91 protein-coding genes, 3 pseudogenes and 1 riboswitch are annotated in these 92,808 nt (G+C 59.3%); of the genes and pseudogenes, 55 read left to right on the top strand and 39 right to left on the bottom strand.

Annotated elements, in window-relative coordinates:
* From FHT84_RS10805 to FHT84_RS10780, 6 genes are all read left to right on the top strand, one after another.
* A partial coding sequence (locus FHT84_RS10805; RefSeq protein WP_183762165.1) for an amidohydrolase occupies positions 1-1,164 on the top strand: 1,164 nt, incomplete at its 5' end.
* Positions 1,165-1,326: 162 nt separating this feature from the next.
* On the top strand, positions 1,327-1,782 hold the full coding sequence (locus tag FHT84_RS10800) for a DoxX family protein (RefSeq protein ID WP_183762162.1): 456 nt from the start codon (positions 1,327-1,329) through the stop codon (positions 1,780-1,782).
* Between the two features lie 10 nt (positions 1,783-1,792).
* The gene (locus tag FHT84_RS10795; RefSeq protein WP_183762160.1) at positions 1,793-2,692 is read left to right on the top strand and encodes a glyoxalase; all 900 of its coding nucleotides are present in this window, start codon (positions 1,793-1,795) and stop codon (positions 2,690-2,692) included.
* Positions 2,693-2,747: 55 nt separating this feature from the next.
* Positions 2,748-4,148, top strand: a complete 1,401-nt coding sequence (locus FHT84_RS10790; protein WP_112345507.1) for an alginate export family protein — start codon at positions 2,748-2,750, stop codon at positions 4,146-4,148.
* Positions 4,149-4,277: 129 nt separating this feature from the next.
* The gene (locus FHT84_RS10785; RefSeq protein ID WP_183762158.1) at positions 4,278-5,258 is read left to right on the top strand and encodes an alpha/beta hydrolase; all 981 of its coding nucleotides are present in this window, start codon (positions 4,278-4,280) and stop codon (positions 5,256-5,258) included.
* Positions 5,259-5,367: 109 nt separating this feature from the next.
* The gene (locus tag FHT84_RS10780) at positions 5,368-6,048 is read left to right on the top strand and encodes a YoaK family protein (protein WP_113249037.1); all 681 of its coding nucleotides are present in this window, start codon (positions 5,368-5,370) and stop codon (positions 6,046-6,048) included.
* A gap of 317 nt (positions 6,049-6,365) precedes the next feature.
* On the opposite strand, the gene FHT84_RS10775 is transcribed toward FHT84_RS10780, so the two are convergent.
* The gene (locus tag FHT84_RS10775) at positions 6,366-7,829 is read right to left on the bottom strand and encodes a mechanosensitive ion channel family protein (RefSeq protein WP_246698496.1); all 1,464 of its coding nucleotides are present in this window, start codon (positions 7,827-7,829) and stop codon (positions 6,366-6,368) included.
* 213 nt (positions 7,830-8,042) lie between these two features.
* On the opposite strand from FHT84_RS10775, the gene FHT84_RS10770 reads away from it, so the two are divergent.
* The 5 genes from FHT84_RS10770 (at position 8,043) to FHT84_RS10750 (ending at position 12,108) form a co-directional block, all read left to right on the top strand.
* Complete coding sequence (locus FHT84_RS10770; RefSeq protein WP_183762156.1) at positions 8,043-8,213, top strand: hypothetical protein; 171 nt, start codon at positions 8,043-8,045, stop codon at positions 8,211-8,213.
* Positions 8,210-9,424 carry an MFS transporter gene (locus tag FHT84_RS10765; RefSeq protein WP_183762154.1) on the top strand — a complete coding sequence of 405 codons (1,215 nt, stop codon included), beginning with the start codon at positions 8,210-8,212 and terminating at the stop codon, positions 9,422-9,424. Before FHT84_RS10770 ends, FHT84_RS10765 begins: the two co-directional genes overlap by 4 nt.
* 295 nt (positions 9,425-9,719) lie before the next feature.
* Positions 9,720-9,959 carry a DUF2188 domain-containing protein gene (locus FHT84_RS10760; RefSeq protein WP_169645480.1) on the top strand — a complete coding sequence of 80 codons (240 nt, stop codon included), beginning with the start codon at positions 9,720-9,722 and terminating at the stop codon, positions 9,957-9,959.
* 171 nt (positions 9,960-10,130) lie between these two features.
* Positions 10,131-11,198, top strand: a complete 1,068-nt coding sequence (locus FHT84_RS10755) for an MBL fold metallo-hydrolase (RefSeq protein ID WP_112345512.1) — start codon at positions 10,131-10,133, stop codon at positions 11,196-11,198.
* Positions 11,199-11,532: 334 nt separating this feature from the next.
* Positions 11,533-12,108 (top strand): AraC family transcriptional regulator, encoded by a 576-nt coding sequence (locus tag FHT84_RS10750; RefSeq protein ID WP_112345513.1) that lies wholly within the window; start codon positions 11,533-11,535, stop codon positions 12,106-12,108.
* 182 nt (positions 12,109-12,290) lie between these two features.
* On the opposite strand, the gene FHT84_RS10745 is transcribed toward FHT84_RS10750, so the two are convergent.
* The gene (locus FHT84_RS10745) at positions 12,291-12,908 is read right to left on the bottom strand and encodes a LuxR C-terminal-related transcriptional regulator (protein ID WP_112345514.1); all 618 of its coding nucleotides are present in this window, start codon (positions 12,906-12,908) and stop codon (positions 12,291-12,293) included.
* 738 nt (positions 12,909-13,646) lie between these two features.
* On the opposite strand from FHT84_RS10745, the gene FHT84_RS10740 reads away from it, so the two are divergent.
* Positions 13,647-14,558 (top strand): AraC family transcriptional regulator, encoded by a 912-nt coding sequence (locus tag FHT84_RS10740; RefSeq protein WP_183762152.1) that lies wholly within the window; start codon positions 13,647-13,649, stop codon positions 14,556-14,558.
* A gap of 181 nt (positions 14,559-14,739) precedes the next feature.
* On the opposite strand, the gene FHT84_RS10735 is transcribed toward FHT84_RS10740, so the two are convergent.
* Positions 14,740-16,530, bottom strand: coding sequence for an ABC transporter ATP-binding protein (locus tag FHT84_RS10735; RefSeq protein ID WP_183762150.1), 1,791 nt, complete (start codon positions 16,528-16,530; stop codon positions 14,740-14,742).
* A 531-nt stretch (positions 16,531-17,061) separates the two neighbouring features.
* Between FHT84_RS10735 and FHT84_RS10730 the strand changes: the two genes are divergently transcribed.
* On the top strand, positions 17,062-17,805 hold the full coding sequence (locus FHT84_RS10730; protein ID WP_183762147.1) for an SDR family NAD(P)-dependent oxidoreductase: 744 nt from the start codon (positions 17,062-17,064) through the stop codon (positions 17,803-17,805).
* 85 nt (positions 17,806-17,890) lie between these two features.
* On the opposite strand, the gene FHT84_RS10725 is transcribed toward FHT84_RS10730, so the two are convergent.
* The 12 genes from FHT84_RS10725 to FHT84_RS10675 form a co-directional block, all read right to left on the bottom strand.
* Complete coding sequence (locus FHT84_RS10725) at positions 17,891-18,442, bottom strand: MarR family winged helix-turn-helix transcriptional regulator (protein WP_112345518.1); 552 nt, start codon at positions 18,440-18,442, stop codon at positions 17,891-17,893.
* 55 nt (positions 18,443-18,497) lie between these two features.
* Positions 18,498-19,295, bottom strand: coding sequence for an ATP-binding cassette domain-containing protein (locus FHT84_RS10720; protein ID WP_183762199.1), 798 nt, complete (start codon positions 19,293-19,295; stop codon positions 18,498-18,500).
* Positions 19,295-20,227, bottom strand: a complete 933-nt coding sequence (locus tag FHT84_RS10715; RefSeq protein ID WP_183762145.1) for an ABC transporter permease — start codon at positions 20,225-20,227, stop codon at positions 19,295-19,297. Before FHT84_RS10715 ends, FHT84_RS10720 begins: the two co-directional genes overlap by 1 nt.
* Positions 20,224-21,204, bottom strand: coding sequence for an ABC transporter substrate-binding protein (locus FHT84_RS10710; protein WP_348647339.1), 981 nt, complete (start codon positions 21,202-21,204; stop codon positions 20,224-20,226). Before FHT84_RS10710 ends, FHT84_RS10715 begins: the two co-directional genes overlap by 4 nt.
* Before the next feature lie 37 nt (positions 21,205-21,241).
* On the bottom strand, positions 21,242-22,462 hold the full coding sequence (locus FHT84_RS10705; RefSeq protein WP_183762139.1) for an alpha-hydroxy acid oxidase: 1,221 nt from the start codon (positions 22,460-22,462) through the stop codon (positions 21,242-21,244).
* A 35-nt stretch (positions 22,463-22,497) separates the two neighbouring features.
* A complete protein-coding gene (locus tag FHT84_RS10700) occupies positions 22,498-23,925 on the bottom strand; it encodes an FAD-linked oxidase C-terminal domain-containing protein (RefSeq protein WP_183762135.1) in 1,428 nt (475 codons plus the stop codon).
* Positions 23,922-24,851 carry a prephenate dehydratase domain-containing protein gene (locus tag FHT84_RS10695; protein WP_246698497.1) on the bottom strand — a complete coding sequence of 310 codons (930 nt, stop codon included), beginning with the start codon at positions 24,849-24,851 and terminating at the stop codon, positions 23,922-23,924. The genes FHT84_RS10700 and FHT84_RS10695 overlap by 4 nt, the downstream gene beginning before the upstream one ends.
* A 196-nt stretch (positions 24,852-25,047) precedes the next feature.
* Positions 25,048-25,848: a class I SAM-dependent methyltransferase gene (locus FHT84_RS10690; protein WP_210278826.1), complete on the bottom strand. Its 801-nt coding sequence runs from the start codon at positions 25,846-25,848 to the stop codon at positions 25,048-25,050.
* Between the two features lie 349 nt (positions 25,849-26,197).
* A complete protein-coding gene (locus FHT84_RS10685) occupies positions 26,198-27,061 on the bottom strand; it encodes a DMT family transporter (protein ID WP_169645471.1) in 864 nt (287 codons plus the stop codon).
* Positions 27,062-27,389: 328 nt separating this feature from the next.
* Positions 27,390-27,710, bottom strand: coding sequence for a DUF3459 domain-containing protein (locus FHT84_RS31425; protein ID WP_246698498.1), 321 nt, complete (start codon positions 27,708-27,710; stop codon positions 27,390-27,392).
* 93 nt (positions 27,711-27,803) lie between these two features.
* Positions 27,804-28,493, bottom strand: coding sequence for an alpha-amylase family glycosyl hydrolase (locus tag FHT84_RS31420; RefSeq protein ID WP_246698499.1), 690 nt, complete (start codon positions 28,491-28,493; stop codon positions 27,804-27,806).
* Positions 28,474-28,947 carry a MarR family transcriptional regulator gene (locus tag FHT84_RS10675; RefSeq protein WP_112345528.1) on the bottom strand — a complete coding sequence of 158 codons (474 nt, stop codon included), beginning with the start codon at positions 28,945-28,947 and terminating at the stop codon, positions 28,474-28,476. Before FHT84_RS10675 ends, FHT84_RS31420 begins: the two co-directional genes overlap by 20 nt.
* Before the next feature lie 181 nt (positions 28,948-29,128).
* Here FHT84_RS10675 and FHT84_RS10670 point away from each other — a divergent pair, with 181 nt between their 5' ends.
* From FHT84_RS10670 to FHT84_RS10640, 8 genes and pseudogenes are all read left to right on the top strand, one after another.
* Complete coding sequence (locus tag FHT84_RS10670) at positions 29,129-29,914, top strand: DUF899 domain-containing protein (RefSeq protein ID WP_112345529.1); 786 nt, start codon at positions 29,129-29,131, stop codon at positions 29,912-29,914.
* Between the two features lie 292 nt (positions 29,915-30,206).
* A complete protein-coding gene (locus FHT84_RS10665) occupies positions 30,207-30,707 on the top strand; it encodes a GFA family protein (RefSeq protein ID WP_112345530.1) in 501 nt (166 codons plus the stop codon).
* Positions 30,708-31,117: 410 nt separating this feature from the next.
* Positions 31,118-31,291: pseudogene (locus tag FHT84_RS10660) on the top strand (alpha/beta hydrolase); the annotation flags it as partial.
* Positions 31,292-31,342: 51 nt separating this feature from the next.
* Positions 31,343-31,669, top strand: a complete 327-nt coding sequence (locus FHT84_RS10655; protein WP_112345531.1) for a hypothetical protein — start codon at positions 31,343-31,345, stop codon at positions 31,667-31,669.
* Between the two features lie 79 nt (positions 31,670-31,748).
* Positions 31,749-31,964, top strand: coding sequence for an ABATE domain-containing protein (locus FHT84_RS31280; protein ID WP_210209449.1), 216 nt, complete (start codon positions 31,749-31,751; stop codon positions 31,962-31,964).
* A gap of 134 nt (positions 31,965-32,098) precedes the next feature.
* Positions 32,099-32,299 (top strand): annotated as a pseudogene (locus FHT84_RS31415) (CGNR zinc finger domain-containing protein); the annotation flags it as partial.
* Between the two features lie 406 nt (positions 32,300-32,705).
* Entirely contained in the window at positions 32,706-33,395 is a 690-nt protein-coding gene (locus FHT84_RS10645; protein WP_112345532.1) for a carbonic anhydrase, read from the top strand.
* Positions 33,396-33,399: 4 nt separating this feature from the next.
* Positions 33,400-34,926, top strand: coding sequence for a SulP family inorganic anion transporter (locus tag FHT84_RS10640; RefSeq protein WP_183762130.1), 1,527 nt, complete (start codon positions 33,400-33,402; stop codon positions 34,924-34,926).
* Between the two features lie 197 nt (positions 34,927-35,123).
* Here FHT84_RS10640 and FHT84_RS10635 read toward each other — a convergent pair whose 3' ends face one another.
* A complete protein-coding gene (locus tag FHT84_RS10635) occupies positions 35,124-36,134 on the bottom strand; it encodes an NAD(P)-dependent alcohol dehydrogenase (RefSeq protein WP_112345534.1) in 1,011 nt (336 codons plus the stop codon).
* Positions 36,135-36,231: 97 nt separating this feature from the next.
* Between FHT84_RS10635 and FHT84_RS10630 the strand changes: the two genes are divergently transcribed.
* A complete protein-coding gene (locus FHT84_RS10630; RefSeq protein ID WP_112345535.1) occupies positions 36,232-37,170 on the top strand; it encodes a LysR family transcriptional regulator in 939 nt (312 codons plus the stop codon).
* Positions 37,171-37,191: 21 nt separating this feature from the next.
* Here FHT84_RS10630 and FHT84_RS10625 read toward each other — a convergent pair.
* Positions 37,192-37,575: pseudogene (locus tag FHT84_RS10625) on the bottom strand (RNA polymerase sigma factor); the annotation flags it as partial.
* Positions 37,576-37,836: 261 nt separating this feature from the next.
* Here FHT84_RS10625 and FHT84_RS10620 point away from each other — a divergent pair.
* Entirely contained in the window at positions 37,837-38,112 is a 276-nt protein-coding gene (locus FHT84_RS10620; RefSeq protein ID WP_169645462.1) for a hypothetical protein, read from the top strand.
* Positions 38,113-38,437: 325 nt separating this feature from the next.
* Here FHT84_RS10620 and atzF read toward each other — a convergent pair whose 3' ends face one another.
* The 8 genes from atzF to FHT84_RS10580 all read right to left on the bottom strand — a co-directional run bounded on the left by atzF (position 38,438) and on the right by FHT84_RS10580 (position 49,385).
* On the bottom strand, positions 38,438-40,249 hold the full coding sequence (gene atzF / locus FHT84_RS10615; protein ID WP_183762127.1) for an allophanate hydrolase: 1,812 nt from the start codon (positions 40,247-40,249) through the stop codon (positions 38,438-38,440).
* Positions 40,249-43,785 (bottom strand): urea carboxylase, encoded by a 3,537-nt coding sequence (gene uca, locus FHT84_RS10610; RefSeq protein ID WP_183762124.1) that lies wholly within the window; start codon positions 43,783-43,785, stop codon positions 40,249-40,251. The genes atzF and uca overlap by 1 nt, the downstream gene beginning before the upstream one ends.
* 1 nt (position 43,786) lies before the next feature.
* Positions 43,787-44,437: an urea amidolyase associated protein UAAP2 gene (locus FHT84_RS10605; RefSeq protein ID WP_183762121.1), complete on the bottom strand. Its 651-nt coding sequence runs from the start codon at positions 44,435-44,437 to the stop codon at positions 43,787-43,789.
* Between the two features lie 15 nt (positions 44,438-44,452).
* Positions 44,453-45,274: an urea amidolyase associated protein UAAP1 gene (locus FHT84_RS10600; protein WP_183762118.1), complete on the bottom strand. Its 822-nt coding sequence runs from the start codon at positions 45,272-45,274 to the stop codon at positions 44,453-44,455.
* Positions 45,271-46,098 (bottom strand): ABC transporter ATP-binding protein, encoded by an 828-nt coding sequence (locus FHT84_RS10595; RefSeq protein ID WP_183762115.1) that lies wholly within the window; start codon positions 46,096-46,098, stop codon positions 45,271-45,273. The genes FHT84_RS10600 and FHT84_RS10595 overlap by 4 nt, the downstream gene beginning before the upstream one ends.
* Positions 46,095-46,913, bottom strand: a complete 819-nt coding sequence (locus FHT84_RS10590; protein WP_183762112.1) for an ABC transporter permease — start codon at positions 46,911-46,913, stop codon at positions 46,095-46,097. Before FHT84_RS10590 ends, FHT84_RS10595 begins: the two co-directional genes overlap by 4 nt.
* 58 nt (positions 46,914-46,971) lie before the next feature.
* Positions 46,972-48,045: a putative urea ABC transporter substrate-binding protein gene (locus FHT84_RS10585; RefSeq protein ID WP_183762109.1), complete on the bottom strand. Its 1,074-nt coding sequence runs from the start codon at positions 48,043-48,045 to the stop codon at positions 46,972-46,974.
* Between the two features lie 74 nt (positions 48,046-48,119).
* Positions 48,120-48,231, bottom strand: a riboswitch (guanidine-I (ykkC/yxkD leader).
* Between the two features lie 260 nt (positions 48,232-48,491).
* Positions 48,492-49,385, bottom strand: coding sequence for a LysR substrate-binding domain-containing protein (locus tag FHT84_RS10580; protein ID WP_112345544.1), 894 nt, complete (start codon positions 49,383-49,385; stop codon positions 48,492-48,494).
* Between the two features lie 104 nt (positions 49,386-49,489).
* On the opposite strand from FHT84_RS10580, the gene FHT84_RS10575 reads away from it, so the two are divergent.
* Positions 49,490-50,359 (top strand): NmrA/HSCARG family protein, encoded by an 870-nt coding sequence (locus FHT84_RS10575; RefSeq protein ID WP_112345545.1) that lies wholly within the window; start codon positions 49,490-49,492, stop codon positions 50,357-50,359.
* Positions 50,360-50,485: 126 nt separating this feature from the next.
* On the opposite strand, the gene FHT84_RS10570 is transcribed toward FHT84_RS10575, so the two are convergent.
* On the bottom strand, positions 50,486-51,385 hold the full coding sequence (locus tag FHT84_RS10570; protein WP_112345546.1) for a LysR family transcriptional regulator: 900 nt from the start codon (positions 51,383-51,385) through the stop codon (positions 50,486-50,488).
* Positions 51,386-51,495: 110 nt separating this feature from the next.
* On the opposite strand from FHT84_RS10570, the gene FHT84_RS10565 reads away from it, so the two are divergent.
* The 4 genes from FHT84_RS10565 (at position 51,496) to FHT84_RS10550 (ending at position 55,229) form a co-directional block, all read left to right on the top strand.
* The gene (locus FHT84_RS10565; RefSeq protein WP_169645452.1) at positions 51,496-52,578 is read left to right on the top strand and encodes a 4-oxalomesaconate tautomerase; all 1,083 of its coding nucleotides are present in this window, start codon (positions 51,496-51,498) and stop codon (positions 52,576-52,578) included.
* A 47-nt stretch (positions 52,579-52,625) separates the two neighbouring features.
* On the top strand, positions 52,626-53,627 hold the full coding sequence (locus FHT84_RS10560; RefSeq protein ID WP_183762106.1) for an ABC transporter substrate-binding protein: 1,002 nt from the start codon (positions 52,626-52,628) through the stop codon (positions 53,625-53,627).
* 74 nt (positions 53,628-53,701) lie between these two features.
* Positions 53,702-54,472, top strand: a complete 771-nt coding sequence (locus tag FHT84_RS10555; protein WP_183762194.1) for an ABC transporter ATP-binding protein — start codon at positions 53,702-53,704, stop codon at positions 54,470-54,472.
* Positions 54,456-55,229 (top strand): ABC transporter permease, encoded by a 774-nt coding sequence (locus FHT84_RS10550; protein ID WP_169645449.1) that lies wholly within the window; start codon positions 54,456-54,458, stop codon positions 55,227-55,229. Before FHT84_RS10555 ends, FHT84_RS10550 begins: the two co-directional genes overlap by 17 nt.
* 103 nt (positions 55,230-55,332) lie before the next feature.
* Here FHT84_RS10550 and FHT84_RS10545 read toward each other — a convergent pair whose 3' ends face one another.
* Positions 55,333-55,716: a response regulator gene (locus FHT84_RS10545; RefSeq protein ID WP_112345551.1), complete on the bottom strand. Its 384-nt coding sequence runs from the start codon at positions 55,714-55,716 to the stop codon at positions 55,333-55,335.
* 456 nt (positions 55,717-56,172) lie between these two features.
* Here FHT84_RS10545 and FHT84_RS10540 point away from each other — a divergent pair, with 456 nt between their 5' ends.
* The 10 genes from FHT84_RS10540 to FHT84_RS10495 all read left to right on the top strand — a co-directional run bounded on the left by FHT84_RS10540 (position 56,173) and on the right by FHT84_RS10495 (position 64,231).
* On the top strand, positions 56,173-56,700 hold the full coding sequence (locus tag FHT84_RS10540) for a sigma-70 family RNA polymerase sigma factor (protein WP_348647340.1): 528 nt from the start codon (positions 56,173-56,175) through the stop codon (positions 56,698-56,700).
* A 33-nt stretch (positions 56,701-56,733) separates the two neighbouring features.
* Positions 56,734-57,552: a nucleotidyltransferase family protein gene (locus FHT84_RS10535; RefSeq protein WP_145644800.1), complete on the top strand. Its 819-nt coding sequence runs from the start codon at positions 56,734-56,736 to the stop codon at positions 57,550-57,552.
* Between the two features lie 2 nt (positions 57,553-57,554).
* On the top strand, positions 57,555-58,280 hold the full coding sequence (locus FHT84_RS10530; RefSeq protein WP_183762103.1) for a metallophosphoesterase: 726 nt from the start codon (positions 57,555-57,557) through the stop codon (positions 58,278-58,280).
* A 276-nt stretch (positions 58,281-58,556) separates the two neighbouring features.
* Positions 58,557-59,126, top strand: coding sequence for a cytochrome c (locus FHT84_RS10525; RefSeq protein WP_183762189.1), 570 nt, complete (start codon positions 58,557-58,559; stop codon positions 59,124-59,126).
* Entirely contained in the window at positions 59,123-60,136 is a 1,014-nt protein-coding gene (gene coxB / locus FHT84_RS10520; RefSeq protein WP_183762100.1) for a cytochrome c oxidase subunit II, read from the top strand. Before FHT84_RS10525 ends, coxB begins: the two co-directional genes overlap by 4 nt.
* Before the next feature lie 35 nt (positions 60,137-60,171).
* A complete protein-coding gene (gene ctaD, locus FHT84_RS10515; protein ID WP_246698516.1) occupies positions 60,172-62,046 on the top strand; it encodes a cytochrome c oxidase subunit I in 1,875 nt (624 codons plus the stop codon).
* Positions 62,043-62,645: a cytochrome c oxidase subunit 3 gene (locus tag FHT84_RS10510; protein ID WP_183762095.1), complete on the top strand. Its 603-nt coding sequence runs from the start codon at positions 62,043-62,045 to the stop codon at positions 62,643-62,645. The genes ctaD and FHT84_RS10510 overlap by 4 nt, the downstream gene beginning before the upstream one ends.
* Positions 62,642-62,953: a hypothetical protein gene (locus FHT84_RS10505; RefSeq protein WP_183762092.1), complete on the top strand. Its 312-nt coding sequence runs from the start codon at positions 62,642-62,644 to the stop codon at positions 62,951-62,953. The genes FHT84_RS10510 and FHT84_RS10505 overlap by 4 nt, the downstream gene beginning before the upstream one ends.
* 20 nt (positions 62,954-62,973) lie before the next feature.
* On the top strand, positions 62,974-63,837 hold the full coding sequence (locus FHT84_RS10500; RefSeq protein WP_246698517.1) for a cytochrome c oxidase assembly protein: 864 nt from the start codon (positions 62,974-62,976) through the stop codon (positions 63,835-63,837).
* Complete coding sequence (locus tag FHT84_RS10495) at positions 63,812-64,231, top strand: c-type cytochrome (protein WP_183762089.1); 420 nt, start codon at positions 63,812-63,814, stop codon at positions 64,229-64,231. Before FHT84_RS10500 ends, FHT84_RS10495 begins: the two co-directional genes overlap by 26 nt.
* 6 nt (positions 64,232-64,237) lie before the next feature.
* Here the strand turns inward: FHT84_RS10495 and FHT84_RS10490 are convergent, their stop codons facing one another.
* Together FHT84_RS10490 and FHT84_RS10485 are read right to left on the bottom strand one after the other, a co-directional pair.
* Complete coding sequence (locus FHT84_RS10490; protein WP_246698500.1) at positions 64,238-65,143, bottom strand: cytochrome c; 906 nt, start codon at positions 65,141-65,143, stop codon at positions 64,238-64,240.
* A 91-nt stretch (positions 65,144-65,234) separates the two neighbouring features.
* Entirely contained in the window at positions 65,235-65,846 is a 612-nt protein-coding gene (locus FHT84_RS10485; protein ID WP_183762083.1) for an NUDIX hydrolase, read from the bottom strand.
* 919 nt (positions 65,847-66,765) lie between these two features.
* Here FHT84_RS10485 and FHT84_RS10480 point away from each other — a divergent pair.
* Positions 66,766-68,046: a divalent metal cation transporter gene (locus tag FHT84_RS10480; protein ID WP_145644806.1), complete on the top strand. Its 1,281-nt coding sequence runs from the start codon at positions 66,766-66,768 to the stop codon at positions 68,044-68,046.
* Positions 68,047-68,158: 112 nt separating this feature from the next.
* Here the strand turns inward: FHT84_RS10480 and FHT84_RS10475 are convergent, their stop codons facing one another.
* On the bottom strand, positions 68,159-68,392 hold the full coding sequence (locus FHT84_RS10475) for a hypothetical protein (protein ID WP_183762080.1): 234 nt from the start codon (positions 68,390-68,392) through the stop codon (positions 68,159-68,161).
* Between the two features lie 112 nt (positions 68,393-68,504).
* Entirely contained in the window at positions 68,505-69,032 is a 528-nt protein-coding gene (locus FHT84_RS10470) for a DUF4142 domain-containing protein (RefSeq protein ID WP_183762077.1), read from the bottom strand.
* Positions 69,033-69,349: 317 nt separating this feature from the next.
* Between FHT84_RS10470 and FHT84_RS10465 the strand changes: the two genes are divergently transcribed.
* Both FHT84_RS10465 and FHT84_RS10460 read left to right on the top strand, forming a co-directional pair.
* A complete protein-coding gene (locus FHT84_RS10465; RefSeq protein ID WP_183762074.1) occupies positions 69,350-69,559 on the top strand; it encodes a hypothetical protein in 210 nt (69 codons plus the stop codon).
* A gap of 193 nt (positions 69,560-69,752) precedes the next feature.
* Positions 69,753-71,171: a phospholipase D-like domain-containing protein gene (locus FHT84_RS10460; protein ID WP_183762070.1), complete on the top strand. Its 1,419-nt coding sequence runs from the start codon at positions 69,753-69,755 to the stop codon at positions 71,169-71,171.
* On the opposite strand, the gene FHT84_RS10455 is transcribed toward FHT84_RS10460, so the two are convergent.
* The gene (locus tag FHT84_RS10455) at positions 71,124-72,080 is read right to left on the bottom strand and encodes a lysylphosphatidylglycerol synthase domain-containing protein (RefSeq protein WP_183762067.1); all 957 of its coding nucleotides are present in this window, start codon (positions 72,078-72,080) and stop codon (positions 71,124-71,126) included. The genes FHT84_RS10460 and FHT84_RS10455 overlap by 48 nt on opposite strands.
* A 67-nt stretch (positions 72,081-72,147) precedes the next feature.
* On the opposite strand from FHT84_RS10455, the gene FHT84_RS10450 reads away from it, so the two are divergent.
* The 4 genes from FHT84_RS10450 (at position 72,148) to FHT84_RS10440 (ending at position 75,621) form a co-directional block, all read left to right on the top strand.
* On the top strand, positions 72,148-72,879 hold the full coding sequence (locus FHT84_RS10450; protein ID WP_183762064.1) for an endonuclease/exonuclease/phosphatase family protein: 732 nt from the start codon (positions 72,148-72,150) through the stop codon (positions 72,877-72,879).
* Positions 72,880-73,074: 195 nt separating this feature from the next.
* Positions 73,075-73,602 (top strand): hypothetical protein, encoded by a 528-nt coding sequence (locus tag FHT84_RS31410; RefSeq protein WP_246698501.1) that lies wholly within the window; start codon positions 73,075-73,077, stop codon positions 73,600-73,602.
* A 53-nt stretch (positions 73,603-73,655) separates the two neighbouring features.
* On the top strand, positions 73,656-74,222 hold the full coding sequence (locus FHT84_RS31405; RefSeq protein ID WP_246698502.1) for a polysaccharide pyruvyl transferase family protein: 567 nt from the start codon (positions 73,656-73,658) through the stop codon (positions 74,220-74,222).
* Positions 74,223-74,328: 106 nt separating this feature from the next.
* Entirely contained in the window at positions 74,329-75,621 is a 1,293-nt protein-coding gene (locus FHT84_RS10440; RefSeq protein WP_183762061.1) for a Coenzyme F420 hydrogenase/dehydrogenase, beta subunit C-terminal domain, read from the top strand.
* 11 nt (positions 75,622-75,632) lie between these two features.
* On the opposite strand, the gene FHT84_RS10435 is transcribed toward FHT84_RS10440, so the two are convergent.
* From FHT84_RS10435 to FHT84_RS10425, 3 genes are read right to left on the bottom strand one after another with little or no spacing between them, the layout of a single operon-like run.
* On the bottom strand, positions 75,633-76,571 hold the full coding sequence (locus FHT84_RS10435) for a beta-xylosidase (protein WP_112345572.1): 939 nt from the start codon (positions 76,569-76,571) through the stop codon (positions 75,633-75,635).
* An 18-nt stretch (positions 76,572-76,589) separates the two neighbouring features.
* Entirely contained in the window at positions 76,590-77,189 is a 600-nt protein-coding gene (locus FHT84_RS10430; protein WP_112345573.1) for a histidine phosphatase family protein, read from the bottom strand.
* Complete coding sequence (locus tag FHT84_RS10425) at positions 77,186-78,289, bottom strand: inositol-3-phosphate synthase (protein WP_112345574.1); 1,104 nt, start codon at positions 78,287-78,289, stop codon at positions 77,186-77,188. Before FHT84_RS10425 ends, FHT84_RS10430 begins: the two co-directional genes overlap by 4 nt.
* Between FHT84_RS10425 and FHT84_RS10420 the strand changes: the two genes are divergently transcribed.
* Complete coding sequence (locus FHT84_RS10420) at positions 78,288-80,165, top strand: hypothetical protein (RefSeq protein ID WP_245430525.1); 1,878 nt, start codon at positions 78,288-78,290, stop codon at positions 80,163-80,165. The two genes, FHT84_RS10425 and FHT84_RS10420, sit on opposite strands and share 2 nt — an antisense overlap.
* Here FHT84_RS10420 and FHT84_RS10415 read toward each other — a convergent pair.
* From FHT84_RS10415 to FHT84_RS10405, 3 genes are all read right to left on the bottom strand, one after another.
* Positions 80,151-80,453, bottom strand: a complete 303-nt coding sequence (locus FHT84_RS10415; RefSeq protein ID WP_146759009.1) for a hypothetical protein — start codon at positions 80,451-80,453, stop codon at positions 80,151-80,153. The two genes, FHT84_RS10420 and FHT84_RS10415, sit on opposite strands and share 15 nt — an antisense overlap.
* 104 nt (positions 80,454-80,557) lie before the next feature.
* Positions 80,558-81,580, bottom strand: a complete 1,023-nt coding sequence (locus FHT84_RS10410) for a Gfo/Idh/MocA family oxidoreductase (protein WP_112345576.1) — start codon at positions 81,578-81,580, stop codon at positions 80,558-80,560.
* Complete coding sequence (locus FHT84_RS10405) at positions 81,577-82,566, bottom strand: zinc-binding dehydrogenase (RefSeq protein WP_112345577.1); 990 nt, start codon at positions 82,564-82,566, stop codon at positions 81,577-81,579. The genes FHT84_RS10410 and FHT84_RS10405 overlap by 4 nt, the downstream gene beginning before the upstream one ends.
* Before the next feature lie 260 nt (positions 82,567-82,826).
* On the opposite strand from FHT84_RS10405, the gene FHT84_RS10400 reads away from it, so the two are divergent.
* From FHT84_RS10400 to FHT84_RS10360, 9 genes are all read left to right on the top strand, one after another.
* Positions 82,827-83,936 (top strand): SDR family NAD(P)-dependent oxidoreductase, encoded by a 1,110-nt coding sequence (locus FHT84_RS10400; RefSeq protein WP_112345578.1) that lies wholly within the window; start codon positions 82,827-82,829, stop codon positions 83,934-83,936.
* Positions 83,858-84,997 (top strand): NAD-dependent epimerase/dehydratase family protein, encoded by a 1,140-nt coding sequence (locus FHT84_RS10395; RefSeq protein ID WP_112345903.1) that lies wholly within the window; start codon positions 83,858-83,860, stop codon positions 84,995-84,997. The genes FHT84_RS10400 and FHT84_RS10395 overlap by 79 nt, the downstream gene beginning before the upstream one ends.
* Before the next feature lie 8 nt (positions 84,998-85,005).
* Positions 85,006-86,157: a glycosyltransferase family 4 protein gene (locus FHT84_RS10390; protein ID WP_112345579.1), complete on the top strand. Its 1,152-nt coding sequence runs from the start codon at positions 85,006-85,008 to the stop codon at positions 86,155-86,157.
* On the top strand, positions 86,154-87,275 hold the full coding sequence (locus tag FHT84_RS10385) for a glycosyltransferase (RefSeq protein ID WP_112345580.1): 1,122 nt from the start codon (positions 86,154-86,156) through the stop codon (positions 87,273-87,275). Before FHT84_RS10390 ends, FHT84_RS10385 begins: the two co-directional genes overlap by 4 nt.
* Positions 87,272-88,360, top strand: a complete 1,089-nt coding sequence (locus FHT84_RS10380) for a glycosyltransferase (protein WP_112345581.1) — start codon at positions 87,272-87,274, stop codon at positions 88,358-88,360. The genes FHT84_RS10385 and FHT84_RS10380 overlap by 4 nt, the downstream gene beginning before the upstream one ends.
* On the top strand, positions 88,357-89,460 hold the full coding sequence (locus FHT84_RS10375; RefSeq protein ID WP_112345582.1) for a glycosyltransferase: 1,104 nt from the start codon (positions 88,357-88,359) through the stop codon (positions 89,458-89,460). Before FHT84_RS10380 ends, FHT84_RS10375 begins: the two co-directional genes overlap by 4 nt.
* A gap of 20 nt (positions 89,461-89,480) precedes the next feature.
* On the top strand, positions 89,481-90,512 hold the full coding sequence (locus FHT84_RS10370) for a UDP-glucuronic acid decarboxylase family protein (RefSeq protein ID WP_112345583.1): 1,032 nt from the start codon (positions 89,481-89,483) through the stop codon (positions 90,510-90,512).
* Positions 90,513-90,514: 2 nt separating this feature from the next.
* Positions 90,515-91,291 carry a TIGR04290 family methyltransferase gene (locus FHT84_RS10365; RefSeq protein ID WP_112345584.1) on the top strand — a complete coding sequence of 259 codons (777 nt, stop codon included), beginning with the start codon at positions 90,515-90,517 and terminating at the stop codon, positions 91,289-91,291.
* A gap of 108 nt (positions 91,292-91,399) precedes the next feature.
* Positions 91,400-91,645 (top strand): hypothetical protein, encoded by a 246-nt coding sequence (locus FHT84_RS10360; protein WP_245430544.1) that lies wholly within the window; start codon positions 91,400-91,402, stop codon positions 91,643-91,645.
* A 239-nt stretch (positions 91,646-91,884) separates the two neighbouring features.
* Here FHT84_RS10360 and FHT84_RS10355 read toward each other — a convergent pair whose 3' ends face one another.
* Complete coding sequence (locus tag FHT84_RS10355) at positions 91,885-92,118, bottom strand: hypothetical protein (RefSeq protein ID WP_112345586.1); 234 nt, start codon at positions 92,116-92,118, stop codon at positions 91,885-91,887.
* Positions 92,119-92,808: the final 690 nt, after the last annotated feature.

The raw sequence follows: 92,808 nt of genomic DNA, 5'->3' as shown, positions 1-92,808 counted from the left end.
CCGGACGATTACGCCGTCATCCAGAAGCTGTCCGACGAGAACCAGATGACGGTGCGCCTCGCCTACAACCTCTTCACCCAGAAGCCGAAGGAAGAAAAGCAGGACTTCCTCAACTGGACCGCTTCGGTCAAATACAAGCAGGGCAACGATTACTTCCGCCACAACGGTGCGGGCGAGATGCTGGTCTTCTCCGCCGCGGACTTCGAGGATTTCCGCCAGCCCCGTCCGGAGATGGCTCCGGAAATGGAGGGCGAGCTGGAAGAGGTCGTGCGCGTTCTGGCAGAAAACCGCTGGCCTTGGCGTCTGCACGCCACCTATGACGAGACGATCTCGCGTGCGCTCGACGTGTTCGAGAAGGTCAACAAGGATATCCCGCTCGAAGGACTGAACTGGTTCTTCGATCATGCCGAAACCATCTCGGACCGCTCGATCGACCGCATCGCGGCCCTCGGCGGCGGCATCGCCACGCAGCACCGCATGGCCTATCAGGGCGAATACTTCGTGGAGCGGTACAGTCACGGCGTGGCCGAGGCTACACCGCCGATCGCCCGCATGCTCGACAAGGGCGTCAACGTCTCGGCCGGCACAGACGCCACCCGCGTTGCTTCCTACAATCCGTGGGTCTCGCTGTCGTGGATGGTGACTGGCAAGACGGTCGGCGGCATGCAGCTCTACCCGCGCGCCAACTGCCTCGACCGCGAGACGGCGCTGCGCATGTGGACCGAGAAGGTCACCTGGTTCTCCAACGAGGAAGGCAAGAAGGGCCGCATCGAGAAGGGCCAGTTCGCCGACCTCGTGGTGCCGGACAAGGACTTCTTCTCCTGCGCCGAGGACGAGATCTCCTTCCTCGTCTCGGAACTGACCATGGTCGGCGGCAAGATCGTCTATGGGGCAGGCGACTTCAAGACGCTCGACGAGAACGACATCCCGCCCGCCATGCCGGACTGGTCTCCTGTCCGCAGCTTCGGCGGCTACGCGGCCTGGGGCGAACCGGAAGGCGCGGGTGCCCGTTCGCTGCGCCGAACCGCCATCTCCACATGCGGATGTGCCACCGATTGCGGCGTGCATGGTCACGATCATGCTGGTGCCTGGACCTCGAAGCTTCCGGTCGCCGACCTCAAGGGCTTCTTCGGTGCGCTCGGCTGCTCGTGCTGGGCAGTCTGACCAGCCTCCAGCCCGGGCGGCCACACCGCCGCCCGGGCGTCACCTCATCATTGCCAAATCCGCAATTAAATCGAAACTATTGCTGCAATTGTTGGCGTGGCGGTTACCAGCCAATATCGCTCCATCAAAAGCGGCCTCGACGGCGAACATGCAGGAGCTGAAATGACCTTTCAATCTCATATGTCCAACCCAGTCCGGAGCAGTCTGGCACGCGCCGTCGGCTCTCCGGTCATCCGGACGGTATCACTGTTGGCTCTTTGCGCAGCCTACATCCAAGGTCCGCTCACCAAAATCTTCGACTTCAACGGTGCCCTGGCCGAGATGGATCATTTCGGTCTCCATCCCGCCACCTTCTTCGCAGTGGCCGTCATCGTCTTCGAACTTGCCGCTTCGTCCATGGTGATCTCAGGCTTCCTGCGTTGGGCAGGTGCCCTGGCGCTCGCTGGCTTTACGCTTCTTGCAACCTTCATCGCGCTCCGCTTCTGGGAAATGGCGCCCGGCATCGACCGCATGATGGCGACCAACGCCTTCTTCGAACATCTCGGTCTCGCCGGCGGCTTTTTGCTCGTCGCCTGGCTAGATCTCTCCCATCCATCTCAATCCCATCTCGAACGCTGAGGCTTAAGACGTGATCTCACGACCGCTCCCAATACTAGCTATTCTTCTTGCCCTTACTGCGCTGCCGGCCGCACCCGCGCTGGCCCGCAATGCCTATCCGCAGGTCGGTGTCGGCGCTCAATATGACACCACGCATGTTTACGTGGCGCCGGACAAGGTCGACGCCTTCACCCAGAGCTTCCTTGCGACTTTCGGTGGGGCAAGTACGAAGCAGGTCGTTACCACGGTGACGCCGACCCCGAGCAGCACGACGTCGCAACTCCTGCAGACTCCCGTCGGCACCGTGTCGCTGTTCGGCTTCAAGACGCCGATTCCCTATCCCTTCGGCGCCGAGCGCACCGGCTATCTCGTTACCGATATGGACAAGGCCGTTGCCGCTGCCCGTGCCGCCGGCGCCAGCGTGACCGTGTCGCCATTCCCCGATCCCATCGGCCGCGACGCCGTCATCCAGTGGCCGGGCGGCGTCAACATGCAGATCTACTGGCACACGACCAAGCCGAACTATGCGGCCTTCGAAACCGTGCCGGACAACCGCGTCTATGTGTCGGCAGATGCCGTCTCTGCCTTTGTCAGGGGTTTCCTCGCCTTCTCGAAGGGCAAGGTTGTCTCCGACGATAAAAAGGCACCCGGCGTCGAGATCGGCCGTCCCGACGATACGTTCCGCCGCGTCCGCATCGAATCCGTGTACGGCAGGATGACCGTGCTCGTCACCGACGGACATCTGCCCTTTCCTTATGGCCATGAGATGACGGGCTACGAAGTCCCGGATCTTGCCGCGACCCTGCAGAAGGCCAAGGACAGCGGCGCAAAGATTCTCGTCGACCCCTATCAGTCGAGTGGCCGCCGGGCCGCCATGGTGGAATTCCCCGGCGGGTATGTGGCGGAAATTCATGCCATCACGAAGCCCTGATGACAGCGCAGCGGCCGCGCAGACGCGGCCGCCCTGCCTTTGAGGGAGTATAAAGATGATTGAACGCCACTTACTTTCGGCCGCCGCCTTGCTGGCCTTGTCAGCGACGGCGGCAATTGCTGCTGACGAGGCAAAAGCCGTCAAGCGGCCCGCGATCAAGAGCAACCGCTGGCAAGAGGATTGGTCCGTCCTGGCGGATCCTGCACTCAGGACGCAGCCGCTCGACAGCCTGAAATACCTGCCGTTTTCGCCTGGTGATCCGGGAACCTACATATCGTTCGGCGCGAATTTGCGAGAACGGTTCGAGACAAACAACGCCCCAAGTTTCGGAATCGGCGGTGTCGCGCGTGACAACTATGTGATCGAGCGAGCGCAATTCCACATCGATCTGCACCTCTTCGAGGACTGGCAGGTATTCACGCAGTTCGAAGATGATCGCGCATTCGGAAAAAGCTCGATCGGCCCGGCGGATGCCGACAAAGTGGATCTGCGGCTTGCATTCGTCTCCTATTCACACGATTTCGATGCCGGGACCTTCAAGGCCCGAGTCGGCCGGCAGGATTTTGCTTTCGACCTGCAGCGCTTCGTTTCCTCGCGCGACGGGCCGAACGTTCGGCAATCCTTCGACGCTGTCTGGGCGGATTGGGAGACGGGGCCGTGGCGTTTCATCGGCTTCGTCAGCCAGCCAGTCCAATATCGAAACGACAAGGCCTTCGACGACACATCGAACGGCGACTTCCGCTTCAGCACGTTGCGCGTGGAACGGCAGGTCCTGGGAACCAATGAGCTCTCCGCTTACTATTCGCTCTATCAGAAGCGCAACGCACATTACCTGGATGGATCCGGAGACGAAGACCGGCACATATTCGACACCCGGTTCGCCGGCAGTTCGAACGGTCTCGACTGGGATCTCGAGGGGATGGGGCAGGTGGGTTCCGTCGGCGATAAGGATATTCGAGCCTGGGCGATCGGCGCGCGTGGGGGGTACACCTTCGAGGATGCATCCTGGACGCCGCGGCTGGGTCTGCAGTTCGATATGGCCTCAGGGGATCGCCATCCCGGCGATGGCACTGTCGGCACCTTCAATCCTCTTTTCCCGAACGGCTATTATTTCGCGCTCGCAGGCTACACCGGCTACACAAACCTCATTCACCTCAAGCCATCGATAACGGTGAAACCGACGGACAATATGACGCTGATGGCGGCAGTTGGTCTTCAATGGCGGCAAACCACGGCAGATGCGATCTATGTGCAGCCCAACCAGCCTCTGGCAGGAACGGCGGGCCGCGGCGGCGCCTGGACCGGAGCTTATGGGCAGATCAGGCTCGACTATGCCTTCAATGCAAATCTGACAGGCGCCATCGAGGCGGTGCACTACGAGATCGGCGATGCCATCCGCAAAGCCGGCGGTCACGATGGCAATTATCTGGGCGTTCAACTGACTTTCGCCTGGTGATCGAATTTCAAGCGATCCCATTCGCCGGCCTGCGGCGACCCGAGCTTTGTCCAAATGGGACAAGTATCGGACAAGAGGCAGCAGCGCTCACAGGCTATGCAATCGAAGTCCACTCCAAAGGTTACCAAGATGTCTGACAATCCGATCGAGATAATGTTTTCCCGCAGGCAAACATTGCTGGCCGGCGCAACCCTTTCTGCCGCCATAGCCATGCCATCTCTTGCCTTTTCCGCTGCCACCCCCACAAGAATTGAAGGAATATCTCCAATGACCACCGGCTTCGTCGAAACCAAGGACGGCGTACAGATCTTTTACAAGGATTGGGGTCCGAAGGACGCCCAGCCGATCGTTTTCCATCACGGCTGGCCACTGTCTTCGGACGACTGGGACACCCAGATGCTGTTCTTCGTTCAGCACGGTTATCGCGTCGTCGCCCATGACCGCCGCGGTCACGGCCGCTCCTCGCAGGTCAGCGGCGGTCATGACATGGATCACTACGCAGCTGACGCATCCGCAGTCGCCGAACATCTGAATCTGAAGAACGCCGTCCACATCGGCCACTCGACAGGCGGCGGGGAAGTCGCCCGTTATGTCGCCAAGTTCGGTCAGCCGCAGGGCCGTGTCGCCAAAGCCGTGCTGGTCAGCGCCGTTCCTCCGCTGATGCTGAAGACCGAATCCAATCCGGGCGGCCTTCCCATGGAAGTCTTCGACGGCATCCGCAAGGCTGTTGCCGACAATCGTGCCCAGTTCTTCCTCGACTTCCCCGCCGGACCGTTCTACGGCTTCAACCGCGAGGGCGTGACCGTCTACCAGGGCGTAATCCAGAATTGGTGGCGTCAGGGCATGATGGGCGGCGCAAAAGCCCATTACGACGGCATCAAGGCTTTCTCCGAAACCGATCAGACCGAGGATCTCAAGAAGATCACCGTTCCGACCCTCGTCATGCATGGTGACGATGATCAGGTCGTTCCGATCGCCGATTCCGCCGAACTTTCCGTCAAGCTGCTCAAGAACGGCACGCTGAAGGTTTACAAGGGCTACCCCCATGGCATGCTGACGACGCACGCCGACGTCATCAATCCGGACCTGCTCGCCTTCATCAAGGCCTGACGAACACGACCCGGCCTGCCGCTGAGCTCGAGTGCAGCGGCAGGCCGCCCATTAAAGCAGTGCCCGGAGTGCCGGAGCACTTTACCGAGATATTCAGGATGCTCCGCCAATGAAAGCTGTTCCGCTTCCTCTCCTCCTCAGCTTCAACGGAGGATATGTCGATACTGTCGGCTTCCTGGCGTTGGGCGGGCTGTTTACCGCCCATGTGACCGGCAACTTCGTGACCTTGGGCGCATCATTAGCCTTGGGTACGGGAGGCACCCTGTCCAAGCTTTTCGCACTTCCGGTTTTCTGCGCCGTCGTCTTTGCCTCCCGTATCGTCGGGCTGGCGCTGAAGCGAGGCGGTCGACCGGTCCTGCGTCCTCTTCTCGTCGTCAAGCTTGTGCTGCTTATCGTTGCTGCCGCGATCGCCTTGGCATACGGTCCCTTCGGCGATCCGAACAGCCCGACCGCGTTTGCAATCGGCATGATCCTTGTTGCCGCCATGGCAGTGCAGAACGGCATTCACCGCGTTCATCTGGCGAAGTCTCCTCCGTCGACCCTGATGACCGGAACGACGACCCAGATCATGCTCGATCTTGCCGATATCGCCATGGGCGGCCGTTCGGAGAGCACCGCTGCAGCCTACTCGCGTCTGAAGCGGATGGTGCTCGCCGTTATCGCCTTCGCACTGGGCTGCGCTATTGGGGCGCTGACATTCATTTTCTCGCCCGTCTGGAGTTTTGCCGTCCCTGCCGTCCTGGCTGCCCTGGCACTCTTTGCGCATGTTGAAACGCCCGAAGGCGATTGATCGGCATGCGCCGCGAAAATGCAACATCTCGAGCCAGCATGTGCGATAGATCTAACAAAGGCCCGCTTAGGATGCTTTCAGCAATGTCCTGCGATCGCGGATATTCGTCGCCTACGCGGTCGTAAGAAAACTGCCCATACCCGGAAGCATCCAGCCCGAATGGCCTCGGAGCCTCTAAGTCGATAAGCTGGAGCGCGCGGTCGACCATAACTTTGAGCTCATGCACACCGTATCCCACCTTCGAGGAAAAGACCGGTTGATCCAGCGATCAGCACTGCTGATCACTGGAGGCGCTGGTCTTATCTAGCCATGTTCCGTCAGGCCACCGGCGAATGCGGCAACTGGAAGAGATGACGGATGCGGCTGGTCAACGTCTGCGCGTGCAGCAACGGCGTACTGCCTTCCCCATGCAGGCGTCTTTCCTGCTCGAGGCGGCCAGCGAGCGTTGCGCCGATGTCTTCAGCAAGAGCCGGGCGTTGCCGCAAGATCTCGCAAAGCTGATCACGTCCGATCTCGCAGGCAACGACCGGCGTCAACGCGATGATGCGGCCGGGTTCTTCCGCGCCGATCAAGAGACCACGCTCGCCGAAGAAATCACCAGGCGATAGCCGATTGAGCTCTAAGTCTCGACCATTTTCGTGGCGAACGACATTCACGACGCCGCTTTCGACAAGCGTCAACGCCTGCGCGTGTTCTCCCTGCGGAATGATCTCTGTTCCTCTGGCGTAAGTTCGGCGGGTCGCAGATTTGGAAAGCGTCTCCCGCTCTATTTCGGTGAGGGCGGAAAAGAGCGGCAGCATCGCCATGAGCCGCAATGCCTTCTCAGACCCTTCCTCCGAACCGATCGTCGACTCTGCTGCGGGCGCTGCGCTGAATACGATACTACTTGCGAGCGGAATTCCAGCCGCCAGCGCATGCCGGTATACCAGATCGTAGATCTCGTTTTTCGCTGCTGTCGTCTCGGATATGTCGCGGATTCGGAAAGCAAGCTCGAATTCGATGACCTCCTTGGTGAGGCTGATGATCGAGACCAAGGGATCCGGAATGCGCATCATATGATTGCTTCCCAGCGTGACCGTCTCGAGCAACCTCGCCATCGTCGCCGGCGTCCGGGTCGGGGCGAGTTTGATCGACATGGTAATGCCGTGGGTCTCGTCGGGACTGTTGAGGTTGACCAATTGTGACTTGGCGAGTGCGCTGTTGGGAACGACGACAAGATCGTTCGTCGCGTTGGATAGATGTGTCGCGCGCCAGTTGGTCTCGATGACGCGACCCTGAACCCCGCTTTCGAGAATGATCCAGTTTCCGACGCTGTACGAACGGCCCAGATTGAGCGCGATACCGGAAAAGACATCGGAAAGCGTGCTTTGCATCGCAAGACCGAGGACGATCGCAAACACGCCGGATGTGGCGATCAGCGTGCCAACCGGCACACTGAAGACATAGGCTACTACGGAAAGAACGGCCCCGACATAAATGATCCCGGCGATCAGGTCCTGGACGAATCGTGCTTCCCGGGGGCGGCGCTCGAAGATCAGGAACAGCCTGACGCAGCTGACGAGCATCATCGCGCCGCCGAGCCACCAGATTGCTTTTGCGAGGCCATAAAACAGGCGGTGCCAGAGATCTGATGATGGCGGCGTTTCGGAATAGGGCGCTACGCCTTTGGCCAGCAGAATGGCGGTCAACGTGGCAAAAAAAGCGACATCGGTGGCAAAACGGGCAGCCCTGTGCCTCGGCAGCAGCCAATGTGCCGCAGCGAGGACAACGACAAGAAGCAAGAATTGTATAATGGGATCAAAAAAATATTGCATCGTGTGGCCCGGCAAGCAGCCCGCGATCAATACCCCAATTTCCGAACGGCGTCTTGGCGATTTCAATGAATTTTGGCGTTCTATCGTTCAGTAATAATGAACAATGCATAGTCCACGTAGACAATTTCAATCTCAATCGAATTGGCCGACATCTTGTTCATCGAAACAGGAGTTCGGCAAATGAACAAGCCAGTTGCATTCCACACCTTCAAGCACGGTCGGTTCGATATCACTGTGCTCTCCGAGGGTCCCAACATTCCGCTTAACGTCACCACGAATGACGGCATTCTTGTCGATGTCGGCGCGGGCATGCATTTCCAGCCGAGCCCCGTGATGGAGGCACGATCATGAGCCGCAAGGTTTTTGGAAGGCAGGCGAGCTTTCTGACGGCCGCGGCGGTCGTCGCCCACACGATCTGGACCAGCGCGGCCCCGGCTCTGACCTATCCGCTTTATGCGCAGGAATGGCACCTGACGACATTCACCACAACGGCGATCTTCGCCGTCTATCCCGTCTTCGTCGTCCTCATGCTCGTCGTCTTCGGCAATGTCTCGGATTATATCGGGCGACGGGAAGCAATGCTGTTCGGCCTTGCGGCTTCGCTCGTCGGTTCGGTCATATTTGCGCTGGCGCCGGACGTTGACTGGATCTTCATCGGCAGGGCTTTCATGGGTGTTGGCGTGGGCCTGTCCGCGGGGCCGTCGGCTGCAGCCGTGGTCGAGTTCAGCGCACCGGCCCGGGCCTCGCAAGCCGGTAGCATGACAGCGGCCGCCCAGGCATTCGGCATGATCGGCGCCGCCCTTGTCGGCGGTGCGCTGATCGAATATGCGCCGCTGCCGACGCGGCTGAATTTCGTGGTTCTTGCCGTCGTCCTCGCCGTGCTCATGGTTACGACCTGGAGACTCCCGAACCGCACGGCATCGCGACCGGCCGGCCGTTGGCGCCCAAGGATCCCCGCAATCCCGAACGGATTGTTTGCGACTTTCGTGACGGCTACGGCGGCGGTAACAGCCTCTTATGTGCTTGGTGCCATGACGCTTTCCCTTGGTGCACAGGTGGCGCGGGATGTCATCGCCTCTCAAAACGCCCTCGTCAATGGTGGCACCATCGCGCTTTTTGCGATCTCTTCCGCCATCGCCACAATTCCGGCGCGGGGTGTAAAGCCGAGCAGGGTCATGCTCGCGGGTAGTGCCATTGCCATCGTTTCCTCCGGGCTGTTGGCGATCGCCGCGGTCCTGCACTCGCTGGTCTTCTATACTGTTGCCCAAATCGGCAGTGGGATGGCTTACAGCCTGCTCCTCCTCGGGGGACTTTCGCTGATCAATGCCGCTGCTCCCGTGCCTCATAGAGGCGCGACGCTCTCGGCGCTGTTCCTCGTTGCTTATCTCGCCCAGGCGGTCGTGGCCCTGCTACTGGGCAAGATCGCGACCTGGGCAGGTCTCTCTTCAGCGGTGGATCTGGGCGTCGCGACGGTCGCAACGCTGGCCTTGGCAACGCTTCTGCTTGACGCGGTCAGAAATGCGGTCGCTGGCCGCCATGCTCGCAAATCCGACGCGTGCTGATGTGACCGGGATGCCGCATGGGGTCGATCGCAAGATCGGCCCCGCGACGTTCGCGATAACCGAGAGCTTCGAGACAGATGCCGCCATCGATAATCAATCTGCCAATGCAGCCGACATCGGCAGGTGAAACGTCCATGGAACGGAGAAACTGACAATACCGATGGATCAGCTTTCCCTACGAATGGTTCAGAACACAGGAGGCCTGCAGGCCGTTCGACAAGAGCTTGTCGCACTGCTTCGCTGCCCGGAGAGTGAGCCTCCGGAAGCGGGATCACCATAAAAAGGAAGCGTATCGATGCATCTGACATATCACATTGGCCAGCATGACGGGGGCTGGGCTTATCGACTGGACGGCGTCTGGTCGGAGCCCTATCCGAGCCATGCGGCAGCACGCGCCGCAGCCCATCGCGCCGCTCGCCGGCAGCAGCTTGGGGGCCACGATGCGGAGATCCTTTTCCAATCCGAGGACGGTTCATGGCATCGGGAACATGTCGAAGCCGGCGATCGTCCTGAAGTCGATGTCGCTAACGAGTAGCACCGCGGCGTAGGGTTCCGGAGCTCACAGGCGCCCGGTGGGCCGACGCTCCGGTTTCCCAGCTTCTCTGGTTCCACGGCTCCATCTCTCCATTCCGAATTAATTGCGACGCCGAGCAACGATGCACAGCGCGATGAAGCAGTATGTCCCATTAATAATCAGGAGAAATTCATGAGATACCGAGATTTCCTAGCTGGCTCCTTCAGCCGGCAACGGAGAGCTGTGGACCTGGGCTTGAGCCTTGCGCTGTTCGCCCTCTGCTCGGTCCTCGCCGTCACTTTGTTGAATGGATATGCGCTGGCCGCAGCCTCGAAAGTCGGCACGCAAGCCCCCGGCTTTTACCGCATGACCCTCGGCAATTTTGAAATCACCGCGCTCTCCGATGGCACGCATGCATTCCCGGTCCACAAGGTCCTCACCAAGACATTGTCGACCGGTGGGCAGAGCGTGCCGCTAGACCAGTCCTCCCCAGGCGAGGCAGATGCGCTGCTTGCCGAAAGCAATCTCGCCGTTCCGGTCGCCGGATCGATCAACGCCTTCCTGATCAATACCGGATCGAAGCTTATCCTGGTCGATAGCGGTGCGGGCAGCCTCTACGGCGGTTGCTGCGGCCACCTCATCGAGAATCTTCGGGCGGCCGGTTACGTGCCCGATCAGGTCGATGAGATCTATCTCACCCATCTGCATGCCGATCACGTCGGCGGCGTGGCACCGAACGGCAAGATCGCCTTTCCGAACGCCATCGTCAGGGTGAGCCAGACCGATGCCGACTATTGGCTGAAGGACGCCAATGAAGCGGCGGCGCCAGAGCTCCTGAAATCGATGTTCGAAGGCGCCAAGGCATCTCTGAAGCCCTATATCGACGCTGGCCGTTTCAAACCGTTCACCTATGGCGAGGAACTTTCCCCCGGCATCAAGCCGATCGCCAGCCCCGGACACACGCCCGGCCATAGCTTCTTCGAGGTCGAAAGCAACGGGGCCAAATTGCTGTTGTGGGGCGATATCGTTCATGTCGGCGCCGTGCAGTTCCCTGACCCTGCCGTGACCGTCGCCTATGACGGCGATGCCGAAATGGCCGAAAGCGAGCGGCTCGCGATCTTCGCCGACGCCGCACAGAAGGGCTATTGGATCGGAGCCGCCCACATCTCCTTCCCGGGCCTCGGTCATGTGAAGGCGAAGGACGGCCACTTCTTCTGGATCCCCGCCAATTACGACGCTGCTCCAGCAGGCGCAAACTGAACGCAACCTCAAGGCGCGGATGAAGGGCGTCGGTATGATGGGCTCTTGGATGAGGCGAGGTGTCGTAGGCTTGCGGCGCCTTGCCTTTGCGGTTGGGCAGGTTTGGGTTGGTGTGCTGGCCAGCCGAGGGCTCGCTCAGATCGTCCGTAGATCAACGGGTTCGAGGCGTGATCGATCGAACCTTCTTTCATCCATTTTGCGCCGATAATACCTTGGTATGATCCGGTAGGACGCATGTATGCTGGAAACCGGATCAGTGTACGATTTCGCCGGCGGCCTGTCCGTTTCAAGATGACCTTATCAAGAATTTGAAGGGTCACATTGGAGATTGACGATGTCCGCCGCCGCTGTTTTCACCCAGAACGCTTCCCCCATCACTTTCAAGAACGTCGCGACGGAAACAGCGGAGGAGGTGTCTTCCCTTCTTTTGTGCGCGATCCGCTGTGTCGAAAAGGACAAGACGATCGCCATCGCTCTCATAAAGCAGGCTTCCCGTTTGCTGAAGCCGTTCTCGATCCCGGTCGAACCCGCCGAGCGCTCGCGCAATTCGGCCGGCGGCCTTGCTCCCTGGCAGATCAATCGCGTGAAGAACTACATTGAAGATCGCATTTCCCACCCGATTGCGCTCGATGAGCTCGCGCAGGTCGTAAAGCTCAGCACCAGCTACTTTTCCGCCGCGTTTAAGGTGACCTTCGGTACGTCTCCCCATAATTATGTCATCGAACGCAGGGTGGAATTTGCAAAGCATCGCATGCTGAACAGTGACGCCCCGCTCTGCGAGATTGCGCTGGACTGCGGGCTGGCCGACCAGGCTCATCTCTCGCGCATTTTCCGGCGTGTGACCGGAACGACGCCGAGCGCCTGGCGTCGATGCATGGCGAGCCCCGGAAGTCGGGCGGTCGCCGCATGAGGGAATGATGCCGTCAAGGCGCTGCTTTGACGCAGGTCCAGCGCGAGGACGAATGGCCAATTTAGGCGACGTTCGCTTTGCGTCCGGACTACTTCAAAAGTGAAAGAAATTTGCAGCCGTTGGGTTTCGAAGAGTTCGCATCAAGCCTGAGGGAAATCGGCGTGATTGCCGAATGAGGCAGATCAGGGCTCGTTCAGCCTGAGTATTTCAGCCATTTTGATGAGGTCGGCCAGCGTGCGAGCACCCATCTTGCGCATCGCCGATCCACGATGAATCTTGACCGTAACCTCGCTCAGCGACAGTCGCCCGGCGATCTGCTTGTTCATCAGCCCGGTCGTGACCAGCGCCATCACTTCCTTTTCGCGCGAGCTCAGATCCTCGTAGCGTGCTCGCAGTGACGAGACCTCGGAATCCTTCGACCGTCGCTGCCGGTCGACCTCCAGTGCTCGTGACACAGCGTCAAGCATATCCTGATCTCGAAAGGGCTTTGGAAGAAAGTCTATGGCACCGGCCCTCATGGCGCGGACCGTCATCGGGATATCTCCAAAACCGGTCATGAAGATCAAAGGGATGGACTTCTCGCTCTTCAAAAGCTGGTCCTGGAAATCGAGACCGCTGAAGCCGGGAAGACGTACGTCCACGAGCGCACAGCATGGGCCAACCGATTCCGTGAAAACAGAGAAATTCGGAATCGTTTCATGCAGCACTGTTTTCAAGCCGACCGACCGAAGCAAGCTGTCGAGCGAAAGACGCAAGCCCCGGTCATCATCGATGACATGCACAATTGGTGTCGTATTCATATCCAAACCGAGTTGAGACCAAAGCCGATCTTTCGGGAGCACCGTCATCCTGCGCATTGTTGATCAGCGATCCGTTCGTGCGCGTCTGCTCCGCGGGAAGGCCAAGCTGAAATGTGCCCCAAGGGGGCGTCGATTGGAGCTCGATACGGGCAAGACCCATGCCGACGCCGGTTTCTCTGGTTGAGAAAAAACTCTCGAAAAGTCGCTCGCGATTATGGGGATCAATTCCGGTTCGCTGTCGTCGACATCCAGCCATGGGTGGCGCGCTGCCGAGTGCCAATACACAACGTCCTGTTCCACGCCTGTCCGTCCGACATTGCCTGGGTGGCATTCAGGGCGAGATTGACGATCACGTGCAGGATCTACGCCTTGTCCGCCTTCCAGCGGACGTGTGGGCGAAAGATCGAGGCGCCAGGTGGGCCGCTACCCCAGTCTTTGTAGTAAAGACGCGTGTCGTCGCGGACGGTCAAGATTGGCATCCGTCTTACTCCATTGGAAGAACTGAAGTTTTTTGAACTATCCGGACGCTATCACAGCGATTTCACCCGCACCATAGGTGGAATTTACAAGACGGAGCTATGCGCCAAAGAACAAGCCTTTCCTTCAAAATTGACGGCTAATTTGATGCGCGGCTCGAGTGCGGGCATATAGATTTGGCGTGGGTGTCGCGTTATAGGTCGCTAGACAATGGTGGGCTAAACGCCACCCGAGTTCCGTCGAAACCGAAAGGCAAAGCCGATGACAGGGGAAGGTCTTGGCGCTGAAGCCCAGCATAAAAGGGATTCCTTCGGATGTACTGTGGCGGGACTCGACGAGGACTGGCAGCTTTTTGCCGGCAACATGACCTTTTTCAGAAAAGCATCGAAAACGGCACCGGGGAGGGTCACCACGTCCCCGGGCACCGATGGTTATCTAATCGGCCTCTCGGCCCAGGGCGGGCATCGAAGACGGATTTTTGACGAGCGACGCTCGACCATTTACGATTTTGGAGAGGATCATATCTATGTCCGTGATCTGCGCGAGCCCTACAAAGCCGATCTGAGCGGCTCGTTTGATTTCATTCTGGCGGAAATTTCGGGCTCGGATCTTCAGGAAATCGCTGCAGCGTCCGACTTGGGAGACGTTGACACCCTCGCCATTACCACCGCGCGCCCGGATGCGCTCCTAGCTGGATTGTTACGCACGCTACTTGAGTGTGGAGCAAGGCACCAGAGCAATCGCCTCTTTGTGGACCAGATCTCCGCGGCGATTGGTGTTCACTTGGCCCACAGCTACGGGAACGGTCGGCTTCGGACGACAGATCGTCGATTGACTCTCTCGAAGAAGCAGGAGGATCTCGCAAAGCAGCTTCTGATGAGCCGGATTCCCGCTGAGATTTCGATCGGCGAGATCGCTTCGCTCTGCGGTCTGCCGAGATTCACTTTCATCCGCGCCTTCCGTGAGACGACCGGGATGACGCCCAACGAATGGCTTCGGCAAGCACGTGTGGAACGCGCTTGCCTGTTGCTTCGGAATGGAGCGTTCTCTGTCGCGGACGTCGCCGCTGCCTGCGGATATCCGGACGTCCCCAATTTTGTTGCCGCGTTTACAAGATCGATGACCGTCACACCTGAAGCATGGCGAAGTGCCGCTGGCGTCAGGCCTCAGTGAAAACGATGGCCTGTCCTATTTATACGGCATGCCGTGATCAAGAGGGATATCCTCCCAGTTCCCAAGGGGACACGGCGTAGGGCGAGCGGGGGGGCCTATGGCTACCGCTGGCGCCCGCCGCCGAAACTGGGCACTTGGGTCTTCACGTCAGCAATTTGGTCGGAAGCTCAAGTGCTACAGCTCACGCCACCAGTCCCTTGGTCAGTTCGAGCGCCTGCCGCTCGAACAGTCGGCGATAGATGCCGTTGTTAAGCCGGATGAGCGCTTGATGGTCGCCTTCTTCGACGATCTTTCCTTTGTCGAAAACCAGCAGCCGGTCGAGCGCCCGCACCGTCGATAGGCGGTGCGCGATCACGAGTGTCGTACGACCCTCCATCAGGCGCTCCATGGCCTGCTGAATCTGCACTTCGCTTTCGCTGTCCAGGCTGGAGGTCGCCTCGTCCAGGATCAGCACGGGTGCATCAGCCAGAAATGCCCGCGCGATGGCGACACGCTGACGTTCACCACCCGACAGCTTGACCCCGCGCTCACCCACCATCGTCTCATAGCCCTTCGGCAGGTCCATGATAAACCGATGCGCACTGGCCTGTTTCGCTGCATTCTCGATCTCACGCCGCGATGCGTTCGGTCGGCCATAGGCGATGTTTTCGGCCAGAGTGCGATGAAACAGGATGGGCTCCTGCTGCACGATAGCGATCTGGCCACGCAGGCTCGATTGCTTGACCTGGCCGATATCCTGTCCGTCGATTCGGATCGAACCGGACTTCACGTCATGGAGGCGCTGGATGAGCTTGACAAACGTCGTCTTGCCCGAGCCCGAATGTCCCACCAATCCGACCCGCTCTCCCGGTTTGATCGTGACCGAGAAATCGTCGTAGAGCGGGGTAGGATGGGCGCCGTACTGGAAGGTGACGCGATCGAACACGATTTCGCCCTCACCGATCGTGATGGCCTTCGCGTTCGGCTTATCCTCGATGCCCAACGGCGTTTTGTCGAGCAGGACAAGTTCCTCCATGTCGTTGACAGCGCGCTGCAGGTTTCGAATGTCTTGCCCCACCGAACGCAGATATCCCTGCAGGACGAAAAACATCGCCAGGACAAATGTGATATCGCCGGGCGTCGCCAGCCCCCGCTGCCACATGACAAGACCGGTACCAAGAATGCCGGCCTGCATGAAGACCATCATGAAGCCCTGGATCGTGCCGTTCAGTGTCCCGCGCTTCCAGGTTCGTCGCGTTCGCTTGTCCCACTTGGCCAATACGTGGCGCAAGCGTTCCTCCTCACGGATTTCAGCACCGAAAGCCTTCACCACCGAGTTGCAGCTGATGGCATCAGCCAGAGCACCACCGAGCCTGGTATCCCAGGCATTGGCAAGCTTCGCCGCCGGCGACACGAAGCCAACCGAAAGCATCACAGTCACGCCGATATAGATCAGCGATCCGGCAGCCACGATCAGGCCCATGATCGGCCAATAAGTGCCCAGCACGATACTCGCGCCCACCAGCATGACGATCGAAGGCAGCAGGGCTACGAGCAGCAGGTCGTTGAGAGAATCGAGCGCCCACATACCGCGGGTGATCTTGCGTACCGTCGAGCCGGCGAAACTATTGGCATGCCAATCGGTCGAGAACCGCTGGACCTTGTGGAAGCCATTATTGACCACATCCGCCATGATGCGCAACGTCAGCCGTATGATCCCGTTGAAGATGAACCAGCGCAAGGTGACACTGGTCAGGCCCAGGGTCGCAACGACAGCGAAGGCACGTATTGCATCGCCAGCCGCATCGCCGCTGGCAATCGCATCGACAATCTGGCCGGAAAATACCGGCACCAGAACTTCAGCCAGCGTGCTGGTGATTACCAGCAGGATGATGATGCCCACCAGCGCAGGGCGATAGGCCCACTGACGAAAAACAAAGCCGAGCACGTTGCGATAAGCATCGGCGCGGAAGTCGAGCTTCTTGCGAGTCATTTTAACAGTCCGACTCCGTATTTGGCAGTCGGCCCCAAAATCGAGAGTTAATAGACACAGTCGGACGGGAGACGAACTAATCCCGGCAGATCGATCGAGCTGTGAAGGAAATTAAAAACCGCATGTCGCGCCCTGTGGCGGGCCGCGAATGGAAATGACCTAGTGTCGGATCATTCCGGACGGGAGGGTTTCGATGAATGCTGATGTCATGCAACGCCTCCTTTGATTGATCTGCTGCGGTAGGAATTTTGTACCGAACTATTTCGTTTTTGCCAACCCAATATTTTCTACTTTGCGGAGAATGATGCCCGAATGCCACACCATTTCGGCGCATCCGCCTGATCGAACCGATGGTCGCTGGCGCGCCGCGTAGGCTGCCGGTCGCGCAGCGATCCGGCGGTCCAGTCATCGGCAGACACCTCAGAAATCCCGCCAACCTTGTTACTCCCACGTATCGGCTGCCCGGGACTAAGCTTCTCGACGATCATCAGGAAACCCCTCCTGATGGGCGGTCAGTTACAGGAGCAAGTCTTGAACATCGAAAACAAAACGGTCATGATCACCGGCGCCAATCGCGGCATCGGCCGGGCTCTTATGGACGAAGCGCTGCGGCGCGGTGCAAAACGTGTCTATTCGGGATCGCGTAGCGAGCAGCATCATGACGATGAACGCGTCACCTTCGTCAAACTCGACATAACCGACGAGCGCGACGTCCGGGAGGCCGTCGGGACGATCGGGAAGCTCGATATCCTCATCAACAATGCCGGCATCTTCATGCCTGACGATCTCGGCGACGCTGACATCATCAATCGCCATCTGGCGGTCAATTTCTTCGGGCCGCTGAAAGTGACTCAGGCCTTTCTTCCTGCATTGATGCGATCGAAAGGCGCTATCATCAGCAACCTCTCACTATCGGCGCTCGTGCCGGTCGCCTCCACGCCGGCCTATTCGCTTTCGAAGGCGGCGGCACATAATTTGATGCAAGCCTTTCGAGCGCTCCTGTCAGCGCACGGTGTCACGGTACACAATTGTTTCACCGGGCCCGTCGATACCGACATGACACGCGGCTTCGAGGTGCCGAAGTCGCCGCCCGGCCTGGTGGCAGCCGGAATTCTCGACGGCTTCGAAAGAGGCGAGGAGGATATCTTTCCGGACCCCTATTCCGAACGCATTGCAGATGGCTGGCGCACCGGCGTCATCAAGGCTCTCGAGCGGGAATTTGCCGCTTACGTTCCGCCGATAGCTGAGGCGGCTCTGGACTGTTGTCACCACTGACGCTCTGTTTGCGCCGAACGGCATTGCCGTGCCGTTCGGCGCAAGCGGCTGCCATCAATTCATAGTGCTGATCCGAACCGGGAGATCAGGTTCCAGGTTTGACGTCGGCCACGACAGCCTGCCAGCCGCGGGCAACCGCTCCGGCACAGGCATCTTCGATGCGATCAAGCATGGCATGCAGCGCCTCGCGTTCACCCTCGGATAGACTTTCGAGAATACGCGCTTCCATGGCCTGGCCGATGGATACGATCTCTTCGAGCACCTTGTAGCCTTCGGCTGTTAGTTCGACCGCAGAAAACCGCCGGTCACCGGCACCGGCATTGCGCCGGGCAAAACCTAAAGAGACCAGTTGCGCTATGCCGCGGCTGACGGCGAATTGATCCAGCGCACCGGCATGACAGATTTCCTTGCTCGAAAGCCCGGGTCGGCCGCCGGCGATTGCGAGAATTCGCCACGACGCTTGCGACAGACCATATCTTGGCCCGTAGTAGGACGCGAGCAGCTCGGCGGTGCTGCTTGCCACGAGAAACATTCGATAGGGTACCCAGCGATCCAGCCGAAAGGCCGGCTTTACCGCCGTCCCATCCTCGCGTTCCTCCGCCAGCCCCTTATCAGGTTGATCATTTTTTAATTGCATATTGCAGCTATATTCCAGCGAAGTTTCGAAAACAAGCGGCCGATCGCGGCGGCAATCAAGCGAGCAGCAGCCTGTCCTCGGCAATCTCGCCGCCACTCGCCGCTCCGAACAAGGCGATCAGGCCGGGTACATCATAGCAGGCCCGTTCATCCCCCGCGACGTCAAGCACGATGCGTCCACCGCTCATCATGATGGTGCGCTCGCCATAGTCGAGGGCATGGCGCATGCTGTGCGTGACCATCAGCGTGGTGAGGTGCTGACGTTCGCTGATCTCAGCCGAAAGCGCCAGGATGCGCGACGCTGCCTTGGGATCGAGCGCTGCCGTATGCTCGTCGAGAAGAAGCAGCTTCATCGGCAGCAGTGTCGCCATCAGCAGGCTTACCGCCTGTCGCTGGCCGCCGGAAAGCGTGCCGATCCCCGCCTTGAGCTTCCTTTCAAGTCCAAGACCGAGACTGGAAAGCTGTTCTTCAAACCGCGCGCGTCCATTCCGGCGGCCGAGAGCGAGGGACAGTCCGCGCCGCCCGGCGCGCGCGGAAGCGAGCGCGAGATTTTCCTCAACCGTAAGAGCCTCGCAGGTTCCGACCCGGGGGTCCTGGAAGACGCGGCCGATGAATCGCGCCCGTGCCTGGGTCGACAACCGCGTAACGTCGACGCCGTCGATGACGATCCGACCCCGATCGGGCGGAGTAGCGCCGGCAATGACCGAAAGCAGCGTCGACTTTCCGGCACCATTGCTGCCGATGACGGTTACGAACTGCCCTTGTGGGATCGCCAGGGACAGGCTGCGCAGTGCGGCCACTTCGAGAGCTGTCCCCGGGTTGAACGTGACCGATATCGTATCGAGATTCAGCATCATGAGGCCGTTCCTTCTGCTTTCGATGGCTCAGGCAGCCGGGTACGCCTTATGGAGGGCAGCTTCTTCAACCGCGTTTTCGAAATCATTACGGCGACGGCAACGACCAATGCGGTTACCAGATTGAGATCCTGTGCCTGGATTCCGATCACGCCGCCGTCGAGCGCCAGGGCAATAACCAGCCGGTAGATCAATGCACCGAGGATACAGCCGAACGTGGCTCGTGCGACCGATCCTGCACCGACGACCGTCTCGCCGATAATGACGGCGGCAAGACCGGTGACGATCGTGCCGATACCCATCGAGACATCGGCAACGCCCTGACTTTCGGCATAAAGCGCCCCGGCAAGCCCGACGAGACCGTTGGCGAGGGCCATGCCGAGCATGACCATGCGGCTATTATCGACGGCCTGTGCCTCGGCCATCCTCGGGCTGGCGCCGGTTGCACGCAAGGCCAGACCCATTTGCGTGGCAAGGAACCAGTCTACGAACATCTTTGCGGCCAATACGATGCAGAGGAGCAATACCGTATTGGTCCAGACCCCGAGCGCTGCGATCCCGTCGATCCGGGAAAAGATGGTATCGGTCCCATAAAGTGAAACATTCGGCTTACCCATGACGCGCAGATTGATCGAGAACAATGCGACCATGGTCAGGATCCCTGCGAGAAGGTTCATGATCTTCAACCGGACCGACAGGAACGCCGTGACGAAGCCCGCAGACGCGCCCGCGGCAAATCCGAGGAGCGTTGCGATGATGGGCGGCACGCCCGCCATGATGGTCGATGCCGCGACCGACGCGCCGAGCGGGAAACTGCCGTCGACAGTTAGATCCGGAAAATCGAGCACCCGGAACGAGAGATAGACGCCAAGGGCAACGAGGGCAAACAGCAGGCCTGCTTCGCAGGCGCCGGAAAGGGCAATCAGGCTCATTGGTCGATCACCTTCGCTGCGCTCTGTGTCATGGCTTCAGAGAGAGTGACGCCCATCTTCTTGGCCGAGGCGAGATTGAGGTAGAGATCCTCGCTCTCCAGCGTTCCGACCGGGATGTCGCCCGGCTTTGTGCCGTTCAGAACTTTGGCGGCAATCTCGCCCGTCAGCCGTCCCAGCTTGTAATAATTGAATCCGAGTGCAGCCATCGCACCCCGCTCGACCGAATTGGTGTCGCTGGCATAGACCGGGATCTTCGCGTCGACGCCGACCTTGACCACGCTTTCGACAGCGGAAACCACCGTGCTGTCGGTCGGCAGGAGGATCACATCGGCCTTGCCGACGAGGCTGCGGGCGGCGTCCGGCACCGCGGCCGACTGTGCCGCCGTCGCCTCGACGATACTCATGCCGATCTTCGCCGCCTCGGTTTTCATCTCAGCCACTTGTGCGACGGAATTGGCCTCGCCAGCATTATAGAGGACGCCGATCTTCGTTGCCGTTGGCGTCAGTTTATGGATCAGTTCGAAGGTCAGGTTCAGAGGCTGCTTGTCGCTGGTTCCGGTCAGCGTGCCGTCTGGTTGAGCGAAGCTTTTGATCAATTTCGCGGCGACGGGATCGGTCACAGCCGAGAAGACGATCGGGATTGCTCCTTTGGCTGCGGCCTGGCAGGCCTGGGCAGACGGTGTGGAGATGGCAACGATCACGTCGGGCGATTTGCCGGCAAATGTCTTGGCGATCTGCGTCTGCGTCGGCATGCTTCCTTGAGCGCTTGCGATGTCGAGCGTGACGGTCTTGCCGTCGACGAAGCCGGCATCGGCCAGTGCATCGACGATCCCTTTGCGGGCCGCATCGATGGCCGGATGCTCGACGATATAGGTCAGCGCCACTGTCTTGTTCGCCGCAGTGGTGACCGTGGCGGAGAAAGACAGGAGCAGGGCCGAGAGGGCCAGTGCGTGTACGAAAGCGGTTCTGCGTTTCACCGGAGCAATCTCCTTGTAAGGTTTTGGCAATGACGGGTCAGGCGGCAAATGGTGACTGCGGGCGGGGTGACATGGGTTCGCGGGCGGAAACCTGCTCGGGCCGCAACAGCATTGGAGGAAGGCGAAGCTTGGAAGGTCGAAGATCGGCAATGGTGGGCGCACCCATCATTGCCTGGGCGACGTCGAGTTCGGCGGCGATGATGGCAAGGGCTCTGAACACGGCATTCTCGCCGCCACTCGCCAAGGCGTAGAGTGTCGCACGTCCGAGCTGCACGGCCGTTGCTCCAAGCGCCAGCGCCTTGGCAACATCGGTGCCGCTGCGAAAGCCGCTGTCGACCAGGATTGCGAGCTTGCCCCCGACGGCGCTGACGAATTCCGGCAGGATGTCGATACTCGCGACGGCTCCATCGAGTTGCCGGCCGCCGTGATTGCTGACCACGATGCCGTCAAGCCCAAGCTCGGCTGCCCGGCTGCCCTGCCTCGGATTGAGCAATCCCTTGAGGATCAGCGGTCCCTTCCAGCGATCCCGTATGAAGGCGATATCGTCCCAGGACACGGTCGGGTCGAGCTGCTGTTCCATCACCTCGGCAATCGTTCCTGCGGATTTGAGGTCGAACCCGGCTTCCATGACTTTCAGGCGTGGAGCGCCGGTCATGGCCATTCGCAAGGCCCATCCGGGATGGGCCGCAAGGCTCAGGAGCTTTCTGGGCGTCCAGCGGAACGGCAGCGAAAAGCCATTGCGGGCATCGCGCAACCGTCTGCCGGGAATGGCGTTGTCGACGGTAATCTCGAGCGCTTCGAAGCCCAGCGCTTCGGCCTGCTTCAGGAGCCTGAGGCTTACCTCGCGGTCCCGGAACAGGTAGAGCTGAAACCACTTCCTGCCTTCGCCGGCGGCGGCCACGGCTTCCATGGTCGCGCTGGCCGCCGAACTCATGACAAAGGGGATTCCCGCTCGTCCGGCGGCCCGGGCCAGCGCCTGGTCGCCTGCGGGCCATGCCGCGCCTGCCAGTCCGGTCGGTCCGATGATGACTGGCATTGTGAGCGGCTTGCCAAAGAGCGAGATGGCGGCAGAGCGAAGGCCGACGTCGACCGGGGCGGAGCCGACGAGACGGATCCGATCTAGTGCCGCACGGTTTTCGTGCAGCGTCAACTCCGAGCCGGCGCCGCCGTCGAAGAAGTCAAACACCATTTTCGGCAATGCGCGCCGCGCGGCGGTTCTGAAGTCGGCGATCGATGCCGGACCATGCGGATTGGACATAAATTCTCACTACCTCCCTGGTTTATGGATCTCGCTCAATTGAAAGGCGGCGCCTCGGCGAGATTGAAAATCTTGCCAGGATTCATGATGTTGTGAGGATCGATGGCGCGTTTGATCGCGGCCATGACCCGGATGGCAGGCCCGTGCTCCGCGACAAGCGCTGCTATTTTGCCGTGGCCTATCCCATGCTCGCCGGTCGACGTTCCCTGCAGCGTGATGGCGCGGGCTGCGAGACGCTTGGTCAGAGCCTCAACCCGCTGGCGCTCATCGGCATCGGCGGGATCGAAGAGGACGCAAAGATGGAAATTGCCGTCACCGACATGGCCGCAGATCGGTGCGAGGAGGCCAAGATCCCGCACGTCATCCTTGGCGGCGAGTATGGCCTCGACAAGCCGCGATACCGGGACGCAGCTATCCGTGGGAAGGGCACTTGCGCCCGGACGTAGCGCAAGATTGGCCCACCAGATATCATGGCGTGCCTGCCAGAGCCGGCCCCTGGCCTCCGCCGATACGGCGGTATCGAACCGACTGGCGCCGGCGGCACGCGCCTCCTCCTCGATGAACGGCAAGGCGGCCTCGACCGCCGCGCGGCTGCCGTGCAGTTCGATAAAAAGCGTTGGCTCGACCGGCAGGGAGAGTTTTGAATAGCGATTGACGGCCTCGACCTGCAGTTCATCGAGCAGTTCGATGCGTGCCAGGGTGTCGGTGAGCCTGGTCGCAACAAGCACGAAGCCGACCGCCTGTTCCAGCGTGGAGAAACTCGCCGAAATCGCAACGATGTGGTCCGGAATCGGATGCAATTTGACGGTGACGTCGGTTACGATGCCGAGCGTGCCTTCCGATCCCATCCAGAGACGTGTCAGATCGTAGCCGGCAGCCGATTTCCGAGCATGGCTTGCGGTGCGGATCCGATCACCATTGGGCAGGACGACGCCGAGTGAAACGACGTTGTCTTTCATCGTGCCATAACGCATGGCATTCGTGCCGGAGGCGCGCGTCGAGGCCATCCCGCCAAGTGAGGCATCCGCGCCGGGATCGACGGGAAAGAACAGCCCTGTATCGCGCAGTTCAGCGTTCAGGCGCTTGCGGGTTACGCCCGCCTCGACCGTCGCCGTCATGTCGTCCGGTCGAATCGTCAAAATCCGATCCAACCGTGAGAGATCGATGCATATTCCACCCATGAGGGCTGCAACATGTCCTTCGCAGGACGTGCCGGTCCCAAACGGGATCACCGGCACGTCAAAGGCGTGGCAGGTCGCCACGATACGCGATACTTCCTCCGCCGTATCAGGGAAAACGACCGCGTCCGGCGGATAGGACGGATACCAGCTTACGTCATGGCCATGCTGGTCACGCACGGCCGGCGCCGTTGTCAGCCGATCGCCAAAATGCAGCTTCAACTTCGTGATTGCGGCGTCGACAAGATCGCCATGGCGTCCGTAGTGGTTCACTGCGGTCGTCATCGTCCCGCCTCCTGCTGGCTATCGGACCATCGAAAGGCGGCCGGAGGCTTGGTCCCCCCTGACGAGAGATGTTCCTCGCTGCGGTTGCGCAGATGGCGGCTCGCCATCGGAAATGTCCCGAGCACGACCAGCTCCCGAGCATGGCGGGCGAGAGTATCGAGCGCATCGGCCACCTCCGGTGTGGCCGGATCGCCCTCGAACTCGCAGAGGAAGCGGGACGGCACGAATTGCCCGCCGACAAGGTAGCTTTCGATCTTGGTCATGTTGATGCCGTTTTCGGCAAATCCGGCAATGGCGTGGTAAAGGCAGCCCGGCCGGTTCTGTGTGCGGAAGACGATCGTCGTCAGAAGCTGTGTTTTCTGCTCGGCCGCTTGAGGTTCGGCAGACAGCACATAGAACCGCGTCGTGTTATGCGGATCGTCTTCGACATTGCGTTTGAGGATATCCAATCCGTAAAGGTCGGCGGCGAGATCCGAAGCAATCGCGGCTTCGCTCGGATCCTCACAAGAGGCCACCAGCTCGGCGGCGTGGGATGTCGTCGGCGCGGCGATGGCCTCGAGATCGAGCGCTGCGATAAGGCGGCTGACCTGACCAAGTGCCACGGGATGCGAACGCACCCGCCTGATGCTTGCAAGCGATGCGCCCGCCGGTGCCATCAGGCAATGTTCGACGCGCTGAAAATGCTCGCCGACGATATGCAGACCACTGTCGGGCACGATTCTGTGCACATCCGGCACGCGCCCGACCAGGCTGTTTTCGCATGGTAGGAGGATCCGGTCGACTTCACCGCGGACGGTGCTGGCGATCGTGGTCTCCAAGCTCGGCAGGGCAATGCGGTCCGCGGATGGGAACGCTGTCCGGCAGGCAACATCCGCGAATGCACCGGGCCGACCGTTATAGCCGACCTTATGGACTGTTGTGTCCAAGCCGAGTTTCGTGCCAACCGGATGCGATGCGCTTGCATTCGGATCGAAAGGGATCGCGGGGGAAGGGGTCTTAGACCCAGGGTTTGCGGCGGTCGAAGTCATAGGCGATCTCCGAAGGAAATTTGTGCACGCCAGGTCACGCCGCGGGCGGTATTGTGCCGTCCCGCGTCGAGCGCCTGTCATCGCTCATCCATGATTAATTTGCGGTCGGCAGCCTTGTTGTTTCCATCACCGTCATCGGCCAAAGCAGGGCGATGCCGTTGCCGTCGGAAACGATGTCAAGATGGCGTTCCGCTGCAACAAGGCAGTCGTCATCGGTGAAGATCTCGGTCGCCGAGAACAGCAATCGTAGAAAATGTCCAAGATCCGCCTTGGTGTCGAAGCGCCAGCGGGTGGTGACATCGGTAAATTGAGGCTTGTCCCATCCGGTCAGAGCGCACAGGCTCGTTGCAAATTCCCGCGAAAGGAAAGAGACCTCGTGGCCGGTACAGCAACTCAGCGCGATGAAATCGTCGAAATAGGCGGCAAGCCGCGTTCCGGCGAAGATGTCGGCAATCACCAGCTTGCCGCCGGGCCGCATATGGGCTGCGATCGCCTTCCAGGCGGCAGTCTTGTCGGAAATATGATGCACGGCGCCGCGCGACCAGGCCATGCCAAAATCGCGGATCGGCAGGTTGAGCATGTGCGCTGCCTGACCGAAGACCCTGATCCGGCCGTCACTTTCGAGTTCGAGATCCTCAAGCTGCTCGGTGGACGGATCGGTCGCGACCAATAAGCCGGCAGGGCCGACATCTTCGGCGATCGCGCGGCTGAAATGACCGTTGCCGGCGCCGATTTCCAAGACGCGTCGGCCGTCGATCGGCTGCAGGAAGCGGCGCATGGCGGCAATATCGTCAAGCCAGGCATCGGGAAAGAGATGGAGTGCATCACGGTAGGTCGCCGAGCGGCGGCCGGAAAAGACGACCTCAGATTCGATCGGTGTCGAGGACATATACATGACATATGCCTTCCAAAATTGTTGCGGTTCGGACATCTCCCTAGATTCTAGTTATACGGGTAATCGCGGTGCGATTTACCTCTTATGATTAAAACTACAACATAGATTTGCTAGGAAATCAATTGCTATTTGCAAGTAATTTAGACATGCATAAACTTTGGGCAATCGCTCCGATTGGAGGCACTTTAGCCGAGGAAATAGCCGGTTCTGAGGGATATTCTTCACAACGGCGGCAGCGCGTCGCAACTGCAGGGGTGAACTGCGAAACTACAGTGGGACCATTATCGCAACACGCCAGCCTCTGTGACGGGTAAGGCCCGATCGCAGATGGCATTGTGATTGCCCAGTTTCAGGCGTTGAGCACCAGGATATTGCCAAGAAGGATTGTCGCGCCACCAAAGGCAAGACGGGTATCGATGTGCAGGCCTTCGAAGATGACCGAGATCGTTATGGCCACAATCGGAACAACTGTCAGCGCATAGGCCGCCCGTGCAGGGCCGACCTTCTCGATGAGCGTGAAATACATGAGAAACGTAACGCAGGAGGCGACAATTGCGAGATAGGCGAGCTGCGCCAGATAGCCAGCGGTGACAGGTATCGTAAGAGACGTGCCGACGACGACCGCCCAGGCGACCCCGAAACCGCATCCGCACAATGCGCCCCAACCCATGAGCACCGGGATCGGCAGGCCGCGCCGCTGGTTGCGTGCAGCAATCGCTGTCCCCGCACCCGTCGCCACCGCCGCGACGCCTGCCCAGATGAAGCCCATCACGGTTTGCGGGTTGAGATGCAGCGCGAAGATCTGTGGGGCGGCGACGATGCCAAGACCCAGGAGACCACAAATTATACCAATCGTCGCGCGGCGGCTTATCCGCAGATTCAGAAGCAATCGGCTGACGATGGCCGCGAACAGCGAGGAGCTCGATAGCACCAAAGCTGCAATCCCGCTGGGAATACCCTTCGTCGCCTTATAAAAGGCGATGAAGGCAAGTCCGAAAAACAACACGCCTTGCAACGCCACCCAAGGACGGTCGCTGCGGGCTATCGTGATCGGTCTGCCGGTGGCGATCGAAAATCCGAGCATGCCTAACCCTACGAGAAACATGCGGATTGCGACCGACAATTCGGGAGCAGAAGCGCTTGCTTGGAGGGACGTCACAATGGCGCCAGAACCCCAGAAAAGTACGGTCGCGAGAAAGAGGGCTGCGGTCATCTCACATCCTTTGTAGCTGGAATCCAGGCAAGTGCCTGCTTTGGCGTGATGCGCATGGGATATGAGGCATAATGTCGATCATTTACTTGTAAAATGCAACTAATAGAAATTCATATTCTCGGCGCCATCATAACCCTTGGCTCTCAAGCGCGGCGACATCGGGCGCGGAAGTTGAGCAACGTCGATGTCCCTGCAGAGCTCTCCCGTGGTGCAATATGGCTCGCACCGGTGCCGGTTCTCACCGCTATGACCGACGGGTGGAGCTCTCGGCGAGTTCAGGACCGGCGCCGAGGAGGAGACCCCTGGCAGGTCTGCCAGGAGATAGTTTTCAGTTGCGCCTCGAAGCCGCGAGCACGGCCCATCCGTGCGATGGCAGTCGGACCGACGTTGCGCGACCGGGAAAGGTCGTTCTCACCTCGGCAGCTCCGGCCAGCACATCGCCGCCACCCGGCGCAGAGAGAATGGCGTCGCCATCACTGAGATTGAGCGCCACGAGAAGGCTGTTGTCGTCCGCTTCCATGGCCCAGACGGCCTCCCGCTTTGTGAGGTGAATCTTGCGGCTTCTGGCTTTGAAAAGCCAGGGGTGACGACGGCGAAGGCCTATGAGCTGCTGATGAAGTCGGTAAGTCGACCAGCCGAACGGTGCCAAACCCTCCGGCGTCGAGGGAAAGGCAGGCCGGACCGCATCATCGCCGCCCGCCCGGTTTTCCTTGATACCTCGAAAGGCCTGCTCATCACCCGCTTAGATGGTTGGCGTACCGCCGATGGTCAGTAGGAGTGCCAAGGCGTGGGCAAGGTGCCGTTCGTCGGTCAGCCGGCTCGCCAGTCGTGTCACGTCATGGTTTCCAACGAAGGTGAACGGCCGAGGGACTGCATAGGCTGCATCGAGCCGCCATCCAGAGGCGCCCCGGTCCAGCCAGTGGTTCATCACGCGCGTCACATAGGCGATGACATCCGGTGACTCATGATTGAGTGCGACCAGTGCGTGATGTCCTTCGAACGTCGCATAATCGGGCTCGCCTGCGCTGTCCGCGCCGCCGAGCCAGCGGAACCAGCCCGCTTCAACGGAAGTTGGGCCGCTCTCAAGAGCTGCCCGGAGAAGCGGAAAGTCCCTTCCGACATGGTTGAAGACACCATCGAGAACGACCCGCAATCCGCATCGTTGCGCCTCGGTGATGAGCTGGTCGAAATCCCCGCCATCTCCCAGGCGAGGATCTATCCGAAAATGGTCTATCGTGTCGTAGCCGTGCGTCGATGAGGCAAAGATCGGTCCCAACAGGAGACCTGATGCCCCCAGCGCGACCGCATAATCGAGCCAATCCACGATGTGGGCGAGACGATGACGAAGGCCGGTTTCCGCATGCTGCGCGGCCCCTACGAAACCGAGGGGATAGAGATGCCAGAAGACGGCATTATCGATCCAGCGAGTCATGAAGCCCCGTATCCCGTTTGCCATGGCCATCGAAGGCCAGCTTGAGCATGATGTCGGCGGCCGCGATCAAAGCCGTGCGCTCCTCTTCTGAAAGCGCTCCCAGCATTGCATCGCGCAACCACGCCTGACGCGCGCGTAAATCGTCCGCGAACACGGTCTTGCCCTTCTCCGTCAGAGCGATGATCAACGCTCGCCGGTCGGTCGGGTCTCTCCGGCGTTCGATCAGCCCGTCGCGTTGGAGACCGGCAATGATCCGCGTCAGAGATTGAGGTTGAAGGCGCTCCTCGGCGGCCAGTTGCACGGCCGGCGTTGGTCCAAGGCGACCGAGCGTTCCAAGAAGACTGATCGCGGCCAGCGTCACCGCGCCTTCCGGGCGCTCCGAGCGCAAGCGCCGCCCGAGCGCGAGGACGGCACGGAGCAGGAAGAGAGCTTCTTGATCAAGATCTTTCGCCATATGCTACGCATAGCGTATCAATTGGAGAAAGGCGAGTCCTCTCCTGCCGACGCCGGTTGTCCACCAAGCGAATCCCGGCAGAATTGTTACTCCCGGCCTCTCGCCATTCGGCGGTAATTCTTTCATGGCGACCGTTTGGATCACAGCTCCTAATGGCAACTCAGCGTGAAAGGAGAAGCTCATGAACACCGACAATGAATTGACCAGAACCCTCCCGAATCATCCCTCCGTCGTTTCGGCCAGCGAATGGCGCGCGGCGCGGCAGGCGATGCTGATCAAGGAAAAGGCACATGTCAGGGCGCGTGATGCGCTTGCCGCCGAGCGCCGGAGGATGCCTTGGATGGCCGTCGAAAAGGATTATGTGTTTGAAGGGCCCGACGGCAAAGCCAGCCTGCACGACCTTTTCGCAGGGCGCCGACAGCTGATCGTCTATCGCGCCTTCTTCGAGCCTGGGGTCTTCGGTTGGCCCGATCATGCCTGCCGCGGCTGCTCGCTTGGCGCGGACCAGGTTTCCAATCTGGTCCATCTAAACGCACGTGACACCACTCTCGTCTACGCGTCTCGCGCATCACAAGAGGATATCAGGCGACTGAAGACGCGCATGGGGTGGGAACACATCCCCTGGTACACGATCACAGACGACTTCGATCGAGATTTCGGGGTCGACGAATGGCATGGTCACAATGTCTTCATTCACGACGGCGGCCAGATCTACCGTACCTATTTCACCGATAATCGCGGCGACGAGGCATTGGGCACCGTTTGGAGCTATCTCGATCTAACCCCGCTTGGGCGACAGGAAATCTGGGAGGATTCTCCGGCAGGTTATCCGCAGGAGCCTCCGTATAAATGGTGGAACTGGAATGATAACTACGAGACCGAGGTAACACCCAGTGCGCGATGGGCAGAGGTATCGGACGCAGGCGAGGCGGCATTCCGCAATGGGAAAGCCGAGCCGAAGCGATAAGGGCGGCCATCCACGGTTCGAAGCAACCGGCACTATCAGGCATGGACGCATCGCGGTGTGTCCTGTCGGCCTGCGGACCCACATTCTACGGCTGAGTTTTGTGCAGCGTCGATGTTGGCTCAGGCCGGTGCGACCCAACAGTCTCTGCGAACTTCGGCCACCGCTTAAGCGGTGGTTGACGCGGAAGTTGTGGGCTGCAGGTCGAAAAGACGTGGCCGGTCCGTCCTTCCGCTGGACGATCAAACGACGAAAACCTAAAAGAGATCAAACCGCGTCATGACGGAGGAGAAACATGAAGCGCATCGAGATGGAGGTGAGTGGCGGCTGCCAGTGTGGTGCCGTGCGCTACCACGCAACCGCTATGCTCGACAATTCGCATCTCTGCCATTGCCGCATGTGCCAGAAAGCCTCGGGCAACATCTTTGCCGCGCTGGTCGCGGCGCCGGATGATGCGCTCACCTGGACACGCGGCAAACCGAGCGTCTGGAAGAGTTCGGAACTTGTCGAGCGCGGTTTTTGTGCCAATTGCGGCACGCCGCTGTTCTTCCACCACCTCGAAAACGGTCGCACCAATTTGATGATCGGTTCGCTTGACGATCCCAACGCCTTCGCGCCGCACGCCAATACCTGCACCGAGAACATGGTGACATGGTTCGATACGATCACAGGCATAGAAAATACCGGCGCGACTGAGAATAACGGCGTCGATTGGGCCGCGGCGATCAAGGGAAGCAACAACCAGCACCCCGACCACGATACCGCCTCATGGGCGGTGAGGGCGCGCGACGGCTGATCCCATTCCGGCGGTTGCCGGTGCGGCCCTGTCTCTCGCGGCTATTTCGAATAGTCATCATGCCCGAAACGGACGATAGCAACAGCCTACTGTCGAGATGGTGCATGCAGAGTGAATGAAGGTCTGCTCGCCCCTGTTGACCCGCCGCGGAACCGCTCCGCACGATCTGTTTCTCCAGTTCACGACCGCGCATTCTCATCCAAGATGGAACGCGGAACGGTCTAACTGCATTTAGATGGTTCCATTCATGGGGATGCGAGCCATGCATGGCAAGGTGACACGACATCGACATGGCAGGATTGGTAATCGAAACCTCTTTATCCGCGAAGCCGGACCGGTAGATGCTCCAGCCCTGCTTCTGCCGCATGGTTATCCATGTTCGTCCTTTCAATTCCGTCGCCTCATGCCGGCTCGTCTGGGGGCCGCAGGACGGCTACATGCCGGCGGAATCGGCCCGCGCTTATCTTCGCGATGTGCCGGAGGCGGAACTGCATCTCATTGAGGATGCCGGTCACTGGCTGCTGGAAACACACTTCGATGACGCTCTGCCGCTCATCCGCGATCTCTCCCGAACGCTTCACTAAAACCCCAACCTATTGAGGAGTCACTGGCACGTCACCGAAAGGAGCCCAATCATGGTTACGAAGCCGACCATTGCACGCATCTGGCGCGGCCGCACGCGTCGAGACATCGCCGATATCTACGAGCCTTACATACGAGCTGAAGGCATTCCGCCACTTCAGAAGGTTGCACTCGGCGTTCAGCTCTTCCGCGAGGATCGTAAGGACGAGACTTGGTTCACCACCATCTCCTATTGGCACGACATCGAGGCGATGACCGCCTTCACCAAGGGCGAACCCACCAAGGTGCATCACCTCGACCGTGATGCCGAACTGCTGATGGAATTGCCTGAGCAAATCGAAATCCACCGCATCCTAGTCGACGACCAGAACCTGCGTTGATCGGCATGTCGCTGATCTGGGCCTGACGTCGCGCTATCGCACAAGAGGAAGCATCGCAAAAAGGCCGGGGGCTGAGCCCATGTCCTTCCTGCATCGCATCGCTGGCGACATCGCGCTGGATCTCGCCAATACCGTGTCCTGGTGTGGTAGGGATCGCGAGATCGATCATCTGGCAAGCGCCGAGGACATTGTGGCGTGGGCAAAGGAAGGCGGTTTGGTTGCAGGCAGTTACGCCATAGATGCGAGCGAATGCGATATGTTGATCAACCGCACCCGTCGTTGCGCTCAGCGATAGGTGAGGCTGGCGCTGCGATTGCGCAGGGTAGGGAACCTCCCTCATCTGCCTTCGACATCATCCGCGATCTAGCTGCGGGCGCCCTGCAGTCCGCTACTGTCTCGGGAGTTCCCGCAATCCTCGAATTTGAGGGCATTGATCAGATTGTCGGCACTATCGCCTGGGCCGCGTTGGATCTGCTTCGCGGCGACGAATTATCCCGGCTGAAGCAATGTCCGCCAGACGATTGCCAATGGTTGTTCATCGACCGCACGAAGAATCTTTCGCGTCGCTGGTGCGACATGGCTACCTGCGGCAATCGAGCCAAGAAGCACGCACATCGACATGGCGCCTGATGCTCAATTGACGACGGCACGCTGGCCACCGCACGGTCTTTCTTCTTCTCAACCGCTATAGCATGTTCTCAAGGTAGATATCCCGGCCGCAATCCGGCTCGGGATCGCCGGGCTCCGGTCATGAGATGCCCTCCGCTTCTGATGTGGAACGCCGCAAATCCGGAATTGCCGGGACGGGATTGCTCGGATCGATGGTGGCGAACGCATAGAGATTGCCGGAGCAACTAAAGTCATCTCACAATCCACTCACAAGATTTTTATAAATTAGATTTGACTAAATCCGATCTCGCTATTTTCTTCCCGCCACCCGTACCTATCTCGCACTTGCGAAATGATCGCGCATTCCAACCCGCCGGGCATGGGTACGCCCCCTGCCTGCCGTCCGGCCCATCACAAGGACTCGACAATGGGTGATTTGCTCAAAGGAATCTCCAGCTTTCGCGGTGCCGTGTTTCCCGATCATCAGGCACTTTACCGCCGGCTGGCGGAAGAAGGGCAGCAGCCGCACGCGCTGATGATTTCCTGCGCCGACAGCAGGGTGATGCCCGAAACGATCACGCAATCAGGCCCCGGCGAACTCTTCGTCTGCCGCAATGCCGGAAACATTGTTCCGCCGTTTTCCACGGCGAATGGCGGTGTATCGTCGGCGATCGAATATGCCGTCGTGGCGCTCGGCGTTCGTGACATCATCGTTTGCGGGCATTCCGATTGCGGTGCGATGAAAGGGCTCTGCCATCCCGATCTTCTGAAGCCGATGCCGAATGTCGCTGCCTGGCTGAAACACAGTCATGCGGCCCATTCGATTGTTTGCGAAGCCTATCCCGCCGATCTGCCCGAGCGCCAAAGGGTTCGCGCCATCGCCATGGAAAATGTCGTCGTCCAGCTGGACCATCTGCGCACCCATCCTTCCGTCGCCGCCAAGCTGGCGACCAGTGACATCACTTTGCATGGCTGGTTCTTCGATATCGAGACAGGAGAGGTGCTTGTTTATGACGGTGGGGCGGCTCGCTTCACGGAAATCCTCGAGGACAGGCCCTTGCCTGTCGCTGTCACCGGGCGCGGTCGTCCGCATGTGATCCCTCAAGCCGCGGAGTAGGCCGATGATGTCAAGCTCTGCTCTTTCGCGCGACTTCGCGTCGTCGCTCGTCGTATTCTTGGTCGCCATACCACTTTGCCTCGGGATTGCGGTGGCGTCAGGAGTTCCGGTGGCGATGGGCCTCATTTCAGGCATTGTCGGCGGCATCGTCGTCGGCCTTTTGGCCGGATCTCCACTTCAGGTGTCAGGGCCGGCGGCCGGTCTGGCCGTGATCGTCTTCAGCTTCGTCGAGCAATATGGCGTTGCCATGCTAGGGCCGGTTCTCATCGTGGCGGGATTGTTGCAGGTCCTTGCCGGCTTCCTGAAGATCGGATCGTGGTTTCGGGCCATTTCGCCTGCGGTGGTCCACGGCATGCTCGCCGGGATCGGCATCCTTATCATTCTCGGACAAGTCCATGTGCTGATGGGGGCGAGACCTGCTGCCGGAGGCATCGAGAACGTCACCGCCATGGAGCAGACCCTCGGTCGCGTATGGGGTGCGGGATTGACCCGGGAATCGGTGGCTCTCCTCGTGGGATTGATCTCTTTGCTGGCCATGATCGCATGGGAGAAGTTCAGGCCGAAGCCATTGACGCTGGTACCCGGCGCTCTGGTGGGGGTTGCGGTTGGCACGATATTGACGGCCGGGATGCAGCTGCCGATCGCCCGGGTGGAGGTGCCGTCCTCTCTCATCGAAAGCATTTCGCTGCCGACGCTCGAGAGTTTTGCTAGGATGATCGAGCCCGGTATCATCGTGGCGACGCTGGTCATCGCGGTGATCGCCAGTGCGGAAACGCTGCTGTCATCCGCGGCCGTCGATCGCATGCATGATGGCGTGCGGACCCGCTTCAACAAGGAGCTGTTCGCGCAAGGCATCGGCAACGGACTTTGCGGCCTGCTTGGTGCGTTGCCGATCACGGGCGTCATCGTCAGATCCTCCGCCAACATTCAGGCAGGCGCGCGCACCCGGGCATCGGCCATTCTGCACGGCGTCTGGATTCTCGGGCTCGTGGCGTTTCTGCCGCAGCTGCTCGTAATGGTGCCGCTGACGGCGCTTGCCGCCGTTCTGCTGGTGACGGGATGGCGGTTGATCAGCCTTCATCACGTCCGCCATCTCTTCGAGCACCACGGTTGGGTTCCCGTGGGGATCTGGACCGCGACGGTGGCGATGGTGGTGCTCCAGGACCTGCTCGTCGGCGTGGCGCTTGGCCTGGCTCTGTCCATACTGGAGATCTTTCCATATCTTCGTCGCAAGCTTGCGATCGACAGGTTGGAAGATGAGGAAACCATTCATCTCGATCTCGCCGGCGTGGCGACCTGCAGAGACGTTCCCACGTTGCTCAATATGCTGGAAGCGCTTCCCGAGGGACGCAAGATCAGGATTGCGGGCACTCGCCTGCATTATCTTGACCATACGAGTGCCGAAACCCTGCGCGAGTGGGTGAAACGCCAGAAGAAATCGGGACGCCTGATCGAAATCCAGCATCCACCGGCCGGGCGCCATCCTCGGCTGAAGCCGATTTTTGAACGGCTTTCGGAGGAGGTAGCCTAACCTCAGCCACGCTCCAACCGCTGGAGCGGCTCAGCTTTTCACGGAACCTCTGAGCCGCTCTATCCTTTTGTCTGCTCGCAATTCCGGACGGAAAACTACCGCGCATTTTCCTGGAAACGCTCTTGGTGTGCAGTCCCGGTCACAGCGAATAGAACCATCACGATACATCCAAGGTTCGCCGGACCCTCTGGGTCCGCCTACCAATCCAGGCGGATTGCAAGCTTGCCCACGTGACCGCCGGCGGCAAGGGCCGCGTAGGCATCGGAGAGCTCCGCGATCCCGAAGACCCGGTCGATCACCGGTTCGATTCGATGGGCGGCGATTGCGGCTGCCGCATCCGAGAGATTGGCCACGGACCCGGTGTTGTTTCCCACGACGCGGATTGCCTTGACGATCAACGGCATGAGATCGAGCTCGAGCTTCGAACCCGTCACGAAACCCACTGTGTAGACCACGCCCCCCTGGCGAACGGCGGCCAGGGACCGCGCAAAGGTCGAGCTGCCCACCGTGTCGAGCACAAGGTCAGCTCCTACGCCCCCGGTGAGGTCGAGTACTTCCTTGTCCCATTCGGGATTGCTTCGATAGTTCACGGTCTCATCGGCGCCGAGCGCTCGCGCGCGATCCAGCTTTTCATCCGACGACGAGGTTATGATGACCCGCCCACCGCGCGCCTTGGCAAGCTGCAGCGCAAAGATGGAGACGCCACCAGTGCCAAGCAGTGCGACAGTCGAGCCCGGCCCGATCTCGGCCGTCGCTAGCGCGTTCCAGGATGTGGTAGCGCTGATGGGCAAGGTCGCGATCGCTTCCCATGTCAGGTGATCGGCTGCCCTGACAAGCGTTGCCGTGTCCACCGTCGCGAACTCGGACAGCGAGCCGGGCTGATCCACTCCGCGCATGGTGCGCGCCTGCAGGGCATTCGCACGACCAGCGTGCCAGAGAATCTTGGGGTGAAGCGCCACTCGGTCACCGACGGACAGGTTGGTCACCTCCGGCCCGATCGCGATAATCTCCCCGGCGCCATCGGCGATGGGAACCAGCGGATAATTGATGCCGGGATAGCTGCCCTGCGCAACAGCAAGATCAATGAAATTCAGGCTTGCCGCCCGCATGCGGACCAGCGCCTGCCCTCTGGACGGCGCGGATGGCTCCTGTCTCTGGCGATGCTGGAAGTTATCGAGTCCGGGTCCCGTGAGTTCGATCTGATGCATGATGGCTCCTTTCAGCCGAAATCTAGCTCCAGCTGAAATCTAATACTGCGTTCCTCCGCCTTGAATTGCCTTATATGGCGGTTTAGAACTGCGTATTATGCAGGAATGGATAAGCAATCCCGATCTTGGAGACATATCCGCCTTCGTAGCGCTCGCGGAATGCGGGTCGTTTATTGCGGCTGGCCAGAGACTGCGGCGAAATCCGACGGCTGTCTCAAGGCGTGTTCAGTCTCTCGAGGTACGGCTTGGTGTCCGCCTGGCAGAGCGTAGCACCCGCAAGGTTGTATTGACCGAAGCAGGCCGGGCATATCTTGAGCGGATCAGGCCACTCCTCGATAGTCTCAAGACAGCGGAGCTCGAGACGGCCGCTCTTGCTGAAGGCGAGCCACGCGGTTCCATCAAGCTGGCTCTGCCCTCCGCATTCGGCCGCCAATGGATCGCGCCGCTATTACCGCTTTTTCTGCGCGAGCATCCCCTTGTCTCCATTGAGGCCAGTTTTTCGAATGCCTACGTGGACCTGATCGGCGAAGGCTATGATCTGGCTATTCGTCTCGGAAGCCTTGCGGATTCGCGGCTGATCGTACGCAAGGTCGCAGACCGTCGTCGTCTTCTATGCGCCGCTCCCAGCTACCTCAGAGAAAGGGGAGAGCCCCGGACCCCCGACGAGCTCGTACACCACGCGTGCCTACGCTTCACGGGTAAAGCGAACCCGCATGTCTGGGAGTTCGACAATGCCGAGCGCGGTGAGCGTGTTGTGCCAGTTTCCGGTCCAATGGCCTCGGATGATGCCGAAACCCTTGTCCAGGCTGGAATTGCAGGCCTCGGGATAGTTTACGCCACTGACTGGCTGGTGGGGCGGGAACTCGCCGACGGGCGCCTCGTTCGAATCCTGCCCGAATGGTCGCTTCCCGACGAGGGCGGAATCTATGTCATGACACCTTCGAAAGCCGGTCTGCCCACGAAAACGCGTGCATTTGCAGACTGGATCGCAACGCGGCTCAGTCGGGCGCCATGGTCGAACCCACAACCTGAATAAGTCCAGTCTGAATGTCTTTCCTCAATCGGAAGGATGCTCCGCGTCTTGGTAGTCCGCTGGCCGTGCCAAGGTCAATTCCGTGTCATCGATGACATAGCGGACATAACGATAGTCGCGTATGAAGCTGATCCGGCCGTCGAGCCATTCCAGCCACATGAAATAGTCGGGCGTGGCATTCGCCCGATCGGAAAAGACAGCGACGACTTCCCGTCCGCCAAGCCAAGCCGGCACGAGCCACACACCTTCAATCTCCGCATAGATGCTGAAGAAGTTTCCAACGTCAGCCGAGCCGACGCGAACCGGGTACGCGGACTGATGCAGTTTGACGTCATCTGCCAGAAGCGCGCGCGGACTGTCCCAATCGCGTCCATTGAACAGTGAGACATAGCGCGCCAATGCCTCCGTTAAGCGGTTCGTCCGATGCAAGGAGCCGGAAGCTCCCGCGAAGGGTGGAGGCGGGTGGTCATGATGCGGCCGTTGCCTTGTCGAGCATTCCACCGCGTGTGCACCGCAACAAAATGCGGCACTCAAGTGGACTCCTGCCATTTAACGCGTAGTATGGAACATACCGCCATCACATCTCAGGCGCTTGTGATCGCAGGACAGAGTGTAAGCCGGTCGCCCGGGAATACGAGGAACTCTATGCCCCCTTCGAGATCGACAGACATGTCGCTGGATCGTGACCTTCGCCCTATCCTGCTGAAATGGGCAGGTAAATTCGTCGAATCGGAGGCCGCGGCAGATCGCGTTGTGCGGCGGACCATCAACGTTATCTGTGATAATCCCGAGCTGTTGGATGGGCCTCATATGAACGAGGCACTTTTCGCCTTATTACGCCGATACGCCTTCGACGAGAATGATCTGAAAACAAGCCGGGAATCCGAAAGCGCGAAATCGGCCGTCAGCGATATGAACAACAAAGAAGTTCAAGTGGAAAAATAGTTTCCATAATAAGCTCTTAGATCGGTGAGCCTGCCTATCTGGATGGACGCACAGGCCGCCTTCCGCACGGAAGGTTGCTCCCTCGATTGTTGCGGCCATTGCTCATAGAAATTGCTTCCGTACGCTCAAAGCGATCGATCGCGATTATCGGCCATTCACGGCTTCGCTTGGCACGATCGATCATTCTCGCGGGATGCCTCGCCGGGAACCGCGGGAGGATTGCGTTAAATCACGACTATCAATTGCAAGCGTTCTGGCGATCAGGCCGTGGAGAAGGACCTGTATTGCCCGCAGGAGGAGTTTTCTCATCTCGTTCCTCCGTTGTTCAAGCCATGGTCTCTGCCGCGCGAATGAAATTTCGCCAGCCGCCAAATTCGGTAATGTCTTTGGCCGCCGTGGTGGCGTGGGCCTCGCAGAGAAAACCGGAAACCGCCGTGCCGTCATCGAGCGTAACCTTGCCGATGCCGAGCGGGGCTGGGATTTTCTGGACGAAGCGGCCGAAGGCCTCCGGTGACACCGCCCAGACCTCGACTTCTATGCCGCCGCCTGTAAAGCCCGGTTCACGCACCAGTCCCGGCTTGGGCGGGACAGTCCCCGGCAGCGCGAAAAGACGGTAGTCGCCGGCCGTTCGGCAGGTCTTCAGCCGATAGCCACCGGAGGAGGTGAGCTCGTGGTTGAGCGGCATGCCGCTCAAATGTGCCCCGACGACAACGATCGGTACCGAACCGTCATCCGCCGGAGGCACACGGCTTGCGTCGGGGATCGTTGCCGCGCGATCCCGACCCATGCCCGCGCTCAAGGTCCGATGCATGGCGTCGGCGAAGGGGGCCAGTGCCTCGTCAGTGAAGGCCGGGCCGATCAGCGTCACGCCCGCCGGCAGGTGGCCGTTGGCGTCGAAGCCGGCCGGAATGGCGATCGCCGCACAATCGAGCAGATTGACGAAGTTGGTGTATCGGCCGAAATGCCCGTTTTTGACGATGGGGTCTGCCATCATCTCCTCGACCGTATAAGTGGTCGGCGAGGTCGGCAGCATCAAGATATCCACCTTCTCCCATTCCCGCCGGGTCTTCTGGCGCAGCGTCTCGAGCCTGTATCTGCCTTCGAAGGCATCGACGGCATCATAGGCTTTCGCGCCTTCGATGATGGTGCGCACCGTGGGGTCGAAATCATCGGCATTGCTGGCGAGAAAATCCTTCACCGCGGCCAGCCGTTCGGCGACCCAAGGTCCGTTATAGAGCAGCTCGGCCGACAGCCGGAAGGGCGTATAATCGAAGGGAACGATGGTCGCACCGAGCGCGCGCGCCCGTTCGATTGCAGCGTCGTAAAGGGCTTCCACATCTCTGTTGCCGAAGAATTCCCGTTCTGCTTCGTCGAGCACGCCAATCCGCAGTCCGGAGGCGGGCAGGCTGGTGGATGCCGCTTTGCGCGAGAACGGGTCGGCGGCGTCATAGCCCTCCATCACCTTGCGGATCGCAACGCCGTCGCCGACGGTCGCGGCAAAAATGGTAACGACATCGACACTGCGGCAGGCCGGTACTACGCCGACATTCGGCACGAGCCCCGGTGTGGGCTTGATGCCGACGAGATTGTTGAAGGCCGCCGGCACACGGCCCGAACCGGCCGTGTCGGTGCCGAGCGCGAAACTGGCGAGGCCCGAAGCGACGGCGACCGCCGAACCGGAGCTCGAGCCGCCTGACACATAATCCCTGTCGAAGACCGAGCGCGGTGCGCCGTGCGGCGAGCGCGTGCCATTGAGGCCGGTGGCGAACTGGTCGAGATTGGTCTTGCCGATCACTAGCGCCCCGGCGGCCCTCAGCCGGGCTACCACCGTCGCATCCTCGGCGGGATGATAGGCGAAGGCCGGGCAGGCGGCGGTGGTCGGAAGCCCCGCGACGTCGATATTGTCCTTGACTGCGAAAGGAATGCCCCAGAGCGGCAGGCTGTTCGGTTTCGGCGCGCGGGCCAGCAGCGCCTTGGCGGCAGTGCGCAGATCGTCGTCCGGGGTTGGCGTGATGAAGATCGCCGGATCGTCGGACGTCTGGCGGCGGCGGATCACCTCCTCGACAAGATCATAAGGAGACAAACCGGCCGCATAGGCGGATTGGAGCGAAGCGAGATCGAGAATAGTGGGAAGCATCAGATTTCCTCCAGCACGACGAGGACATCGCCGGCTTTGACGTTGCGACCGGGGCCTGCGCGCAGATCGCGGACGCGGCCCGCGGCGTGGGCGGTCACGTTGATTTCCATTTTCATGGATTCGATGATGGCGACTGTCTCGCCGGCGACGATGGGCTGCCCCTCCTCGACGAGGACCTTCCAGACATTGCCGGGCACGGCGCTCTCAACGCCGAAACAACCTGCTGGGATGTCGCCCGCGAGACCGGGACCACTATCCTCGTCGACGGAAAAGCTGTCGAGGCCGAGATCCTTCCAGCGCTGCCGCTCGGCCTCGAAGGCCGATTGCTGGCGAGCCTTGAAGGTGCCGATCGCCAGCGCGTTGGCGGCAAGGTCCGCCTCATAGGCCGCATAGGAGAATTCGCTCTCCTCGATGCGGATCGGATAGCCGCCATGCGGGAAGGCGGCGCGCGCTTCGCTCAGTTCCTGGTGGCTCACAGGGAAGAAGCGGATCTGGTCGAAGAAGTCGAGCAGCCACGGCTTTTCCTTGGAAAAGACCGGCGTCTGGCGCCAGGTGTTCCAGACCTGGATCGTGCGGCCGAAGAGCTGATAGCCGCCGGGGCCTTCCATGCCGTAGATGCACATATAGGCGCCGCCGATGCCGACAGCGTTTTCCGGCGTCCATGTCCGGGCGGGATTGTACTTCGTCGTCACCAGCCGATGGCGCGGGTCCATCGGAGTTGCGACCGGCGCCCCGAGATAGACATCGCCAAGCCCGAGGACGAGATAGCTGGCGTCGAAGACGATGTCGCGCACCGCCTGTTCGTCGGCCAGTCCGTTGATGCGGCGGATGAACTCGATATTCGACGGGCACCAGGGCGCATTCGGGCGGACGAGCTCCTGATATTTGCGCATCGCAAGTTCGGCATCGGGATCATCCCAGGAGAGCGGCAGATGCACGATCCGGCTTGGCACCTTCACCGCCTGCGCCGGCGGCAGCGAAGCCTCCATTTCGCTCAGAAGTCCGAGAAGGCGTGTGCGCGCAAGGCTCGTTCCGTCATAATGGATCTGCAGCGACCGGATGCCCGGTGTCAGGTCGATGACGCCCGGAAGCTTTGCTTCCTTGATCGCCTGCATGAGAAGATGCACGCGCAGGCGCAGCGCGATGTCGAGCTGCATCGGCCCATATTCGACCAGCAGATTGTCGTCCCCCTGCCGGCGATAGACCACGGGCACGGGTCCCGCCTCGCTGCGCCCCATGATCGTGGCCCCCGCATCGTCGCCTATGCGCTTGACCACCGGTCCGGCGATCGGGTCCCCGGCGCGTTTTTCCGCGCGGAAGCGGATCTTGTCGCCCGGTTTGAACTGGCCCATCTTCCATTGCTCGTCGCGCGCGATCACCGCCGGGCAGACGAAACCGCCGAGGCTCGGGCCATCGGGGCCGAGAATGATGGGCATGTCGCCGGTGAAGTCGATCGCGCCGACGGCATAGGCATTGTCGTGCAGGTTGGAGGGATGAAGCCCGGCTTCGCCGCCGTCCGCGCGCGCCCATTTCGGCGCCGGGCCGATCAGGCGGACGCCGGTGCGGGCGCTGTTGAAATGAACCTCGTATTCGGTCGAAAACAGCGTTTCGATATCGTCCTCCAGGAAGAAATCGGGGGCGCCGTGCGGGCCGTAGAGCACGCCGACTTCCCATTCACGCGTAAGCTCGGCCGGCGCGTTGGCCGGCTTGGATCCGGGCTGCGGAGCCCGGGCAAGCCGCAGCACATGGCCGGCGCGAAGCGGTCCCGTCGCATGACCGCCGAACTGGCCCAGGCCGAAGGTCGCGCGCGAACCGAGCACCTCCGGGGCCGCGAACCCGCCGGCAACGGCGAGATAGGCCCGCTGGCCGGCCCCCGCGATCGCACCGATCGAAAGCGTCTGGCCCGCCTTGATGAGGATCGCCGCATCATGTTGAGCCGGCATGCCATCGAGCGTCACCGGCATCTGCGCGCCGGCAAGTGCGATCGTGACATCCGAGAAGAATTTCAGCACCGGTCCTGAGACGGTCAGCTCCAGCGCCGCCGTCTCGTCGGCATTTCCGACCAGCCGGTTGGCATGGCGGAAGGATCGCTCGTCCATCGGTCCGCTTGGTGGCACGCCGACATGCCAGAGGCCCAGCCGCCCCGGCAGCTCCTGCAGGCTCGACTGGGCGCCCGGCGAAACCACCTCGGCCACATCTGGCAGGAAGACGAAATCCTTGAGAGCCGTGGTCGCCACATGGCCGCTCGCCAGAAGATCCGAGGCGGCGATGGCTTTCAGATAGTCGAGATTGGTCTCGATACCCGAGATCGTGCTCTCTTCGAGCGCCTTGCCGAGCGCCTCGATCGCACTTGCGCGATCTTCGCCCGTCACGATCACCTTGGCAAGCATAGGGTCGTAATAGGGGCTAACCTCGGTGCCTGTCTCGATCCAGCCATCGACACGTATCTTGTCCGGAAAGACAACCTCGGTCAGCAGCCCGGCGCTCGGCCTGAAGTCGGCGTGCGGCATTTCGGCATAGATGCGCGCCTCGATGGCTGCACCCTTGGGAACGAGGTTCTCCTTGCCCGTGAGAACGTCTTCGCCAGCCGCCTGCCGGATCATCCATTCGACGAGATCGATGCCGAAGACCGCTTCGGTCACGGGATGCTCGACCTGCAGGCGGGTATTGACCTCGAGGAAATAGAATTCTTCGCGTGCGGGGTCGTAGATGAACTCGACCGTTCCCGCCGACTGATAGTGGGCGGAGATACCGAGTGCGACGGCCGCGGCATGGAGGCGGGTCCGAACCGCATCGGATAGCCCCGGCGCCGGCGTCTCCTCGATCACCTTCTGGTTCCGGCGCTGCAAGGAGCAGTCGCGCTCGCCGAGCGCGATCACCCGGCCCTTGCCGTCGCCGAAGATCTGCACCTCGACATGGCGGGCGTTGGCCACGAAACGCTCGAGGTAGACACGCGCATCGCCGAAGCTTGCGCGCGCGGTGCGCTGCACGCTCTCGAAGGCGGCATTCAGGCTTTCCGGGCCGTGGCAAAGCTGCATGCCGATGCCGCCGCCGCCGGCGGTGGATTTCAGCATGACCGGATAACCGATCTCGGTTGCGGCTTTCAGCGCTTCATCGCACGTTTCCAAGAGGCCGCTGCCGGGCAGCAGCGGCACGCCGCTTTCGCGGGCCAGTTCACGGGCCCTATGCTTCAGTCCGAAGGCGGCGATGTTGTCTTGTGCCGGACCGATGAAAACGATGCCTTCCTCCGCAAGCCGCTCGGCAAAGCCGATGTTCTCCGAAAGAAAGCCATAGCCCGGATGCACGGCCTCGGCGCCGGTCGTCTTGCAGGCAGCTATGACGGCATCGACATCGAGATAACTCTCACTGGCTGGCGCCGGGCCGAGCCTCACCGCTTCGTCAGCCATCAGCACCGCCTTGGAAAAGCGGTCGGCATCGGAATAGACGGCGACGGAGGCGATGCCCATGCGCCGCAACGTCTTGATGATCCGGACAGCGATTTCGCCCCGGTTTGCGATCAGAACCTTGTTGAACATGTCAGGCCTCGCTGTCCCAGACCAGCACCCGGATCGGTGTCGGATCGAAACCGTTGCAGGGATTGTTGATCTGTGGGCAATTGGAGATGACGAGCAGCACGTCCATTTCCGCTCTCAGTTCGACATAATCGCCCGGCGCGGAAATGCCGTCGACGATCGTCATCTCGCCTGACGGTCCGATCGGCACGTTCATGAAGAAGTTGATGTTGGGAACGATATCGCGCTTGCTCATGCCATGCTTGGAGACTTCCAGAACGAAATTGTCACGGCAGGCATGGAGGTATTTGGTGCCGTGGCCGAAGCGCACCGTGTTGCTTTCGCAGGAGCAGGCGCCGGCCGACGTGTCGTGACGACCGCAACTGTCTGCGGTCATGGTCAGCATGACCCGGCCCTCATTCGAGATGATCTTCGTATGCGTGGAGATATAGGCGGCACCCTGTTCGCGCATCGTATCCTGGTTGGAATAGCGCTCGGAGAAGTCGGCGGCATTGTAGAACAGCGTGTCGATTGCCTGCTGGCCATAGCTATCCTCGATGCGCAACGTCTGGCCTTTCCGGACCACCGTCGAGAACGGCGCTTCCGCGGCAATGACATGATCCTGCACGGCGTTTTCGAGCGTGCGGCCCGGTGCTGTCTGGATGAAATCGCTCATGGTCTCGCCCCCCCCTCAGATCGCCGCCAGCACGTTGTTTTCAAATCCGCGCACGGCTTCGGCGGTCGCGGTCCGGCACAGGTCGTCGGTCGATGGCTCCACGGCTGCGATACGTGTGACGGTCACCGGGTTCGGCCGGTAGCCGGGGTCGGGATCGAGCGGATGCGGGCAATTGGAAAAGCCGACGATCAGGTCCATCTCGGCACGCAGCTCGACATAATCGCCGCCGCGCAAAAGCTCCGGCTTCCATAGGAACGTGCCGTCCCGGTCGACGCGGACTGGGGCGAAGAGCGCCAGCACCGAGGGAATATCCCGCTTATCAAGCCCGGCCTTGGTGGCGAGCAGGACGAGGTTGTCTCGCGTGTTGCGCTTATCTTCCCCGTATTTCGCCGCATTCGATGACAAGGTCGAGCCACCCATGAGCGCGTCATGGGCACCGGAACTATCTTCCGCCACCGAAAACATCACCCGGCCCATGTCCGAAAAGATCACCCGGCCTTTGCCGAGTGCGGTCGTCCACTGCATCTTTACCGTATCGGGCAGGTTCAGCCTCTCGCTGGTGTCGGCGGCGCTCCAGGCGACGAGGGACAGCGTCGAGAAGCCATGATCGAGGCTGACGCGCAACGTTTCGTGTTTCCGGAGGCGGGTCGACCAGTACCAGCCGCCGGGGATCACTTCGCGGTGGACGATCTTGTCATGCGCGATTTCGGGCGCCGGCAAGGGGCTTGCCCCGGGCAGGGCCTTGGGCGCGAATTCCAGGCCCTTCCTTTGATGCTCTTCGTAGCGCGCGCGGTTGGCGGCTATTTCTTCCGGCGAACGTCTGACATGTGTTGTCATGGCTGGATTTCTCCCGACGAAGCCAGGTCGTCCCGGCGGTGCCCCAGGGAAGCGACCGGGCCGTCCCGGTCGGGGCTGAAGATCGATGGCGCGCCGGCGATGCGCGGCGGCCAGATGGAAATATCCTTGGTAATAGTCGCGCCGTAGCGTTCCTTCTCTTCCGGCCGGTTGCGGCGGCGTTCGAAGGCGACGACGCGGGTCGCAAGCGTGAAAGCTTCGCGCATGTCATGGGTCACCATGACCACGGTCATTTGTGTCTCGTGCCAGAGGCGTTTCATCAACGTATGGATTTCGGCTCGGATGCCCGGATCGAGTGCACCGAAGGGTTCGTCGAGCAGCAGGACCTTGGGGCGCATGATGAGCGCCTGGGCGAGCGCCAGTCGCTGCTGCATGCCGCCGGAAAGCTGGGCCGGATATTTGTCCTCGGCGCCGGCAAGGCCGACTTCGGCGATGAGCTGACGCGCCGCCTCGATCGCATCGCGGCGCGCGGCGCCGAAGAGTTTGGCTTTGTAGCGCGAGGCCGCAAGTTCCTTGCCGAGCAGCACGTTGCCGAGCGCGGTCAGATGCGGAAAGACCGAATAGCGCTGGAAGACTACCCCGCGATCCGCGCCCGGCTCGGCGGGCAGCGCCGCGCCGTCGAGGAAGATCGTACCGCGGGTAGGCTGTTCCTGCCCCAGCAGCATGCGCAGGAAGGTCGACTTACCGCAACCGGACGGGCCGACCAGAGCGACGAAGGCTCGCGAAGCGACCGTCAAGGACAGGTCCTCGAGCACGATCTGGTCGCCATATTCCTTCCAGACCTTGTCTATCCTGAGCTCGCTCATGCCTGCTTCTCCAGTTCGGACCAGGGGAAGACGGCGATGCGCAGACGATCGAGAAGATAGTTCATGAGCACGGCAAGCAGGGTGATCCAGACGACATAGGGAAAGATCACATCCATCGACAGATAGCGGCGGACGAGAAAGATGCGGTAGCCCAGCCCGGAATCGGACGAGATCGCTTCCGCCGCGATCAGGAACAACCAGGCCGGCCCGAGCTGCAGCCTGAGGCAGGTGATCAGTCGCGGCAGGATCTGCGGCAGCACGACGCGAAGTGCGATCTGCCAGGAGGAGCCGCCGAGGGTCTCGGCCTTGACGATCTGCTCGCGCGGCAATTCCAGCGCCTTCAGCGCCAGGTCGCGGATCATCGTCGGCGCGACGCCGATGACGATGAGAGCGATCTTCGACGTCTCGCCGAGACCCATGACGATGAAGAGGATCGGCAGAAGCGCCAGCGGCGGCACCATCGAGATGACGGCGACGAAGGGAGAGAGCAGGGCTCTGAGATAAGGCAGCATGCCGATGAGCATGCCGATCAGCAGCGCTGTGACGGTGGAGATGCAGAGGCCCGCGAAAAGCCGGATCAGGCTTGCCCCGGTATCCGACCATAGCAGATATTCTCCCGTGCGCGGGTCGGCAATGAAGGCCATGCGGTTGATGGCGTCGGCAAAGCCGGCAAGGCTGGGCAACAGCTTGTCGTTGGCGTTTTCGGCAAGCCGCGCCGCCGAACCGGCGCCATAGGCGACGATCAGCAGGGCAAAAGGCAGGAGCGTCAGGGCAAGCTGTGCGCCGGGACTGGGCCTGGTGTTAATCCAACGCATGAGAAACTCCGCGAATGAAGGGGCAGGCGGCGCATGGGCGCCGCCGGTGAAGATTCGCTCAGAGTGAAGCGTCGGCGACGGCCTTCATGTAAGTTTCCGTGAAGCGCAGCTTGACGTTTGCGCTGTCGCCGAGAACCTTGCCATCGGGCATTTCGATGCCGATGACATCGGCCGATGGCGCGCCATTGCCGAGCAGGCCCTTCTGAAACAGGAAGCTACGCACCAGATTCATCGTCTTCGGCAGGTTCGGCGAGGCGGTGAAGGCAACCGCCTCGGCAGGCTTGTCGAAGAGCTTGGTTGCGGCAAGCTGCGCCTCGAAGCCCTTCAGGTCCGTGCCCGAGGCAGCCCCCATCGCCTCGCGCGCAGCCTTGCCTTCGGGCGTGTCCGCTTTCATCAGCGCCACCGTTTCATACCAGATACCGGCCAGCGCCTTGCCGAAATTCGGATTGTCCTTCAGCACATTGCTGTTGGCGACCATCAGGTCGATGATTTCGCCGGGCACCTGCGAACTGTCGAAGACCTTCTTGGCGGAAGGTTCTTCGAGAATGGTCGAGACCAGCGGATTCCAGGTCACGACGGCGGAGACGTCGGGCGTCTTGTAGGCCGCGACCATGTCGGCGTCGGAGGTATTGACCACCTTCACGTCGCGTTCACTAAGCTTGATGCTGTCGAGCGCGCGGGCGAGCAGATAGTGCGAGACGGAATATTCGACGAGATTGACGTTTTGCCCCTTGATGTCGGCCAGGCTCGTCTTGTCCTTCAGGATGACCGCGTCATTGCCGTTGGAAAAGTCACCGACGATGACGGCGGTCGTATCGACGCCGCCGGCGGCGGGGATCGACAGACCGTCCATATTGGTCAGCGTCACGGCGTCGAAGGTGCCGGCGGTGTACTGGTTCATCGACTCGACATAGTCGTTGAACTGGGTGACCTCGATGTTGATGCCGTATTTGTCGGCCCATTTCTTGACGATGCCGTGGTCGCTCGCATAGCCCCAGGGCATCCAGCCGACATAGATGGACCAGGCGACCTTGAAACTGGTTTTCGGCGCGGCACTGGCGACGGAACCGAGCCCGAGGGTCAGCGATATCGAAAGGGCCGTTACGGAAAAGATCTTCGAAAAAGTCTGCATAGAAATTCCCCTTTTGCTTTTTTCAAAAAGGGATCGGCAAAGACCATCGCGCCGCCAATCCCTTGGCTTACGAGGTCTCCCGGGCTTTTATCCCGCCGTGCATCCGGTGGGATTTCTCCCCCAACCGGTGGTGGCTCTCGGACCAGCACGCTTTATCCAAACGCCGGAACCCTAGCCACCAACTCGATTTTCAGGGAAGCAAGGTGCGTGCCAGTTTGCAAATCATTGATTTTATTACCCGGCGGCAAAGTCTTTCTTCTAAAAATTCAGCAAGTCAAAAATACGCACGAAAAATGTGCAATTTCGTGTGGCGGTTTGATCCTCCGGTAGGCAGCAGCGGGTGATGACAGTCCCGCGACCGGCATGTGGAATCGGCAGCCCTCAGCGGCCGTATCCGGATGTTGCAGATTATCGCGTTAGCCCTGCCCACCTTGCCCGCCGCTTCTTCATTCTCCGACATAGGCCGCGAGTTCATCGGCTGTCCCGTGCTGGAAAGTCTCCTTCAGATAGTCAAGAAGGGCCGAGACGCGGGCGCTGAGGAGGCGACGTGTCGGATAGAGCGCCCAGAGTGCGGTATCGGGTCCATCAACATCGCCCCAATGCACCAGGGTGCCGGCAGCAAGATCGGAACTTGCCAGCGACAGGGGCAGGCGAGCCACGCCCGCACCCAGGCGAACCGCATCGCGGACCATGAGAAAAGACGACAGGCTCAGAACCGGCTTGACTGTTATCGTCGACTTCCCCGCCGATGTCGTCACCTCCCACGTTTCGGTTTGCCTCAGTGCTCCTCGGGTGACTGCCGGCAACGGACTGCGGTCTGTCGGCGGCATGAAGTCCGGTCTAGCCACGACCACCAAACGATCGCGGAGGAAAACGCGACCGACTAGGTTCGCATCCGGCTCGGGATTGACGCGGATGACCAGGTCATAGGCTTCCTCGATCATGTCGACAGTCCGGTCTTCCGTCGTGATCTCAAGCTGAACTTCGGGATACTTGATGACAAAGCCGGCCGCTAGCTTACCGATGGCCGTCTGCGAGAAGAGCAAAGGCGCGCTGATGCGCAATCGGCCGCGCGGGCTGCGACCGCCCGAAGCGATCGCTTTCGCCGTCTCGTCGAGCTCGATCAGCAGAGCGCCTGTACGCTCGAACAGAGCGCGTCCTTCTTCCGTGAGCTTGAGCGTTCGCGCGCCTCGCTCGAACAGGCGCAGATCGAGATTTGCTTCCAGCTCGGCCACGCGCCGGGAGAGCGTTGCCTTCGGACGGCCGGCTGCGCGTGCGGCTTTACCGAACCCGCCATAACGGGCAACCAGATTGAAGTCGGCAAGGGCGAGCAGATCCATGTGTTTCACCAGTGAGACGATGCGTCCAGATATAGCGTCTATCGGGATTAATTTGGATCATTAACTTGGTGGATGTCAACTGAACCCAATCTGGAGTAACCACCATGACCATTCTCGTTACTGGCGCCACCGGCCGTGTCGGCCGTCATGTCGTCGAACAGCTTACGCAGCGCGGTGCCAAGGTGCGCATCCTGACGCGCGATCCCTCGAAGGCTGATGTTCCGGCCGGCGTCGAGGTCGCTCAGGGCGATCTGCTCGACATCGATGCCCTGCGTGGCGCCTTCCATGGCATAAGCACGCTGTTTCTGCTGAATGCCGTTACCGGCGACGAATTCACCCAGGCGATCATCGCGCTCAATGTTGCTCGCGAGGCGGGCGTCGACCGCGTTGTCTATCTGTCGGTGTTCGAAGCCGATCGGGCGGTAAACGTGCCCCATTTCGCCGTCAAGTTCGGCGCAGAGCGCATGCTCGTGCAGATGGGCTTCAGCGCCACCATCCTGCGTCCGACCTACTTCATCGACAATGAGCTGATGATCAGGGACGTGGTCCTTGATCACGGCGTCTATCCAATGCCGATCGGCAGCAAGGGCGTTGCCATGGTGGATGCCCGCGATATCGCCGAGGTCGCCGCGATCGAGTTGATCCGCCGCGATTCCGCTTCGGGCAAGCTGCCGATCGAGACCATCAACCTGGTCGGACCCGACACGCTGACCGGCCCTGGCGTGGCGAAGATCTGGTCGGATATCCTGGGCCGCCCGGTCGTCTACGGCGGCGACGATCCCAGTGGGTTCGAGCAGAGCATGGCGAGCTTCATGCCGAAGTGGACGGCCTATGAGATGCGCCTGATGGCGGAGCGCTATGTCAGTGACGGCATGATTCCTGAGGCTGGCGACGTCGAACGGCTAACCACGATCCTGGGTCGTTCGCTGCACTCCTATCACGACTTTGCGGTCGCGATTGCGACCTCGGTCTAACATCCGGCCCACCCGACCCACGCCATCCGGCAGCTCGGCATGGAGCTGAACGGCGCGGAAGGGCAGGTGAAGTTCGCCATGGAAAAGGGCGGTTCAGCTTTTCACGGGATCGCTGAGCCGCCCTGTCTAGTTTTGCGCCCATGCGCCAATCAGCATGCGCATGAAATGCTCCGCGGCCGGCGAAAGCTTCCCCCCTCGACGCCGGACGACACCGATGGTGCGGGAGATCTCCGGATTTCGAATGGGGCGTGTGATCAGGAAGGGGTGTTCGCCCTGTGGTGTCGCCATCTTCGGCAGCACCGAAATTCCCAATCCGGCTTCGACCAGACCGAGTGACGTCGAAAGATGCGTGACCTCGTAAAACCAGTTGAGCTTGATATTCGCTCTCGCCAGAGCCGCGTCCAGGAGTGTCCTGTTCGCGCTGGAGCGATGAACCGTAATAAGGGGATAAGGCTCGAGATCCTGCCATCGCACTTCCGTCGTTTCGGCCAGCGGATGGTCTCGTTTGGCTGCCAGGACGAAGGGATCCTCCGCCAGCCTCTCGAACACCAGATCGCTGTCTGAGCTTCCCATGATGTTGATTCCGAATTCGACCTCGCCGCGCGCCACCGCCTGCAGTGCGTCGGTCGCGGTAAGATCGAGAATCCGAAGCCGAATGTTCGGGTATTCCTGATTGAATTGCCGAATGACGGAAGGCAGGAAATAAAAGGCTGCCGTCGGCAGGCAGGCAATCGTTACCAAGCCTCCGCGTTTGGCTCCCAGTTCCCGCATCGAGAATAGCGAACCATCGAACTCCTCGAGCATACGCTGCACCAGAGGCACGAGCTCGGTTCCGAGAGCAGTAGCCGCGACATGGCGCGTCGTCCTCTCCAGCAGCGGCGCGCCGATCGCCTGTTCGAGCTTTTGAATCCGCCGGCTGAGCGCAGGTTGCGACATGTTCAGCTGGTCGGCAGCACGATGAAAGCCCTGCAGTTCCACGACGGCCAGGAACGCTCTCAGGTCAAGGATCTCACAATTGATGTTCATTTCGTATCAATGCCCTCGATCTTAGCATTTCACATATCAATCATTAATTCCATAATAGCAATAACGAAGCGGATTAATACGCTAAACACATTACTTGGCGAGAAAAACGCATGAATGATTTGCTCTCCATACCGTGTGTCCTGATGCGGGGCGGCACCTCAAAGGGCCCGTTCTTTCTGGCGTCGGACTTGCCGCAGGACCCGGCCGAGCGGGATCAGGTGCTTTTGTCCGTGATGGGCTCGGGGCATCCGCTTCAGATCGATGGTATTGGAGGGGGCAACCCGGTCACCAGCAAAGTTGCCATCTGCGGCCCGGGAACGGTGCCTGGCGCGGATGTGGACTATCTGTTCGCGCAGGTTCGCGTGGACCGGCAGATCGTCGATACCTCCCCCAATTGCGGGAACATGCTGGCGGCTGTCGGGCCGTTCGCGATAGAGGCGGGGCTTGTGCCGGTCGCCGGAGACACCACGCTCGTCAAGATATTCAACGTCAACACCGGCAAGATGATCGAAGCCGAGGTTCCGACACCGAATGGCGCGGTTGCCTATCTCGGCGACGCAAGAATTGACGGCGTACCCGGCCAGGCTGCTCCGATCGCGCTCACATTCAAGGATGCGGCGGGTGCCCGAACGGGCCAGCTTTTCCCAAGCGGCAAATCGATAGAGACGATCGCCGGTATCGATGTGACCTGTATCGATTGCGCGATGCCGATGCTCCTTGTCGAGGCCGCTTCACTCGGTGTGACCGGATATGAGAGTGCTGCTGAATTGAACGGCAATCATTCGTTGATCGAGCGGCTGGAAAAACTTCGTATCCTTGCCGGCGAGAAAATGGGAATGGGTGATGTCCGCAGTCAAGTCACTCCGAAACCGGTTCTCATCTCTCCAGCCAGACAAGGCGGCGCGTTGAATGTTCGCTACTTCATGCCGAATGAATGCCATCCGTCACTGGCGACGACAGGCGCTGTCGGGATTGCAACGGCCTGTGTGAGCGAAAACACTGTGGCGTCCCGCCTTATCGGCGTTCAAACACCGCCCGTCGTGCTTTCCATTGAACATCCCAGCGGCCATCTGGACGTGAAGCTGCAGCTGCGGGATGGGAAGCTCGTCGCCGGGATTCTTCGCACGGCGCGCAGGCTTTTTGAGGGCCATGTCTTTGCAAAGCCTGCCAAAACGCTGGTTTGTGCCGCATAATCAATCAACCTATGGTGCCGGGAGGGTGCCAAAATGGAGGAGATCGAATGAAAAAGCTTATTCTCGCACTCGCTGCGGCGGTCGCGCTATCCGGAACGGCTCTGGCGGAACCTGTTCGCATAAGCGTCGGTTCCTACAACCTCAACAACCTGCCTTTCCCGGTCGCGCAGGGCTTGGGCCTTTATGAGAAAGAGGGTCTGGAGGTTACCGTCGAAAACTTCGCGTCGGGCGGATCGAAGACCTTGCAGGCACTGGTTGCCAGCTCGACGGATGTCGCCGTCGGCTTCTACGATCATACGATTCAGATGCAGTCGCAAAACAAGCACGTTGTCGCCTTCGTGGAGCTCGGGCGAAATTCAGGGCTCGTTCTGGCCGGCGGCAAAGACGCGAAATTCGATCCGAAAAACCCGGAAACGATCAAGGGCGCCAAGATCGGAATCACCGCTCCGGGTTCATCCTCGGACTTCTTCATTCGCTACTATCTCCAGCGACATAGTCTCTCGGCGAACGACGTTTCGATTATCGGCGTGGGCTCGGGCTCGGCTGCGGTCGCAGCGCTTCAGCAAGGCAAGATCGATCTGCTCGTAAATTACGACCCTGCGGCGACGTTCGTTGTCGAGAAGGGTGTCGGAAAGATCCTGATCGACGCCCGGAATGACGACGGCGCCAAGGAGATCTATGGCGGCATCTATCCGACATCGGTCCTCTACGCCACGCAGGACTACATTTCCAAAAATCCGGAAACGATCCAGAAGGTCACAAATGCAACGGTGAAGGCGCTTCAATGGATGAAGACGCACAGCGCCGCGGAGATCGTCGAAAAGCTTCCGCCGGAATTCATTTCGGGCGACAAAGAGACATACATCAAGGCAGTTGAAAACGCGCGGCAGATCTTTTCGACGGATGGGCTGCTCGACGAAAAAGATATCAAGACGCCTCTCGATGTCCTGACCTCGTTCAACGACAAGGTCAAGGCGGCCAAGATCGATCTGTCGAAGACTTTTACCAACGAATTCGTAGCTAAGGTGCCGGCGGCGGCATCGAATTAAGGGAGGTTAAGATGTCCGTGGCAGCGTTCGCGCCGGCAAAACAGACGCCCCATGCCGGGGCCTCGCCCAAAGCAATGGTGGCAATTGAAAACGTTACCATGTCCTTCGGCTCCTTCGTTGCGGTCCAGGATGTAAATCTGACGGTAGCCGATGGCGAATTCGTCGCCATTGTCGGGCCGACGGGCTGTGGCAAAAGTACGATCCTGAATGCAATCGCGGGACTTTTGAAGCCAGCGAAGGGATCTGTCTCCATCGATGGGGCTCTGGTCTCGGGCGTTCAGAATAACATCGGCTATCTATTTCAGCAGGACGCGCTATTCCCTTGGAAAACCGCGCTCGAGAATGTGGAACTGGGCCCTTTGTTCCAAGGCGTCGGCGCGGGCGAGCGGCGGGAGCAGGCTCTCAAATGGCTGGCGAAGGTCGGTCTCAAGGGTTTCGAGGACCGCTATCCGCACCAGCTTTCCGGCGGCCAGCGTAAGCGTGTGCAAATGGCGCAGGCGCTGATAACGGGGCCGAAGGTAATCCTGATGGACGAACCCTTCTCCGCCTTGGATATTCATACCCGCCATCTTATGCAGAATGAGCTGCTTCGCCTATGGCAGGAAGAGCAGCGGGCTGTGGTTCTGATTACGCATGATCTTGAGGAAGCAATTGCTCTGGGGGATCGTGTTGTGGTTCTGGCCTCAGGTCCGCGGTCGCGTGTCATCGACAGTTTCCCTGTCGATCTGGAGCGGCCTCGCGATGTCGCGGAGATCAAGCTCGATCCCCGTTTTACCGACCTCTATCGCAATATTTGGGCTTCCCTGCGCGGTGAAGTGGAGAAAAGCTATGAACGCCATGACTGAAAGACTTACCCAACTGGCATTGTTGCTGGTCATCGTCGGCGGTTGGGAAATCGGCGTGAACCTCGGCTTGGTCGACGTCTTCTTCTTTCCCTCGCCTGTCGATATCATAAAGCAGGTGTTCGCATGGGTTGCCGATCCAAGCTTTTTCAAGCACGTGAGCATCACGCTTACGGAAACGGTGCTCGGCTACATCATCGGTACGGGACTTGGCGTCGCGGCAGGGGTATGGCTCGGACTGTCGCGCTCGGCTGCGCGTATCCTCGATCCGTTCATCAAGGGCCTGAACGCCATTCCGCGCGTGGTTCTTGCTCCGATCTTTGTCCTTTGGCTTGGCCTGGGCCTCTGGTCGAAGGTGGCCCTCGCCGTCACGCTCGTGTTCTTCGTCACCTTTTTCAACGCGATGCAGGGCGTGCGTGAAGTCAACCCCGTGGTGCTGTCGAACGCTCGCATCCTCGGCGCGAAGAAGTCCGAACTGCTGCGTCACGTCTATTTTCCGGCTGCGGCGAGCTGGATTCTGTCTTCGCTTCGAACATCCGTCGGTTTTGCGGTTGTTGGTGCGATCATCGGTGAATATCTGGGCGCATCGGCCGGTCTGGGATACCTCATCGCCCAGGCGGAAGGCAATTTCGATGCCGTCGGCGTCTTCGCGGGGATCTTCATCCTGGCGGTATTTGTCCTGCTGATCGATCTGGTCCTGGATTTCGTCGAGAGCCGCCTGATCAAGTGGCGACCGCGCGCAGCAGAACGCACGACCTGATTCCGCAAAGAACGCCAAAAGCCCGCGTCACGATCGAACGAGCCCCGAAAGTTGGACAACAACTTTCGGGGTTTTGATGATCATCCCTGGTGCCGAGCGTTCCTCAAGAATCCTGTTGCCACGGGCCAAACAGAGCTCGTGCAATGCGCTCTATCTCGATCGGCTTTTCACAAAGAATGAAGCCGGTAAAACGCGCCGGAATGATCGACGGATCATAGCCGGTTGCGAAGACGTAAGGGATATTGAGTTCATTCAGCCTATCGGCCACGGGAAACACCATTTCACCGTCCAGATTGATATCGAGAATGGCTGCGTCGACATCTTCGTCCTGGATCAGTTCGAGAGCCTGGTCGACTCGCGCTGTCGGTCCGATGACAATGGCGCCGAGCTTCACCAGCTGACGGCGCGCCTCGTTTGCAAGAAGATACTCGTCTTCCACGATCAAAACCCGGCGGCCGGAAAAGAGGTGACTGTAGCCTTGGCTCATCTCGTCAGACCACATGCTCTTGAACAGTCGGCCTTGCAAAGGTCTTCAAACATGGCCTCCGCTGCGCATTACGTTCGATGGTTCGGTCCATAGCGCTTGATCTCCTGCGATAGGGGAGTTCGATGGTGTAGATCAACCCTTCCGACGTGAATTTGATCCGTTCCGCTGCCGTCGAACTGATACACTGCGAGATTCTGAGTCTGCTCGGTTTGCGCGAAACAATACCGGAAGGACGTAAAAAACGCACGGAACAAGCTGAGGGCGGGGCCGTTCCTTAGTAGATGCGAAAAGCGCTGAGAAACTGGCTTCAATGCGCCGGCTCGCTCAGCACTAGATTGTTCACATGACTGGCCGCCATCTGCGCGGATATTTCGCGCCACGTTGTGGCGTTTACATCGGCCGGCGACGCAAACGTCGCGTCAATCGCACCGGTATCGCGGCCACAAGGAGAGCGTCGTGCACGATATATCCCAATCCACTGATCACGAGATCGCTGATCTGGAGGCCGAAATCGTAGATCTCATTCCGGCTCTTCGCGCCTTTGCCAGAACTTTCCATAGAAACTCTGTCGATGCCGATGATCTGGTTCAGGAAACCTTGACCAAGGCGCTCGCTAATATTGGGCAGTTCGATCCAGGCACGCGGTTGAAGTCCTGGTTGTTCACCATCATGCGCAACACTTTCTGCACCAAATTCCGCATAGCCAAGCGCGAGTCGCCCGGAACCAAGAAATGCGTCTCCGGTGTTGGCGTGGAAGCGCCGTCGCAGGAGTGGACGATCCGCGCGAAGGAACTGGAGCGTGCCTGTAATCAGCTGCCGGAGCCTTATCGCGCGGTGCTCGAATACGTTGTCATCGAGGGGCGCTCCTACGACGACGCGGCCGAAAGATTCGAGTGTGCGATCGGCACGGTCAAAAGCCGCATCAACCGGGCTCGCCGGCACCTGGCCGCGCAGCTCGATGAGGACTTCGACTGGCGGCGTTGATCTTACTGTGTCTTTCAGCGAAGCGGTGGTCTGATGAATGTTCCCTCGGATATGGATCGAAGCCTCACCGGCAACGTGCCGATCGAGGCGAAGGCCGTGCCTCAATTGATCGACCCGGATGCTGAGCCTTTTGTCGCTGCCGCCGTCCACGATCTCGCGGCATCGCAGATCCCGTTCCTGGTCGCCGGCACTTATGCGGTCAGCGCCTATACCGGAATTTCCCGTCCCACGAAGGATTTCGACGTCTTTTGCAAGGCGGGCGACTATGCGCGCATTCTCGCGCATTTTCAGGACAAGGGTTACGCGGTGGAGGTCAAGGACGAGCGCTGGCTGGGGAAGATCTCGAAGGGCCCCCACTTCTTCGATGTGATCTTTGCATCGTCAAACGGAACGATGCCGGTTGGCGATGAGTGGTTCGAGGACGCCCGCCAGCTCGAAATGTGCGGTTGCTCCGTCCGCGTCGTGGGGCCTACCGAACTCATCTGGTCCAAATGCTTCGTCCAGCTGCGGCACCGCTACGATGGCGCCGACATCGCGCATGTGATCCTGAAGGCCCATGACAAGATCAACTGGAGAAAATTGCTGGGATATTTGGAGGTGAACTGGGAGGTGTTGCTGATCCAGCTTCTCAACTTTCGCTGGATCTATCCCTCCGAGCGCGACAAGGTTCCCGATTGGCTGATGGATGAGCTGCTCGATCGCTTAAGTGCACAACGTGACTTGCCCTTGCCGCAAATGAAGATTTGCCGAGGCCGAATGTATTCGCGGGTCGATTTCCAGATCGATGTGGAGGAATGGGGTTTTGCCGATGTGGGCGGCGATGGCGAATTGCGCACCGACGAGGAGAACTGACCATGGCCAACGATCAGCGACGAAAATTGAGGGTAGCCGCCGTTGCCGACCTTCACGTGAAGGAAGATCGGGAGCAATCCTACAAGTCGCTTTTTGCCGATATTTGTTCGGAAGCGGATGTGTTGGTGATTGCCGGCGATCTGACTGATCTCGGCAAGCCGAAAGAGGCCGAATTGCTTGCCACCGACCTGCGCAACTGTACGGTGCCGGTGGTGGCGGTATTGGGCAATCACGACTATGAAAGCGGCGCCGTCGAGGAAGTGACGGCCATTCTCACGGATGCCGGCGTGAAGCTTTTGAATGGCAGGGCCGTCGAGATCGAGGGTGTTGGCTTCGTCGGCGTGAAAGGGTTTGCCGGAGGGTTCGGACGTCATATGTTGAGCTCTTTCGGAGAGCCTGCCATCAAGGCGATGGTCGCGGAAAGCGTCGACGAAACCATGCGGCTGGAAAACGCCATGCGCCAGGTTCGCGCCAGTCGATCCATGGTGGTTCTTCACTATGCGCCGATCACCGAAACCGTCGTCGGCGAACCACCCGAAATCTTTCCTTTTCTCGGCTCGTCGCGTCTTGCCGAAACGATCGACCGCTTCAAGGTCGATGCAGTTGTCCACGGACACGCACACCGGGGAAGCTATGAGGGCCGCACACCCGCGGGAGCTCCCGTCTATAATGTTGCGGCCCATATCGAAAAGCCAACGGGCAAACCATACGCGCTCATCGATCTCTAGCGACGAACCTGACGGGCATCGGTCCATTGCCGCCGATATGAGCGATGGGGAACAGAAATGCCTGTCGTTGGTTCTTTGTAGGAATCGAGGATCTTCATCGTGACTGCACAGGGAAAAACCGGCCAGGCAATGGATCCGGCAAGATCGAAGCGAGTGGATGGAGCTCGAGAAGGCTGGCGAATGACGAATACATACATGTCACCCGCCGGCTGATGCCCGCAGAAGGTTGAGACATCAAACATGTCATGGGAGGTCAGCAGAGAATTCCTGGATCGCATGTTCTGGATCGGCGCCTTTCTGGCAGGCCTCGGGGCAGTCGCCGTCATCGGCAATGCGCGAGAAGGACGGCAATATCGAACGGATCCTCCGGTGGGAGCCGCTTTGGATGAACTGCGCCTGATGCCGAACGGGATCAGCGGCGCTCCCCCGGAAATCTATTTTGCGCTCGGCAAACCCTACGAGACCACCGCTTACGATCTCAGCCAGGGCAAACGGCTCTATTCCTGGTTCGGTTGCGGAGCATGCCATGGAGACGGGCGTGGCGGAATCGGCCCCTCTTTCCTGGATGGCTGGTGGCTCTATGGTCCGGAGATGGTGTCGATCGCAGCCTCCATCCGCGACGGCCGCCCGCATGGAATGCCGGCCTTTCGCGACAAGATGACGATCGACGAGACCTGGCAGCTCGCAGGCTACGTCCAGACGATTGGCGCATATAAGGCGAAGACCACCGCGCCGAGCCGCAATGACGACAAGCAGACGCGCCCGGCGGAAAACCGCGCGCCGGCGGCAATCCTGTTCGATGAAGGCCCTGCCGGACCGAACGCAACGCAGGGGCCATCGCCTTGAAAGCGGGCGCTGCCGTTTTCCTGTTCCTGTCGACCATCCTGATTGCAGGATGCAACGGCGCTCAGTCGGCCCTGAATGCCGAGGGGGCCGCGGCCGTTCAGCTCAAGCATCTCATTATCGGGATCGTGGTCGTCTGCTGTGCCGTGTGGGCACTGGTCATGTTCGCGCTGGTCCTCGCATTGCTGCGCGCCAGGACGTCGCGGGCCAGGACACCACGCGAAAGTCCAAGCTCCGAAAGTGAGCGGCGGATGGGCAAGCTGGTAACGGCGGCTGTTGCAGCGACCGTTGTCGTCATCGCTGGTTTGACGATTGCGAGCTTCTATGCAACGCGCGGCCTCGGCATGCCCGCGGATGCAGGTCTCGCGATCAAGGTTCGCGGGCAGCAATGGTGGTGGCAATTCATCTACGATGATGCCGATCCGACCAAGTCCTTTCAGACGGCCAATGAGATGCATATCCCGGTTGGCGTCGATATTCGCATCGAGCTCGAAAGCTTGGATGTCATTCATTCCTTCTGGGTACCGAGCCTCGCCGGTAAACGCGACCTCATTCCCGGCCGGCAGAACGTCATAACCATACGAGCGGAGCGGCCAGGTGTTTATCGCGGTCAATGCGCGGAATTCTGCGGGCTTCAGCACAGCCATATGGCGCTGTTCGTCATTGCCGAGGATATGGCTGACTATCAGCGCTGGGCCGCCGCACAGAGGGCGAGTAGCGTATCGTCTGCCGATCCGGAGGCGACTGCCGGCAAGGCTCTTTTCATGCGCAAGCCGTGCGCGGCCTGCCATACCATACGCGGAACCGAGGCATCGGGATCGACGGGGCCGGACCTGACCCATGTCGGAAGTCGCCAGACGATCGCGGCAGGGTTGCTCGATAATACCCGCGGTTCACTTGCCGCCTGGATCGCCGATCCGCAGACACTGAAACCGGGAAACAACATGCCGATGGTTCCGCTCTCCAGTGATGAGCTGCGGCAGCTTTCCGCCTATATGGAAAGCCTCAAATGACGAAGGACGGCCAACCAACGCAACCAACGGATTTGATGTTCGATGACGGCGAGTTAGAACGGCGGCTCGCGCAGACCTGGATGACGCCCGCCGGTGTGTGGGGCGCCCTGACGACAGTCGACCACAAGATCATCGGCCGCCGTTACATCGTTACCGCATTCGTTTTTCTTGCCTTGGGCGGGTTGCTCGCGCTCGCGATGCGGCTGCAATTGGCGCAGCCGGAGGCACGCTTCATCGGTCCAGACCGCTACGATCAGATTTTCACCATGCATGGCTCAAACATGATGTTCCTGTTTGCCGTGCCGGTCATGGAAGCCATGGCGGTCTATCTCGTGCCACTGATGGTCGGCACCCGCAATATCGCCTTCCCGCGCTTGAATGCCTTTTCCTATTGGATCTATCTGGCCGGCGGTCTGCTGTTATGGATCTCGTTTGCGCTCGATACCGGGCCCGATGTCGGGTGGTTTGCCTATGTACCCTTGTCAGGACCGCAATATGGCGCGGGCAAGCGTGCCGACCTCTGGGCACAGATGATCACTTTCACGGAAGTTGCGGCTTTGGCCGTTGCGGTGGAAATCGTCGTCACCGTCTTCAAGCAGCGTGCGCCGGGCATGTCGCTCGACCGCATTCCGCTGTTCGTCTGGTCGATGCTCGTCACGGCCTTCCTAGTCATTATGGCCATGCCCGCGATCATGCTCGCTAGCTCGACGCTGATCCTCGATCGTCTGGTCGGGACGCATTTCTACAATCCCGCGGCGGGCGGCGATGCGCTGCTATGGCAGCACCTGTTCTGGTTCTTCGGCCATCCCGAGGTCTATATCATCTTCCTGCCGGCCGTCGGCATGGTGTCAACGATAACAGCGACCTTCTCGCGCCGCCCCGTATTCGGCTATCTCCCGCTTGTCATGGCCCTGATCGCGACCGGAATCCTGGCTTTCGGCCTTTGGGTGCATCATATGTTCGTTGTCGGCCTGCCGAAGCTAGGCGAGAGCTTCTTTACCGCCTCCAGCATGGCGATCGCCATTCCGGCCGGCGTCCAGATATTCTGCTGGCTGGCGACGCTATGGGGCGGGCAACCAGTGCTCAAGACGCCGATGCTGTTCGTTGTCGGCTTCATCGTGACTTTTGTCATCGGCGGGCTGACGGGCGTGATGGTCGCCTCCGTGCCGTTCGACACCCAGGTACATGACACCTATTTTGTCGTCGCACATTTCCATTACGTCCTGGTCGGCGGTGCCGTCTTCCCATTGCTCGGCGCCATCTATTACTGGTTTCCCAAGGTGACTGGACGGATGATGAGCGAGACGCTCGGCCGCTGGGCGTTCGGGCTGATCTTTACTGGCTTCAATCTGACTTTCTTTCCGATGCATATCCTGGGTCTCGAGGGCATGCCGCGGCGCATATATACCTATCAGCCGGAAATGCCCTGGGCCGGTTTGAACATGTTCGTCAGCCTCAGCGCCGTCATCCTTTCGCTGGGATTCCTCATCTTCTTCATCGATGTCATTCGCAGCGCCCGATCCGGGCACATCGCCGGTGAGAACCCATGGGGCGCCTCGACGCTCGAATGGGCGACATCGTCACCGCCGCCGTGCTTCAATTTCCGTCGTATTCCGGTGGTCGCCGCTCGTGATCCGCTGTGGTCGCAGCCCGATGAACTCGCGGTTGCCGGCGGGCTGTGCACCGACCGGCGCGAATTGATCGTCAGCAGTGTCGTCGAGGCGCAACCCGAAGCAAGCGAGTCCTCGCCACGAAATTCGATCTGGCCGCTCCTGGCCGCTCTTGCCACCACGGTGATGCTGATCTGGTCGATCTTCTCGCCTTGGGCGGTCATTTGGGGATCAATTCCGATCGGGATCACGTTGACTGGCTGGTTCTGGCCGAAGCAGACGCCGGAGGATGAATCATGAAGGAGCGTGTCGTCCTCGATGTTTCAAGGCTGCCGCCTCATGGCATGGGGAGAGCAAGCCCGACCTGGTGGGGAACCTGCGCCTTCATGCTCATCGAAGGTTCCGGCTTCGCGTTGGCGATCGCAGTCTATTTCTACCTGATGAGCCTCGCCCCGCGATGGCCGATCGACGCGCCGGCGCCCGGTCTCGTTCCTGGAACGACCCTGACCGCGATATTGCTGGCAAGCCTCGTGCCGAATATTCTTTTGTCCCGCTGGGCGCGGCAAAGAGATCTGCGCAAGGTGCGGATCGGGCTTATCGTCATGTCGGTGCTCGGGGTGGTACCGCTGATCCTGCGCGGTTTCGAATTCGCTGTCCTCAACATACGCTGGGACGACAATGCCTATGGCTCGATCATCTGGACCATGTTGGGGCTTCATACGACCCACATCGTCACGGATCTCATCGATACGCTGGTACTGACCTGCCTGATGTTTTCGAAGCATGCCGATAATCCGCGCCGCTTCGGCGATGTCGAAGATAATGCCATGTACTGGAACTTTGTCGTGGTGGCGTGGATTCCCTTGTACGCATGCATTTACTGGGTACCACGCCTATGATGACCACGGCGGCAAAATATGGTGGATTGATCCTCGCGCCCCTCATCTGGGCCGGCAATACGCAGCTTGGTCAGGTTCTTCCCTATGTCGATTGCAGCCGGCATACGCATTGGTCCATCCTGACATCTTCCGTCGCAATTCTGCTTGCGTTGGCGAGCGCGGCGTTCCCGCAGGCCGGTTCGACCCCGGAGGAGGCGCGAACGGGGCTGTTTCTCCGCCATCTCAGTGTCCTCGTCGGGCTCGCCTTCGCCTTCGCGCTTTTCCTGCAGGGAGGAGCCACGTGGCTCTTGAACGCATGCGAACATTAGCCGTCCTCATCATTCTGCTGATGACGGGGCGGGAGGCTGCCGCGCATGGTGCGGAGGCGCATCTCCTTCAGTCTGTCTGGACCATCGACCCGTGGATCGTGACACCGTTAGCGGTCGCGGCTTTTCTTTACGGCCGAGGTTGCTGGAGGCTGAGGCGACGCGCTCGAATGAGCCGATCCGTCGTGGCGAAGCGCGCCCTTTGCTATTGGGTTGGCTGGCTGACGCTTGCCGGTGCGCTGCTGTCTCCGTTGCACTGGCTCGGAGAGCAGCTCTTTACGTTTCACATGATCGAGCACGAAATCATCATGGCGGTTTCCGCTCCGATGATCGTCATTGCGCAGCCGGCCGGCACGTTCCTATGGGGGCTGCCGGATCGGCTGAGGCGCTGGACGGGAAGGGCGATGAGACGGGGCTCCGTGCGGATCGCCTGGCACTGGCTGAGCGGAGGAACCAATGCCACCCTGTTGCATGCCGTCGCCATATGGGCCTGGCATGCGCCGATCCTGTTCGATGCCGCCGTCGGCGATGTCACGCTGCATCGCCTCCAGCATCTGAGCTTCTTTGCCACCGCTATCCTGTTCTGGTGGTCGATCTTCTGGAGCAGCAATCGCGGCGTCGCGGCGTGGCATCTGTTCCTGACCATGCTGCACACAGGAGCGCTCGGTGCGCTGATGGCGCTGGCGCCACGCGTCCTTTATGTCGCGCAGACGCATACTGCGGAAACATGGGGCCTTACGCCGCTCGAGGATCAGCAGCTCGCCGGGATAGTCATGTGGATTCCAGCCGGGACGATTTACGCCGGCGCGGCGCTCGCAATGGCAGCGCTATGGATAGCAAATGCCGGTAGGGGAGCGGACCATGTTCAGCACATCCGCCCATTATAGATACCGCGGTATCTGGCTGTGTGCGGCAGCCATTGCAGTACTTTGCACTGTGATCGGCGTAAACTGGGCAAAGACTTCGCAGCAGCGATTGCAGGTCGCGCGCGTGCTGACCGGAGGCGGCGATCCCTCCCGAGCACCACCGATCTTTCGTCGGTACGGCTGCACCGGATGCCATCAAATCCCAGGGATCGCCGGTGCGGATGGCCAGGTTGGCGGCGCATTGTCTGGCCTTCAAAAACGGGTCTATATCGCCGGCGTCGTCAACAATACGGGCGATAATCTCGTTCATTGGATCGTGTCGCCGCAGGATTTCTCGCCCAACTCGGCGATGCCGAAAACAGGGATCTCGCAAGCCGAAGCCCGGGATGTCGCCGCCTATCTCTACACTCATTAATCCCGTTTAAGGATGCGGCGTCGGTCGAGGAGGCAGGCTCTTGATGTAGCGCGCGATGGCATCGCGATCGCTCTGCGGCAGCATCGCCATGTTGGTGACGACCTCGGCCATGGACGAGCCGACGCGGCCATGGTTGGGCGTGTTGCCGCTCTTCAGCATTTCCGCGATGTCGGCTTCGGACCAATTTCCGATCCGGCTCGGCGTGATGTTGGGAACGAAGCCTGTGCCCTCAGGATCGATGCCGCCGGCAAATCGCGTTTCGGGCCTTATGGCACCCAATCTATTGCGGGAAGAATGGCATTCCGCACAGTGGCCCAGGCTCTCGACCAGATAGCGTCCACGAGCGAGGACAGGATCGGTGCTGACGGGTCCTTGCGTCTGCCCTTCGCGAAAGAACAGCAATTTCCAAAAGCCCAACAGCCGGCGCATGCGAAAGAAGAAAAACAGATCATGCGCGGGCGGGCGACCGGAGACTGGAGCCAGTGTCCTCATATAGGCCCTTAGATCCCTGATGTCCTCGACACGCATGCCCGTATAGCTTGGATAGGGAAATACCGGATAATAATGCTGATGTCGCGGTGAGACCCCGCCGATCAACGCATTGGCAAGGTCCACCGTGCTCCAGCTTCCTATGCCATCGACGGGATCGGACGATATATTGGGTGCCCGAAATATTCCGAAGGGTGATGCGAGCGCGAGGCCGCCACCCAATCTCAGACGATCCTTCTGGCCTGGGGTGGCGTGGCAGGATGCGCAGTCGCCGGCGGCGAAAATGAGCTCGCCCCGAGCTGGGTCGCCATTGCCCTGAAGGCGCGGATCATCGGGCGCAAAAGGCATGGCGGGTTCCGTCACGAACCAGACCAGAACGGCGGCCAGCATGGCCGCCAGGCACAGCCAAATCAGAATGCGCATGGTTCTATCGACCGATCCCATGGAGCGTGAATGATGGCGCTCTCATAGAACTGATGATCGAGCCATCCGTTCCGTTTGTGGTCGGCGGATCTTAAAGATGATCGACAGTCAATCGCGCCTGTCTCTTCCATTGGTCCCGCGCCTCAGCAGTGATCTTCACGAGGTTTCCGTGCGCAAGTGCCAGCAGCAGGGCAGAGGTGTGAATGGCTTGGCAGATTCCACCTGTGAGGGCTTTGTTTACCGCTTCCGTCAAAGGCAGCTGACGCAGTACGACACGTTCTGAAGGATCGTTCATCGGCGCTTGGCTCTCCATCAGCTCGGTCGCTAAAACGATGTGGCTATAGTTGGTTTGCATGGCTGGATTGGGTGCAAGGCGCCCACAATATTGCCAATGGCGAGCCTCGAAGCCGGTTTCTTCAAGAAGTTCACGCTTTCCGGCTTCCAAAGGCGTTTCGCCTGCATCAATTCCGCCACCGGGCACTTCGAGCGATACGATACCGAGCCCATGGCGGTACTGTTCCAGCAACAGGACCGAGCTGTCGTCACCGATTGCAACGACGTGGACCCAGTCAGGATATGAAAGAACGTAATAGGGAGAAATCGAGTGACCTTCGCTGGTTACGCAATCATCGGCCCTCACATCGATCCAGCGATCCTTCAGAACCTGGCGCGATGATTGAATTGTCCATGGCTTCAATTCCATTGTCGATCCCTCTGTTAAGCGGCACTCGGCCAAGAGAATGGGGTGATCTCGAGCCTCGGAGCTCTAGCGGCAATCTCCGGCGATGCGCCGGGCGCCTTTCTCAACGCGCTGCCGCGATAAAGGTGCCGCGGATGAGCGGGAAAACTTGCTTCCGCGTATGTGGATCAAGCCGAGGTTTCTTCACGATCGGATGACCAGAATGCGAAGCCGGGCACCGATCGCTGCTTTACAAGATCGGCGAGACAATGCTTCCAATCGATACACGATCGTCTCAACGCACGATCGTCGTGGCGGCGGATGTTGCTGGCTCCAAGAGATCCTGCTGTTCGACGAAAGAGGAAATATGCACTGACATTCACCCCTGGCAAGCTGCCAGGGGCGCTGCATGAACGGAGGAACCAACCTATTCCTTCGAGCGTGATTTGATCCGATTGTCTTCGGAGACCCTTACGCCTGGTTTGCCTATCGGCGTAACCCGCTCTTTTTCAAACACGTTCGGGGCCCATGCCTTCCTGCTCGCTCGATTGGCGGACCGGAGCAGGATTGCGAAATGCGTTCTTCCCGGAGGGAGAGTTCCGTCCGCCGGATTTTGCTTCGCTGTCTGCCATGACGGATCCTTTTTTTTAAAGAAACCTTACCGAGAAGGGACCGCGAAGTTCCGCAAATAATTCCAGATTATTACCGACACCGGAACCTGAAATTTGCCCCGCAAACAACCGGCTGCTCGAGAGCGGAGCTTTCCGGCCGCCCGAGCGATGACAGTTGTTGGGGATGACAAGTTATTGCCGATCCACTGGAACTTCCGTCGATCTCGAAGCTTAGACGGAAAAAGGTATCCGTTGATGCGATCGTTTCATGGCAGCCTGATCATTCTTATATGCCTGTCGGCTGCAACTGACCGTGCCCGGATGGTCTCGCAATGAAGCACGGCGAGACGGCCGTTACCCGGCATCATTTCGAAGGATTTAGCCTGCTCGGCCGCGGCCTCATCTCGGGCGCGGCTGACGACGATCCCTCGGCAATTGGTACCTATGCCAGTGCCGGTGCCCGCTTCGGCGTCGGGATGCTTTGGACCGCCCCCGTCACGCTGCCGATGATGTTCACTGTGGTCTATCTCTCGTCGAAGCTCGGACAAGTGACGGGACGTGGATTGTTTCAAGTCGTCCATGACAATTATCCGCGGTGGCTTCTTTACATAGCATTGGTCGGGGTTGTCTCGGGTAATACGATCGAGGCCGCCGCTGATTTAGGCGGCATGGCGGCTGCCGTCGGTCTTTTCGTGCCGTTTTCCGTTCCCTTGATCGTCACTGTGACAGCGGCCATCATGCTCTGTCTCCAGGTCGTTGGATCCTATACCTTGATTCGTCGCATTTTCCGCTGGCTTGCACTCAGCCTACTGGCCTATGCAGGCGCGGCCGTGCTCTCGAAGCCGGATTGGACGGAGGTCCTCAAGGGCACGCTCGTTCCATCCGTCGAATTCAACGAGGAGTTTCTTTCGATCATCGTGGCGATCATCGGGACGACGTTATCGGCCTATCTCTACACTTGGCAGTCCAACGAGGAGGTCGAAGAGAAAATCGCTGCAGGAAAGACGACCCTGCGCGCCAGACAGGGTGTCAGCGGCTCGAAATTGGCCCGCTCGCGCAGGGAAATCTTTGTCGGCATGACATTTTCCAATGTCGTGATGTATTTCATCATCCTGGCGACCGGTTCAACGCTGCACGTTCAGGGGCAGACCAATATCGAAACCGCGGCTCAGGCAGCCGAAGCGCTGAAGCCGATCGCCGGAGAGGCGGCTGGATACCTGTTTGCGGCGGGAGTGGTATCGGTTGGATTTCTAGCGGTTCCGGTCATGACGACGGGAGCGGCCTATGACCTTGCCCAGTCCATCGGCATCAAGGGCAGTCTGAACGCCACCGCCCGCGAGGCGCCGGGTTTTTATCTTATCATAGCAGCCGTGACCCTGGTTGCGGTCGCCATGAACTTCTTTGGCCTAAATCCGATGAAAGCTCTTGTATGGTCCGGCGTCGTCCAAGGGTTCTCCACTCCTCCCCTTTTGTTGTTGCTCATGTTCATCACGAATAATGAGGCAATCATGGGCGAGCATGTGAATTCGCGCCTTATGAACATCGCCGGCTGGCTGACGGTTTTGGCCATATTCTCGGCTAGCGCCGGGCTGGTGGTGACATGGCTTATCTAGATAGGGGCTTATCTAGATAGGGGCTGAGTGGCCAGCCCGTCTTCGGTCAGTTTCAAGGTATCCGGCGATCGATGGATGTAAGCCATCCGTATCGGAAAACATATGGGCTTTTTCACACGCGGCAGAAGATCTGACCTTGGAGGCTGAGATTGGCCCGCATCGACGCAACGCGGCGCTCGGCATCCGCCAGGTCATAGGCCCAAAAACTGATGCCAAACGTCCGGCCGTCAATTCTGTAATCCGCCAGGAAGCGAAACATGGCACGACCGCGATGATCACTTGTGCGAAACGCCGGTTCGGGATCGCGATCGCTCCGGCGGACCAGCGGAAGCTGGATCACGTTCATTAACGAAACTCCTATCACTTCGCCGGTTTTCCCAAGGAGCTTGGGAAAACCGGGGTTGCAGCCACGTCCGAGCCGGATGAGGCGTGGCCCGTCTTCACTCGCCGTCGCTGATCTACTTTGCGAGCTGTTTGGCCATTTGCAGATGCTGCTCGAGCTTCGGCCTTGTATTGGAAGCCCAGGTTTTCAGGTCCGCGTTTTCGCCACCGTTTCCATATCTTTTGAAAAGATCCACTGCATTCGCATGAGCAGAACGCTGATCCGCATCGTAGCGCTTGGTGAAGTCATTTCCCTGCATCTTCTGCAGCCGCACCAGCATCTTCTTCTGGCTTGAGGTCATCTCCGTCGGAATCGTCGCCTGGACCTTTCCGCTGTTGACGAGATCTTTAAGCTGATCCGTCGTCTTTCCGTGATCATCGATCATCTGCTGTGCGAATTTCTTCGTTTGATCATTGCCGCGCTGCAGTGCGAGCTTGCTTGATTCGATTTCGAACATGTCGCTCGTTGCGGCTTCATTGACGAAGTCCTGCGTATTCGGCGCTGCGCCTACCAGAGAATTGACACCTGTCTTCTCCGCTGCCGATTGCGAGTATGCCGGCGCTGCCGTCAGCGCCAATGCAATGGTGACAATCGTGAGTTTCATAACGCTCTCCTTCCTACACTGGTCTCAGTGGCTCCAAGGATGATCCATCTGATTTGCTTGACTGACCGCTTGAGGTGCGCGGCTGGCCATTTCGACAGGAGCTTTTCACCGCCTGACCGGTTCCTTCGAACTAGCCAGAACGCAACTACGGCAGATGTGGAATGTTCCTAGACCGGAATAAATAAATGCCTGGCAGATCAGCGCCAGTTCCGCTGCTCCCCGGGGAACAATCGATGGGACTGGATGTTGGATAGTTCCGAAGCAGCTTTGGCTGCATATCCGATTGCAACCCACTCCGCATTTGAAGGAGGTACACAATGGCTCACGCAGGAAAAAAGCAGTTCTCCCGTGGCTCGAAAGGCAAAGGCGATGGGTCCGGCGCCGCCACGACTCTCGATGAGGGCCGGATTGGAGAAAATGCCGTTCTGTCCAATCGCGACAAGGCGCAGCATTCAAGGCAAAGAGGTCTCGACAGCCGGAACATCCAGACGGAACAATATCGCGATCATGTCAGTAATCGCCGCTGACGCCGGCAGGCGAACGAACAAAGCGAACCCGCCATATGCAGCATCGAGATTTCGGTAAATTCCGCCGGACGGCGCTTCCGCAGGGATCCGGAGATGATGACCGGCCGGTGCTGCCTATCAAGCGACAATGAACCATCTACGCAGAAACCGGTTATTGCCTTGAATCATTCGCAACGATTGCAGCCCCGCCACCATGCAGGAAATGACCAAGCCAGCGCTGACAGGCATCGCAGATAGGGCGAGTTTTCTCATCAACGGCAAGAAATATTTCTCATGCCTGGCCAACGCACTGAAGGAGGCCAGACGGCAGATCTGGATTGTTGGCTGGAATTTCAACCCGGAAATATTGCTGGAACCGGAAGATCCGGAAACGATCTTGGGAGATGTCCTGGAACGCGCCGTCCAATCCAATCCGGATTTGGAAGTCCGTATTCTGGTCTGGGCGCTCGGGCCAATCTACTCGGATAAATCGCTGAAGGCATTCTTTGGAAAAACTTTCCCGAAGAGCAATCGTATCCAACTCCGCTTCGCGTTTCAGCCTGTCTTGCTCGGCTGTCATCATCAAAAGCTTGTTTGCATCGATGACAATGTCGTATTCCTCGGCGGCATCGATCTGGCATCGCGCCGATGGGATACACGCGGCCATGGGATCAGGGATCAGCGCAGACGGGATTCGGAGGGCTTGCCCTACGAACCGGTGCATGACCTGCAGGTGATGGTAACCGGACAGGCGGCAAGAGCTGTCTCCTGGATCGCCAGACAGCGATGGGCAGCGGCAACAGGCGAGCAGCATGGACACCTGGCAGGTGTTGATGATCGTGGATTTCGCTATGACGGCTCCCTTTCTCTTTCCGGTATACCGTTCGAACTCGCTGTCTCGGGGCCGATGAAAGGAGCGCAGGCGGATGACAATCCGGGAGTAGCCTTAACCAAACGGGTGATCGCGGCAGCAAAGCGCCACCTTTACGTCGAAACGCAATATCTGGCGTCCTTCAACGTCGCTGACGCATTGGCCGCGCGTTTGAAGGAGAAGGAAGGGCCCGAGATCGTGATCATATGTGCGCACGGTTCGCATGGTCTCATCGAAAAGATGATCATGGACGCGAATAGGGACAGGATCATTACCAAACTCAAACAAGCAGACGAGTTCGATCGCTTGCGCATTTTCTATCCGGTCATTCCAGACGGGAAACGACAGAAATCGCTGTTCATTCATTCAAAGCTGCTGATCGCGGACGACAATCTGGTGCGAATTGGCTCGTCGAATCTCAATCACCGCTCGGAGAACCTGGATACGGAATGCGATATTCTGTTTGAGGCGCAAAGTGCGGAACATAGGATGGTCATCCGCAATCTGCGTCATAGCCTTCTTTCGGAATTCCTCGGCTGTTCTTCCGAGGTGCTCGATCAACTCCTTGAACAAGGTGGCTCCCTGATCCGCGCGATCGCAGCGCTCGATCTCGGCGCAAGGGGCTTGAAACCGCTTCACTCGAAAAGCCGGAAGATGACGCCCGTTGTGGGCACGGCCTTATTCGACCCCGTACCGCCTTCGCGGCCACCACGACTATATCGTCTTGCTGGCCGGTTGCGTCGCATGTTGCGATTTGGCTGAATGCCGTCTGAAGGCCAGTTCGGTGGTCAGCATCGCGATTGCGCCGACCATAAGCGGAATGAGATAGTAAATCAGCCGAAACACAATCAACGCGCCGATCGACGCGGCGTTCGGAACAGCATATGCCAGCACCGCCTCGAGGACACCGAGGCCCCCGGGGACATGCGTGGTCAGGACGAGAGTGTTGGCAAGCACGAACGCGGCGATGGTACGGAAATAGGAGAGGTCTGCATAAGCCGAAAACAATGCATAAAGGCATGCCGAGACGAAGGCGAAATTGGCCGTGCCGATTGCAATTTGCGCCAAGGCTATTCTGGCTCGAGGCAAGGCGAATGACCAATTCCAGAGGGTCAATCTTCCTCGCAAGTATCTGGCCAGAATACCATAGCTCGCGGGGATGCAAAGAAGAGCACCACCCAATATCCGCAAAGTTGTCGTGTCTGCCCGCGAAAGCGCAACGATATCGTCCGAATCGACAAGCAAGGCGATACCGCCGATGGTTATCAAGCCAAGAGCGACCGTCACGCCGGAAAATAGAATGATTTTCGCGACATCCTCCATGCTCAAACCCCAGCGGGCGTAGTAGCGGTAACGAAACGCACCGCTGCTGAGCCCTGCAAAACCGATACTGTGACCCATAGACAGACTGATGAATGATGCCAGTGCGATTTTGGGGTATGGCAAGGACTTTCCGAGCGAAAGAATTGCCAGATAATCGAAACCGGTCAGACAGATGTAGGAAGCCACGGCACAGAGGAAGGCAGCCGCAAGATGTGGGAAGGGAAGTTGGTGAAGCGACGCGCCGATCTCTTCAAGACTATAGTGCGAAAGAATCCGATAGAGAAGAAAGAGCGCCAGGCAAAGCGCGCCGAAGATCGCCGCATTCCATATCACGCCTTTCAGGGTCATTGAATCCGCCTTCGTTCGCGCCGGTTGTTCGAGCGGAACGACTTGATGACTTCAGTGTTCCCAACATATGGCGTCTCAGAAACGAATCAGAATACTCACCTACAACGTGCACAGCTGCATCGGCACCGATCGCAGGGTCGATCCAGCTCGTATCGCATCGGTGATTGCTCAAGCAGAGGCCGATATCGTGGCGCTGCAGGAAATCGATGTTCGCCGTTTGCGGACAGGGCACACCGATCAGGCAAGTATGATCGCATCGCTTTTGAAGATGGAGGCTCATTTCAATCCAACCCTGACATTCGCCGAGGAGCAATATGGAGATGCAATCATAACCAGTTGGCCGACAAAAGCGGTCAAGGCCGGTCCGTTGCCCTCAAGAGGCGAGCCACGCGGCGCGCTTGCGGTCGAGATCGCGATCGGCGATGTCACATTGAATGTCGTCAATACGCATCTCGGTCTTCGTGGGCGAGATCGTATCCAGCAAATGACAGCGTTGATTGGCCCCGCATGGCTGCATGCTTCCGTGAATCCCAAAGCGACGATCCTGTGCGGCGATCTAAACGCTATTCCCGCATCCGCCACTTATCGGCTGATCAGCCGGCTGCTGAAGGATGTCCAGCTTTTGGGAAATCGGCCGTCATATGCCACCTTTCCCTCCAGATACCCCCTGATGCGCCTCGACCATATATTTGTCAGCAATGACATTCGGGTCATCGACAGTGCCGTTCTGCGCAACAAGCTGACTGCGGTTGCATCCGATCATCTGCCTGTTATCGCCGATCTGATCCTTGAAGGTTAGCAATTGCCCGAAGGATCGAGGTATCCCAGAGCCGGAACGCCGTCGGCAAACCTGGCGGGCATCTCCGCGTCGGCGGGGGAACATTCGATCATTCGCACGGTTTGAAGGCCAACAAGAGCGCAAGCCAGCACTGCGGGTGACGTGCGCTTGAAAGACCCCGGTTTCATAGCTGTCAGCAGGACAACGGAAGATCACATGCTGGATCAGAGCCGCTTCGCCGGTCATGTGCATGCACTGAATACCGCCGGAAATAGCTTTATCGCCGACGGTGGCGGTCGCCAGGCGGGTGTGCTGACATTCCATGGCTGTATCAACTACGGATCCTATTGGCAGGCGCGCTGTCTGGTCGAGGGATTGCGGTCGATGAACGTCGACGCGGTCCTGCTGAACCACAAATCAAAACGCATCGATTTCGCCGAGTGGCGTTGCGCGTTTCGGCCCGAGCTTCCAATTGCGACTTCGGCGGACGATTACCCGCTTTACCGAGAGAAGATCCGTAAATTCCTTGACGCGGCTTCCCGGTTGCCGCTCTCTGCGCCGTTCGCGTTGGACGGCCCTGTCGTCGTTGAAGATCTTCCGCTCGTCATCGTCGGCAGCGACGAGGTCTGGAATTTACATCATCCCTGGTATGGCGGCCGCAACCTCTTCTTCGGCGAAGGTCTGCAGCGGCATCTCCTTTCCTCCTATGCCGCTTTGGCAATTTCAGTTCGCCGGGGCAACTGAACGGCTACTGGGTTGATAGGCTGCGCGATTTTTCCCGCATATCGGTTCGCGACATGAACTCGCAGCGCCTGATCGGTGAAGCCTTGGGGATAGAAGCCGAGTTGGTGCTCGATCCGTGTCTTCAGTTTCCGCAAGCGATCCTGGACGTCGGCAAGGAAGCATCGATCCCGCCTTACGTGGGGGTCTACGGACATAGTTTTCCGGCCTGGTTTCAGCAAATGGTCCGCAACTGGGCTGATGCAAACAATACCAGCTTGATCAGCATCGGATACAGGAACGATTGGGCTCATGAGCACCGCATCGACGCGGGTCCTATTGATTTCGCCCGTCTGATCGGAGGCGCCGGCGGCGTGGTGACGAACTTCTTTCACGGCTGCGTGTTTTCTCTCGTCAATGGCAAGCCCTTGGCCTGCGTTCTCTCCGATTATCGGTCGAACAAGCTGAGTGATCTGGCGGCCATGGTGGGAATCGAGGACAGCGTCATATCCGAATCCAGCCCGTCTTCCCAATTGAATGTGGCCTTGATGGAAGCTCCAGCGCCAGATGTCATCCGCCGGATCGAAATCCTTCGTCACAACTCGAGCACCTTTCTCAATCATGTCGTCGAGCAGGCATTCTGACCAGTCGGGGAATTCCGGCCCCGTGAGCCCGGCCGATGTTATTCGGTCCGGTCTCTGTATCGGATGCGGTGCTTGCGTAGCGCGTTCGGATGAAGATGACGTCCACATGGATTTCGATCGTTTCGGTCAGTGGAAGCCGCATGCGAGCGACAGCTGGATGCGGGATCGAACGACGGATTTTGCACATCTATGCCCATTCTCGCCCATTAGCGAAAACGAGGACGGTCTTGCGAAAGGGCTTTTTCCAGATGCAGCGAAGACCGATCCTCATCTCGGGCGGCTCGAAGCAACATTCGCCGGCCATGTCACGGAGGGCGCCTTTCGCGCCGGCGGCAGTTCGGGAGGTATGGTGACCTGGGTTGCAACGGAACTCCTTCGTTGCGGCCTTGTCGACGCTGTGGCGCATGTTGTCGAAAGCAGCGGCCCCGCAAGCGATGGCCGCATGTTTCGCTACGCGCTATCACGCGATCCGCATGGGCTAAGCGCAGGCGCCAAATCGCGTTATTATCCGGTCGAGATGTCGCAGGTGCTGGAGCAGATCAAGAGGATTCCGGGCCGTTATGCAGTGGTCGGAGTTCCCTGTTTCATAAAAGCATTGAGATTGTCGAGCAGCCTTGATCCGATCCTGAACGAGCGCATCGTTTTCACGCTCGGGCTTTTTTGCGGCCATATGAAGAGCGCGCGCATGACCGAGAGTTTTGCCTGGCAGATGGGTCAGCGCATTCAAGATGTCGAGCGGATCGATTACAGGTCAAAGTCCCCGGACCGGCCGGCCAACTGGTATCGCGCCAGTTTAGCCCTGCAAAATGGCGAGGTTCGCGCCAAGGACTGGTGGAACCTCGCAGACGGCGACTGGGGCGCCGGCTTTTTCCAGAATTCCGCCTGCAACTATTGCGACGACGTGGTTGCGGAGACGGCGGATATTGCCTTCGGTGACGCCTGGCAGGAACCCTATTCCTCAGATGGGCGAGGAACCAATGTCGTGATCGTGCGTTCGAAAGCGCTTCTCGGGCTCATTCGCGGGGGAATGGAATCCGGACGCATTTGCCTTTCGCCCGTTGACGAAGCCTTCGTTGTCAGCACCCAGGCCGCCGGTTTTCGGCAAAGACGGGAAGGCTTGGCCTTCCGCCTGAGTTTGCCGCGATTTGGTATGCGTCCCCGCAAGCGCGTCTCGGCGGCGCGACATCGGTTGGGTGCCAGGCGCAAGATGATCTATGGGATGCGCTTTGGCATCAGCTTCTGGAGCCATCGTGTTTTTTGGCTCGCCCGCCGGATGCATATGCCGGGCCTCTATCTGAACTGGGCTCGCCTCATGCTGAGCTGCTACCATGCGCTGGCCTATTCGCGCGGACCATTGGGCCGGTTGCTCGATCGCTTTTGTCCGGACAGGAAGCCATGAGGAACTGATGGTCAGAAGGCCGTGATAGTCGAAGGCAGTCTATCGAGCCGCTCGTCGACGTGATGCGGGGCATAGCGCTCGACCATTTCACGGCAGAATTCGGCAAATTCCTCAGGGACCAGCGGCGCGCTTGTATGATGAGGGGCAATGCCACGATGCTCCGGCGTGAAGCAGAAGGTGACCGTGACATCGAATTCCTCGAGGCTGCGCATTTGCCGGTCGAACCAATCCAGCGCATTGGGACGGAAACGATCCGCCCAGGAAAGACCTGTCCTGACCGACCGCACGCCGAGCCGCTTCATCCACGCGACGGCTTCGTCAAGCCGTGGATCTTCGAAGTGAAACCACTGAACAAGGCCGAGATGGGGGGTGTGCCGAGCAAAGGCGTCGAGGGCCAGCTTCGGCGTGCCGTCTTCACGCAGAATGCCCATATAGTAGTGTCGGTAATAGGAGGAACCTTCCGCTTCCTTATGGCGCGTGGTCGCTTCCCATGATCTGGGGAGATCGAAGAGGCTGTACCATTGGAATTGCGGTACCTTTCCCTTGAGCAGGTCTATGGTGCGGTTCAATCCCCAAAGCTGCACGTCTTCGGCTCCGAAGCTGGATACGCCGACCTCGCTGACCCAGACCGGGAGATCGGTGACATTGGCGATGTCGGCAATTCTTTGCGGCCATTCGTCGATTTGCCACAAATTCCAGTCCAGCGGAAAGCCGTGGACCGCGACGGCATCGAGATGGTCCAATACACCGTAATCCTTCATTCGGCTCATGAAACCAGGATCGATCGGAGAAATGCCGCCGAGCACCTTGATCAGATCGGGGTTCGCAAGCGCGATTGCGTCGGCGGCCAGTATCGCCATTTCGGCAAACCGGCTCCAATCCGGATCTATCTCCGGATCCCAGTGCGACTTGTTGTTCGGCTCGTTCCAAATCATAGCTGCTTTGATCATGCTGGTCTCCCGCGATAATCATGGATGCATTTCATTGAGCGTGATGATCTTCGCTCCCCAATCTCCGACGACCATGTGAGTGACGGATGCCGGTTCCACATCGAACCTCGACCAGGCGTCGACCGGCAGGCCGAGAATGTAGCTGGCCGCCGCTTTGATGACGTCGCTATGGGATACGAGCGCCAGCCTCTTGCCCTCGGCCTTGCTGGAGAGGTCTTCAATCAAATCCCAAACTCGGGTCTGCACATCGAGCATGGTTTCGCCGTTCGGCGCACGGACAAGGCTGCGCATCGCGTTCCAGCGGCGCCATCGGGCGTCTTGATCGAGCGTCGAAAAGGTCTTGCCGGTCCAATCGCCGAAATTGACTTCGTCCAGTGCTTCTTCGATCTGTGGGGCATCCAGCCCGCATGCGGAGGCTATTGCATCGGCCGTCTGCCGGGCTCGCTCGCGCGGGCTGCTGTAAATCGCATCCAGATGTTTGCACATCATCTGCTGGCCCAGACGTTTTGCCTGTGACAGCCCTGCCTCCCCGAGAGCAATCCCCGGTGTGCGACCTGCAAGGAAGTTGCCGAGATTGTCGTGGGCTGCGTGACGAACCAGGAAGAAGGTCGTCGTCATTCCGCCGCTCCGGGCAGCGCATCCTCCTGGTCCTCGATGAAAGCCTGTGTACGCCGGCGAGCCTCCTGATCGGTGAACTGACGCGGTGGCGATTTCATGAAGTAGCTCGAGGGGCCGACCAGCGGCCCACCTATGCCGCGATCAAGGGCCAGTTTGGCACAGCGGATCGCGTCGATGACAACGCCGGCGGAATTGGGGGAATCCCATACTTCCAGCTTCAATTCCGCATTGAGGGGCACGCCGCCGAAAGTCGTACCCTCCAGTCTGATATAGGCCCATTTGCGGTCTTCGAGCCACGGAACGTGATCGCTTGGTCCGACGTGAATGTTCGTTGGAGCAAGCGGAACATCGAGCTGGCTCGTCACCGATTGCGTCTTGGAGATCTTCTTCGATTCAAGACGCTCGCGTTCCAGCATGTTGAGGAAGTCCGTATTGCCTCCGAAGTTCAGCTGATACGTGCGATCGACCCTTACACCGCGCTCACAGAAGAGGTTGACGAGCATGCGATGGACGATGGTCGCGCCCACCTGGCTCTTGATATCGTCTCCGATGAGGGGCAGGCGGCGCTCGGCAAAGCGACGCTGCCATTCAGGCTTCGAAGCGATGAAGGCGGGAATGCAGTTGACGAAGGCGCACCCCGCGGCGAGCGCCTGTTCGGCGTACCATTGTGTCGCTTCCTCAGACCCGACGGGCAGGTAGGAAACAAGCACCTCGGTCTGCGTTCGACGCAAAATTTCGGCAACATCGGCAACCGGCTCCTCCGATTGCGGAATTTCGTCCTTCAGGTAGCGGCCCAGGCCGTCGAGCGTCCTGCCGCGATGTACCGTAACACCCATCATCGCCACATCGGCGAAGCGCTTGGTATTGTTGGGTTCGGCGTAGATGGCCTCGGCGACATCCTTCCCAACTTTGGAGGCGGCGATATCGAACGCCGCCGAAATTTCCACATCACGAACATGGTATCCCCCGAGGTCTGCATGCATGAGGCCGGGGATGGGCTCGTTGCTTTCGGCATCCCTATAGTATGTCAGTCCCTGCACAAGCGAGGACGCGCAATTGCCGACACCGACGATAGCTACTCGAATGGAATGGGAAGGCATGTCTTTCTCCAGCATCTACAAAGCCATCCTCAAACAAAGACAGGGGGCATCTGTTCCCGAAAAAAATCATTCGATGGATCGCAACCCGATCTCGCGCGTTCGATATGTTTCGATTCATGAGGCGCCGACGATGCTGGTCTATGGAGATATCGAGCGTGTTGAACGGGCCGCATCGATTTGCTGTAGGGTCTCGGACGACATGGCGGCCTGTTTCAACATGGAGCCGGATCGCCGTCGGCATGAACTCCTGGTGCAGACTTTCATTATGACAGGCGAGCTCGTTCAGGGGCTCGCCGATCGCGAATTTCGCCAGAGGGGCTACGATGAAATCTCTGATGCTCAAGTCGCGGGTTCTGAGCTCTTGCTTTTTCAGGCCCGTATGCTGGTGCGATCCTGGCGGACAAATTTCGCCGGATCCTTGCTGCCTTCGACCGATTGGAAAGCACTGCTGGAGCCTCTAAGGCTTGATGAACCCATCCGGATAAAGCAGCCGGAGGGCTATGCACATTATGCGCTCTATCCCGAGAGCTTTCTGGAAGCGGCCTTGCGTTCGGGTCTGTCATCCAAGGCCGTCGTCATCGGCGTGAGGAGCATTGGCGTCAGCTTGGCCGCTGTCGTCGCGGCGGCGCTCGGATCGGGTCCTGCCTATTCCCTGAGGCCGACGGGCGATCCTTTCCGCCGACAGGTGCTGCCAGGAAAATTGCTGCAGAGGCGCATTCTTGATCGTCTCCATACAGATTTCGCCATTGTCGACGAAGGCCCCGGATTATCGGGCAGTTCCTTTGGGTGCATAGCGGATTGGCTCGAGACCAATGGCGTACCGGCCGAGCGCATTCATTTCTTTCCAAGCCACAAGGGCGAGCCGGGCAGACAGGTCAGCAAGGCGCATCTGCGCAGGTGGAAGCAGCGGCGGCCGCACGTCGTCGACGTTCATGAACTGATCCTGGATACGCCGGAGCGTGAACGCAACCTGAAGTCCTGGGCTTGCGAGCTCCTGGGTGTGAGCGAGGGCTCCTGGCGGGATCTATCGGGAGGACAGTGGCGAGGACTGCGCTACGAGGACCCGCAATATTGGCCCCCGAGCTACCGGCAGCAAGAGAAGCTGAAATTTCTGCTGTCGGACAGCGGTACGCACCATCTGGTGAAGTTTGCCGGGCTTTGTGAGATGGCGACCAAGCAGGCGAGAGGCAAGATCTTGAGCGAAGCCGGCTTCACGCCGCCGGTGCTGGGGACCTGCCACGGCTTCATTGTCGAGCCTTGGATCGAGGGCTGCGCAATGGAGATCGATCCGGCGCCGAAAACGGAGATGGTCGAGCAGATCGGCCTGTATCTCGGGTTCCGGGCACGTCACCTTCCCGCCACGCACGGAGGCGCATCGCTTCTGGATCTATGTCATATGGCTACAGTCAATATCGAGGAGGCCCTGGGAGGCGAAGTTGCGCATCAAATCCAACAGTTGATTGGCCGGCCACATCATCTGGTGAAACATCTGCGGCGGGTGGATACTGACAATCGGCTCCATCGATGGGAATGGATAAGGCGGCAAGACGGCCGGCTGATTAAGACCGACGCGCTCGATCACAATGCCTCTCACGACCTCATCGGATGCCAGGACGTGGCTTGGGATATTGCCGGTGCATCCGTGGAATTTGACCTGTCGAAAGCGCAGCGATGCCGGTTGGTTGAGATCGTCGCGGTGGAAACGGATCGGGAACCGCGCGATGATGTGCTCAAGGTATTCGAAGCATGCTATCTGGGTTTTCAGATCGGCCTTTGGTCCTTGGCGGCTCAAAGCCATGATGCTTCGGAGCAAGCACGACTGAGGAGCGCCGTGATGCGCTACGAGGGCCGTGTGCTGGGCTTATTGGCCGAGTGAGCCGTCATCTTTTGGCGCTGACGGTGCGGGCGCCGATGTGGGGGCATCAGGGATGGAAGCGGTGATGTCAGGAGAGCAGGCCAGGGCTGTCCTGATGAGCCTGACCGATTGGATGCCGACACCCTTCAACATCAGCAATTGGTCATCCGTCATCTCGGCGGCCTCTTTTGCGCGCGTGATCCCATTATCAGCCAATGACCGAACGACCCATCGCGGAAGCGCGGTTTCGGAAAGAATATCCGAGTTTTCTGTAAATTGGCCTGGACTGCGGCTTTCACCGGATTGCATCGCAGCGATCCATCAGTTGATGCATTGAGATCGCATCAAACCCGCGTGAGGGTCGCGGGTTCCCGTTGCTTTCACAAAATCACCATTCGCTTGAGCCGCCGTTCTCAGCCGCCATAGATTGCGTCGATGATTGCGGCGGAATCGACAAGGCGTTCGCAAAGTGGATCGTAGCTATTATCGCCGGCCAAGCGTGTCGCCCATGCGGCCGCGGCTCGGCCGCCCCATTCATCCGGCGGTTCGATGAGAATATCGGTGCGTGTTCCCCTATATCCTTCGGCGACGAAATCATAGAAAGAACCGTTGACGTTCCGCATGGCCGCCCCTCCGGCCGTTCCATGGAAGTTTGCGCTGATGACAGCGTCCACACCAGCGTTGAGGCCCCATGAACAGGCTAACCGGAGGGCTGCGCCATCCGATAGCGTCACGGTTGCGAGAGCGAAATCCTCCACATCGGCGCTGTCGGGCTGAATTGGAACACCCCTTCGCATAAGACAGCTTTGGACCGAAGTGACAGCCGGAAAGTCAAGCGTCCACAGCGCCAGGTCAGCCAGATGGATTCCGAGATCCATGACGCAGCCCCCGCCCGACATTCGCCTGTCATAGAACCAGGGCTTGTCCGGCCCATAGGCATTGTGAAAGATCATATCGACCGCGAAGATCTTGCCGAGCTCGCCGCCGCGAACAAGATCGCGGACACGGCGCATCGCTCTGGTGTGCCGATAGGAAAGATCAACCTGCAGCAATCGGTCCGCCTTCCGCGCGGCTGCAATTGCTTGCTCGACCTCATTTCGGGTCCGCCCTAGCGGCTTCTGGCAAAAGACTGCAATGCCTTGCTCCAAGGCTGTCATGGCTTGCTCCGCATGCAAGGCGCTCGGCGTTGCGATGACGATTCCGTCGAGGCGCTCGCTCAGCAGATCATCGAAACTCGGAACGATCGTGGCTTGCTCAGCCAGGTCTGCGGCGGCTTTCGCCATTTCCGCCGATGGATCGCAGATGAGCGTCGAGCCGACCAAGCCCGTGTCAAGAATGGCCTTCATCCGGTGCCGGCCAATCCGGCCGACGCCGAGAAAACCAAGGCGGAGGCCTTGAGCTACGTTCCGGTGAGCGTATTCGCCGAGATTGTTCATGAGTATACCACCAGGGCCTTGAGAAAGCCGTCGGGACGGTCCCTGGTCATGTTCAACGCGTCATCAAGCCGCTCCAGGGGAAAACGGTGGGTCAGGAAAGGCCATGGATCGAGCTGACCGGCTTCGATCGCCGCGATCGCATCGCGAATGCCTTGAAGATAAACGGCAGGATCCCGTTCGTGTGCGTTGACGACATCAAGTCCCCGCCAGTTCCACAGCTGCATGTTGACCTGTCTCTGCCCATCTTGATGGTAACCTGCAATGACGAGGCGTCCACGCTCGCGCGTCAATTCGGCCGCGAGATCAAGTGGCCATTGTTTGCCGACCGCCTCGATCACGCGATCACAGAATTGCCCCTGTGTCGATTGCCTCACCTGCTCGATGATCTGCCAATGGTCTTTCATTGCGATTGTTTCGGACGCTCCCGCGCGCTTGGCGATCTCCAGGGAAAACGCTCTTCGAGAAATCGCAATGACATGGGCGCCGGCAGCCACGCACAGCTGGGTCAGCAAAGCGCCGAGAAAACCGATTCCGACAATGGCAACGGACTGTCCAGGCTGGACCTCGCACCGCTTGAAAATATTCAGGGCGCAACCCAACGGCTCTCCCGGAAAAGGGCGATCGTCGAGCCAGGCAGGCAGCCGGACGACGCTGCTGTGGTCGGCGAGATCATGGGTGGCATAAGCATGCTGCCCTAACGTCGCAACGCGATCACCGACGGCAAAACCGGTGACATCATCTCCGATCGCATCGATCGTTCCCCAGCCTTCGTGCCCCAACCCGCCAGGTTCAGTTGGAAATCGCATCCATTCCGGGCCTGACCATGGCACCAGGTTCGAGGCGCATACACCGCAGCCTTCCAGTTTTACTCGCAGCTGACCGGCAGCAGGCTCCGGCAATGCCATGGTTTCCACCCGCAGCTGCCCAGCGCCCGTCACCACGGCCGCTCTCATGGCATCTGTCCGCACCGATGTGATCGCGTTCATTGATCCTCTCCTGGCAATTACCATCATCCCGCCTTCGAATTGGATGGACGACGCGCGCCTAACTGGCATGCGCATGGCTTGTTCCAGAAGATGATGAAGATGCTTGCTGCAGGTACAAGGATGACACCTGGAGCGCAAAACGGAACGCATCATTGAAGAAGTCTACAATGATAATGATGTCATAGCGTGAGGAACATTCCTTGGGGATCCCGGTTGGGTGGCGGTCAAAAGCCTCTCAACTCAATAGTCTCGGGTGCCCAATGTCACATGTTCTCGTTACCGGTGGATGCGGTTTTATTGGTCGGCATGTCACTGAAGAACTGGTTGAAAATGGATATCAGGTTCGCATTCTCGATGCCTTGATCGATCAGGTGCATGGCCTCTCGGGAACTCAGCAAGCAGTCGATACAACGGATGTCATTCGTGCCGACGTGCGTGACAAGGGAGCGGTTCGTGAAGCACTGAAGGGGGTTGATGCTGTTATCCATCTGGCAGCCGAGGTCGGTGTCGGCCAATCCATGTATGAGATTGCTCGTTATGTCTCTGCCAACGATCTCGGCACGGCGACTCTCCTGGAAGCCATGATCGGCCTTCCGATCAAGCGAATAGTCGTCGCATCCTCGATGAGCGTGTATGGCGAGGGCATGTATGTCTCGCCGGTGGGACATCGCCTCGGCTATATAAGGCGCGATGGCAATCGTCTCACGGAAGGTCTGTGGGATCCCCTTGGCCCCGATGGAGAGCCGCTCCTGCCTGCGCCGACGGATGAGGAAAAACCCGTCGATCTGGTCTCGATCTACGCGCTGACAAAATATGCACAGGAGCGCCAGACACTCATCTTTGGTCGCGCCTATGGCATCGAGGCAGTGGCACTACGCCTATTCAACGTCTTTGGTGCCGGTCAGGCACTTTCTAATCCCTATACGGGCGTGCTTGCGAATTTCGCCTCGCGCCTTGCCAATGGCCAGCCGCCGATGATTTTCGAGGATGGCAGGCAGCGCCGAGACTTCGTGCATGTGCGCGATGTCGCACGCGCATTTCGTCTCGCTCTGGAACGGAGACCGGCGGCAGGGCATGTCATCAATATCGGCAGTGGCCAGGCCTATACCATAGCGCAGGTCGCAATGCTGCTTGCCGCCGCGATGGGAGCCGCGGACTTGTCGCCTGAGATCACCGGCCAGTCGCGCAGCGGCGATATCCGCCATTGCTTCGCCGATATTTCAAAGGCCAGAGAATTGCTCGGCTTCGAGCCGCATTACCATCTCGACGGATCGCTCGAGTCCTTTGCGGAATGGGTTCTTATGACAGGGGCCGTCGACAGGAACGCGGAGATGACCAGGCATCTCAAGGAAAGAGGTCTCATGTCATGAGATTACCTGAAGGTCCCATCATTATCGTTGGCGGCAGCGGTTTCATTGGAAGCAATCTTGCCGACAGCTATCTCAGAGATGGTGAGGAGGTGATCGTCCTCGACAATCTCAGTCGCCCCGGCGTCGAGGAGAATCTTCGCTGGCTGAAAAGCAATCACGGTGATCGCGTTCAACCCGCGATAATCGATATCCGGGACTTCGATGCGATCGCTCCATATTTCATGGGCGCACGCGCTGTCTTTCATCTTGCGGCTCAAACGGCGGTGACGACAAGCCTCGACTATCCCGTTCATGATTTCGAGACAAACGCTCGCGGAACACTCAACGTGCTTGAAGCGGTGCGCAAGGCAGGCAACAGGGCGCCGGTCATTTTTGCCAGTACGAACAAGGTCTATGGCGATATCCACGACATCGCGATGGCGGGATTGGAAGATCGCTATATACCCGCCGATGAATTGCTGCGCGAGAACGGGTTCGATGAGGATCGCGGCCTGAATTTCTGCACGCCATATGGCTGCTCCAAGGGGGTCGCGGATCAATATGTCCTCGACTATGCCAAGTCTTTCGGTTCGCTCACCGCCGTTTTGCGTATGAGCTGCATCTATGGCCCGCGGCAGTTTGGCACCGAAGATCAAGGCTGGGTCGCTCATTTCCTGATCCGCGCGTTAAACGGCGAAGCGATTTCGATCTACGGTGACGGTCGGCAAGTACGAGACATTTTGCATGTCAATGATGCTGTTCGCGCCTATCGGGGTCTGCTGAATTCAATCGACGAAGCCAAGGGCAAGGCCTTCAATCTGGGGGGAGGGCCTGACAACGCCGTGAGCATTCGAATCGTGCTCAGGGAGATCGAAAGGGTCATCGGCAGGCCGATTGCGACCATGCACTCCGACTGGCGCGTGGGCGATCAACTGTACTTTGTCACGAACACCAGCGCATTGAGAAAAGCCATCGGTTGGGCGCCTGAAATAGCCTGGCGCGACGGTGTGCGCGAACTTTGCGATTGGATTGCGAGCAACCGCCTAAACGGCTTTGCTCGGGCACGGAGGGCCTCGGCATGACTGGGGCAATGAGTGTCAATCAAAGCAATTTGGCGCATGCGCAAGGCTATCAGTTCGACCCTGCCAGGCCACACACCGTTCTGATGACCATAGACGCTGTCGGCGGCGTGTGGAGATATGCCATGGATCTCGCCAGGGGATTACAGCAATTCGGCGTCACCACGGTGTTTGCCGGGTTGGGGCCGTCGCCTTCATCCGAACAGCAGCGGGAAGCCCTTGCGCTCGGACCGATGACATGGCTGGACGCGCCGCTGGATTGGATGGCGGCAAACGAAGATGAGCTCGATATCATTCCCGACCTTCTCAGGCGGCTTATCGACCGGCATTCTCCAGATTTGCTTCATCTCAATCTTCCCTCGCAAGCCGCCGGTCTCGATGTCGATCTGCCCGTTGTCGTTGTTTCGCATTCGTGCGTCGTGACCTGGTTCCAATCCGTACGTGGCATCGGCGTTCCCGATCCATGGAGATGGCAATTCTCGCGCAACCGGCGCGGCTTCGATCGCGCCGATATCGTCGTTGCGCCGAGCCATAGCCACGCGCATGCGCTTCGAACGTGCTATGGGCCGATTTCCCATTTGAAGGTCGTCCATAACTCAAGCGAACTCCCCGCGCGGTCAACTCCGAAGGGGAATTTTGCCCTGGCGGTTGGCCGATGGTGGGATGATGGCAAGAATGGTGCAGTATTGGATCAGGCCGCAGGTCTCTCTCGATCAAAAATACTGATGGCAGGGCCTGTCGACGGGCCGTCCGGTCAGCATTTTTTCGTCGAGCATGCCGCCCAGCTAGGGGAGATGCCTCATCAAGACATTGCCGCTCTGATGGCTGAGGCCGGTATCGTCGTCTCGCCCTCTCTCTACGAACCCTTCGGGCTTGCCGCGCTTGAGGGAGCCCGTTCGGGAGCTGCTCTCGTTTTGGCGGATATCGCGACCTATCGCGAACTTTGGGACGAGGCCGCACTTTTTGTGGATCCGCACGATCCCGCCGGCTTCGCCAATGCGATCGATCTGCTGTCGCACGACGAGCAATTGCGGAAAACGAAGGCTCGATCGGCACAAAATCGATCGCGGGGCTACTCGCTCGACCATCAATGCCGGTCGCTGCTGAGCGTTTATGCAAGCGCCATGCAGCATGCCGATGAGAGGGAGGCGATGCATCCATGAAATTTGTATTCTACACGCATTCTCTGGTGTCGGATTGGAACCATGGCAATGCGCATTTCCTGCGCGGGATCATGCGCGAGCTCCTGAAGCGCGGACATAGTGCCATCGCTATTGAGCCTTCCGATTCCTGGAGCCGCCGTAATCTCCTCATGGATCAGGGGCCGCAGGCGCTGGAAACTTTCCGTCGCACATTCCCGCAGCTGACGTCGCTATCCTACGACAGCGCCTTCGACCATGAGGAAGCGATCAGCGACGCAGACGTCGTTGTCGTTCACGAGTGGACAGATCCCGCGCTCGTCAAGCGGCTCGGCAGAGCCAGGCGCATCGGCGGGCGCTTCACACTCATCTTTCATGACACCCATCATCGTGCCGTCTCCGCACGGAGTGAAATCGCAGGGCTTGATCTTGAGGATTATGACCTCATTCTCGCCTTCGGCGAGACGCTGCGTCAGCGTTATCTCAAGGCAGGGTGGGGGACCAATGTCTTTACCTGGCACGAGGCGGCCGACGCGGCGTTGTTCAGGCCGATACCCGAGGTAGAAAAGACCGGCGATCTCATATGGATCGGTAATTGGGGCGATGATGAACGCAGTGCCGAGATCGGCCGCTTTCTGATCGACCCTGCCAGCCGCATCGGGAAAGACGCACTGACGACTAGCGTGCGAGGTGTGCGCTATCCTCCGGCAGCGCTCGAGGCTTTGCGCAAAGCCGGCATCAACTACGGCGGCTGGATCGCCAATGCCGACGTGCCGCGGGCATTTGCCGAAAACCGGGTGACTGTGCATATTCCCCGCCGTCCCTATGTTGAATCCCTGCCGGGCATTCCGACGATACGTGTCTTCGAGGCGCTCGCCTGCGGGATTCCGCTGATATCCGCGCCATGGGACGATTGCGAGGAGCTTTTCCGGCCTGGCGAGGATTTTCTCATCGCCAGAACTGGCGACGAAATGACCCGCCTCGTTCGTGATGTCCTTTCGGACCAGGCGCTCGCCGATGCGCTGATTGCATCTGGCCTGGAGCGCATTCGCACGCGGCATACCTGCAGCCATCGCGTGGATGAACTTCTGAAAATTCTGGATCAGGGCAATGCAACGGGTCGGCAGGAGGTTGCGGAATGAAGATCGCGTTCTACGGCTCGAGCCTCCTTTCGGCTTATTGGAACGGTGCGGCGACCTATTATCGCGGCTTGCTGAAAGCATTGGCGGCGAGGGGTTACCGCATCACTTTCTACGAGCCGGATGTCTATCAGCGCCAAGAGCACCGGGATATCGACCCGCCCGAGTGGTGCGAGGTCGTCGTCTATGATGGGACGATCGCCGCCCTGAGGAAGGTTGCGGTCGAGGCGGCCCTTGCCGATGTTGTCATCAAGACGAGCGGCGTCGGCTTCGAGGACGATCTGCTTTTGCGGGAGGTCATGACGGCTGCGCGCCCGGAAGCGCTGAAAATTTTCTGGGATGTGGACGCGCCGGCGACCCTTGCCGAAATGCGGACCTCCGCGGAACATCCGCTTCGCCAAGCCCTTGGGAGCCTTGATCTCGTTTTGACCTATGGCGGCGGGGAACCCGTCGTAAAACAATACCTTCTGCTGGGGGCGACCGCATGCATTCCCATCTACAATGCGCTCGATCCGCAGACCCATCATCCCGTCATCGCCGATCATCGTTTCGAGGCCGCCCTAGGCTTTCTTGGCAACCGTCTGCCTGATCGAGAGCGCCGCGTCGAAAGTTTTTTTCTCGAACCGGCCGCAGCCATGCCCACGCACCGCTTCCTCCTGGGTGGCGCGGGCTGGGACGACAAGCCGATGCCGGGCAATGTCCGCTATATCGGGCACGTGCCCACCCGCGATCACAATGCCTTCAACGTGACGCCGAGAGCAGTGCTCAACATCTCGCGCGAGAGCATGGCCGACAACGGCTTTTCACCTGCCACGCGGGTGTTCGAAGCAGCGGGCGCCGGTGCCTGCCTGATTACAGATTATTGGGAAGGAATTGACCATTTTCTGACGTCGAACGAGGAGGTGTTCGTCGCGCGCGACGGTCAGGACGTGCGCGAAATCCTGTCCGGTCTGACGGCGGAGCATGCGGCAGCGGTCGGCCGGAGGGCGCTTGCGAAGGTGCTTGGCGAGCACACTTACCGGCATCGAGCCGTCGAAGTCGATCAACTCTTGCGGTCTCGTTTCGCAAGCAAGGAGGCTGCCGAATGAGCCGTGCCCTCGACATCGTCGTTCTCGGCCTCACCTTGTCCTCTTCCTGGGGCAATGGTCACGCCACGACGTACCGCTCCTTGATCAGAGGTCTCCATGCCGAGGGCCACAATGTTCTTTTCCTGGAGCGGGACGTCCCCTGGTATGCTGCCCAACGGGATCTTCTCGATCCGGAGTTCTGCGAACTTTCTTACTATGACGGGATCGATGAGCTCAAAAATCGTTTCAGTCAGCGATTGACCGCCGCTGATGCCGTCATCATCGGCTCCTATGTGCCGGATGGAGTAGCAGTGATCGATACTGTTGCCGCCTTAGATCCTTCGCTCCTGTGCTTTTACGACATCGACACGCCCGTCACGCTTGCAAAACTCGGACAGGGCGACCAGGAATACATTGCCGGACGTCAGATGGCGCTGTTCGATATCTATCTGTCTTTTTCGGGAGGAGGCGTCCTCGACCGGCTGATGACAGAGTTCGGCGTCTCGCGTGCCGAAGCTCTCTATTGCTCTGTGGACGAGCGGCGTTACAGGAATACAGGCGAAACGCCCTATTGGGATCTCGGCTATCTTGGCACCTACAGTCCCGACCGGCAGGAGAAACTGCAGATGCTCTTGATAGAGCCGGCACGGCAGTTGCCGCATTTGCGGTTTGTCGTCGCCGGGTCGCAATTTCCCACTGATATCGACTGGCCCGAGAATGTAACCCGCATCGAACATCTTGCGCCCACCGATCATCCGTCCTTCTACAGCCGGCAAAGATTCACGCTCAACATCACGCGATCCGATATGATCGAGGCGGGTTGGTCGCCCAGCGTGCGTCTTTTCGAGGCTGCTGCCTGCGGCACGCCGATCATTAGCGATTTCTGGCGCGGCCTCGATGAGCTTTTCCCGCAGGATCGCTCCATCTTGATCGCGCATGACACCGCAGACGTGGTCGGTGCGCTGACCGGCGTTTCAGAGGAAGCGAGGCGCGGAATAGCCAATCTCGCGCATCGCATCGTTCATGGCGAGCACACCGGCCGTGTTCGCGCCCGGCAACTGGTGAACATGCTGTCAGAGAGTCTGCCGGAAAATCGAGCAGGGCGACGTGCTTTCGTGTAGCAACCCAGAGGAGAAATTGCATGCGGCAGGTAATCAAAAAGAATATTCTCGTCGCTGGAGGCGCCGGTTTTGTCGGCTCTCACCTTTGCGATGCGTTGATCGCCGGAGGCCATAAGGTCATTTGCGTTGACAGCTTTCTGACCAGTACCCCCGATAATATCAAGGCCTTGCAAAATCATCCCGATTTCACGCTCATCGAGCATGACATATGCGAGGAGCTGCAGGTTGCCGAGCCGCTTCACCAGATCTACAACCTGGCATGTCCTGCGTCTCCTGCCTTCTATCAGGCTGACCCTATTCACACGATGATGACCAGCGTGGCCGGAACCGGCAATCTGCTCAAGCTTGCCGAGCACCATGCTGCCTCTTTCCTGCAGGCCTCCACGAGCGAGGTTTACGGTGATCCGCAAGAGCATCCTCAGCAGGAAGATTATTGGGGTCACGTCAACTGCATCGGGCCGCGTGCATGTTACGACGAAGGGAAGCGCGCAGCAGAGGCGCTTTGTTTCGACAGTGTGCGCACGGGCTGTGTCGACGCCCGCGTGGTGCGCATCTTTAATACATACGGCCCTCGCATGCAGCCGAACGACGGCCGCATCGTTTCCAATTTCATCGTCCAGGCGCTGCAACATGAACCATTGACAATCTATGGAGACGGCGACCAGACCAGATCCTTCTGCTATGTGTCCGATCTGGTGGACGGGCTGATCCGCTCGATGAATGTGCAGCCAAACGCCGGCTTGCCCATCAATCTCGGCAATCCCGGGGAGTTCATGGTTCACGAGCTTGCGCAAATGATCCTGAAGATGGTGCCCACGAGCTCAAGCATCGTTTACCGGCCGTTGCCTACCGATGACCCGCAGCGTCGACGGCCTGATATACTCAGGGCAAAGCAGCTCCTGTCCTGGGAACCGAAGGTCCATCTCGCGGAAGGCTTGGAATATACCATTGCCTGGTTTCGCCAAGTGCTTCACGAACCACAATTTGTCCGACGGACAAACCGCAAGGCTACGCCGATCCGGCGTCCGACGGGCATTTCACTCGGAGCGTGACCATGCAAAACCAAGAGGAGTTGCAGCGTCGGATTATCGAACTGGCGCCATGGTTTCATAACCTGCGCATAAAGGGTGTCGAAACAGCTCCCGATCATTTTCTCGGGGACTATCCAAGTTTCAAGTGGCGTCGCTTCAAGGATGTCATTCCTCGGGATCTGACAGGCAGAACTGTTCTCGATATCGGCTGCAATGCCGGGTTTTACTCGCTGGAAATGAAACGGCGCAATGCGGATCGTGTGGTGGCAATCGATACGGATCCGCATTATCTGCGGCAAGCCGTCTTCGCGGCAACGCAGGCCGAGGTGGATATCGACTTCAGGCAAATGTCCGTATACGAGGTCGCGCAATTGCACGAGAAGTTTGACCTCGTCCTTTTCATGGGCGTCCTCTACCATTTGCGTCACCCGCTATTGGCTCTTGATCTGCTTCGTGAGCATGTCGTCAAAGACCTGATGCTGTTTCAATGCATGCAGCGAGGCGTGGACGAAACACCGGAGCTGAAAGACGATTACGACTTCGCGGAGCGGGAGATTTTCAACCGCCCCGATTATCCAAAATTGTTCTTCGTCGAAAACCGCTACGCCGGGGATCCGACAAACTGGTTCATACCGAACAAGGCGGCGACCGAGGCGATGCTACGTAGCGCAGGTTTTACGATGCTGGAAAATCCAGAGCCGGAAGTATATCTGCTGCGATGCAGCGCCCGTCATTATATGGCGGAGAAACCACCTGGCATTTGCGCCGTAGACCGATCTGATGACAAAAGAGGATCATAAAGTGCCCGGGAACATTGCAGCACGTGGGTTGTTTGGCGGAGGATCGAGATACCGGAAAAGCGATGAACATGCAGGCCTGATATGGCAATGAATGATGGGAATACCGCCATGCCTAAGTCGAACAATCCAGGTGAAAAGAGTAGGGGCGATCCCGCGCAGGATGCAAAGGGTCAATCCCGAAGACTGCTGAAAAGCAGCCGCAATAACGGTGTGGCAAGCGCCAAGCCGACTGTCATCACGGGGTCCGACGACGCGACCGTCAACAAAAAGCCTCCCGGCACAACAAAACCAGAGAAAGATTGGGATCTCAATTATGATCCGCGTGAAATGAACGAGGGCAAGTATCGCGGCTGAGACCGGTTCCAAGGCCGGCATGTAAGCGCGTGTGGGGTTCTATCTTCCGCCATAAACCAACTTCACGACACGTGATAATGGTTGGAACCCTGTGCACTCACGCTGATCAAGCATTCCATCATGCATGGTTGTCTGGATGACGCGGACCGTTTCTACCCGATGTGGTTTGAACAGTTGGGTTCGCTGTTCGCTTTCTAGATTATGTGGGCGCCTCACACTCCGACAGCACGTTGAACGTATTACTTATGTTTCTTGTGTTGTCCGCTTCTTTGATTGACGCCTCGCAACATCGCGCGGTCTTCAGTTTGAATCTCGGGGCTCGAACGCAGTCGCGTGCTTTCAGCTTCTCTCCTGCGCTCTTCGGGGGATTTCTTCAAATCCAGGCCGGCATTGAAATCATCTCCCGCATTGGAGGTGTCTTCCCGCTTTTCGATGACATGTATTTGCTGCTGGTGGGTTTTTTGTCCAACCATCGCTATACCTCATTGTTTCTGAGTTTCTGACGGATTTCGGCACCACCGCGTTTCGTCTTTTGTAGCCAAACACCTTGCGGTGAATGCTAAAACGCCTCTCTTGCGCCTCGGGCTCAATGCGCGTTCGAGAGCATGATCGTGCCATTCAATAACCATTCGACGAGAACCAGTAAGGCAATGATGCAAAACCCGATCACGATAAAATATCCGGCTCGCCGTTTGCTCCTTTTCTGCGAGGGACTATCGCTCGGAGATACGATCGGGTCATTTCTATCCCGATCCTTTTCTTCGTCATTCTGCATCATCACCATGTTCCTCTGCTGCCTTCTAACCGTTGGAGCGGAGAAATGTTCCTTCTGTTGGTAGGTCGCACTCGACCCAAATAGGCAGTCGGCAGTTGCGGACGTCAAAATCTAGATGATGGCTCGTGCGGGTGAGAGAAAATCGCGCGGGCGAGATGGTGCAAGCCCCTGTGATTGCGCGTTTTTTTGACCTGCGACGAGGAGAACGCCATCAACGATAAGTTCGGTTCGGAGGACTGGCCACGGCGATAGCTGTGAAGATCTTTGAACGAAAGTCCCACCGAGTTGGATCGCGCGGGTTTGGTCGAACGATTTTGAAGGGATCTGGAATTTGATCGGAACATTTGGTCATCGCTGCGGTTAGGAACCACTGGGATTCCGATCTCCG

This window comes from Rhizobium sp. BK289 (assembly GCF_014193575.1).
GTDB lineage: Bacteria > Pseudomonadota > Alphaproteobacteria > Rhizobiales > Rhizobiaceae > Rhizobium > Rhizobium tropici_C.
This window is presented reverse-complemented; position numbering and strand designations above follow the sequence as displayed.

What these genes read in the sequence shown, in the direction of transcription:
- FHT84_RS10800 (WP_183762162.1), top strand. Translation starts at nt 1,327, where the DNA reads ATGACCTTTCAATCTCATATGTCCAACCCAGTCCGGAGCAGTCTGGCA.
- FHT84_RS10790 (WP_112345507.1), top strand. Translation starts at nt 2,748, where the DNA reads ATGATTGAACGCCACTTACTTTCGGCCGCCGCCTTGCTGGCCTTGTCA.
- FHT84_RS10785 (WP_183762158.1), top strand. Translation starts at nt 4,278, where the DNA reads ATGTCTGACAATCCGATCGAGATAATGTTTTCCCGCAGGCAAACATTG.
- FHT84_RS10780 (WP_113249037.1), top strand. Translation starts at nt 5,368, where the DNA reads ATGAAAGCTGTTCCGCTTCCTCTCCTCCTCAGCTTCAACGGAGGATAT.
- FHT84_RS10770 (WP_183762156.1), top strand. Translation starts at nt 8,043, where the DNA reads ATGAACAAGCCAGTTGCATTCCACACCTTCAAGCACGGTCGGTTCGAT.
- FHT84_RS10765 (WP_183762154.1), top strand. Translation starts at nt 8,210, where the DNA reads ATGAGCCGCAAGGTTTTTGGAAGGCAGGCGAGCTTTCTGACGGCCGCG.
- FHT84_RS10760 (WP_169645480.1), top strand. Translation starts at nt 9,720, where the DNA reads ATGCATCTGACATATCACATTGGCCAGCATGACGGGGGCTGGGCTTAT.
- FHT84_RS10755 (WP_112345512.1), top strand. Translation starts at nt 10,131, where the DNA reads ATGAGATACCGAGATTTCCTAGCTGGCTCCTTCAGCCGGCAACGGAGA.
- FHT84_RS10750 (WP_112345513.1), top strand. Translation starts at nt 11,533, where the DNA reads ATGTCCGCCGCCGCTGTTTTCACCCAGAACGCTTCCCCCATCACTTTC.
- FHT84_RS10745 (WP_112345514.1), bottom strand. Translation starts at nt 12,908, where the DNA reads ATGAATACGACACCAATTGTGCATGTCATCGATGATGACCGGGGCTTG.
- FHT84_RS10740 (WP_183762152.1), top strand. Translation starts at nt 13,647, where the DNA reads ATGACAGGGGAAGGTCTTGGCGCTGAAGCCCAGCATAAAAGGGATTCC.
- FHT84_RS10735 (WP_183762150.1), bottom strand. Translation starts at nt 16,530, where the DNA reads ATGACTCGCAAGAAGCTCGACTTCCGCGCCGATGCTTATCGCAACGTG.
- FHT84_RS10725 (WP_112345518.1), bottom strand. Translation starts at nt 18,442, where the DNA reads ATGCAATTAAAAAATGATCAACCTGATAAGGGGCTGGCGGAGGAACGC.
- FHT84_RS10720 (WP_183762199.1), bottom strand. Translation starts at nt 19,295, where the DNA reads ATGCTGAATCTCGATACGATATCGGTCACGTTCAACCCGGGGACAGCT.
- FHT84_RS10715 (WP_183762145.1), bottom strand. Translation starts at nt 20,227, where the DNA reads ATGAGCCTGATTGCCCTTTCCGGCGCCTGCGAAGCAGGCCTGCTGTTT.
- FHT84_RS10705 (WP_183762139.1), bottom strand. Translation starts at nt 22,462, where the DNA reads ATGTCCAATCCGCATGGTCCGGCATCGATCGCCGACTTCAGAACCGCC.
- FHT84_RS10700 (WP_183762135.1), bottom strand. Translation starts at nt 23,925, where the DNA reads ATGACGACCGCAGTGAACCACTACGGACGCCATGGCGATCTTGTCGAC.
- FHT84_RS10690 (WP_210278826.1), bottom strand. Translation starts at nt 25,848, where the DNA reads ATGTATATGTCCTCGACACCGATCGAATCTGAGGTCGTCTTTTCCGGC.
- FHT84_RS10685 (WP_169645471.1), bottom strand. Translation starts at nt 27,061, where the DNA reads ATGACCGCAGCCCTCTTTCTCGCGACCGTACTTTTCTGGGGTTCTGGC.
- FHT84_RS31420 (WP_246698499.1), bottom strand. Translation starts at nt 28,493, where the DNA reads ATGACTCGCTGGATCGATAATGCCGTCTTCTGGCATCTCTATCCCCTC.
- FHT84_RS10675 (WP_112345528.1), bottom strand. Translation starts at nt 28,947, where the DNA reads ATGGCGAAAGATCTTGATCAAGAAGCTCTCTTCCTGCTCCGTGCCGTC.
- FHT84_RS10670 (WP_112345529.1), top strand. Translation starts at nt 29,129, where the DNA reads ATGAACACCGACAATGAATTGACCAGAACCCTCCCGAATCATCCCTCC.
- FHT84_RS10665 (WP_112345530.1), top strand. Translation starts at nt 30,207, where the DNA reads ATGAAGCGCATCGAGATGGAGGTGAGTGGCGGCTGCCAGTGTGGTGCC.
- FHT84_RS10655 (WP_112345531.1), top strand. Translation starts at nt 31,343, where the DNA reads ATGGTTACGAAGCCGACCATTGCACGCATCTGGCGCGGCCGCACGCGT.
- FHT84_RS31280 (WP_210209449.1), top strand. Translation starts at nt 31,749, where the DNA reads ATGTCCTTCCTGCATCGCATCGCTGGCGACATCGCGCTGGATCTCGCC.
- FHT84_RS10645 (WP_112345532.1), top strand. Translation starts at nt 32,706, where the DNA reads ATGGGTGATTTGCTCAAAGGAATCTCCAGCTTTCGCGGTGCCGTGTTT.
- FHT84_RS10640 (WP_183762130.1), top strand. Translation starts at nt 33,400, where the DNA reads ATGATGTCAAGCTCTGCTCTTTCGCGCGACTTCGCGTCGTCGCTCGTC.
- FHT84_RS10635 (WP_112345534.1), bottom strand. Translation starts at nt 36,134, where the DNA reads ATGCATCAGATCGAACTCACGGGACCCGGACTCGATAACTTCCAGCAT.
- FHT84_RS10630 (WP_112345535.1), top strand. Translation starts at nt 36,232, where the DNA reads ATGCAGGAATGGATAAGCAATCCCGATCTTGGAGACATATCCGCCTTC.
- FHT84_RS10620 (WP_169645462.1), top strand. Translation starts at nt 37,837, where the DNA reads ATGTCGCTGGATCGTGACCTTCGCCCTATCCTGCTGAAATGGGCAGGT.
- atzF (WP_183762127.1), bottom strand. Translation starts at nt 40,249, where the DNA reads ATGCTTCCCACTATTCTCGATCTCGCTTCGCTCCAATCCGCCTATGCG.
- uca (WP_183762124.1), bottom strand. Translation starts at nt 43,785, where the DNA reads ATGTTCAACAAGGTTCTGATCGCAAACCGGGGCGAAATCGCTGTCCGG.
- FHT84_RS10605 (WP_183762121.1), bottom strand. Translation starts at nt 44,437, where the DNA reads ATGAGCGATTTCATCCAGACAGCACCGGGCCGCACGCTCGAAAACGCC.
- FHT84_RS10600 (WP_183762118.1), bottom strand. Translation starts at nt 45,274, where the DNA reads ATGACAACACATGTCAGACGTTCGCCGGAAGAAATAGCCGCCAACCGC.
- FHT84_RS10595 (WP_183762115.1), bottom strand. Translation starts at nt 46,098, where the DNA reads ATGAGCGAGCTCAGGATAGACAAGGTCTGGAAGGAATATGGCGACCAG.
- FHT84_RS10590 (WP_183762112.1), bottom strand. Translation starts at nt 46,913, where the DNA reads ATGCGTTGGATTAACACCAGGCCCAGTCCCGGCGCACAGCTTGCCCTG.
- FHT84_RS10585 (WP_183762109.1), bottom strand. Translation starts at nt 48,045, where the DNA reads ATGCAGACTTTTTCGAAGATCTTTTCCGTAACGGCCCTTTCGATATCG.
- FHT84_RS10580 (WP_112345544.1), bottom strand. Translation starts at nt 49,385, where the DNA reads ATGGATCTGCTCGCCCTTGCCGACTTCAATCTGGTTGCCCGTTATGGC.
- FHT84_RS10575 (WP_112345545.1), top strand. Translation starts at nt 49,490, where the DNA reads ATGACCATTCTCGTTACTGGCGCCACCGGCCGTGTCGGCCGTCATGTC.
- FHT84_RS10570 (WP_112345546.1), bottom strand. Translation starts at nt 51,385, where the DNA reads ATGAACATCAATTGTGAGATCCTTGACCTGAGAGCGTTCCTGGCCGTC.
- FHT84_RS10565 (WP_169645452.1), top strand. Translation starts at nt 51,496, where the DNA reads ATGAATGATTTGCTCTCCATACCGTGTGTCCTGATGCGGGGCGGCACC.
- FHT84_RS10560 (WP_183762106.1), top strand. Translation starts at nt 52,626, where the DNA reads ATGAAAAAGCTTATTCTCGCACTCGCTGCGGCGGTCGCGCTATCCGGA.
- FHT84_RS10555 (WP_183762194.1), top strand. Translation starts at nt 53,702, where the DNA reads ATGGTGGCAATTGAAAACGTTACCATGTCCTTCGGCTCCTTCGTTGCG.
- FHT84_RS10550 (WP_169645449.1), top strand. Translation starts at nt 54,456, where the DNA reads ATGAACGCCATGACTGAAAGACTTACCCAACTGGCATTGTTGCTGGTC.
- FHT84_RS10545 (WP_112345551.1), bottom strand. Translation starts at nt 55,716, where the DNA reads ATGAGCCAAGGCTACAGTCACCTCTTTTCCGGCCGCCGGGTTTTGATC.
- FHT84_RS10535 (WP_145644800.1), top strand. Translation starts at nt 56,734, where the DNA reads ATGAATGTTCCCTCGGATATGGATCGAAGCCTCACCGGCAACGTGCCG.
- FHT84_RS10530 (WP_183762103.1), top strand. Translation starts at nt 57,555, where the DNA reads ATGGCCAACGATCAGCGACGAAAATTGAGGGTAGCCGCCGTTGCCGAC.
- FHT84_RS10525 (WP_183762189.1), top strand. Translation starts at nt 58,557, where the DNA reads ATGTTCTGGATCGGCGCCTTTCTGGCAGGCCTCGGGGCAGTCGCCGTC.
- ctaD (WP_246698516.1), top strand. Translation starts at nt 60,172, where the DNA reads ATGTTCGATGACGGCGAGTTAGAACGGCGGCTCGCGCAGACCTGGATG.
- FHT84_RS10510 (WP_183762095.1), top strand. Translation starts at nt 62,043, where the DNA reads ATGAAGGAGCGTGTCGTCCTCGATGTTTCAAGGCTGCCGCCTCATGGC.
- FHT84_RS10505 (WP_183762092.1), top strand. Translation starts at nt 62,642, where the DNA reads ATGATGACCACGGCGGCAAAATATGGTGGATTGATCCTCGCGCCCCTC.
- FHT84_RS10500 (WP_246698517.1), top strand. Translation starts at nt 62,974, where the DNA reads ATGACGGGGCGGGAGGCTGCCGCGCATGGTGCGGAGGCGCATCTCCTT.
- FHT84_RS10495 (WP_183762089.1), top strand. Translation starts at nt 63,812, where the DNA reads ATGTTCAGCACATCCGCCCATTATAGATACCGCGGTATCTGGCTGTGT.
- FHT84_RS10490 (WP_246698500.1), bottom strand. Translation starts at nt 65,143, where the DNA reads ATGCGCATTCTGATTTGGCTGTGCCTGGCGGCCATGCTGGCCGCCGTT.
- FHT84_RS10485 (WP_183762083.1), bottom strand. Translation starts at nt 65,846, where the DNA reads ATGGAATTGAAGCCATGGACAATTCAATCATCGCGCCAGGTTCTGAAG.
- FHT84_RS10480 (WP_145644806.1), top strand. Translation starts at nt 66,766, where the DNA reads ATGAAGCACGGCGAGACGGCCGTTACCCGGCATCATTTCGAAGGATTT.
- FHT84_RS10475 (WP_183762080.1), bottom strand. Translation starts at nt 68,392, where the DNA reads ATGAACGTGATCCAGCTTCCGCTGGTCCGCCGGAGCGATCGCGATCCC.
- FHT84_RS10470 (WP_183762077.1), bottom strand. Translation starts at nt 69,032, where the DNA reads ATGAAACTCACGATTGTCACCATTGCATTGGCGCTGACGGCAGCGCCG.
- FHT84_RS10465 (WP_183762074.1), top strand. Translation starts at nt 69,350, where the DNA reads ATGGCTCACGCAGGAAAAAAGCAGTTCTCCCGTGGCTCGAAAGGCAAA.
- FHT84_RS10460 (WP_183762070.1), top strand. Translation starts at nt 69,753, where the DNA reads ATGCAGGAAATGACCAAGCCAGCGCTGACAGGCATCGCAGATAGGGCG.
- FHT84_RS10455 (WP_183762067.1), bottom strand. Translation starts at nt 72,080, where the DNA reads ATGACCCTGAAAGGCGTGATATGGAATGCGGCGATCTTCGGCGCGCTT.
- FHT84_RS10450 (WP_183762064.1), top strand. Translation starts at nt 72,148, where the DNA reads ATGGCGTCTCAGAAACGAATCAGAATACTCACCTACAACGTGCACAGC.
- FHT84_RS31410 (WP_246698501.1), top strand. Translation starts at nt 73,075, where the DNA reads ATGCTGGATCAGAGCCGCTTCGCCGGTCATGTGCATGCACTGAATACC.
- FHT84_RS31405 (WP_246698502.1), top strand. Translation starts at nt 73,656, where the DNA reads ATGAACTCGCAGCGCCTGATCGGTGAAGCCTTGGGGATAGAAGCCGAG.
- FHT84_RS10440 (WP_183762061.1), top strand. Translation starts at nt 74,329, where the DNA reads ATGGATTTCGATCGTTTCGGTCAGTGGAAGCCGCATGCGAGCGACAGC.
- FHT84_RS10435 (WP_112345572.1), bottom strand. Translation starts at nt 76,571, where the DNA reads ATGATCAAAGCAGCTATGATTTGGAACGAGCCGAACAACAAGTCGCAC.
- FHT84_RS10430 (WP_112345573.1), bottom strand. Translation starts at nt 77,189, where the DNA reads ATGACGACGACCTTCTTCCTGGTTCGTCACGCAGCCCACGACAATCTC.
- FHT84_RS10420 (WP_245430525.1), top strand. Translation starts at nt 78,288, where the DNA reads ATGTCTTTCTCCAGCATCTACAAAGCCATCCTCAAACAAAGACAGGGG.
- FHT84_RS10425 (WP_112345574.1), bottom strand. Translation starts at nt 78,289, where the DNA reads ATGCCTTCCCATTCCATTCGAGTAGCTATCGTCGGTGTCGGCAATTGC.
- FHT84_RS10415 (WP_146759009.1), bottom strand. Translation starts at nt 80,453, where the DNA reads ATGCAATCCGGTGAAAGCCGCAGTCCAGGCCAATTTACAGAAAACTCG.
- FHT84_RS10410 (WP_112345576.1), bottom strand. Translation starts at nt 81,580, where the DNA reads ATGAACAATCTCGGCGAATACGCTCACCGGAACGTAGCTCAAGGCCTC.
- FHT84_RS10405 (WP_112345577.1), bottom strand. Translation starts at nt 82,566, where the DNA reads ATGAACGCGATCACATCGGTGCGGACAGATGCCATGAGAGCGGCCGTG.
- FHT84_RS10400 (WP_112345578.1), top strand. Translation starts at nt 82,827, where the DNA reads ATGTCACATGTTCTCGTTACCGGTGGATGCGGTTTTATTGGTCGGCAT.
- FHT84_RS10395 (WP_112345903.1), top strand. Translation starts at nt 83,858, where the DNA reads ATGGGTTCTTATGACAGGGGCCGTCGACAGGAACGCGGAGATGACCAG.
- FHT84_RS10390 (WP_112345579.1), top strand. Translation starts at nt 85,006, where the DNA reads ATGAGTGTCAATCAAAGCAATTTGGCGCATGCGCAAGGCTATCAGTTC.
- FHT84_RS10385 (WP_112345580.1), top strand. Translation starts at nt 86,154, where the DNA reads ATGAAATTTGTATTCTACACGCATTCTCTGGTGTCGGATTGGAACCAT.
- FHT84_RS10380 (WP_112345581.1), top strand. Translation starts at nt 87,272, where the DNA reads ATGAAGATCGCGTTCTACGGCTCGAGCCTCCTTTCGGCTTATTGGAAC.
- FHT84_RS10375 (WP_112345582.1), top strand. Translation starts at nt 88,357, where the DNA reads ATGAGCCGTGCCCTCGACATCGTCGTTCTCGGCCTCACCTTGTCCTCT.
- FHT84_RS10370 (WP_112345583.1), top strand. Translation starts at nt 89,481, where the DNA reads ATGCGGCAGGTAATCAAAAAGAATATTCTCGTCGCTGGAGGCGCCGGT.
- FHT84_RS10365 (WP_112345584.1), top strand. Translation starts at nt 90,515, where the DNA reads ATGCAAAACCAAGAGGAGTTGCAGCGTCGGATTATCGAACTGGCGCCA.
- FHT84_RS10360 (WP_245430544.1), top strand. Translation starts at nt 91,400, where the DNA reads ATGCCTAAGTCGAACAATCCAGGTGAAAAGAGTAGGGGCGATCCCGCG.
- FHT84_RS10355 (WP_112345586.1), bottom strand. Translation starts at nt 92,118, where the DNA reads ATGGTTGGACAAAAAACCCACCAGCAGCAAATACATGTCATCGAAAAG.